Annotated in this window: 89 protein-coding genes and 2 tRNA genes (2 of these 91 only partly in view); 39 read left to right on the top strand and 52 right to left on the bottom strand. The window is 45.8% G+C overall.

Translation table 11 applies throughout. The features are described 5' to 3' along the window. Nucleotides 1-47 carry the 3' portion of an IS110 family transposase gene (locus B5G04_RS00960; protein ID WP_087395205.1) on the top strand. It extends 1,036 nt beyond the left edge of the window, so 47 of the gene's 1,083 nt are visible here — the last part of the coding sequence; the start codon falls outside the window, past its left edge; the stop codon is at nucleotides 45-47. 571 nt (nucleotides 48-618) lie between these two features. Here B5G04_RS00960 and B5G04_RS00955 read toward each other — a convergent pair. The 3 genes from B5G04_RS00955 to B5G04_RS00945 form a co-directional block, all read right to left on the bottom strand. Further along, the gene (locus B5G04_RS00955; RefSeq protein WP_087395201.1) at nucleotides 619-1,950 is read right to left on the bottom strand and encodes a nucleobase:cation symporter-2 family protein; all 1,332 of its coding nucleotides are present in this window, start codon (nucleotides 1,948-1,950) and stop codon (nucleotides 619-621) included. Further along, on the bottom strand, nucleotides 1,950-2,519 hold the full coding sequence (xpt, locus tag B5G04_RS00950) for a xanthine phosphoribosyltransferase (RefSeq protein ID WP_022039932.1): 570 nt from the start codon (nucleotides 2,517-2,519) through the stop codon (nucleotides 1,950-1,952). The genes B5G04_RS00955 and xpt overlap by 1 nt, the downstream gene beginning before the upstream one ends. 183 nt (nucleotides 2,520-2,702) lie before the next feature. Continuing rightward, the gene (locus B5G04_RS00945; protein WP_022039933.1) at nucleotides 2,703-3,659 is read right to left on the bottom strand and encodes a fimbrillin family protein; all 957 of its coding nucleotides are present in this window, start codon (nucleotides 3,657-3,659) and stop codon (nucleotides 2,703-2,705) included. A gap of 235 nt (nucleotides 3,660-3,894) precedes the next feature. Here B5G04_RS00945 and B5G04_RS00940 point away from each other — a divergent pair, with 235 nt between their 5' ends. Continuing rightward, nucleotides 3,895-5,298, top strand: coding sequence for an alkaline phosphatase (locus tag B5G04_RS00940; protein ID WP_087395789.1), 1,404 nt, complete (start codon nucleotides 3,895-3,897; stop codon nucleotides 5,296-5,298). 351 nt (nucleotides 5,299-5,649) lie between these two features. Here the strand turns inward: B5G04_RS00940 and B5G04_RS19560 are convergent, their stop codons facing one another. Beyond that, nucleotides 5,650-5,820 (bottom strand): hypothetical protein, encoded by a 171-nt coding sequence (locus tag B5G04_RS19560; protein ID WP_158098139.1) that lies wholly within the window; start codon nucleotides 5,818-5,820, stop codon nucleotides 5,650-5,652. Between B5G04_RS19560 and B5G04_RS00935 the strand changes: the two genes are divergently transcribed. The 4 genes from B5G04_RS00935 to B5G04_RS00920 all read left to right on the top strand — a co-directional run bounded on the left by B5G04_RS00935 (nucleotide 5,794) and on the right by B5G04_RS00920 (nucleotide 9,408). After that, a complete protein-coding gene (locus tag B5G04_RS00935) occupies nucleotides 5,794-6,168 on the top strand; it encodes a helix-turn-helix domain-containing protein (protein WP_239413995.1) in 375 nt (124 codons plus the stop codon). The genes B5G04_RS19560 and B5G04_RS00935 overlap by 27 nt on opposite strands. Before the next feature lie 191 nt (nucleotides 6,169-6,359). Continuing rightward, a complete protein-coding gene (locus B5G04_RS00930; protein WP_239413994.1) occupies nucleotides 6,360-7,271 on the top strand; it encodes a helix-turn-helix domain-containing protein in 912 nt (303 codons plus the stop codon). A 7-nt stretch (nucleotides 7,272-7,278) separates the two neighbouring features. Beyond that, on the top strand, nucleotides 7,279-8,667 hold the full coding sequence (locus B5G04_RS00925) for an aldo/keto reductase (protein WP_087395196.1): 1,389 nt from the start codon (nucleotides 7,279-7,281) through the stop codon (nucleotides 8,665-8,667). Between the two features lie 219 nt (nucleotides 8,668-8,886). Further along, nucleotides 8,887-9,408, top strand: a complete 522-nt coding sequence (locus tag B5G04_RS00920; protein WP_087395786.1) for a GNAT family N-acetyltransferase — start codon at nucleotides 8,887-8,889, stop codon at nucleotides 9,406-9,408. A 14-nt stretch (nucleotides 9,409-9,422) separates the two neighbouring features. Here B5G04_RS00920 and B5G04_RS00915 read toward each other — a convergent pair whose 3' ends face one another. After that, nucleotides 9,423-10,343 (bottom strand): helix-hairpin-helix domain-containing protein, encoded by a 921-nt coding sequence (locus B5G04_RS00915; RefSeq protein ID WP_087395193.1) that lies wholly within the window; start codon nucleotides 10,341-10,343, stop codon nucleotides 9,423-9,425. A 12-nt stretch (nucleotides 10,344-10,355) separates the two neighbouring features. Beyond that, complete coding sequence (locus tag B5G04_RS00910; RefSeq protein WP_022039116.1) at nucleotides 10,356-11,720, bottom strand: sodium-dependent transporter; 1,365 nt, start codon at nucleotides 11,718-11,720, stop codon at nucleotides 10,356-10,358. Between the two features lie 82 nt (nucleotides 11,721-11,802). On the opposite strand from B5G04_RS00910, the gene B5G04_RS00905 reads away from it, so the two are divergent. Beyond that, nucleotides 11,803-12,201, top strand: a complete 399-nt coding sequence (locus tag B5G04_RS00905; protein ID WP_087207952.1) for a VanZ family protein — start codon at nucleotides 11,803-11,805, stop codon at nucleotides 12,199-12,201. A 27-nt stretch (nucleotides 12,202-12,228) separates the two neighbouring features. After that, nucleotides 12,229-12,702: a DUF456 domain-containing protein gene (locus B5G04_RS00900; protein ID WP_162612712.1), complete on the top strand. Its 474-nt coding sequence runs from the start codon at nucleotides 12,229-12,231 to the stop codon at nucleotides 12,700-12,702. Between the two features lie 4 nt (nucleotides 12,703-12,706). On the opposite strand, the gene B5G04_RS00895 is transcribed toward B5G04_RS00900, so the two are convergent. The 5 genes from B5G04_RS00895 to B5G04_RS00880 form a co-directional block, all read right to left on the bottom strand. Beyond that, nucleotides 12,707-13,210, bottom strand: a complete 504-nt coding sequence (locus tag B5G04_RS00895; protein ID WP_087207948.1) for an RNA polymerase sigma factor — start codon at nucleotides 13,208-13,210, stop codon at nucleotides 12,707-12,709. 113 nt (nucleotides 13,211-13,323) lie between these two features. Then, entirely contained in the window at nucleotides 13,324-13,863 is a 540-nt protein-coding gene (locus B5G04_RS00890) for a CYTH domain-containing protein (protein WP_087395190.1), read from the bottom strand. A 12-nt stretch (nucleotides 13,864-13,875) separates the two neighbouring features. Continuing rightward, nucleotides 13,876-14,010 (bottom strand): hypothetical protein, encoded by a 135-nt coding sequence (locus B5G04_RS20660; RefSeq protein WP_022039121.1) that lies wholly within the window; start codon nucleotides 14,008-14,010, stop codon nucleotides 13,876-13,878. Nucleotides 14,011-14,097: 87 nt separating this feature from the next. Beyond that, nucleotides 14,098-15,213 (bottom strand): peptide chain release factor 2, encoded by a 1,116-nt coding sequence (prfB, locus tag B5G04_RS00885; RefSeq protein ID WP_022039122.1) that lies wholly within the window; start codon nucleotides 15,211-15,213, stop codon nucleotides 14,098-14,100. Between the two features lie 74 nt (nucleotides 15,214-15,287). After that, on the bottom strand, nucleotides 15,288-17,093 hold the full coding sequence (locus B5G04_RS00880) for a long-chain fatty acid--CoA ligase (RefSeq protein WP_022039123.1): 1,806 nt from the start codon (nucleotides 17,091-17,093) through the stop codon (nucleotides 15,288-15,290). Nucleotides 17,094-17,185: 92 nt separating this feature from the next. Between B5G04_RS00880 and B5G04_RS00875 the strand changes: the two genes are divergently transcribed. From B5G04_RS00875 to B5G04_RS00865, 3 genes are read left to right on the top strand one after another with little or no spacing between them, the layout of a single operon-like run. After that, a complete protein-coding gene (locus B5G04_RS00875) occupies nucleotides 17,186-18,253 on the top strand; it encodes a M20 family metallo-hydrolase (protein ID WP_022039124.1) in 1,068 nt (355 codons plus the stop codon). Nucleotides 18,254-18,296: 43 nt separating this feature from the next. Then, nucleotides 18,297-19,298 carry a M28 family peptidase gene (locus B5G04_RS00870; protein WP_022039125.1) on the top strand — a complete coding sequence of 334 codons (1,002 nt, stop codon included), beginning with the start codon at nucleotides 18,297-18,299 and terminating at the stop codon, nucleotides 19,296-19,298. Nucleotides 19,299-19,311: 13 nt separating this feature from the next. After that, nucleotides 19,312-19,737, top strand: coding sequence for a SufE family protein (locus B5G04_RS00865; RefSeq protein WP_022039126.1), 426 nt, complete (start codon nucleotides 19,312-19,314; stop codon nucleotides 19,735-19,737). 175 nt (nucleotides 19,738-19,912) lie between these two features. Here B5G04_RS00865 and B5G04_RS00860 read toward each other — a convergent pair whose 3' ends face one another. The 7 genes from B5G04_RS00860 to B5G04_RS00830 all read right to left on the bottom strand — a co-directional run bounded on the left by B5G04_RS00860 (nucleotide 19,913) and on the right by B5G04_RS00830 (nucleotide 25,643). Further along, nucleotides 19,913-21,112 (bottom strand): SAM-dependent methyltransferase, encoded by a 1,200-nt coding sequence (locus B5G04_RS00860; protein WP_087250430.1) that lies wholly within the window; start codon nucleotides 21,110-21,112, stop codon nucleotides 19,913-19,915. 390 nt (nucleotides 21,113-21,502) lie between these two features. After that, nucleotides 21,503-21,724 carry a DUF2795 domain-containing protein gene (locus tag B5G04_RS00855; RefSeq protein WP_013618052.1) on the bottom strand — a complete coding sequence of 74 codons (222 nt, stop codon included), beginning with the start codon at nucleotides 21,722-21,724 and terminating at the stop codon, nucleotides 21,503-21,505. A gap of 63 nt (nucleotides 21,725-21,787) precedes the next feature. Then, on the bottom strand, nucleotides 21,788-22,360 hold the full coding sequence (locus B5G04_RS00850; protein WP_022039088.1) for a cob(I)yrinic acid a,c-diamide adenosyltransferase: 573 nt from the start codon (nucleotides 22,358-22,360) through the stop codon (nucleotides 21,788-21,790). Nucleotides 22,361-22,380: 20 nt separating this feature from the next. Further along, complete coding sequence (locus B5G04_RS00845) at nucleotides 22,381-23,073, bottom strand: hypothetical protein (protein WP_022039089.1); 693 nt, start codon at nucleotides 23,071-23,073, stop codon at nucleotides 22,381-22,383. A 99-nt stretch (nucleotides 23,074-23,172) separates the two neighbouring features. Continuing rightward, nucleotides 23,173-23,658, bottom strand: coding sequence for a ferritin-like domain-containing protein (locus B5G04_RS00840; RefSeq protein WP_022039090.1), 486 nt, complete (start codon nucleotides 23,656-23,658; stop codon nucleotides 23,173-23,175). 92 nt (nucleotides 23,659-23,750) lie between these two features. Beyond that, entirely contained in the window at nucleotides 23,751-24,704 is a 954-nt protein-coding gene (locus tag B5G04_RS00835; protein ID WP_022039091.1) for an acyltransferase, read from the bottom strand. A gap of 267 nt (nucleotides 24,705-24,971) precedes the next feature. Further along, complete coding sequence (locus B5G04_RS00830; protein WP_087395187.1) at nucleotides 24,972-25,643, bottom strand: DUF4840 domain-containing protein; 672 nt, start codon at nucleotides 25,641-25,643, stop codon at nucleotides 24,972-24,974. A gap of 318 nt (nucleotides 25,644-25,961) precedes the next feature. Here B5G04_RS00830 and B5G04_RS00825 point away from each other — a divergent pair, with 318 nt between their 5' ends. From B5G04_RS00825 to B5G04_RS00795, 7 genes are all read left to right on the top strand, one after another. After that, nucleotides 25,962-26,543, top strand: a complete 582-nt coding sequence (locus B5G04_RS00825) for a TetR/AcrR family transcriptional regulator (protein ID WP_087395184.1) — start codon at nucleotides 25,962-25,964, stop codon at nucleotides 26,541-26,543. Between the two features lie 422 nt (nucleotides 26,544-26,965). Next, nucleotides 26,966-28,303 carry a site-specific integrase gene (locus tag B5G04_RS00820; RefSeq protein WP_087395180.1) on the top strand — a complete coding sequence of 446 codons (1,338 nt, stop codon included), beginning with the start codon at nucleotides 26,966-26,968 and terminating at the stop codon, nucleotides 28,301-28,303. A 6-nt stretch (nucleotides 28,304-28,309) separates the two neighbouring features. Beyond that, a complete protein-coding gene (locus B5G04_RS00815) occupies nucleotides 28,310-29,260 on the top strand; it encodes a DUF6043 family protein (protein WP_087395177.1) in 951 nt (316 codons plus the stop codon). 169 nt (nucleotides 29,261-29,429) lie between these two features. Then, nucleotides 29,430-29,744, top strand: a complete 315-nt coding sequence (locus B5G04_RS00810; RefSeq protein ID WP_005797547.1) for a helix-turn-helix domain-containing protein — start codon at nucleotides 29,430-29,432, stop codon at nucleotides 29,742-29,744. A 4-nt stretch (nucleotides 29,745-29,748) separates the two neighbouring features. Further along, the gene (locus B5G04_RS00805; protein WP_087395172.1) at nucleotides 29,749-30,939 is read left to right on the top strand and encodes a DUF5906 domain-containing protein; all 1,191 of its coding nucleotides are present in this window, start codon (nucleotides 29,749-29,751) and stop codon (nucleotides 30,937-30,939) included. Nucleotides 30,940-31,170: 231 nt separating this feature from the next. Then, the gene (locus tag B5G04_RS00800; protein ID WP_087395170.1) at nucleotides 31,171-32,121 is read left to right on the top strand and encodes a toprim domain-containing protein; all 951 of its coding nucleotides are present in this window, start codon (nucleotides 31,171-31,173) and stop codon (nucleotides 32,119-32,121) included. Nucleotides 32,122-32,344: 223 nt separating this feature from the next. Beyond that, entirely contained in the window at nucleotides 32,345-33,748 is a 1,404-nt protein-coding gene (locus B5G04_RS00795; protein WP_087395167.1) for a mobilization protein, read from the top strand. A 96-nt stretch (nucleotides 33,749-33,844) separates the two neighbouring features. Here B5G04_RS00795 and B5G04_RS00790 read toward each other — a convergent pair whose 3' ends face one another. The 7 genes from B5G04_RS00790 to B5G04_RS00760 all read right to left on the bottom strand — a co-directional run bounded on the left by B5G04_RS00790 (nucleotide 33,845) and on the right by B5G04_RS00760 (nucleotide 38,539). Continuing rightward, a complete protein-coding gene (locus tag B5G04_RS00790) occupies nucleotides 33,845-34,048 on the bottom strand; it encodes a hypothetical protein (RefSeq protein WP_087395164.1) in 204 nt (67 codons plus the stop codon). A 2-nt stretch (nucleotides 34,049-34,050) separates the two neighbouring features. Next, nucleotides 34,051-34,908, bottom strand: a complete 858-nt coding sequence (locus B5G04_RS00785) for a serine dehydrogenasease (RefSeq protein WP_087395161.1) — start codon at nucleotides 34,906-34,908, stop codon at nucleotides 34,051-34,053. A gap of 7 nt (nucleotides 34,909-34,915) precedes the next feature. Beyond that, on the bottom strand, nucleotides 34,916-36,001 hold the full coding sequence (locus B5G04_RS00780; protein WP_087395158.1) for an HpaII family restriction endonuclease: 1,086 nt from the start codon (nucleotides 35,999-36,001) through the stop codon (nucleotides 34,916-34,918). Then, nucleotides 35,982-37,727: a DNA mismatch endonuclease Vsr gene (gene vsr / locus B5G04_RS00775; RefSeq protein ID WP_087395155.1), complete on the bottom strand. Its 1,746-nt coding sequence runs from the start codon at nucleotides 37,725-37,727 to the stop codon at nucleotides 35,982-35,984. The genes B5G04_RS00780 and vsr overlap by 20 nt, the downstream gene beginning before the upstream one ends. 172 nt (nucleotides 37,728-37,899) lie before the next feature. Then, nucleotides 37,900-37,983, bottom strand: a tRNA-Leu gene (locus B5G04_RS00770). 186 nt (nucleotides 37,984-38,169) lie between these two features. Continuing rightward, entirely contained in the window at nucleotides 38,170-38,424 is a 255-nt protein-coding gene (gene rpsT, locus B5G04_RS00765; RefSeq protein ID WP_022039305.1) for a 30S ribosomal protein S20, read from the bottom strand. A 43-nt stretch (nucleotides 38,425-38,467) separates the two neighbouring features. Further along, nucleotides 38,468-38,539 (bottom strand) — tRNA-Glu (locus B5G04_RS00760). A 191-nt stretch (nucleotides 38,540-38,730) separates the two neighbouring features. On the opposite strand from B5G04_RS00760, the gene recO reads away from it, so the two are divergent. Then, nucleotides 38,731-39,453, top strand: coding sequence for a DNA repair protein RecO (gene recO, locus B5G04_RS00755; RefSeq protein ID WP_087395150.1), 723 nt, complete (start codon nucleotides 38,731-38,733; stop codon nucleotides 39,451-39,453). Nucleotides 39,454-39,478: 25 nt separating this feature from the next. Here recO and B5G04_RS00750 read toward each other — a convergent pair whose 3' ends face one another. Together B5G04_RS00750 and B5G04_RS00745 are read right to left on the bottom strand one after the other, a co-directional pair. Beyond that, on the bottom strand, nucleotides 39,479-41,347 hold the full coding sequence (locus B5G04_RS00750) for a glycoside hydrolase family 97 protein (RefSeq protein WP_087395147.1): 1,869 nt from the start codon (nucleotides 41,345-41,347) through the stop codon (nucleotides 39,479-39,481). A gap of 259 nt (nucleotides 41,348-41,606) precedes the next feature. After that, nucleotides 41,607-43,451, bottom strand: coding sequence for a glycosyl hydrolase 115 family protein (locus B5G04_RS00745; protein WP_204246980.1), 1,845 nt, complete (start codon nucleotides 43,449-43,451; stop codon nucleotides 41,607-41,609). A gap of 4 nt (nucleotides 43,452-43,455) precedes the next feature. On the opposite strand from B5G04_RS00745, the gene B5G04_RS00740 reads away from it, so the two are divergent. Beyond that, the gene (locus tag B5G04_RS00740) at nucleotides 43,456-44,730 is read left to right on the top strand and encodes a response regulator (protein ID WP_087395140.1); all 1,275 of its coding nucleotides are present in this window, start codon (nucleotides 43,456-43,458) and stop codon (nucleotides 44,728-44,730) included. 357 nt (nucleotides 44,731-45,087) lie between these two features. Here B5G04_RS00740 and B5G04_RS00735 read toward each other — a convergent pair whose 3' ends face one another. The 9 genes from B5G04_RS00735 to B5G04_RS00695 form a co-directional block, all read right to left on the bottom strand. After that, nucleotides 45,088-47,529, bottom strand: coding sequence for a glycoside hydrolase family 95 protein (locus B5G04_RS00735; protein WP_022038933.1), 2,442 nt, complete (start codon nucleotides 47,527-47,529; stop codon nucleotides 45,088-45,090). Nucleotides 47,530-47,638: 109 nt separating this feature from the next. Beyond that, nucleotides 47,639-49,708, bottom strand: coding sequence for a hypothetical protein (locus B5G04_RS00730; RefSeq protein ID WP_143270404.1), 2,070 nt, complete (start codon nucleotides 49,706-49,708; stop codon nucleotides 47,639-47,641). 27 nt (nucleotides 49,709-49,735) lie between these two features. Further along, nucleotides 49,736-51,346 (bottom strand): glycoside hydrolase family 30 beta sandwich domain-containing protein, encoded by a 1,611-nt coding sequence (locus B5G04_RS00725; protein ID WP_087395138.1) that lies wholly within the window; start codon nucleotides 51,344-51,346, stop codon nucleotides 49,736-49,738. 570 nt (nucleotides 51,347-51,916) lie between these two features. Continuing rightward, nucleotides 51,917-54,118, bottom strand: a complete 2,202-nt coding sequence (locus B5G04_RS00720) for an endo-1,4-beta-xylanase (protein WP_087395136.1) — start codon at nucleotides 54,116-54,118, stop codon at nucleotides 51,917-51,919. A 32-nt stretch (nucleotides 54,119-54,150) separates the two neighbouring features. Then, nucleotides 54,151-55,194 carry a DUF5627 domain-containing protein gene (locus B5G04_RS00715; protein ID WP_204244694.1) on the bottom strand — a complete coding sequence of 348 codons (1,044 nt, stop codon included), beginning with the start codon at nucleotides 55,192-55,194 and terminating at the stop codon, nucleotides 54,151-54,153. A 31-nt stretch (nucleotides 55,195-55,225) separates the two neighbouring features. Beyond that, the gene (locus tag B5G04_RS00710; RefSeq protein ID WP_087395129.1) at nucleotides 55,226-56,980 is read right to left on the bottom strand and encodes a RagB/SusD family nutrient uptake outer membrane protein; all 1,755 of its coding nucleotides are present in this window, start codon (nucleotides 56,978-56,980) and stop codon (nucleotides 55,226-55,228) included. A gap of 69 nt (nucleotides 56,981-57,049) precedes the next feature. Next, a complete protein-coding gene (locus B5G04_RS00705) occupies nucleotides 57,050-59,899 on the bottom strand; it encodes a SusC/RagA family TonB-linked outer membrane protein (protein ID WP_087248606.1) in 2,850 nt (949 codons plus the stop codon). Nucleotides 59,900-60,079: 180 nt separating this feature from the next. Next, on the bottom strand, nucleotides 60,080-61,954 hold the full coding sequence (locus tag B5G04_RS00700; RefSeq protein WP_087248608.1) for a RagB/SusD family nutrient uptake outer membrane protein: 1,875 nt from the start codon (nucleotides 61,952-61,954) through the stop codon (nucleotides 60,080-60,082). A 21-nt stretch (nucleotides 61,955-61,975) separates the two neighbouring features. Continuing rightward, nucleotides 61,976-65,116, bottom strand: a complete 3,141-nt coding sequence (locus tag B5G04_RS00695; RefSeq protein ID WP_087248610.1) for a TonB-dependent receptor — start codon at nucleotides 65,114-65,116, stop codon at nucleotides 61,976-61,978. 517 nt (nucleotides 65,117-65,633) lie between these two features. Between B5G04_RS00695 and B5G04_RS00690 the strand changes: the two genes are divergently transcribed. After that, complete coding sequence (locus tag B5G04_RS00690) at nucleotides 65,634-69,599, top strand: hybrid sensor histidine kinase/response regulator transcription factor (protein WP_087248612.1); 3,966 nt, start codon at nucleotides 65,634-65,636, stop codon at nucleotides 69,597-69,599. A gap of 73 nt (nucleotides 69,600-69,672) precedes the next feature. On the opposite strand, the gene B5G04_RS00685 is transcribed toward B5G04_RS00690, so the two are convergent. The 13 genes from B5G04_RS00685 to rsmH form a co-directional block, all read right to left on the bottom strand. Further along, the gene (locus B5G04_RS00685) at nucleotides 69,673-70,122 is read right to left on the bottom strand and encodes a GatB/YqeY domain-containing protein (protein ID WP_087395126.1); all 450 of its coding nucleotides are present in this window, start codon (nucleotides 70,120-70,122) and stop codon (nucleotides 69,673-69,675) included. 126 nt (nucleotides 70,123-70,248) lie between these two features. Further along, nucleotides 70,249-71,562 (bottom strand): cell division protein FtsZ, encoded by a 1,314-nt coding sequence (ftsZ, locus tag B5G04_RS00680; RefSeq protein WP_022038903.1) that lies wholly within the window; start codon nucleotides 71,560-71,562, stop codon nucleotides 70,249-70,251. Nucleotides 71,563-71,594: 32 nt separating this feature from the next. After that, on the bottom strand, nucleotides 71,595-73,169 hold the full coding sequence (ftsA, locus tag B5G04_RS00675) for a cell division protein FtsA (protein WP_087248614.1): 1,575 nt from the start codon (nucleotides 73,167-73,169) through the stop codon (nucleotides 71,595-71,597). Between the two features lie 3 nt (nucleotides 73,170-73,172). After that, nucleotides 73,173-73,910: a cell division protein FtsQ/DivIB gene (locus B5G04_RS00670; protein ID WP_087210477.1), complete on the bottom strand. Its 738-nt coding sequence runs from the start codon at nucleotides 73,908-73,910 to the stop codon at nucleotides 73,173-73,175. After that, nucleotides 73,907-75,283, bottom strand: a complete 1,377-nt coding sequence (gene murC / locus B5G04_RS00665) for a UDP-N-acetylmuramate--L-alanine ligase (RefSeq protein ID WP_087248616.1) — start codon at nucleotides 75,281-75,283, stop codon at nucleotides 73,907-73,909. The genes B5G04_RS00670 and murC overlap by 4 nt, the downstream gene beginning before the upstream one ends. After that, nucleotides 75,273-76,403 carry an undecaprenyldiphospho-muramoylpentapeptide beta-N-acetylglucosaminyltransferase gene (gene murG / locus B5G04_RS00660; RefSeq protein ID WP_022038907.1) on the bottom strand — a complete coding sequence of 377 codons (1,131 nt, stop codon included), beginning with the start codon at nucleotides 76,401-76,403 and terminating at the stop codon, nucleotides 75,273-75,275. The genes murC and murG overlap by 11 nt, the downstream gene beginning before the upstream one ends. A 413-nt stretch (nucleotides 76,404-76,816) precedes the next feature. Next, the gene (locus B5G04_RS00655; RefSeq protein ID WP_087248618.1) at nucleotides 76,817-78,097 is read right to left on the bottom strand and encodes an FtsW/RodA/SpoVE family cell cycle protein; all 1,281 of its coding nucleotides are present in this window, start codon (nucleotides 78,095-78,097) and stop codon (nucleotides 76,817-76,819) included. Nucleotides 78,098-78,228: 131 nt separating this feature from the next. After that, entirely contained in the window at nucleotides 78,229-79,563 is a 1,335-nt protein-coding gene (murD, locus tag B5G04_RS00650; protein WP_022038909.1) for a UDP-N-acetylmuramoyl-L-alanine--D-glutamate ligase, read from the bottom strand. 304 nt (nucleotides 79,564-79,867) lie between these two features. Next, nucleotides 79,868-81,136, bottom strand: coding sequence for a phospho-N-acetylmuramoyl-pentapeptide-transferase (mraY, locus tag B5G04_RS00645; protein ID WP_087248620.1), 1,269 nt, complete (start codon nucleotides 81,134-81,136; stop codon nucleotides 79,868-79,870). A 12-nt stretch (nucleotides 81,137-81,148) separates the two neighbouring features. Beyond that, a complete protein-coding gene (locus B5G04_RS00640; protein WP_087210486.1) occupies nucleotides 81,149-82,603 on the bottom strand; it encodes a UDP-N-acetylmuramoyl-L-alanyl-D-glutamate--2,6-diaminopimelate ligase in 1,455 nt (484 codons plus the stop codon). Nucleotides 82,604-82,618: 15 nt separating this feature from the next. Further along, the gene (locus B5G04_RS00635; RefSeq protein WP_087210501.1) at nucleotides 82,619-84,769 is read right to left on the bottom strand and encodes a penicillin-binding protein; all 2,151 of its coding nucleotides are present in this window, start codon (nucleotides 84,767-84,769) and stop codon (nucleotides 82,619-82,621) included. 7 nt (nucleotides 84,770-84,776) lie between these two features. Then, nucleotides 84,777-85,130 (bottom strand): FtsL-like putative cell division protein, encoded by a 354-nt coding sequence (locus tag B5G04_RS00630; protein ID WP_022038913.1) that lies wholly within the window; start codon nucleotides 85,128-85,130, stop codon nucleotides 84,777-84,779. Between the two features lie 20 nt (nucleotides 85,131-85,150). Further along, a complete protein-coding gene (gene rsmH / locus B5G04_RS00625; protein WP_087248622.1) occupies nucleotides 85,151-86,065 on the bottom strand; it encodes a 16S rRNA (cytosine(1402)-N(4))-methyltransferase RsmH in 915 nt (304 codons plus the stop codon). Between the two features lie 300 nt (nucleotides 86,066-86,365). Here rsmH and B5G04_RS00620 point away from each other — a divergent pair, with 300 nt between their 5' ends. Together B5G04_RS00620 and B5G04_RS00615 are read left to right on the top strand one after the other, a co-directional pair. Continuing rightward, the gene (locus B5G04_RS00620) at nucleotides 86,366-87,184 is read left to right on the top strand and encodes a 1-acyl-sn-glycerol-3-phosphate acyltransferase (RefSeq protein WP_087395121.1); all 819 of its coding nucleotides are present in this window, start codon (nucleotides 86,366-86,368) and stop codon (nucleotides 87,182-87,184) included. A gap of 18 nt (nucleotides 87,185-87,202) precedes the next feature. Beyond that, nucleotides 87,203-88,198 (top strand): GNAT family N-acetyltransferase, encoded by a 996-nt coding sequence (locus B5G04_RS00615; RefSeq protein WP_022038916.1) that lies wholly within the window; start codon nucleotides 87,203-87,205, stop codon nucleotides 88,196-88,198. A gap of 48 nt (nucleotides 88,199-88,246) precedes the next feature. On the opposite strand, the gene B5G04_RS00610 is transcribed toward B5G04_RS00615, so the two are convergent. Further along, complete coding sequence (locus B5G04_RS00610) at nucleotides 88,247-89,578, bottom strand: deoxyguanosinetriphosphate triphosphohydrolase (RefSeq protein ID WP_204246989.1); 1,332 nt, start codon at nucleotides 89,576-89,578, stop codon at nucleotides 88,247-88,249. 217 nt (nucleotides 89,579-89,795) lie between these two features. Here B5G04_RS00610 and dut point away from each other — a divergent pair, with 217 nt between their 5' ends. From dut to B5G04_RS00590, 4 genes are all read left to right on the top strand, one after another. Further along, nucleotides 89,796-90,230, top strand: coding sequence for a dUTP diphosphatase (gene dut / locus B5G04_RS00605; protein ID WP_087248632.1), 435 nt, complete (start codon nucleotides 89,796-89,798; stop codon nucleotides 90,228-90,230). Between the two features lie 68 nt (nucleotides 90,231-90,298). Further along, entirely contained in the window at nucleotides 90,299-92,080 is a 1,782-nt protein-coding gene (locus tag B5G04_RS00600; protein ID WP_087395115.1) for a tetratricopeptide repeat protein, read from the top strand. Between the two features lie 89 nt (nucleotides 92,081-92,169). Further along, on the top strand, nucleotides 92,170-93,003 hold the full coding sequence (locus B5G04_RS00595; RefSeq protein ID WP_239413993.1) for a DUF4292 domain-containing protein: 834 nt from the start codon (nucleotides 92,170-92,172) through the stop codon (nucleotides 93,001-93,003). Next, entirely contained in the window at nucleotides 93,000-94,325 is a 1,326-nt protein-coding gene (locus tag B5G04_RS00590; RefSeq protein WP_087210498.1) for a peptidoglycan DD-metalloendopeptidase family protein, read from the top strand. The genes B5G04_RS00595 and B5G04_RS00590 overlap by 4 nt, the downstream gene beginning before the upstream one ends. A 303-nt stretch (nucleotides 94,326-94,628) precedes the next feature. Here B5G04_RS00590 and B5G04_RS00585 read toward each other — a convergent pair whose 3' ends face one another. After that, the gene (locus tag B5G04_RS00585; RefSeq protein WP_022038922.1) at nucleotides 94,629-94,805 is read right to left on the bottom strand and encodes a DUF4250 domain-containing protein; all 177 of its coding nucleotides are present in this window, start codon (nucleotides 94,803-94,805) and stop codon (nucleotides 94,629-94,631) included. 267 nt (nucleotides 94,806-95,072) lie between these two features. Between B5G04_RS00585 and purB the strand changes: the two genes are divergently transcribed. The 9 genes from purB to B5G04_RS00540 all read left to right on the top strand — a co-directional run bounded on the left by purB (nucleotide 95,073) and on the right by B5G04_RS00540 (nucleotide 109,912). Then, nucleotides 95,073-96,419: an adenylosuccinate lyase gene (purB, locus tag B5G04_RS00580; protein WP_087213004.1), complete on the top strand. Its 1,347-nt coding sequence runs from the start codon at nucleotides 95,073-95,075 to the stop codon at nucleotides 96,417-96,419. 149 nt (nucleotides 96,420-96,568) lie between these two features. After that, entirely contained in the window at nucleotides 96,569-97,873 is a 1,305-nt protein-coding gene (locus B5G04_RS00575) for a pseudouridine synthase (RefSeq protein ID WP_087212998.1), read from the top strand. 164 nt (nucleotides 97,874-98,037) lie between these two features. Then, complete coding sequence (asnS, locus tag B5G04_RS00570; protein WP_087213001.1) at nucleotides 98,038-99,441, top strand: asparagine--tRNA ligase; 1,404 nt, start codon at nucleotides 98,038-98,040, stop codon at nucleotides 99,439-99,441. A 251-nt stretch (nucleotides 99,442-99,692) separates the two neighbouring features. Then, a complete protein-coding gene (locus tag B5G04_RS00565) occupies nucleotides 99,693-100,175 on the top strand; it encodes a DUF4488 domain-containing protein (RefSeq protein WP_022038926.1) in 483 nt (160 codons plus the stop codon). Nucleotides 100,176-100,393: 218 nt separating this feature from the next. Next, nucleotides 100,394-100,564: a hypothetical protein gene (locus tag B5G04_RS19555; RefSeq protein WP_158098050.1), complete on the top strand. Its 171-nt coding sequence runs from the start codon at nucleotides 100,394-100,396 to the stop codon at nucleotides 100,562-100,564. Between the two features lie 498 nt (nucleotides 100,565-101,062). Next, nucleotides 101,063-104,272 carry a TonB-dependent receptor gene (locus tag B5G04_RS00555; RefSeq protein WP_087395112.1) on the top strand — a complete coding sequence of 1,070 codons (3,210 nt, stop codon included), beginning with the start codon at nucleotides 101,063-101,065 and terminating at the stop codon, nucleotides 104,270-104,272. A gap of 25 nt (nucleotides 104,273-104,297) precedes the next feature. Then, a complete protein-coding gene (locus B5G04_RS00550; RefSeq protein ID WP_022038928.1) occupies nucleotides 104,298-106,055 on the top strand; it encodes a RagB/SusD family nutrient uptake outer membrane protein in 1,758 nt (585 codons plus the stop codon). Between the two features lie 100 nt (nucleotides 106,056-106,155). After that, entirely contained in the window at nucleotides 106,156-107,928 is a 1,773-nt protein-coding gene (locus tag B5G04_RS00545; protein WP_087395109.1) for a hypothetical protein, read from the top strand. Nucleotides 107,929-108,001: 73 nt separating this feature from the next. After that, the gene (locus B5G04_RS00540; protein ID WP_087395106.1) at nucleotides 108,002-109,912 is read left to right on the top strand and encodes an arabinan endo-1,5-alpha-L-arabinosidase; all 1,911 of its coding nucleotides are present in this window, start codon (nucleotides 108,002-108,004) and stop codon (nucleotides 109,910-109,912) included. 897 nt (nucleotides 109,913-110,809) lie between these two features. Here the strand turns inward: B5G04_RS00540 and B5G04_RS00535 are convergent. Beyond that, nucleotides 110,810-111,538 carry a GntR family transcriptional regulator gene (locus tag B5G04_RS00535; RefSeq protein WP_087251624.1) on the bottom strand — a complete coding sequence of 243 codons (729 nt, stop codon included), beginning with the start codon at nucleotides 111,536-111,538 and terminating at the stop codon, nucleotides 110,810-110,812. A 132-nt stretch (nucleotides 111,539-111,670) separates the two neighbouring features. Between B5G04_RS00535 and B5G04_RS00530 the strand changes: the two genes are divergently transcribed. The 3 genes in view from B5G04_RS00530 to B5G04_RS00520 are tightly spaced (at most 48 nt apart) and all read left to right on the top strand, a layout consistent with a single transcriptional unit that may run on beyond the window. Next, nucleotides 111,671-113,398 carry a class I mannose-6-phosphate isomerase gene (locus B5G04_RS00530; RefSeq protein WP_087395103.1) on the top strand — a complete coding sequence of 576 codons (1,728 nt, stop codon included), beginning with the start codon at nucleotides 111,671-111,673 and terminating at the stop codon, nucleotides 113,396-113,398. A 41-nt stretch (nucleotides 113,399-113,439) separates the two neighbouring features. After that, nucleotides 113,440-114,549: an ROK family protein gene (locus B5G04_RS00525; RefSeq protein ID WP_087395100.1), complete on the top strand. Its 1,110-nt coding sequence runs from the start codon at nucleotides 113,440-113,442 to the stop codon at nucleotides 114,547-114,549. A 48-nt stretch (nucleotides 114,550-114,597) separates the two neighbouring features. Then, nucleotides 114,598-115,343, top strand: partial view of a TonB-dependent receptor gene (locus tag B5G04_RS00520; RefSeq protein ID WP_087395097.1) — the 5' portion only. It continues 2,323 nt past the right edge of the window; 746 of the gene's 3,069 nt are visible here — the first part of the coding sequence; it begins with the start codon at nucleotides 114,598-114,600; the stop codon falls past the right edge of the window.

The raw sequence follows: 115,343 nt of genomic DNA, 5'->3' as shown, positions 1-115,343 counted from the left end.
ATGTCTTGAAATATAAAAGGAGATATAAGAATGAGACAGTTGAATGACACGATGGACAACAACTATATGAATGACCGCTGACAGTTTCTTGCAGCCATCAGGTCTGCTTTCTTTAGAATGCGGCATTTTACTTTAATAGGACTGAAAAGGAACATGTGACCGGGAACTTCCCGGTTCACTGATAGAAGGTTGTCCATATAATAAGTTCCGGCAAGGAAAACGGCAGGTTTTCTTAGCCATGTAGCGATATCCGTAACACAAAGGGACAGGACCGATGTCCCATCCCTCAACAATGTTACGGCGTAACGCAGGGAGTCTATTGCTGGCAAGTTGCTCCTCAGCAGAGCTTGCGTCCTCTTCAACTCCTTGATTACAAAGCTAATGAAAACCTTTAATAAAATAAAAAAATTCTCTGGATATTTGGATTACAACATAGAAGAAACTGTTTTGAATTTCTCCAAAAAGTTATTCTCGTCTTGATGTATTCGTTTTCGTATGTACTTTGGGCAATTTTTTGTTCCTTTCCGTTTCTGTTCTTCGTCAGCTAGCCCACTATCTTCCTCATCACACAAGCGGGAATGCCTCAAAAACGCATTACGGTAAATTCAAAACAATTTCTTAATTTTTAATCCGAATCAGCAGATTCGCCAATATTGCCGTAAGTCCTCCGGTAGTGATGCCTGATGAAAAAATAGTGCGTAGGGTTTCGGGAAGCTGGCAGAGAATGTCAGGTACCAGTTCTACGCTTAAGCCAAAGGAAAAACTTAGGGCAACAACCAATGTTGCCTTGCGGTCAATGTCTTGTGAAGCAATGATACGTATACCTGCTGCTGCCACCGTGCCGAACATCAGCAACGTGGCACCGCCCAGTACCGGTTCAGGCATCAGCGAAAAGACCAATCCCACTGCAGGAAACAATCCCAATATAATCAGCATCGCGGCAATGTAGTAACCCACATAACGGCTTGCTACACCCGTCAATTGTATCATTCCATTGTTTTGGGCAGAAATGGAATTGGGAAACGAATTAAGGCAAGCAGCTATCATCGAATTAAAGCCATCAGCAAAGATGCCTCCTGAAGCACGGCGGACAAACTTCTCTCCCTCTACAGGCTCGCCCGAAATTAGTGAGTTTGCCGTAATGTCACCATATGCCTCAATGGCGGTAATAAGATAAATCAATGCCAAGGCTATGACAGAAGATATATCAAAAGAAAGTCCATAACGGAAAGGCATGGGAACATTCAGTCCGCCATAATCCGGGATAGAAGCGAAATCTACCATCCCCAGACACCATGCCACTATATAACCGATAGCGAGTCCAATGACAATGGAACTCATACGCAGGTAACGGTTTGAACTACGGTTAAAAAAGATAATCAAAACCAACACCAGTCCGGCGAGTCCCACATGACGCAGGCTGCCGAAAGTTCCGTCGGCTTGTGCTGCAGCTCCGCCTCCGCAAGCCGTGATGCCCACCCGTATCAGACTCATGCCAATAAGAGTTACCACAATACCCGACACCAACGGGGTGATAATCCGACGGGTATATTTCAATAAACGACTGATAAACATCTCGACCGATGCAGCAGCCATACAGGCACCAAAGATAGCTGAAAGCCCTCCGGTCAGTCCTGCTGCAATAATAGGACCGATAAACGAAAAGCTGGTACCTTGTATGCACAGTAAACCACATCCGATAAAACCTATGCGGCGACATTGGATGAAAGTGGAAATGCCCGAAGCAAATAATGCCATTGATACCAGATAACCAGTTGTTTCCAAATTCAATTTTAGAGCACCGGCAATAATGAGCGGCGGGGTGATAATTGCCACAAAAATGGCCAGAAGATGCTGCAATGCGGCAAAAAGAGTCTCACGCAAGGGCGGACGGTCATCCAGCCCATAGATTAACCCGGAAGATACTACAGGTCCTTGATGTTCTTCCATTATTCGCGGATTTTGATTTCACAATTCTCCAAACTCTCAATGATAGCAAGCGACTCGACGTGTATCCCCTGCTGACGCAAGTAGTCACCTCCGTGCTGAAACGCTTTTTCTATTAAGAATCCCATCCCCACCAATTCAGCTCCTGCCTGCTGTACCAGATCAATGACACCTTTGGCTGCATTACCGTTCGCCAGAAAATCATCAATAAACAACACCCTGTCGCCCGGACACAGGTAATCACGGCTGACACAGACTTCATACGAACGGTCTTTGGTGAACGAATAAACCATTGTGGTCAGCATATTCTCCATGGTACTGGGACGTTTTTTCTTAGCGAACACTACCGGCAATTCGAGAAGATAGCCTACCATAATGGCTGGAGCAATGCCACTCGCCTCGATGGTCATCACCTTATTTATATCTGTACTTGCAAACCGGCGGACAAACTCTACCGCCATCGATTTCATCAAAACCGGATCCATCTGGTGATTGATGAAATTGTCTACTTTCAAGATTCCTCCTTCAAAACATTTTCCGTCCCGCAAAATACGCTCTTTCAGTGCTTTCATATTGTGTAAATTTTGTCTTTCGCGCCACAGATTACATAGATTTGAGAACAATGCTTACATCCGTATTACTATGTTCTTCAGTCTATGTAATCTGTAATGAGTTAATTTTGTGCAAAGGTACGGCTTTTTATCCTATTTCCGGCAATACATGGAGCAGAGATATTATCTGGAAAGCGAAAAAAATCAAACATTCTCCGGTTCTCCATCTACCACCAAGTTTCCTCCACCTGTTACTTCACCGGTAGCCCATTCGGTCACATCGGAATCGCCAATAATCAGTTGTCCGTCATTGATACGGATGGTATACTGGTAGCAATAACCGGCGGCAAATGCGTGACTGATATTTTGCGTGCTTGCCGTGAACGATACGCCGTCGCGTGTATAGCCAATAGAGAATGTCAGCGTCACTTGGCTTTCCGACGGATTGAGCAACAAGGCTATCTGTGTATCGGTAACATCATCAATGGTTGTGCCTCCTGCAGACATCGTCCACTTGTTCTTCGCTTCGGCTCCCGATATTTCAGTCATTAATTCGCTGGTGAAATTGTATGTATGCTCCGTAAAACAACCTTCACCTTCAATGCTGACTTCATTTAACAAAGTTTCCATATTGCCCTCATCAACCAAAGTTATCAACAACAGACTGTATGTGTGTTTGAACGCATTGGCACCGGTAAAATTAACCGTACCATTATTGTCGCCGAAGTTACATTCTTTTGTCGCTACCAAAAAGTCGTATGTCCCCAGTTCGGCAAGTTTGCCTGACTGAAGACTGAGGTCGGGCATTGGCACTTGGCTGCGCGTAGCTCCCGCTTGGTAAGGATAAAATGCGCAGAAAGCAAAATCACTGGTCAGGTCGGGCCAAGACAGTCTGGCGGCAGCTTCCCAAGTGCCTGCTTTGTTGGTAAACAATGTCGGGCTATCTTCCTCGGGCATAAAGAAACCAATTTCATCCCCCGGATTGAATGACACATTGCCACCCTCATCTGTCGTTGTACGGCTTTCCACACTGCCCGAGACTTCAGCACGCAGGCGGATATCGGTATTTTCTTTTGCCGTTCCCGCTTCGGGAACGTTCTCTTGCTGGCAGGCAAACATTGTCAATGACAAAGCTATGCCCAATAATACTTTTGTTTTCATCTGAATATAATTTAATATACTAATCATTTATAACTAACGCAACATTTGTCGGTTGTATCTGTTTGGCACCAGTTTTTTTTCAAGATTATTTCTGCATTCCTTTATTTTCCTTACCTTTGCCCTTAGAAGCTGTTTTGAATTTATCGCACGAAAACGGATACATTAAGCCGAGAAAAACTTTTTGGAGAAATTCAAAACAGCTTCTTGGATAGTAACCAAATTTAAAAACAGCGATATGAAAAAAATTTCATTCTTCCTTCTTTGTTCCCTGATTTCCGTATGGACATATGCACAAGAAGCCAAATACGTGTTTTTCTTCATCGGCGACGGAATGGGAGTCAACCAAGTACAGGGTACCGAACTTTATTTGGGCGAACTGGATGGTAAAATCGGACTTACCCCGCTCGACTTTACCGAATTCCCCTATGCCACTACCAGTTCCACCTATTCAGCAACCAATGGCGTAACCGATTCAGCAGCCGGAGGCACTGCACTTGCCACTGGCACAAAGACTAAAAACGGTACCATCGGCATGGAGCAGGACCAGCAGACCCCCATCGCCAGTATCGCCATGCGGGCAAAAGAGAAAGGATGTCGTGTGGGTATCGCTACCAGCGTAAGTATAGACCATGCCACACCTGCTGCTTTTTATGCTCACAACCCGAACCGGAAAAACTATTACCAGATAGGGAAAGACTTGTTTACTGCCGGTTTCGACTTTTACGCCGGTTCTGATTTTCTCGACCCCGATAACCACGGGCAAGGCGAAAGTCTCTATACGCTTGCCTCACAGTATGGATATACCTTGGCAAGAGGATACGAAGACTTCATGGCAAAAAATGAACAGGCCGACAAACTTATCCTGCTGCAGACCGAAAAAGCTTCGGCAACCTACCGCGATGCTATTCCCTATGCTATCGACCGTCGCGAAGGTGATCTTTGCCTGAGCGACATCACAAGTGCTGCTATCCGTTTCCTTTCGAAAGACCTAAGCAAAGGTTTCTTCTTGATGGTAGAAGGTGGAAAAATTGACTGGGCATGTCATAGTAACGATGCTGCTACAGCATTCCGGGAAGTGGTTGATCTGAACGAATCCATCCGCCAGGCACTTCAGTTTTACGAAAATCATCCCGATGAAACTCTCATTGTCATCAGTGCTGACCATGAGACAGGTGGTTTGGTGCTGGGTACAGGTGCATATGCCCTCAACCTGCAAGCTCTGCAATACCAGCGCGTAAGCGAAACTGCCTTTACCTCCATACTGAACAGTCTACGTCGCCAGACGGGCAACCGCGTGACGTGGGAGCAGGCACGTCAGGCACTTGCCGACAACTTCGGGTTCTGGAATGAACTGAAACTGACCGAACAACAAGCAAAACGCCTTGAGGAAGTATATTGCCGCACTTTTACTGGCTCCGATGTAGAAATGGAAAAAAGTGAATATGCACAAGACGAACCACTGGCAGCCGAAGCCGTACGCATTATCAATGAAATAGCCATGGTAGGTTGGGTCAGTGGCGGCCACTCGGCTGGCTACGTACCCGTATTTGCCATTGGAGCCGGAGCTGACTATTTCCAGGGACGAATGGACAATGTCGAGATTCCGGCACGCATTGCCGAAATTGCACACTACCAGTAAAAACCTGTTTATATTTTACCTAGGTTTGTTTTGAGAATTGTTTTCGAAGGTGTTTTTCTGATTTTATAAGGAGGACAAGTAAGCTATCTGACGAAAAACAGAAGCGGAAAGGATCCAAAATCCGTCAAAATAGTTAAAGTTATTGATTAGGTTGTATTATCAATCCAAAGGGTATCTTTTTATAGTTTCCATCTCAAAACCGTACGTTCTTGATATGGAAACCGTATGTTTTCGATATGGAAACCGTACGGTTTCCATATGGAGAACGTAAAAAGAAGACAGTTTGAAACAGATACTGAACCTTTCAATCATACATTGATTTGTATCTGTCCAACAAACTTATCGGAGAAATTAAGAAGCTGTTTTGAATTTCTCCAAAAAGTTTTTCTTGGCTTGATGTATCCGTTTCCGTGTGTGCTTTGGGCGATTTTTTGGTCCTTTTCGCTCCTGTTCTTCGTCAGATAGCCCGCTATCTTCCTCATTACAGAAGCGAAAATGCCTCAAAAACTCATCCCAAATCATCGCACGATAAATTCAAAACAGCTTCTGAAAAAGGAAGAAAAAAATTCGATTATCGAGATTTGCCCAGTCCGTAATGTAATAGCACGTTTCGGTAACAAGTGGGCGTTGCTGGTCGTACTGGTAATCAGCGAGCACGAATGTGTCCGTTTCAATGAGTTATGCCGCCTGATTCCGGATGTTTCTTCACGGGTGTTATCGGGTACGTTCAAGACACTGGAAGCCGATGCCCTTGTTGCCAGAAAAGTGTATCCTACCGTGCCGCCAAAGGTAGAATACCGTCTGACGGATATAGGCCGCTCGCTCGTGCCGCTCATCGCTCAACTGACCGAATGGCGCAGACAAACATGAAGACCATCGTCAAGCACCGTAAGGCGTTCGATACAAAGGCTGCGAAAGCAAATTAACAGGTTGTTTTCCTGTATATATAACACTTTCTCCTTTTTGTTTAACATCCAAAAGTTTGTCCATGCATATTTTTGCAGTCGTAAAAATATATCTTGTAAAAGCGGTGTGAATATCTATTGTGGCAAAATAAAGAAATGATGAAAATACAGAAAGGGAAAATTATTGAAATCAATACAGTGGAGGAATACGTCGCCCTGTTTGGCTGTCCGCCGATATGCCATCCGCTGTTAAGCGTCTGCCGCCTGTCTGATGTAAAAGACTACAGTCCTATCGGTAAACCGGTGCGGTTGAACCTCTATACCATCACGATAAAGGACAAGACCACCTGTAATGCAAGCTACGGGTGGCGCAGCTATGACTTTACACGCGGCTGCATGAATTTCTTTGCACCGGGGCAAGTGCACAGTTGGGAAGAGAAAACTGTAAACGCCGGCAGATGGGGATGGATGCTGGCTTTCCATCCCGACTTCATACGCAAATATCCGTTAGGCGCAAAAATCGGCAGACTGAAATTCTTTTCCTACGACGTGAGGGAAGCCCTGCACATATCCGACATGGAGCGGAACGTAGTGGAGAATATCCTGGAAAACATCGAGAACGAGTACAGGCAAAACATCGATGCACATACGCAGGACATTATCGTCTCACAACTTGATGTCCTGCTGAATTATTCGGAACGCTTCTATACGAGGCAATTCCAGACACGCAGCAGTGTGGAGCCCGACATCGTGACACGGGTACATCTCCTGCTTCAAAAGCATATAGACGAGTGCCGTAAAGAGTTTATTTCCGTCAATGCCTTAGCCAGTGAATTGAACATGTCTCCGCACTACCTCAGCGACCTTTTGCGCAGCCAGACCGGAATGAACACGCAACAGCACATCCACGCTTTCCTGATAGAGCAGGCAAAATCCTTGCTGGCGACTACACAATTGTCGGTAAGCGAGATTGCATACCGGTTGGGATTTGAATATCCCCAACACTTCAACCGTCTGTTCAAGAGCAAGACGGGCATTACCCCATTGGAATATAGAAATATGAACTGAAACGCGTATGGAACAAACTGAAAACAAAGGAATGTCGCGCCGTTCTTTCCTGAAACGGCTGGGTATCATCGGTGCGTCTACCGGATTGTCTGCCTGTGGACACGGGCAAGCCGGACAAGAAACCGTAAGCGGGGAAATGACTTACCGCACCGACCCTAAGACAGGACAGCAAGTTTCCCTGTTAGGCTACGGCTGTATGCGTTGGCCGCCTGCCACCTCTCCACAAAAGGACGGTTGTCCGATAGACCAAGAGACGGTAAACGGATTAATAGACTATGCCATAGAACATGGCGTGAACTACTTCGATACCGCTCCCATTTACGGACAAGGTTGGTCGGAAACCGTTACGGGGAAAGCATTGAAGCGTCATCCCAGAGAAAAGTTCTTCATCGCTACCAAGATGTCCGGGGCATCCGACCTTTCTCGCGAGAATCTGACAGCCATGTATCACCGCTCGCTTCAGCATTTGCAAGTCGATTACATAGACTATTACCTCCTGCACGGCATAGGTGGTGGCGGAATGAGCCTGTTCAACAAGCGTTTCATACAAAACGGGATGCTCGACTTCCTGATCGAAGAACGAAAACAAGGAAGAATCCGACATCTTGGCTGGTCCTTTCATGGCGATATTGAAGTGTTCAATCGTGTGCTGCAGATGCACGAACAAGTGCATTGGGACTTTGTGCAAATCCAACTCAATTATGTGGACTGGAGGCATGCTTCCGCTTACAATGCCGATTGGCAAAAGGCTATGGGAGATGACACCAACGCCGAATACCTGTACGAAGAATTGGCAAAGCGAGACATTCCCGTAGTCGTCATGGAACCTTTACTGGGCGGAAGGCTGGCCAACGTCACACAAGACGTACTGGCTCAGATGAAACAGAAGCGTCTGGATGACACGGCTGCGGCATGGGCGTTCCGCTTCGCCGGATCATTCCCGAAGGTGCTGACCGTTCTTAGCGGAATGACTTATAAGGAACATCTACAAGACAACCTGCGTACTTTCTCGCCACTCGTTCCCCTATCAAGCGAAGAAAGCGATTTCCTTGAAGACGTAGCGGAACGGATGAAGGACAGCCAGAATATCCCCTGCACCGACTGTAAATATTGCATGCCCTGTCCATACGGGATAGATATTCCGGCGAACTTCCTCCATTACAACAAATGCGTCAACCACGGCTATGTTTCCAAAAGCCATCTGGATGCCAATTATGAGGAAGCCCGGAGAGCCTTTCTGATAGGTTATGACCGCCGCGTGCCTAAATTGAGTCAGGCAAGCCACTGCATCGGTTGCGGGCAATGCGTGTCCCATTGCCCGCAGGGCATCGACATTCCATCACAAATGAGAATGATTGATGATTATGTGGAGCAGCTGAAGCAAGGAACTTTATAGGGAATGATTTCGATACATTTATCCCATATTCCACTTCCAATTTTTGAAACATTTTTCATAAATGTGGTGCCTGCTTGCTTGATTCTTGCGCAAAATCATTACTTTTGTGCTTATTGAATCCTTTAAGCAAAAGGAATATATGGAGAATTACGAAGATTGCTTCCACCAACATTGATCGGAAAAGAACGGATGAAGATAAAACAAACTTTGCAAGAGCCAATGAACACATACAATATCATATCCCTTCATGCCCACCCCGAATGGCGCATTCCTGCAGCCAGATGGTTTCAAGAAAAATGGGAAATTCCTTTAGAGGAGTATCTGACAAGTATCGATGAAAGTATTAAAGGAACTGTAGCTGTTCCTCAATGGTACATAGTAATTGAAGGGCAACAGATAATTGCCGGAGCCGGTGTGATAGAAAACGACTTTCACGACCGCAAAGACCTGACTCCGAATATCTGTGCCTTATATGTGGAACCGGAACGACGTTGCCGCGGCATTGCCGGACATCTGTTGGAACATATCTGCAAGGATATGGCTGTAAAAGGTATCAGCACCCTCTACCTCATCACGGAGCATACCTCGTTTTACGAACGTTATGGCTGGGAATACCTGTGCATGGTGAAGGGCGACGATGGGGAACAGATGCGGATGTATAAAAAATCGCCCAAAGCACACACGAAAACGGATACATCAAGACGAGAAAAACTTTTTGGAGAAACTCAAAACAGTTTCTAAAACCTGAGATTCGGTTACTCAAACGACAAATAAGGCATCAATCGCTTCAAATCTTCTTCGCTAAACTCTTCAAAAAGGGATAATTGTGCTATATCTTTCAAATTCCCACGTTTACGGCGATATTCGATGATGGCTTTTGCCTTGTAAAAATCCATATAGGGATGCGAGCGCAGACGGTCAAGGTTGGAATGGTTAACTTTTAACTTCCGGAAAGGAGGAGTTGTTATCCGGAACCAACGGTTCACCAAAGTATCAATGTAAGGAATTTCCTGTAACTGGCTCACAGCGTGAAAGCCTCCAAGACGGTTGCGGTAAGCTACAATCATCCGTGCCAGTCCACTACCGATACCTGGTATATGTTTCAACATAACCGTATCGGCCATATTCAAATCAATTACTGTACCTTCAACATATTTAACCGTTACCGGATAAAGCGTAGTACTATCGCGAAACACTGTTGCTGGCCGGCTCATAGCCGTATCTTGTCTGCGCAACCGATTATGTATTCCGATACGAACGTAAGGATGCAGCGCTTCGTATTGTTCCGATGTCAAGCCATATATTCGTCTAAAAGCTTCGGGAGTGCGGAATATACCACCTTTCGCACGGTATTTTAGGATATTGCTTATGACGAAATCAGATAGTCCCAAATCACTAAGAGTTGTCGAATCCGCAGTATTAGGGTCAAAAGGAAATAAAACTGTTACCGTAGGGCTAGAATGCATAGGCGATGAACGTCGGTGCAAGCGTTCTTTCTTACGGACGTTTGCCAGAAAAGAGTCTACAGATTCATTATCTGTAGCCGAAGGCAATAATGCTTTACCTTGTTTTTCTTTCAACCATAAATTGCCGCACACAAGAAGTATCAGTACCGCCAACAACATCACAATGGCACGCCGGTCGGCTTTGCTGAAATAAAAAAAATGTTTCCACATTACGAATAAGACCTATAGCCAACCCAGTTCGTTGACAAAAACCAACAAAATGCCGATAGGAGTAAGATAGCGCAGCAGGAAGATAAGCAGCGGATAATAAGGAGCACGCAATGTCCCCCAATTAGTCACTTCCTCACGTACCTTCTTCTGATCCAATTTCCACGACACAAAGATAGCGACAAACATGCCTGCTACAGGTAACATAATTTTTGCCGTAAGAAAATCCAGTGCATCAAACAGGTTCATACCAGCTATCCGCACATCATTCCAATCACCCAATGCCAGCGATGAAACCACACCGATAATCAAACTACCTGTTGTTACCAGCCACGCTGCGCGGCTGCGCGTAAATCCGAATTTCTCGTGCAGGAAAGCAGTGGGAACTTCATGAAGTGAAATGGTAGAGGTAAGTGCTGCCAGTGCCAAAAGAATGTAAAACAGTATCGCACTGATACAAGCAAATAATGGAACTGCTCCAAAAGCTTGTTGAAATACATTAGGCAGGGTAATGAAAATAAGTGAAGGACCAGCATCGGGTTGGATTCCTACTGAAAAAGCAGCCGGAAAGATAATGAATCCCGATAATATGGAAATGCACGTACCAATGACACATACACTCATAGCTGTATATCCTAGCCGGGTGTCACGATTGAAATAAGAAGCATACGTCGAAAGGCATCCCATACCGAGGCTGAGCGAAAAAAAGGCCTGTCCCATAGCTCCTAAAACTGCATCGGAAGTAATTTTACTGAAATCGGGCTTAAGCAGGAATTCCAATCCCTTTACTGCACCCGGTAACATCACAGCACACACCGCAAGCAGCACAATCAAAATGAACAGCATCGGCATCATAATTTTCGAAGCACGCTCAATACCAGCCTGTACGCCCTTAACCACAATAATATGAGTCAACGCCACAAACACTACCAGCCAGATCAGCGGACGCCAAGGATTCTGAGAAAATTCATTGAACATTGCTACAAAGTCGTCTGCGGACTTGCCAAGCAGATTACCCGTTGCAGACTGGAATATATATTCCAGCGTCCAACCAGATACTACCGAATAATAGCCTAAGATAAGGAATCCAGTCAATACTCCCATATATCCTACATACTTCCATGCGGTTCCGGGAGCCAGTTTCTTGAATGCTTCACCCGTACTTGCCTTGGCACGCCGTCCGATAGTAAATTCAGCGATCATGATGGGTAATCCAAAAAGAAACACACACCCCAAATAAATAAGTATGAAGGCAGCACCTCCATGGTTCCCTGTCTCGTAAGGAAAACGCCACACATTTCCTAAACCTACCGCCGAACCTGCCGCAGCCAAGATGGCACCCAACTTGCTTGCGAAACCGACACGCTCACTATTTTGCATACATTCTGTCCTTTCTGTTTACATTTTAAAGTTCAAGTTCGGCAAATGTACGAAAAAGTTTGTATTTTCGCGGAAAATATGAATAAATTATATGATGAAACACTATCCGCTATCTATCTTCATTATAATTGCGATCTGCTACCTGTCTTTTTTCACTCCACCGAAAACCGAGATGGATGAAATCACCAATTTCGACAAATTGGTGCATCTCTGCATGTATGGGGGGCTGACTGTTATCATCTGGTTCGAATACCTGCGCCGGCACTCCCGTATCCATTGGCATCAGCTGATACTGGTCGGTATCTGTTTTCCAATACTGATGAGCGGCATTGTCGAAATTCTACAAGCAACTTGCACCTCCGACCGCAGTGGCGACTGGCTTGATTTTGCCGCAAACTGTACCGGTGTGTTGTTCGGTTGTCTGTTCAGCTGGTATGTCACACGACGGATAATTCAGAAAAATATGAATAAACCGGTTTGACAAATATATAATCAACAACAGAACTTTATTATGGATATATTGCTGATTATCATTGGTGTCATCTGTCTGATAACAGGCTTGTTAGGTTGTGTGTTACCAATACTTCCGGGTCCACCACTGGCATATATCGGCATGCTATGCTTTCATTTTACTGCCCGTATGCAGTTCACTCCTACCCAATTGATTGTATGGGCTGTACTGGTGCTTATCGTTCAATTGCTCGACTATATTATACCTATGTTGGGAAGTAAGTATGCAGGAGGGACCAAATGGGGAAACTGGGGATGTATCGTGGGAACAGTGATAGGCTTGTTTTTTCCTCCTTGGGGCATCCTTGCCGGACCTTTTGTAGGGGCTGTTGCCGGTGAATTGCTCGGCGACAAAGACCTGAAGCACGCTTTGAAATCGGGCTTAGGGTCTTTGGCAGGTTTTCTGTTCGGCACCGCAGTCAAGCTGGTACTTTGTGGATATTTCATCTGGCAATTCATTGCGGCATTCTGAGGTGTTATCGGAAATCTTTCAGTTCTTCCTGCAATCGTTGACGGGTAGAATGAATGCGGCTCTTTATTGTTCCTAGTGGCAAATCCATTTTATCAGCTATCTCTCGGTATTTGAATCCCGATACATACATCAGGAACGGAATACGGTATTCTTGAGGTAAGGCATTAACGATACTGTTCATTTCCTTCAAGTCGTATCCGTTATCTACCGTTACAGGCTCATCACTTTCGTTTTTATTTAGGTAAAACAGATTATCAGTCTGGTCAACATAAGTCTGGTCACGTTGTGTCTTACGGTAATTATTGATAAAAATATTACGCATGATGGTATAAACCCATCCCTTGAAATTAGTTTCATCGGTATACTTGTCTTCATTATCCAATACCTTTAGCGAGGTTTCCTGCAGCAGGTCATTGGCATCTTCACGGTCTGCTGTAAGCTTATAGGCGAAGTGACGTAATTCGGTTTGTACGCTCAGTAGATTCTGAGCAAAATTAGCTGTTCTCATTTACTTGTTGTTTATTCGGGTTAATATATGTCTGTCTCTATCGACACTGCAATATTAGCCCGAAAAACAACCCGGGACCTCCTAAAATCCGGTATTCCACCGGTTAAAATCTATCAACGGATAGTTTTTACCCCCTTTTCTATCAGTTCACAGGAGGTATCATCTGTTTTTTCTCCTCCATCTTTCCAAGTAGTATAAGGCTGCTTCATCAGAAATGAATTGTAATATCGGATCTGACCAGTCACTTCCTTACCGATAAAGGCTGGCAGTTCCACCGATTCGGTTTCCGAACAAAGTTCTACTTCAGCAATTACCAGCCCTTCGTTTTCTCCGTGAAACTCGTCTACTTCGAACACATGTCCGGCATAATCGGCTAGATAACGGTATTTCTCGATGCGTCCCGGCTCACACAATTTCATCAATTCTTCGGCATCAGCCAAGGGGATTTCTTGTTCCCACTCATATCGGCTGGTACCTGCGGCGTTAGAAGGTCCTTTGATAGTAAGGTAACCTTTATTGTCGCGGATGCGGACTCTTACCGTCTTGCCTCGCGCACTACATATATAGCCTTGTTCGATACGGCTTTTTGCACGAGCCAAGCAGCGGTAAGAATCGTCAGTCACCAAAAATTTGCGTTCTATTTCTTGCGACATGGCTGAAGAAGTTTACATGACCGAAAAAGCGACAATCATCAGAATAGCCAGCAGCACCAGTACGATACACATATACTTGATAAGGCGATTGGCTTTTTCTTCTTCCCGGTTGCCATGTACCGGTTTTTTGTTACGTTTTGTTCCCATAGTGTTTTATGTTTTAGATTGGTTATGATTTTAATAAACCGGCAAGGTTCAGGTTTTTATGAAAACCTTGCCGACTTGTTAATTGATTCATGCCTCGCTGTCCGAGAATTCCATCAGATAGGCTTTGATAAAACCGTCTATTTTCCCATCCATTACCCCGTTGACATCCGAAGTCTGGTAATTGGTGCGATGGTCTTTCACACGACGGTCGTCGAATACATAGCTGCGTATCTGTGAGCCCCATTCAATCTTCTTCTTTCCAGCTTCTACCTTTGCCTGTTCTTCCATACGGTGTTGCAACTCTTTATCATACAAGATAGAACGCAACTGACGCATGGCGTTCTCCTTGTTTTTAGGCTGGTCGCGCGTTTCGGTGTTTTCAATCAGGATTTCTTCTTCCTCACCCGTATACGGATCTTTGTATTGGTAACGCAAGCGTACCCCCGATTCTACCTTGTTGACGTTCTGGCCACCGGCACCGCCACTCCGGAACGTATCCCAGGATAAACGGGCGGGTTCTACAGTCACTTCAATCGAATCATCTACCAATGGAGTGACAAATACAGAAGCAAAAGAAGTCATTCGCTTGCCTTGTGCATTGTAAGGCGAAACACGTACCAGACGATGTACTCCGTTTTCTCCTTTCAGGTAACCGTATGCATACGCCCCTTCAATATTCATTGTAACCGTCTTGATACCAGCCTCATCACCTTCCTGCAAGTTAGCGACCGACAACTTATAACCATGACTTTCTGTCCAGCGCATATACATACGCATTAACATGGATGCCCAATCTTGGCTTTCTGTACCTCCGGCACCCGAGTTAATTTTCAGTACACAGTCCATCTGGTCTGCTTCAGAACGGAGCATATTTTTCAGTTCCAATTCTTCCACCGCCTTGACCGCCTTGGCATAAGCCTCATCTACTTCGGCTTCTGTCACCAGTTCATCTTTATAAAAATCAAAAGCCAGTTCCAGTTCATCTGCCAAAGTTTTTACTTCATTATATCCGTCAATCCATGCCTGCAAAGCCTTTACTTTCTTCATCTGAGCCTCTGCCTTTTTCGCATCGTCCCAAAATCCAGGCACTTGTGTGCGAAGTTGTTCTTCCTCTACCTGCATTTTCTTGTTATCAATATCCAGATAACGGTTCAGTGCTTCTGTACGTTCTTTTATGTCTTTTAGTTGGTCTGTTGTTATCATATGTTTACTACTCCTTATTCAACTTGCAAAATTAGCCATTTTTACGTTAGTGTAAAAATTAGGAAACAAGAAAATCACTCTTCATACATTTTGTTGATTTCATTCGCATAATTTTTCATCAATACCGGACGTTTGATTTTCAGGGTATTGGTCAATTCACCTTTTTCCAAACTGAATGGTTCGGGCAATAAGGTGAACTTCTTGATTTGTTCGTAATGGGCAAATTCCTGCTGTAACGTATCGATACGCATCTGGAACAAGGCAATGATTTCGGGTTTCTTCAACAGGTCCGCACGGTCGGCATAAGCAATGTGATGGTCTTGGGCATACTTTTCCACCTGTTTGTATTCGGGCACAATCAGTGCAGAGACGAACTTGCGTTGGTCTGCTATGATAGACACCTGATCAATGTACCGGTCTACCACCAGTTTGGTTTCTATCGCCTGAGGGGCGATATATTTACCGTTTGATGTCTTGAACAAGTCCTTTATCCGATCGGTAAGGTATAAGAAACCATCTTTCATATAACCGGCATCCCCCGTATGAAACCATCCGTCTTCGCTGATTACCTTGCGAGTCAGGGCTTCTTTCTTGTAATATCCCTTTGTCACGGTCTCGCCTCGAAGCAATATCTCACCATCCTCGCCGAACTTCAGCTCAAGTCCGGGAATAAGCCGTCCCACGGAACCCGTGCGGAAGTCGTCCATCCATCCCAACGAAACAGTAGCCGTAGTTTCAGTCAACCCGTATCCTACTACCATGTTGACGCCTACTGAATGGACGAATTCTTCTATTTGCTTTGACACCGCTGCTCCGGCTGTGGGAAAGAAATTGCCCCGTTCGATACCGATAGTCTTTTTCAGTACACTGTAAATCGTCTTTTCGTAAAACTTGTATTTCAGATGTAACATCGGAGGAGGTGTCTTACCGTTCATCAGATAATCGATGTTGTGTTCGCGTCCTGTCTTAAGCGCATCCAGCATCAGGCTTTTCTTTAGCCCCGAAGCTTCGTTTATCTTTTCATGGACACCTGCATATACTTTTTCCCAAAAACGTGGCACACTGCACATTGCCGTAGGACGAATTTCCTTAATAGTCATCTGTATATCTTGCGGATAAAGGTTGATGCAGAGCAGGCAACCCTTTGTCAGGCAGTAATACGACCACGCACGTTCGAACACGTGCGTAAAAGGTAGAAAATTCATCACCACATCCTGGTCGGTCAAGGTAAGCAATACCTTGTTATGCGCTTGGAAAGCTGCCTCATAACATGAATGATGCAACATCACTCCCTTCGATTCGCCCGTAGTACCTGAAGTGTAAAGAATGTTAGCAAGGTCAGTCGACACTGCAGCCCCCGTGCGCCGGTCTACTTCTGCCTGCAGTTCGTTTGCCTCACCCAACTGGAGGAAATCGTCATAATAAATAGAATGAGTATCTTCTGCTGCCCGCATTACATCGGGACTGAAAATGATGATTCGCTTCAGAGTCTTGCAAAGCTGCTGCACCCGATAGGCCACATCATATTGATATTGTTCGCCCACAAACAAATAGCGGATGGAGGCATCTTCTACGATATAATGCACTTGCGATTCCGAGCTGGTGGCATACAGCGGAATAGTAACTATGCGGCTTTTGAATGCCCCGAAATCGGTATAGAGACATTCAGGCATGTTCTGAGAGAACACACCTACATTTTCCTGTACCTCAACACCTAAAGCCACCAAGGCACGAGCCACTTTCTTTACCTTTCCGGCAAACTGATTCCACGAAACCGGAATCCATACACCTTGTTTGTAGTCACGGTATTTCAGAGCTGCACGTACGCCGTATTTCCCGGCCTGCCGTTCAATCAGTGTAGACAAATAAGATTCACTCATTTAAATTTTATTTATTTTGTAATCGCTACCTGCAAAGATAGGGTTTAATTTGAATAAATGAAGTATCTTTGCTGGCAAAACAAAAGAATCTTATGTTATCGGATACTAATTATTACACTTCGGAAGCACTTACGCTACTGAATTCCCTCATCGGAATCCCTTCCATAAGTCGGGAAGAAGAAGCGGCTGCCGATTTCCTGCAAAATTACATCGAGGAAAGCGGCATCATGACCGGACGCTCGGGAAACAATATCTGGTGTATCAGCCCGATGTTCGACGTTAACCGTCCCACCATCCTGCTAAACTCACATATTGATACAGTCAGACCTGTAAACGGCTGGCGAAAACAACCTTTCACTGCAAAACTGGAAAACGGGAAGCTGTATGGGTTGGGAAGCAACGATGCCGGTGCCAGCGTGGTTTCACTCTTTCAGGCATATCGTTACCTGACTACCACCACTCAAAGCTATAACCTGATATTCCTTGCCTCATGCGAAGAAGAAGTGTCGGGTAAAGGAGGTATTGAAAGTGTACTACCGCAACTGCCTCCCATTGCACTGGGGATAGTGGGCGAACCTACCGACATGCAACCTGCTGTAGCAGAAAAGGGCCTGATGGTACTCGATGTTACGGCTCATGGTAAAGCCGGACATGCTGCACGCGAAGAAGGTGAAAATGCAATTTATAAGGTATTGGAGGACATCGAATGGTTCAGAGATTACCGTTTTTCCAAAGTATCTCCATTATTGGGACCAGTAAAAATGAGTGTCACTCAAATCAATGCTGGCACACAGCACAATGTCATTCCCGACCTATGTTCTTTCGTAGTGGATATCCGGAGTAACGAATGCTATTCGAACGAAGAATTGTTTAACGAAATCACCACTCATATCCATTGCGAAGCAAAAGCACGTTCGTTCCGTCTCAACTCTTCGCACATTGATACTGAACATCCGTTCGTGAAGCGCGCCGTTGAACTGGGAAAGATACCATTCGGTTCGCCTACGCTTTCCGACCAGGCATTGATGCACTTTCCTTCCGTCAAGATAGGACCAGGCAAATCGTCACGTTCGCACACGGCAGACGAGTATGTAATGGTCAGTGAGATAGAAGAAGCCATTCATACCTATATCGCCATATTAGACGGATTGAAGATTTAAGTGATAAGTGATACTCCATTAAACTCAATAAAAAATGCATATAATGAAACCAAACATCTTCCTTTGTGGCTTCTTCCTGTTGTTGTCGGTCTGCCTCGCTGCATGTGGGAGCAGTAAGAATAAAAATACCTCGGAAAAAGAGACAAACCAGGAAAATAACGTGCAAGTACCTGAATTTAATGCCGACAGTGCTTACCTGTACATTCAGAAACAAGTGGCATTCGGTCCACGTGTGCCGAATACTGAAGCCCACCGCAAGTGTGGCGGATACCTTTCACAACAACTGCGCGACTTCGGAGCTACGGTGTATAACCAGTTTGGCGATGTCATTTCATACGATGGAAAAGTACTGAAGATGCACAATATCATCGGTTCGTACAACCTTGACACCAAGAAGCGCGTCCTGCTGTGCGCCCACTGGGACAGCCGTCCTTATGCCGATGCCGGTCAGGAAGCACATTACCATACTCCCATCGATGGTGCCAACGATGGTGCCAGTGGTGTAGGTGTACTGCTGGAAATCGCCCGTCACTTACAACAACAGGCTCCAGCTATCGGCATCGACATCGTGTTCTTTGATGCGGAAGACTATGGTATCCCTGAATTTTATGAGGGCGATTACAAGCAAGACACATGGTGCTTGGGTTCTCAATATTGGGGACGTGTACCACATGTACCTGATTACAAGGCACGTTTCGGCATCCTTCTGGATATGGTGGGAGGCAAAGGCGCAACTTTCTATTACGAACAATATTCCAGTCAAACGGCAAATTCACCAATGAAGAAAATTTGGGATACAGCACACCGACTGGGGCATAAACAGTTCTTCATCAAAGAAAACGGCGGCAACGTGACAGACGACCACATATACGTGAACCGGCTCCGCCAGATCCCGTGTGTGGATATCATTGGTTATGACCCACACAGCGAAACAGGCTTCCACCCTACCTGGCACACAGTGGCAGACAACATGGACTGCATTGATAAGGCAACCTTGCAGGCTGTGGGAGAAACCGTAATGAATGTAATTTATAATGAAAAATAAAAAATAACTCGATATGAAAACAATCAACGAACTACAAGACGAGGTTATCGACGAGTTCAGCAACTTCGATGACTGGATGGACAAATATCAGTTGCTTATCGATCTGGGCAGCGAACAGCCCCCCCTTGACGAACAATATAAAACCGAACAAAACCTGATAGATGGTTGCCAAAGCCGCGTGTGGTTACAGGCAGACTTTATAGACGGGAAAATCATATTTCAGGCAGAAAGCGATGCTTTGATAGTGAAAGGCATTATCGCCTTGCTGATAAAGGTGGTTTCGGGGCATACACCTGATGAAATTCTGGATGCTGACCTTTATTTCATTGACCGGATTGGACTGAAAGAACACCTTTCGCCAACCCGCAGTAACGGGCTGCTTGCCATGGTAAAGCAAATGCGCATGTATGCTTTGGCTTTCAAGGCAAAACGAAGTTGAAAGAAAATAAAAATACGACTGTCCGTATGTAAATACAATTTGTTTGCGCAAATGAACACAGATATTTAGGATCTGTTTTGAATTTATCGTGCACACACAAAACGAACACATCAAGCCAAGAAAAACTTTTTGTAGGAAATTCAAAACAGTTGCTTATGCCTGTTCATACGGGCGGTCATATTTTTGAACACTTTATTAATACCCGTTCCTCATCCTTTAATGTAGTGGCAAACAGATATATTTCGCCACCCTCTTTCAATTTTAGTTTCTTCCGCAACTCTGTTACCGAAGCGGGGAAATTGCGCACTGTCAGATTTGCTTTCTCTACTCCCCCCAACAAGGTTTTCAACTCTTTTTTCCCGAACCCAGAAACGGCTTCTACTTGAAACTGACGACCTGGGAAATCCACTTGATGGTCGGAGGTATACAGATGGCTGTTGGGATGCAGTTTTTTCACACCGTAACGCAAAGCCAACAATCGGTAAGCACCTGCTTTCAGCAAAGTCACTCCTGGTTCATACAGATAAGTTTCCACCTTGTCAGCATACTCACACATCGCATTTCTCTCTTCGGAAAGCGTAAATACAAAAGGTGGTATCAACAAGTTATCAACAATCTGTTTACAATATATACACACCTCAGAACCAATACAATCCGACTTTTCAACAGACTTTTCTAACAGAATTATTAACTCTTTACACTCGTTATGAACAGCCACAATGTGAATTTGCGTGATGTGTTTCAACACCTGAAGAGCTTTAGCTATATCCAGCATAGGTGATAACTTAATCATTACCTTCCGCCCTTTTTCCACCAATACCGGTTCGAGTATCCCTATATCGGGTTCACAATCAGATATTGCTACAGTCTTGCTTCCATAACTGTCTCTTCGGGCAGGATCCAGAAACAGACAGTCTACAGGTGTCATTTGCGACAAATAAGATACACCATCCGCACAATGAACATGAATATGTCGCAGTCCTAATGCTGCAAAGTTATGAACAGCTAACTCACACAATGAATTCTGACGTTCTACATAATCTGCCTTCCGGAATCTTTGAGAAATGAACGAACAATCTACGCCTAACCCTCCCGTCAGGTCGGCAAATGTTTCTCCATTTATAAGCGATGCTTTATAGCGTGCCGTTAGTTCAGAAGAGCATTGTTCCATCGATAAATGGGAAGGATAACGCACTGATTCCACCTTTGCCCAAGAAGGAATTTTCCTTTCGGCAACCTGTCTGCCAGCAATCTGGACAGCAGCTTCAAGCATATCCACCTCGGGATATTTCTTCGCTTGAAGCGCCAAAGCACGCACATCATCTCCCCAATGTGCATGAATAAAAGCAAGTGTTTCGGAGGATAATCTTTTCATATGTACAAACTATCTGCTACAAAGATATATTTTTCTTTGTTTACCTATATTCAACAAAGGCAAAAAATAAGGGTGTGCATTTCGGCACACCCGTTAAAAAATGAATACCTGCATTCAACTTCAATATGCCACATAGCTGCCTTGCTTGTAAGATTATTAATCTTCATGCCGAAAGATTATTAATCTTCACGCTGTAAGATTAATAATCTTACAAGCAAGGCAGCCATATTGCGAAAAGACCCAAGCTTACTTGTCAGCGTGACACTGTCAACAGGAATGACACCGGAAGTATGTATCCATGAAAATGTACAATTGCATACCGTTCAAAGTATAAGTACATGTTTTTACTACACTTGTACAAGTAAACTGCTGATATTCATATCAAACTCATCAATACTCGTCCTCGTTGAAGAAGAAATCTTCTTTGCTAGGATAATCGGGCCAAATGTCTTCGATACTTTCGTAGATTTCGCCTTCATCTTCCATTTCCTGTAAATTTTCAATCACTTCCATAGGAGCACCCGAACGCATTGCGTAATCAATCAGCTCATCTTTTGTAGCAGGCCATGGTGCATCTTCCAATTTTGAGGCCAATTCCAATGTCCAATACATAGTATTTCAGTTTATAAAGTTTTACATTCACATTATCGGGGCACAAAAGTATAACAATTTATGTCATTTGCAACTCTTATCCCAATAAATTTCATCATGGTGTGTTAATTGATTTAACTTTCGTGATAGAACAAACAAATAATCCGATAAACGATTGACAAACTGTTTCACATTTCTGGCTATCTCAAAACCTGTTTCTGCTTCTTCCAGTGCCCAAATACAACGTTCTGCACGACGACATACCGTACGGCATACATGACAGGTAGAAGCTGCATACGAACCGCCAGGCAAGATAAACCCACGAAGCGGAGGCAGAGAAGCATCTAAGGTATCAATGGCTTCTTCCAGCCGGGTAATGTTTTCATCCGTAATCTGAGATACAGGCGACAAATCAGTCTTCGAAGTCTCTGTCGCCAAATAAGCTCCCAAAACGAAAAGTTTATGTTGCACGAATTGCAACAAAGATTTGTCTGTACCTTCTTCCATCTGCGAGACCAGACACCCTATCTGCGCATTGAGCTCATCAACAGTGCCGTATGCTTCAAGTCGAATATGCGTTTTCGGAACTCGCACACCTCCTATCAACGAAGTCGTTCCATCATCGCCTGTACGCGTATAGACCATACTTTTCTTCATAGCATCTCTGTTGTATTAAGTTAAAGAAAATTGACGATACGATGTTCTTTCACCCGTTTCTTATCAAAGAAAACCAAACCGATGTCATACAAATCGAATGTGACTCCCGTACGGGTATCTGCAATCGTCTGCTTCCACCATCGTTTTTTCTCACGAGTAGCATACGGTGCGCCTACAATGATGCACGTACGGTCGGTAACCATAGGCAGCAACCGCTCAAATGCTTCTTTATAATAAGGTGTATGTCCGATGTGTATCAGGTCAGCAAACGGTCTGCCTGTCAATGCCTCGTCAAGCAAGCGGAGTACATTTCCTGTCCGGTAATCCACTAACGGATACGCAGAAAGGACATGTTTTATTCTTGCCTTGTCTTGTCTTTCCTCATCAATCGTAAAGAGAGGGACATGCTTTGCCTCTGCCATATAGCGAGTATCCAGTCCGCACCCTGTCCCTATTTCCAGCATTGATGCCGGCTGCAGATAATTGACCAACCGGAACAGCAACCGGTCGGTTTTTTCACGATAATGGAACAGTTGGTCTTTCTCATCCTCCCGGCTATAGTGCAAAAGCTGAAAAGCATAATAAGGCATCTTTTCATAAATGACCGATGTAATCAGAAAAAAATCGGAAGGTGAATGTACACCATACCCGCACCGGTGCCGGAACCGGCAACACCAATTCCATATCCGCAAGCATAGGTCGGACATCTTCATAACGTATCACGCATTATAAAGACAAGGGGCATAAAGGCACCGAAAGTCCATTACCTCTGTGTCTCCATGCCCCTGTGCCGTTCATTTGCCAACACGGACTTATTCGCGTGCGCCCAGTTTGTCATTCAGATAAAGAACACCGGCATAGTCGTTACATTTTTTCAATTTGTCGACAATACCCTGTGCGGTAGCTTCTTCTTCCACTTGTTCGCGGACATAGCCCCACAAGAAATCCTGAGAAGCTTTGTCTTTTTCTGCCGAAGCTACATTTACCAGATTGTCAATCAACTCAGATACGTGACATTCGTGGTTGTACACATGTTCGAATACTTCCAATACGCTGCCCCAGCCTTGCGGAACGACATCGATTTTGTCTACTTTGGCAGCACCGCCGCGTTTTGCGATATAGTCTGCCAAATCGTATGCATGTTGCAACTCTTCTTGCGATTGTTTACGCATCCAGTTGGCAAAGCCATCGAAACCTTCTTTCTGCAAATAGAAAGACATAGAAAGATACAGGTTAGAAGACCACATTTCTGCTGTGATCTGTTCGTTCATCGCGTTTTGTAATTTTTCTGAAATCATAGTCGTATTATTTTTTAATTATTAAATGCAAGAGATAAATACATTATGAGTTTCTACAAAAGAAATGCCAGAACCCACATCGTGCCAAATTGTCATTTCGGATGAAAAGGCTGGAGCATCTGCTTCTTCCCCCAAAAATAGGGAGAAACTCCCACACGATCAATACACCAAGCTATACCAAATGAGCCTGTCACCGTTAATATCATCGCCACGAAAAGAAAACAAAAACCGGTTTCGTCGAACATAAACAATGGTACCAATCCTTTCGAAAGCATAGTAAACACAGGAGAGAAGACCAACAATACCAGCGTATGCCTCCCTACATAGTCGGAAACACGCCTGATACCAGCAGGTATAACCGTATAGAGGCTCAAGAGTACACTCGCCACAAGGTACACAATGGCAACACCCCCCAAAGTGAAACGATTCAGATTCGCCATATCGGCACTCAGCCACACCAAAGGGATCAATGCCCATACAGAAGGACAGAAAAAAGATGTAAATGTCATGCCCGAACGGCGCAAAGCAACTCCAGCCAGGAAATACAAGGCATTGGGTAATGACACAAGTTGACAGGCATCTGCCAGAACGGCATATCCCGTACCTAATACGACCAGACGAGACACAAGCCTCATCTTCTCTGCCCAATGAAATACACCATAATATATTAGCCCGCACAACAGGTAGGTATGCAGATACCAATAGGGTCCCATCGGATGAAGGAATAATTTCTCCAGCATCAGTCCTACACTCAGGCAATCCACCTTATCACGGACAGGAAGCACCGCCGACATCGCCACATATCCCGTTTCCATCACCATGTAAGGGACAAATATCCATGCCATCGCCCTCAGGAATTCACTTGGCCGTTTCTCAATTTGCATCAGGTACCCCGACAAAATCAAGAATACCGGCATGTGAAACGTGTATACCCATTGCTTCGCCAACGGATATTTTTCACTGAAGAACACCAGGTGGAAGGCTATCATCAGCAAGATGCAGACACACTTCAGGTAATCGATTTCTCCGATACGTTTTCCGTTCATGATATTTGAGACTTTTTTATTTGAAAGACCAAAAATACGGAAATAAATCATACGATGTAAAAAAAGTACCCACTAAAACGCACCTATATGCATAGGTCTACGCACATAAGTGCGCAAGAACATGCAAGTATCTCCACCAGTCGATGGTATCGTATGTAAAGGCGGCATTCATAAAAAGAAATGCCACACTGTTTTCTGATGAAAATCTATTAAGAAAACAGTGTGGCAAAACAAAAGACAGGTCAATCAACAGAAGAAAAGCTATTGTTAAAAGCCATGATGGGCCAGCTTGCTCTGATTCATGTCAAAATCAAAACTCATCCCTTTAAAACCGGGAAGTGATGTCTGACCTTCGCCTTCGCCCAACAAAATTTCTGCAGCATGAAAATCGAACTTCATATTGCCGGATTCTACAGCATAAGCAGCAGTATTGCCAGCCTCAACTTTTACTTCTACCAGCAAAGGCTGAGCTTCTTCTTCGGTAGATGAAGGAAGGGTCACGGATAATTTCAAAGATTCGGGATGCATGACAAATACCACGCTATCCTTATTGGCGGTCAGTGTCGGTTCGTACCCGATTTTATAATTGACATCACCTACGGCTTCTACAATTTGGTCTGCCAATGCTTCATCTCCGACAACCGAAAGTACAATGTCTTTAATGGGGAAATTGGTAAAACTGATGGTATCATTGGCCACACTGGCAGAAACATCGGTTCCGGCAGGAGTCTCTTCACCTTCTCCGGTATCTTCTCCTTCCAGCGGATTGACACTGCTCATTACCACTTTACCCGTATAATCGCCGAACATGGCATCTGTTGTCACTTCATCGGGTACCTGTGGAGTGTTTTCATCATCGCTGCAAGCCGAGAAGCTTATAGCACATCCCATTAATAACATTGAAACAAAAACTCGTACAGGTTTAATTACTTTTTTCATTTTTCTACGGTTTAAAAATTAATTAATACAGTTTATCTACGACTTCCTTGCAATCGTTTCGCGCAGTAAATGCAAAAGCGCCTTAAATCTTGCACGGCTCAATTGTTAAACAATGTTTCATTGCTGGAAGTCAAATCATTAGACTCCCCTTTTCACAAAGAAAACTCATTTTGCAAATTGAGTTTCCATCCCAACCCTAGAAGCAATATGTTTCATAACAAACAATAATTGGATTCAGGTTTATTAACATATCCATGCGCAGTATTTCCCGTCCGATTGCTTTATCCTGAAAACAAGAGTTACCATTGATATACAATTATGGATGAGCATACGCGTAAAAGAATTATAGCCTTTACTTCACAATCGGTCAAACAATATGGTATCCGTGCTGTACGTATGGACATCATAGCCCGGCACACAAACGTGTCCAAACGTACCATATATCAAGTATTTGCAACCAAAGACAATTTGATAAACACTTGCCTGGAAGCCTATTCAGGCCGTATGCAAAACCGGTTTCAGCTCATAGCATACAATAATCCCGATCCGTTGGCATGCCTTTGGGAAACATGCAAGGCATACATAGAGAACCTGTATAAAGGGGAATGCATTTTCTGGTTGGATATCTATCGGCATTATCAAGGGATATACCTTGCTATTAACCAAATATGGTGGGATGAACTGAAAAAAAGTATTGCAGCATGCCAGTCAACCCACCGCATCCAGGCAAGCTTGGATACGGATATTTTTCTCCGTTCATTTACGGAATTGCTATACAATGCACGACTCGCGGAATGTGCTCCGGAAATGCTTCACTATGCAGCTTCCCTTATGCTAAAAGGAGTAATAGTTCCACAAGCCGGAAACAAGCTCAATCAATCCAAGAGTATTGTTTCCTGATAAAGAATTGAGAAATTCTATGTTTGAAATGTCAGGCATGTGGCTCTTAGCATTGCAGACGATGATATACACCTACGCTTTTTCTCATCATCCATTTCTTAATTTTGTAAATTTCTACAGAATCCTTTTGGTTTACAAAATACACTTTTAGTACGCCCAATAAAAAGAAAAACCCCTGATAATCTTTCGACTATCAGGGATTTGATGTACCCAGACCCGCATTTGAAATAATTAAAGTGGGGAAAATGTGGATAAAAAGAAAAACACAGAAAAACACAGCAATATAACTATATATCAACTATTTACAATCACATTAAATTTTAATCTGAATTAATCCAATTGCAAATTATTTAGCAGATGTGGGGAAAATGTGGGGAAAATATCTATATTTGCATCCAGATAGATATTTAACCTGTAAGCCTATGAAAGTAACCTTCATCATTAAAAAAGCGGCAAAACGGTATGATACTGAATCAACCGCAACTATTTATATCCGTCTGAGAAATGGAAGACAGCTTGATTCTGTTGCTCCTACCCAGCTTTCAATCAATCCCAACCTTTGGGATGACAAAGCTGAGTGTGTAAAAACAAAAGCTGTCTGCAACGAAGATTTAAGGACTGGCATAAATGAAGAGATACGAAAGCTGAAAACCTATGTGGAAAAATCCTTTAATACGGAAAAAGAATCCGTTGATAAAGAATGGCTGAAGCTGACCTTAGACAGATATTATCATCCTGAAAAGTATTTCACACCGGAAGAGATTACCATCAAGCCGACTTTCGGAGAGCTGTTTGACAGCTTTCTGGAAAAGCATCCGTTATCGGAAGTAAGGAAAAAGAATTTCAGGGTGGTAAAAAGAGCCTTATTGCGTTATGAGCTGTATGTACGGGAAACAAAAAGAGAGCAAAAAGGATTTGTTCTTGATGTTGATACCGTCACACCTGAAACTCTTCGGGACATGTGGGACTTCTTCGAGAACGAATACCAATATTATGAATTGTACCCAAGCATTTATGAAGCCATTCCAGAAAAGAGAACTCCGCAACCACGTGGAAAAAACACTCTGATAGACTGCTTTTCAAGAATACGCACATTCTTTCTGTGGTGTTTCGACAACAAGCTGACCGCTAACAGACCGTTTGACAAGTTTCCGATAGAAGAGTGCAAATACGGAACTCCTATTTATATCAACCTTGAAGAAAGGGACAGGATTTTCAATGCTGACTTGTCAGCCACTCCACAGCTGGAGATACAGAGAGACATCTTTATTTTCCAGACACTTATAGGATGCCGAGTAAGCGACCTGTACAGAATGACCAAACTGAACGTGGTGAATGAAGCCATTGAATACATACCGAAGAAAACCAAAGAAGGCAATCCTGTAACGGTACGTGTACCGTTGAACGACAAGGCAAAGGAAATTCTTGAACGGTATAAAGACCATGAAGGAAAACTGCTGCCGTTCATTTCCGAACAGAAATATAATGAGGCAATAAAAAAGATATTCAAACTTTCAGGAGTGGACAGGATTGTCACTATATTAGACCCGTTGACACGTGATGAAGTCAAAAAACCGCTTTATGAAGTGGCAAGCAGCCACCTTGCAAGACGCACCTTCATCGGTAATATTTATAAGAAGGTGAAAGACCCGAATCTTGTTTCGGCACTGTCGGGACACAAGGAAGGCAGCAAGGCTTTCAGACGGTACAGGGATATTGACGAAGAGATGAAGAAAGACCTCGTTAAACTTTTAGACTAAACCTATATGGGACAACAGGAATACGACAATTTCAAAAGACTGATAAGGGAGTGGCTTGACAGCCACCCCGATGAATATGCGGCTTTCGTGGAAGAAATGAACGACAAGGAGTTCAAGGGATTCGTTAAGGTTTTCAAGGTTGCCACAACCTTGGTACCGAGATACAAGGAAGCCACACGCAGACGGATCGGAGATGACAAAATCTCCGATTTCGAGGAACTGGAAAACGTGCTTCTGGATTCAGACCTTGCCCAAAAGATTGTGAACGAGTTCCACTATTCAAAAAGGCGGAGCATCATACCTGCCATGCTCGCATGGCTGTACTACGGACGGAGCTATGAGTGCATGGTGGAACAGGGAGAGGAACTGGCCAAAAAAAAAGGTATTACCAGACTATACAAATGGCTTGTTTCCTACATGGTCAGGTTCATCATCAAGAAGAGCATCAGTAGCGGCATGAGAACCAAAGAGGACTGGGTGGCTTTCAGAAAGCAGCAGAAAGCCATTGAGGAAAACAACCTCGTGGAATGGTCCATTGAGGATGAAGAAGACATTGAAGAAACCGAAACGGAAGATACGGACAGCCTGCAGCAAGGACAGCCCAAGAGTGCCGGACGAAAAGCCGACACACGTACCCTGCCGGAGCTGCTGATAGAGAACAGGGATGTCATTCTGGAAAGAATCGGAACAAGGCTGAAAACACATACGACCGAAACGGACATCGCACGCATGTACATCGCACTGGTGGAATACCGCTTCATGCGCTCCTGTCCCATAAAGACTTTCCGGAACGCACTGCAGCAGCAATACACAGACCTCAGCATCGTACACGAAAGGGGAATACAGAAAGCGTACAGGAACCTTACCTCACCTTTCGGAGGCAGCAAAAAACTGATAAAGGACATCGGTGAAGACCATGTTGCCATAGAGGAATTGAAGGCTTATCTATCCGCTTGAAATTCGTTTAATTCGTTTTTGGATTTTACGAATTTAACGCATTGAAATCCATTGATTTACGATTATTTTTCGTTATATATTTGTGCCACTATCCTAATCGGGGTAGTGGCTTTTCGTTTATAATACTGCCGAAACGGGAAGTCTTACAACCGGCAGTTTCAACAAGCCTATGACAGACCTGATGGCAATTATCCAAAGCGGAAACGGCAACATCAAACTGGAAGTGACAGGCGAAGACCTGCTCATGTTTTCAAACCAGCTGATAAGCCGTGCCAAGCATGAACTCTCCACCGCCATTGCGGAAGCGAGAAAGGAAAAGTACCTCACAAAGGAGGAAGTGAAGAAAATGTGCGACGTGTGCGACACCACCCTTTGGCACTGGGCAAAGAAGAACTATCTGAAACCCGTGAAGGTGGGGAACAAGGTCAGATACCGACAGTCGGACATACAGAAAATCCTGGGTGAACGCAATCCTTCAATCTGAGCCTATGAAAGAGGAAGAATACATGCGTGTGGGAACGACACTGTACAAGGTCGTAAACCAGCCCTGCGCCAGTGGAGGGTATGAGAAAAGACGTGTGATATGGAACAACAGCACACTCAGGCAGGACTACGGGAAGAACTATCTTGCGACCGTCCCGAAGTATGACGGATTCTGTACCGTTCCCGACCATCTGAACTACCGGAAGGAAATTGACGGTTTTCTGAATCTGTACGAACCGATAGAGCATACTCCGCAAATAGGGGATTTCCCGAACATACGTTCTCTGGTGCTACACATTTTCGGTGAACAGTACAATCTGGGACTGGACTATCTGCAACTGCTGTTCCTGCAGCCGTTGCAGAAACTTCCCATACTCCTGCTGGTATCGGAAGAGAGGAACACGGGCAAGAGTACGTTCCTTAATTTCCTGAAAGCCGTATTCGGGGATAACGTGACATTCAACACCAACGAGGATTTCCGGAGCCAGTTCAATTCCGACTGGGCCGGAAAGCTGCTCATTGTCGTGGACGAGGTGCTGCTCAACCGCAGGGAAGACAGCGAGCGGTTGAAGAACCTGAGCACCACTTTCAATTACAAGGTGGAGGCCAAAGGGAAAGACCGCACGGAAATAGCCTTCTTCGCCAAGTTCGTATTGTGTTCAAACAACGAGTACCTGCCTGTAATCATAGACGCAGGGGAAACACGATACTGGGTAAGGAAGATAAATCCGCTGCAGAACGATGATACGAATTTCCTGCAAAAGCTGAAAGAGGAAATTCCGGCCTTCCTGTTCTTCCTGACGCAAAGGGAGCTTTCAACGGAGAAGGAAAGCCGTATGTGGTTCAATCCGAAGCTGACACATACGGCAGCCCTGCAGAAAATCATCCGGAGCAACCGCAACCGTCTGGAGATAGAAATGGCTGAACTGTTTCTTGACATCATGTCAAACATGAATGTGGAAAGCGTATCATTCTGCCTGAACGACCTCATGACACTGCTTATCTATTCGCAGGTAAAGGCAGAGAAACATCAGGTGCGGAAAGTGGTTCAGGAAGTATGGAAGCTGACTTCCGCACCGAACTCGCTTTCCTACACCGCCTATGAGATTGCTCCCCACCGTGACTGCCACTACGAAACGAAAAGGAAGACAGGAAGGTTCTACACGATAACCAAGGAACAGCTGACCGCTATATGATTATTTTGATGAAATGATGAATACAGTATATAATACACTGTATTATAGTATAATACAAGCTCATCATTCATTCATCGGAATATAATGCTGATGAAAAGAGAAATCATCATTTCTTTTTTGGCAAGCAGCCTGATGAGAAAATGATGAAGCGTTACCATTCTGTATAACAGCTTATTACAAGCAAAATTCATCAAATCATCGTTTTTTCATTCATCACTAAACCGTACGAAAATGACAACAGAAGAAGCAAAAAAGATAAGAATCGCAGACTATCTGCACAGTCTGGGGTATTCCCCGGTAAAGCAGCAGGGGGTAAACCTCTGGTACAAATCCCCGCTCAGGGAAGAGAACGAGCCCTCATTCAAAGTAAACACAGAACGTGAACAATGGTTCGACTTCGGTCTGGGAAAGGGGGGCAACATCATCGCACTGGCGGCACACCTCTACGCAACGGAGAGTGTTCCGTATATCCTGAAACGCATAGAGGAACAGACACCGCATGTCCGTCCCGTACCTTTCTCTTTTCACAGGCAGTCTGCCACCGAGCCGAGTTTCCAGCAGCTTGACATCGTGCAGCTGTCTTCTCCTGCCCTGCTCTCTTACCTGCAGGAAAGGGGAATAAATACGGCACTGGCGAAAAGAGAATGCCGTGAGGCACACTTCACCAACAACGGTAAACGGTATTTCGCCATTGCCTTTCCGAACATATCGGGCGGATATGAAATCCGCAACCGATATTTCAAGGGCTGCATCGCACCTAAGGAAATATCACATATCAGACAATCGGGAGAGCCGAGAAAAGCATGTTACGTTTTTGAGGGGTTCATGGACTACCTTTCCTTTCTGACACTAAGGCTTGAAAGCTGTCCGCAATCCCCCGATTTCGACAGACAGGACTACATGGTCCTGAACTCTGTAGCCAATGTTTCCAAGGCTCTCTATCCGCTGGGCAGCTATGAACGCATCCACTGTTTCCTTGACAATGACCGTGCAGGAATGGAAGCCCTGCAGCAAATCAGAAAGGAGTATGACAACACCAGACATATACGTGACGCTTCACACATATACAGCGGATGCAAGGACTTGAACGAATACCTGCAAAAACGGGCAGAAACAAAGAAACAGGCTCAATCCATCAGAGTGAAGACACCGCCCAATAAACCGGGAGGCTTTCGGTTATAGCCCACTATAACTACACGCTTCGCTTACGTAGTTGTGGGCTCTCCCGAGGGGATTAGGGTTTTACCCTAATAACCCACTCAGGGCGTTTCTCCCCTGAGAACCCGGAGCAAAGAGTGACCCTCTCTTTGCAATCTCCGCTTATGGGTTGCACCCCTAAGAACCCCATGCGTTTACGGACAGCAGAAAAGCAAACAATAAAGTACAAACCCAAGAACAAGTATCTATGGCAACAAAATCAAGCATACATATCAAGCCCTGCAACATCGCATCGAGCGAGGCTCACAACAGAAGGACTGCCGAATATATGCGCCACATCGGAGAGTCCAGAATCTATGTGGTTCCTGAACTCTCCACCGATAACGAGCAGTGGATAAATCCCGACTTCGGCAGTCCGGATTTGCGGACGCATTATGACAATATCAGACATATGGTAAAGGAAAAGACCGGACGTGCCATGCAGGAAAAAGAACGGGAGCGCAAAGGCAAGAACGGCAAGACAGTCAAGATTGCGGGATGCTCCCCCATACGCGAAGGAGTGCTGCTTGTCAGGTCGGACACGACACTGGCAGATGTGCGCAAATTCGGTGAGGAGTGCCAGAGACGCTGGGGAATCACACCGCTGCAAATCTTCCTGCACAAGGACGAAGGGCATTGGCTGAACGGTCAACCGGAAGCGGAAGACAGGGAGAGTTTCAAAGTAGGTGAAAGATGGTTCAAGCCGAACTATCATGCCCATATCGTTTTCGACTGGATGAACCACGAAACCGGAAAGAGCCGAAAGCTCAATGACGATGACATGATGCAGATGCAGACCTTGGCATCTGACATCCTGCTGATGGAGCGTGGGCAGTCAAAGGCTGTTACAGGCAAGGAACATCTGGAACGTAACGACTTTATCATCGAGAAACAGAAAGCCGAACTGCAACGCATGGATGCTGCCAAACGGCACAAAGAAGAACAGATAAATCTTGCCGAGCAGGAACTTAAACAGGTAAAATCAGAAATTCGCACTGACAAGCTAAAGAAGACAGCCACCACGGCAGCGACAGCCATAACAAGCGGAGTTGCTTCTCTTTTCGGAAGCGGAAAACTGAAAGAGCTGGAACATGCCAACGAAAAACTGCAAGACGAGGTTTCAAAACGGGACACCAATATTGAAAAATTGCAGAGCCGGATACAGCAGATGCAGAAACAGCATGATACGCAAATCCACAATCTCAAGGAAATGCACAGACAGGAACTTGACATGAAGGAAAAAGAACTGTCACGGCTCTCCAGAATCATAGACAAGGCTTTCAGGTGGTTCCCGATGTTCAGGGAAATGCTGCGCATGGAAAAGTTCTGTGCCATGCTTGGATTCTCTAAAGAAATGACCGAAAGTCTTTTGGTCAAGAAAGAGGCCCTGAAATGTAGCGGTAAAATCTATTCAGAACAGCACAGACGGAACTTTGATATAAAGGATGATATTTTAAGGGTGGAAAATGACCCTGACGATGAAAGCAGGCTGAATCTGACAATAAACAGGAAGCCGATTGCCGACTGGTTCAGGGAGCAATGGCACAGGCTCAGATATGGCACAATACAACCACAACAGGAAGAAAGGAAAAACAGAGGATTCAAATTATAATAAAAATAAGTTGAAAAAAGACACCAGTAGGATTTCTCTACTGGTGTCTTTTGATAATTGAGATTATCCTTACGGGTAAAAATTCCACTCCATTATTTAACCTTCAACATTTGCTAAATATTTATAATAAGGAATATCTTCTGTATATAATGTTATTCTTTTAGGGCCTAAATCATCTTGATTAAATTGCTTTTTAAAGGTTTCATATGATTTTATACGCTCTAAAGCCTCTTTTACGAAAGCATCTTCTAAATTCGCATTTTTCACTATAATTTCGTTCAATTCTGATAATTCATTCATTTTTATAAAAAGATTCTATCGTGAATAAATATAGGAAAACCTTTAAGCCGAATATAGTCTGACATAGTTTCATAATAATCTCTTATTTTAGCTCTCAAGTCTGCGTTTTTGCTATAATCTTCTATTTTTAGCTTAAGTTCCTTTAATGCTTCTATATTAATTGGTCTACCATGAGCTTTCCAGTCGTTATTATCAGATAAATGTTCGGCTATTTCAGTTGCTCGGTTCTGCTTTTCTTCAAGAGTTACATCGCTATCATCATGATGTTTAGTCCAATTCTTAAATTTATATTTCACAAGCCATTTCTTTAACAAATCTATTGTTAAATCTCTTGCCTGCTCAAAACTCCTAAGTTCTGCCAAATCAAAGTCTTTTAATATAGAAAACTCTACATTAGTTAGATTACCGTTCTTTGCTTTTTCAATATACTCATTCACCTTGTCCAAATAACCTAATGCGGCAACCCATTTTCCTTCTTTATTTTGAACTTGAGGGTCTATCGGACCTAAAACAGAAAAGTAATCCATATAGATATTGTCTCCACTCATACAAAAAATTGTGCCTGCACTATAAGCATAATCAGGAACGATAAAGTTGACTTCCGAATAGTGATATCTTATAATATTAACATAACGTTCTACTGTTATTGCACTTCCGCCTGTTGTAGTCAATATTATATACAATGTGTCATGATGTTTATCACTTTGTACAAGCTCTTCAACAATTTTCAGAAATACGTTTTCATTCAGATTTCCAATAGGGCCATAGTATACCAAAACATCCGCATTAAGATATTGTTCTAATGCTTCTAATTTTGAATTAAGTAATGATTTTAAATTGTTTTCTAACTGTGATTCCATATAATAATTATTTTAATCTCACTTGAAAATTCAGCTTAAAATAAAGCGCCCCATCATTCCCTTTTACAATTAAAGCATATTCATGTCTGGTTGTGCTTGAGCGTTCCAGATAAGCATTTGTAAACAAATATTCTTCAAAACGGTTTCTATCATAGAAATGATAACATAAAATTTCACCATCTTTCTTAACAACCAAATAGCCTCCATTTGCATCATATTGACCATTCCAAACTTTTGCAGGCATCATACCCAATGCCGCAGAAGTCAATAGATGCTTTATTTTATATTCGTAAAAAACAGTCGGATTATCAGTTTCAAATTTTAATGGATTGTCTTTTCCCAGTGTTATGGAAAGTTCCTTCAATCCTGTTTCTCCTGTCTCCAAACGATTTGTTAACAAATAGGCAATGACAGCTGGAAGATTACTGTCGAGCATTATTAGATTATTTCTAAATGTGTGGTTATCAATAGAATCAAATATAAGTTTACCTCCATGCTTTTTTATTGCATTATACCTGTCAGAAACTTTATTTTTAGTTGAAATGCCATTGATTTGTGCTATTTCTCTGTCTGTTAACCGTGAGCCTTCAATTTTAAAAGTAAAGTTCGTGGCTTTGCTTGCGTTTATCAAAGTTGAATCACCACCAAGTTGAGACTTAATACTGAATCCCATTTCAGAATTGAGCTTAGTACGCCTGTCATGGAGAATTATACGAATATCTGTTTTATCTGACGATTTCGCTTTTAATGAATGACACTTTATTCTATGCATAAACTTTTCAGTTTCCACTACAGGAAAAGCTCCATTTCCTGAATTTATGGCACTGAGTAACTTTTCAGATTCATCAAGAAATACAGATGCTGGAATCCTAAGTAACTCTTCATTTTCTGGAGTCTGAATAACCACGTCCTTATCAAGTATCTTGTAATTATAATTACCCTCTTTTTCTTGACGGAGAATCATTATTATTGGATAAAACAGGTTTTGTATTCTATTTAAATTTTGATCGCCTGCATATACCTTACCTTCTCCTAATAATTTTAGCAGAGTATATATTTCACTCCATTCTCCTTTATTTCCTGTTATAGCCATATTGCTTTGATTTAGAAAGGTCTATTCTTTTAATGATTTCTTGCGCAGTTGCTTGAATAGCAGGAACCGCAACAGAATTACCAAATTGTTTATACGCAGATGCATCAGCAACCTCAATAATAAAAGTATCAGGAAAGCCTTGCAATCTTGCCCATTCACGTGGAGTCATTCGACGTAATCCTTCACGATTAACCTCCCCTTTAATTTTCGTAACCGGAGTAAAATCTGTAAGACGATTATCAATAACCAGATTTCTTTCTCTTCCCATTCCTCCAACAACAATTGCATTTGCCACACCATTATCTGGTATTATCTCATATCCGAATCCATTACCTTTGGCTTCATGTCTTTCTTTATGAGCCACTAAGGTTTTGATATATTGTGTTGACAAATAATATTTTGCAGAAACAACTTCTTTTTCTTTTACATCAGCAAAAGTTTTTGATGTATCTGTAGGTTGTGGATATGTAAATTCTTCTACATTCTGGTCTTTACGGAATCCTACAATATAAACTCTTTCCCTATGTTGCGGAACTCCAAAGTTCATAGCATTTACTATTTGTGGTTCAGGAACATAATAGTCCAAATCTTCCCGAAGTACTTTCAAAATAGTCTGAATTGTTTTTCCTTTGTCATGAATGAGAAGACCTTTTACATTTTCTAAGAAGAAAGCTTTTGGTCTTTTTCTGCGAAGAATCTCGGCAACGTCGAAAAACAATGTTCCTCTTGTTTCTTCAAACCCAAGACGCTTACCTGCCAAAGAAAATGCTTGACATGGGAATCCAGCACATAATACATCAAAATCATCTGGTATGAATGACTTTGTCACCTCACTTGTTATATCCCCAAACGGAACTTCTCCATAGTTCAAAAAATAAGTTTTTTGGGCTTGAGAATCCCACTCAGAAGAAAAAACACATTTACCTCCCAAATTTTGCATGGCCATTCTAAATCCTCCAATTCCAGCGAACAAATCAATGAATGTGAATTTGGGGTTTTCATCAGGTAAAAAAGGAACTGAAAATAGTTCTGGAAACAAAGAATATTGTATGCTGTCCTCTGAAACACAAGAATCAGTATCATTCTCTAAGCCACTTCGTTTTTCTGTAAAGTCCTCAATTAAACCTTTAGCTTTTTGCCTAAAAGGGGAATCGAACTTAGAACCTTTATTGTGTAAGAAATGTGATATTATGGCTATTTGCATATCAAACGGCATAATTGTTCCGTCCTCATTCAGAGAATGAGGGCCAAACATCTGTACTGCCAATTTCGAATTTCCAAATAGTCCTTTCATCAATATACAGTTTTCTTTTTTTATATTGTTCATATAACTTAAAATTTCATTCAAACACTTATCAGGTTGGCTCTTAAGTTCACTTTCCCAAAAACGGAAAACTTTCCAGCCATTCTTTATAAGATAATCATTTACTTCATTATCCCTTTGAATGTTTCGTTCTATCTTTTTGTACCAAAACTCACAATTCGATTTATGGTCATTTTTATGAACCAACCAATCTTTACCATGCCAAAAATCCCCATCACAAAAAATCGCAATTTTATGTTCTCCAATGGAAAAATCAGGCTTGCCAAATATGTTTTTATCATTTTTATGATATCTAACACCTGCATTCCAAAGAAGTTTCCCAAACAATATCTCTATTGATGTCCCTTTAGACTTGTTTGCTTGCATATTTCTATGCCTCTGTTCCTTTGTCAGATTACTCATAAATTAAATGATAATTGTAGCTATATGCAAAATTACATATTTTCCTTATTTAATACCAGATTATATTACGAAAAAAGCACCGACAAAAGCACATGTGGGGAAAATGTGGGGAAAAATCAGACAAGCAAAAAGGCTAAGTGATTAATTATTAATCACTTAGCCTTTCATTCTGTACCCAGACCCGGGGTCGAACCGGGATGGATTTTACTCCACTGGTGTTTGAGACCAGCGCGTCTACCGATTCCGCCATCTGGGCATTCCGTTGAATTGCGGTGCAAAGGTAAGAAGTATATATTAAAGTTCCAAATATTTATAGGGGTTTTGGAATATTCTAAAATACTTTTAACATCATCTCTCTTCTATTATTTAATATCTGAGTACAAATAACAAAAGGCTGAATCGGTAAGATTCAACCTTGTTATCTTTTTGTGCTAACAATTACTTAAGCCAATTTAGCAATATGAGCAGCCAGTTTTGACTTTAAGTTAGCAGCTTTGTTCTTATGGATAATGTTGCGTTGAGCTACTTTATCCAAAATCTTTTGTACTTTAGGATACATTGCTACTGCTTCTGCCTTGTCAGTAGTCATACGAAGTTTCTTCACTGCGTTACGCATTGTTTTAGCATAATATCTGTTGTGAAGTCTTCTTTTTTCAGCTTGTCTGATTCTTTTAATAGATGATTTGTGATTTGCCATCTCGACTAATCTTTAAATATTGTTCGTGATTCTGTTTATTATGTAGCCCGTGGGAGAATCGAACTCCCCTTTCAAGAATGAAAATCTTGCGTCCTAACCGATAGACGAACGGGCCATCCTTTGATGCTTTCGAGGAAAGTATCCCTCATTTGCGGATGCAAAGGTAGGAAGATTTTTTATTCCTGCAAAACTTTCTGCAGAAAAAATATACTTTCTCCTTAAAAGTCATATCTTTGCAAGTGTAAAACAGTGAATGGAAGTGAGATCAGTGTCACATTTTGATTCTTTAGTTTTATTTGTAGAGCCATGTTACAGAAATATCAGGGAGTAGTGTTACATACACTGAAGTATAATGACCGTTCAAATATTGCCTGTATTTATACAGGTGAGGGTGGGAGGATGTCCTTCTTGTTCCCGGCGCAACGTTCACGCAAGTCAATGGTAAGGTCGGTGCTGTTCCAGCCCTTGTCGTTGGTAGAGTTCGAAGCCGAGGTGCGTCCTCGTGCCAGTGTACATCCCATTCGTGAGGCGAAGGCATGGATGGTTTTCCAATCCTTGCCTTACGATCCCTATAAGTCTGCTATTGCGCTGTTTCTGGCTGAGTTTCTTTATCGTGCTTTGAAAGAAGAGGGAGCCAGTGCATCATTGTTTTCTTATTTGGTTTATTCGATACAATGGCTTGATGCGTGTGAAAAAAGTTTTGCTAATTTTCACTTAGTCTTTTTGATGCGTTTGTCTCGTTTCCTGGGGTTGTATCCGAATATGGAAGATTATGCCGAAGGTTGCTGTTTTGATTTGTTGAATGCCTGTTTTGTGACGGAGCCACCATCGCATGGTATGTTTGTCGTTCCTGCTGAGGCTTCGCGCATCTGTAATTTGATGCGTATGAACTATGATACGATGTATTTGTTTGGGATGAATCGTACCCAGCGCAATCGTTGCCTCGACATCATTCATGAATATTATCGCCTGCATCTTCCTGATTTCCAGGAATTGAAGTCATTCCGGGTACTTCAGGAACTTTTTTAAACAGGCGTTTTTCCGATGAGGAGAGTTAGGGGAGGGTTATTTGCATTACGAATCCACCTCGTGCCAGACAAGGAACTTCTGTCTCTTTTCCTATGGAACGATTTTTTTCGATGCGGAATGATTTTTCATCTGTTCCGTCCCCGATGAAAAGTACAGCCGTCTGTTGTGGCAATGAAAGGCGTTGCAGTGAAAAACGGAGGATTGCCGGCGTGTCTTTTCCGTTGATGCCGGCAATGTACCATGTGTTTCCTTTTTTGCGTGCCAGAACGGCGTGTTCTCCAGGATATCCGCTCAGCAGTCTGGTATCATCCCACGTTGTAGGGAGAGTTGATAAAAGCTGTTTCACCTCGTCAGGCAGGCTTTGGTACGTTTCAGGACGATCAGGCATATGCTGGATGCCCGATTCGAAAAGGATGGGCAGAGCTAACTCGTGACCGTAACTGGTGATGTGTGGGTGCTGCGAGTCAGAAAATGTGCCGGGTGTATAGTCCATTGAGCCTATAACGTTGCGTGTAAAAGGCAAGGTCGCGTTGTGGCAGGCTGCACGTGAGGTGAGTCGTTCGTTGTTATTATACCATTCAGCTCCATATACGGATTCCAAGGTAATCAGTTGCGGATAGGTACGTTGCCAGCCCCACGGTAGTGTACCTCCGTGCAGGTTTACGAGCAAGTGGTGGCGTGCTGCGTCCTCCAGTAAGTCGAAATAATAGTTGATTGCTTGCTGGGTGTCGGTTGGGAAGAAGTCCACTTTTACACCTTTCACTCCTTGCTTTTCCAGCCAGGCAAATTCCTTTTCACGGTCGGTTGCCTTGTTGAGGCGGTAGAGTGGAGTAGGTGCTCCTTCAATCCAGTTGGTGGTTGAGTTATACCAAAGTATCGGGCGAATGTCTTTCGAATGAGCATAAGCGAGGACATCTTCGATGGTACCTCCCGTCATTTGGTCCCATTCGGCATCGATCAGTGTATAGGGCCAGTGCATGGAAGCAGCCAAGTCTACGTATTGCTTCAGCAAGGCGCAATTGCGTGCCCCGTGATTGTGTGCCCAGTAAATCCACGATGCATTACCGGGTTTTATCCAACTGGTATCCTTTAGCTGACAGGGTGTAGCGACATCGGTTGTCAAGGTCGATTCGGTAATGTCGGCCAGTGTACCGATGATAAGTGTATGCCACGCTGAATGCCATTCGCCCGTCACAGATAATGCATCCTCTACCATTTTCACCCGATAACGTTCCGTGCCTTCGTTTACCAGATAAGTTCCACAATGAATACGTTGTAAATCCGATTCGGTTATCAGGGCGAATACATCTTTCTGTGGTTCCATTAAGGCGGGATATCCCCATTCGCCGGATTTGCAACCTTCGGTGCTGAAAGGATAAAAGCCTTCGTTGTCTACTGAGCGGGGACGCATCCAGCGTGGAGAACCTGTTGCCAGATCATAGGAAGTACATTCGTTTGTAATCATTTCTCCGTTTGGGGCTGTTTTCAGCTGGTAGCGGAAAGCGATTCCGTCATCGTATGCCCGTATAATAAGTGTCAGACATTGTTCTTTATCGTTTACCAGAATGAATCTCCGCTCATTGGCATGGTTGATACAGTGCTGGCGTTTGCCGGTGATCATTTGATAATCATCGGTGTGAAGGCTTGTTTCCGATGCCGATTGCAGGCGCAGCTTAGAGGACAAGTCTTGTCGGTTGGTCTGTATTCCCAAATGGATTTGGTTGAAAATGTATTGGTCTCCGTATCGGATAGAAAGGCAGGCTGTGCCTGCTGCATTATTTTCCGGGCAGTGTAGGGTTACGCTGATTTGTCCGTTGGGTGAATGGATTTCGGCAGCTTGCAATGTAAAAGTAAATAACAGCGTTGTGAATATGGCAAATAATTTGTGTTTCATAGGTGGTTTTAACAGTTTTATAAGTTTGGATAGGCAAATATACGGAAAAAAGCGGATGGTGACAATTGGTAGAGGTGTATTTTATCATGTAGAAATTCAAAACAGTTTCAAACAATGACTATTGAAAAAGTAAGGTCATTCTGTCTCAGAGCGAAGGGGCTCTCATATAATAGTTTATGTTTTCGAGATCCTTCGCTCTGGGACAGAATGACAAATGAAAGCTGTCTTTTATTTTAAGGCAGGCTCATTGTGATGAGAGTTATTGGTGTCGTACTGCAGGTGCTCCAAAATAGCTTGGATACCGGTTGTCGGGATAGAGGACGAGTTGTTCGAGTACGATTTCCGGATCAATCATATATAGTTTTAATCTATGCATACCTGCTTTCTTTACATGCAGTTTTGTGGTTAGCATACGCAGGTTGTCGAATACTTCGTTACGGCGAAGTTGCTTGGAACCGGTAAGCTTGATGGTCTTGTCTTGCTTGGGAAGTGGTTTCAGGTTGGGCGACTGAGCCAAGTTGGCTGGATTGTATTCGCCGGATGTGTCCACGAATCCTTGGCGGGCATCTATCACTTCCGGTATTTCATCGTCTATTGCTACGGCGATACGCAAGCCTCGTTCGGGATAAACGTCTTGTGTGGGTAAGATACCGATGCAGAGCGAGACGGTTCCAGTATCGGGCAGTAGTATCTGGTATTCTAGGTATGGGGCTTCCTCAGGCTGGGCACTAGGAGCTGTTACAGGGCTGATACCCATACAGGCATATCCTCTTCCCAAGTCGGGCAGTTCAGTCCATGCGGCATCTTTTCCGGGAACGTTTTTGTTATATAGGTATGCTGGGATGGAAAATTCGGTTTTACTCAAATTGCCGAAATAGGCTTCCTTTGTGTCTGGTGCTTGTCCTTTGACGGCCCGGATACCGATAGGAAAGTTGGTTTCTCCACTCTTGATGGTCAGGCAGGCTTCGTGTGTTCCATTGCCGATGGCAGCCCAGTCTATGTTGACTTGGAGGCGCGTTTCGGTTTTTACCGTCCCGGAGGGTTGGCTGACTTTTATCCAAGTTTGTGACGGAGTTGCCGTGAAATTGATGCTTCCTTTTCCTCGGTTGAAGAGGTCAATATAATAGGTTTGGTCAAGCAATGCGTCAAATAGAGGCAATGCCAGTTTGTCCGTATAGTCGGTAGCCTCGCAGCCTTCTGGGCAAATGCCTAAAGATGGGGTGTCTTGCAGGGTGACTTGTTGTAAGGAAGGAAGCAGTGCTTGTTTGGGCATGGACCATTGTGTGTAACCGATGTGTATGTCCGACATCATGTTTTTCCATTTGCCGTTTGCCAGTGTATCATTGTAATAACATGTCAGTCGTTTGTCTTTTTCGAACAATTCTTCAGCTTGCTTCGCATACAGGTTGGCCAAAGGTCTGCCCTGCTTTGCATAAAGATGGTTGCGTGTAGTGGCAGTGTAGATGTTAGCTATTCCGGCAGAAGCTACGGTGGGATAATACACCAGTTGGAAATAAGCATCTTGCCAGTCGGCAGGGATACGTTTTTTGAGTACTTCGGCTTTCGCTTCCACTTCTTTCCAAAGCTTTTCCACACGGTCGGTTTCGCGATGGTTCACCACGCTGAAAATGCCGGCTACTTGCACTTCTGCTTTTCGCCACAGGTTGTATTTCGGATATTTTGAAACAATGTCTGCTATTTCTTCAGCGTATTCGTCACCAAAATTCTGCGCTGCCCATTCCCGGGTGTAGTTGTCTGTCTTGTCGGCTGGGATGTTATGGGGATTCCATGCATAGCGTAAGATGAAATCAATGGGAAGCTCTTTGGGCTTCAGGTCACCCACATTGATGACCCAAAGGTCATCGATGCCGGTTTCGTAAGCAAGGTGGAACTGTTCTCGTAATTTAGGTATGGGGCTTGTGTTCACCCAACGGTCGTTCCACGGTCCGCCGTTCATGTCAATGTGATAATACAATCCCATTCCACCTTTGCGGTTCTTTTCTTTTAGCGGTCCGGTGCGCCGAAGGTACCCCCAGTTGTTGTCGCAGAAAAGCAGGAGCACATCATCGGGCACGTTAAAGCCTTTGTCGTAATATCGTTGCACTTCGGTGAAGATAGCCCATGCATTGAAATATACTCCGCAGCCAGGAACCGTCTGTGTCAGTGTGAAGACGGGCAGTGCTCCGGATGCGGCAGGACCTTTGCGCGATTATTTGGAGATAGCAGTAGAGGATACAGGTAAAGGCTTGAATGAAAGAGAACTGAAGAAGATATTCGAACGCTTTTATCAAAGCGAATCCGGCCGTGTATCTGCCCGGCAAGGGTTCGGCATTGGGCTGAATTTATGTCAGGCATTGGTAAAGCTTCATTATGGTGTCATTTTTGCAGAAAACAGGAAAGATGTGCAGGGAAGCAGATTTGTGGTGCGTTTACCTTTGGGAAACAAGCATCTGAAAAAAGAAGAAATGGCAGATGGGAAGCCGGAAGAACATCTTTCCTTACATGGACGTGTGGAGGAACCTGCCTATTTCCCCGTCCAGGAGAAAGGAAAGCGGAATCCGACACATTACCGTGTGCTTGTGATAGACGATGATGAGGTTTTGCGGAATTTCTTGCAGGAAAGCCTGTCGGTTCATTACCGGGTAGATGTGGCTGCCGACGGCATGGAAGGATGGCAGAAAGCACTTGCCACGTTGCCCGATGTGGTCGTGTCGGATGTGATGATGCCGGAAATGGACGGATTTCAGTTGCTGAAGGAACTGAAGAAGAATCCCAACACCAACCACATTCCGGTTGTGCTGTTGACTTCGAAAACCGAATTGGCCAGTCGTATGGAAGGTCTGGAACAAGGAGCGGACGGATATCTGAACAAACCGTTCAGTCAGGATGAACTGGATGTGCTCATTGCCAACCTGATAAGCAATCGTCTTCGCCTGAAAGGGAAATATTCCGGTAGCCAGGAGCAGGAAGGGAAGGTGAAACCGCTCAAGGTGAAAAATACGGACGAGATATTGATGGAACGTGTAATGACAGTCATTGACCAGAATTTGGGTAATCCCATGCTGAGTGTGGAATTGTTGGCAAAGGAAGTCGGTATGAGCCGTACCCAATTGCACCGCCGGATGAAAGACATAACCGGTCTTGCGGTAAGCGATTTTATCCGTAATATCCGTTTGCGTCAGGCTGCACGGCTTTTGAAGGAAAAGCGGCTTATGATTACGCAAGTGGCTTATGCTGTAGGATTTTCCAGTCAGACCCATTTCTCGACGATGTTCAGAAGACAATATGGGATGACTCCGACGGAGTACGCAGAAACAGGAGAAAAAGCATCCGAAGACACGGAGGTTACCGGAACTGGTACGAAACATCCGGATGAAGCCTGAACATACTCATGCTGATGGAACACCGATGACGCAGAAAGGCCCGCGCCGGCACAAATTATATCAGAAGCTGTTTTGAATTTCTCCAAAAAGTTTTTCTTGGCTTGATGTATCCGTTTTCGTGTGTGCTTTGGGCGATTTTTTGGTCCTTTTCGCTCCTGTTCTTCGTCAGATAGCCCGCTATCTTCCTCATCACAGAAACGGAAATGCCTCAAAAACTCATCCCAAATCATCGCACGATAAATTCAAAACAGCTTCTCAATGAATGTCCGATTTAGCCGACAAGAAGTTAGAGGGAGATAGAAGCCAATACTTCTGCGCTATTGGCATTAACTCCTTCTAACTCCTTTCGAGCCATTATCAGTTATCCATTATCAGGCGGTAACGCTTTCCGGGTTTCGTATCGATGTCGTATTCGTATACTTTGCGGAGGGCAGGTTTGGCAGGAGTGCCTAATTCAGGTGATACCTGCGGTGTTTTGATGGCTGCGGGAGCATACAACGGGTTCGGGCATTCACCTTGGGCTTCGTGTAAGCCTTTGCCTTTCAGCGGCACATACGAACGGACACGCAATGTGCCGCCCAGTTTCGACAGAATGACCGCTTCACGCAATTTGCTTTTGTCCCACTTCATCGTTACTTCGAAGCCGCCGCGGGCAACCAGGCCTTTCACTTCACCTTTGCTCCATACATCGGGCAATGCCGGAAGCAGATGTACCGCTCCGTCGTGGCTTTGCAACAACATTTCGGCAATGCCTGCTGTTGCGCCGAAGTTTCCGTCTATCTGGAAAGGCGGATGCGCGTCGAACAGGTTGGGATACGTGCGTCCTTCGGGATATTGGCTTGCTTCGGCATCGCTCGGCAAGAGCTGCAGCATATTGCTAATCAGACGGAATGCATGATTGCCGTCAAGCATCCGCGCCCAAAAATTGATTTTCCAGCCGATGCTCCAGCCTGTAGCCTTGTCGCCCCGTTGCTCTAACGTGGTATGTGCAGCCTGAAACAGTTCGGGGTGGCTGTAGGGCGATACCTGGTTGCTGGGATGCAGTCCGTAGAGGTGCGAAATGTGCCGGTGCTCGTCTTTCGGATTGTCTGCATCTTCTGTCCACTCTTGCAGTTGGCCGTGTTTGCCTATCCGCATCGGTGGCAAGCGGTCAATCGTCTGCCGCAACGTGTCTTGGAAACTTGTCTCATCGCCTACAGCCAAGGAAGCGCGCAGTGCGTTCGAAAGCACATCGAATGCCAACTGGTTATCCATTGTGCATCCTGCTGTTACCGGACCGTGTTCGGGTGACACTGAAGGGGCAATGACCCATTCGCGGGTATTCGGGTTTTCGGCAAGGAAATCCAGACAGAACAATGCCGCGCCTTTCAATATCGGATAATATTCCCGCAAAAACGTCAGGTCGCCCGTAAACAAGTAATGTTGCCACAAATGCTGGCTTAGCCAGAATCCGCCACTGGGCCACATACCTGCAGCGGCGAAGTCTACCGGACCTGCAATGCGCCACAAGTCGGTATTATGATGTGCCACCCATCCCCGGCAGTCATACATTTCGCGTGCTGTTTTCGCTCCCGTTTCCGACAAGTCTTTCAGCATGGCGAACAGCGGTTGGTGCATTTCGCTTAGATTAGTAGTCTCGGCAGGCCAATAGTTCATTTCCGTGTTGATGTTAATGGTGTACTTGCTGTCCCACGGTGCGTTTACGCTGCGGTTCCAAATGCCTTGCAGGTTGGCAGGTTGCCCGTCGGGTTGTGAAGACGAAATCAGCAGGTAGCGTCCGTACTGGAAAAGCAGTACAGGTAAGGTCTGGTCCTTGCCTTGGTTGAAATCGCGGATACGTATATCGGTTTCCTTCCGGGAAACTTCGTCTGTCTGTTCGCCAATCGTCAGCTGTACCCGGTTGAACAGGCTTTGGTAGTAAGCGGTGTGGGTAGCCAGTGCTTTTTCATAGGGCACTTTCACAGCTTGGGCTAAGCGGTTTTCTGCACGTGTCGCCGCATCGCCGCTTACATCGTGATAGTTCACGTAATTGGTAGCCGCAGCGATATAAATCACCGCTTCATCCGCATCTGCCACTTCCAAAGTTTTATCTGAAGAATTTACGGTGCCGTTGGTAATCACTTGCACCCTGCATTCGGCACGCAGGGCTGCCTTTACTCCTTCCTGGTCTTTGCCGTAACAAACCACCGACAGCTTATTGCCTTCGGCTTTCACTTCATGCTGTAACGGGTTCTCGTAAGCAAGCCGGAAAGCCAAAGCGCCTTTCCGGTCTGCCTGCACACGCATCACAATGACGCTATCGGTAAACGAAGCGAAAGCCGTGCGGGTATAAGTCACTCCGTCCACTTCATAACGGGTAGTGGCTGTGGCGTTGGCGATGTTCAAGTCGCGGTAATAGTTTGTCGCGTCCTTGTGTCCGGTAAAATCAAGGAAAAGGCTTCCCAGGGTGAGATAACTCATGCCGTTCTTTCCCGAAAAGAAATTGGCATCGCACAACCGTTGTGCTTCCCAAGTCTTTCCTTCGAATATCAGTTGGCGCACCGTAGGGAGCACGTAACGGGCAAGGGAATTGTTATTATCGTGTGGTCCTCCTGCCCAAAACGTTTCTTCGTTCAGTTGCAGTTCTTCCCGTTCCGTACCGCCATATACCATCGCTCCCATCCGCGAGTTTCCGATAGGCAGGGCATCCGTCCATTCCGTAGCCGGACGGCTGTACCACAATTTCAAGTCTTCGGCATAGCCGGCTATTGCCGTCAGTCCCGAAAATACAATTGCTAAAATCAATTTCCGTGTTTTCATGTTTCATGTTTTATTGGTTGAACACAGCGGCTGTTAACTGTTATCACTTTGTTCAGGAGTTATACTTCATGCGGCATTTATTTGTGCATGGTATAACTCCTTACTGACATTAATTCATTATCACGGTATATGTTTTCACAACACCTCTGTAGTCGAACTTCACGATGGCCTTGCCGTCTTTGGTTTCCGGTTGGGTGATTTCAATCTTTACATCCGGATTGTTCGAAGCTGCCGTGATTTGAGGTACGCTTTCTGTTGCTTCCGGAAGCGTATAAGTCGCTTCGTATTGGTCGTATCCCGTATAACCGTTGGCATTGGTAGAACGGACGGGAACGGTAGGCAACTCTACTTCCTCGCCATTGACCTGGATGCTGACAGCCGGTGCAGCAGGATAAACCAAAGTCTTTTCATCGGCACTGAATCCCAGTCCCTGCAATACACATACCTGTCCTTCAGCATCGCTTTCCGCTACCAGGTAGATGGCATGTTTCTTGTCGAGTGTTTTTATGGCATCAGTCACGTCCAGTGTGAACTTGGTCACTTCGCTTTGGCTCGAACCTGCCGGAACGGTGATTTCACCTATTTTCTTGCCTTTCCACACGTCATTGTCCCATGGACCGTCCAGCCATACGCTTACTTTGAAGGCTGATGAGGTTGTAGCGGTCAGGAAAAGGTTGAAATAAGTCTTGTCATACTCTTTGGAACCGGCAAAAGGCTTCAGGCCTTTTTGAGCTTGGTACAGTCCGCCGAAGCCGAAATATTTGTAACCGATGATGTCGCCACCGTTTACGTTGATAGGCATATCGTTGCTCCAGATGTCCCATGCATCCTGTTGGCTGCCTACATTCGACAAGTAGCATGCGTAGCCGGCAGAATAATATTTGTAGGGGTCCATTCCGAATATCTGGAAGCCTTCCGAGGTAACTTCGGCACCGGTATAGGTATCTCCGTTACTTGCCTGCGCCTGCCAGATACTGTCGGGGGCATACGGGTCGTAGCCATGAATGGTTACTTTGCCTCCTTCTGCCACGGGTTTTTCATCCCATTGGATGGTGACAGGTGCCACCATCGCCTGGCGTGCAAACCCGAATCCGCGAGGAGGACGGTGATAGAATACATACCATTGTCCGTTGATTTCCTGCAGACTGCCGTGCGTGTTGTGTGCGGCATTGGTGGTCTGCAGCTTGCTGCCATCTTCGTTAAGTACCACACCACGCGAGTCTACCAATACACCTCCGCTGCGCCAAGGACCTAACGGAGTATCGCCGAAGGCATAACGCAGGGTCGAGTTAGTGCTTCCCAATCCGTAGTCGGGACCGGAATAGCCCGAGAAAATCATCACATACTTGTTACCTACTTGTCGGATAGATGATGCTTCGAAGAAGTTGAAATCTTCCGGTTTCTGTTCTTTGTAGAGTGCCGGATATTTTGTTCCCTTCGGGTCGCGTATCTCGCCATATCTTAAGCTGGCAGGGATGAAATAAGGGATGATTTCGGTACCTGGCCGTACAGAATACATGGTATGCTGGTCCAATTGGGCTGCCAGTGAACGCTGGAAGCCCCAGAAGCCGTAAGCACGGAAACCTATTTCATAATCCGGGTCTTTCGGGTCGGAAATGTTTTCGATGAAAATAGACGGGTCAAAGCCTAAAATGCTGCCCGGTACTGTGCGTGTGCCGTCTTCATTCAGGTTGACAGGAGTAAACGGACCGTCAGGCCGGTCACCTTTGCATACCATTGCCTCGCGGTTGGCACCTCGGCTGTGCGGATAGAGATAGTAAACTTTCTTACCGTCTTTTTGTTTGATTTCTACAAGGTCGGGTGCATACATCACGTCCCATTGGCCTTCCGTTTCGTAAGTGAATATCGGGCCTTCATCACGCCAGTCGGTCAAGTCTTCCACAGGTGCCGACCACATACGGATGTCCGGACCACAATAGCTGTCCATGCGCAGGTCGTGCGAGCCGATGATGTAGGCACGCAGCTTGCCCGGATTGTCGGGGTCTTCGAATACACGGGGTTCTCCGTCGGGCAGGTGTTCCCAAAGCGGAAGATACGGGTTACCCGTCCCGATGAGTTGCGGGTCGAGTGTCTGAGCCTGCTGGTTTCCGCACGCTGTGCCGAGAGCCAGTCCGAAAGCCAATGCCATCGTGGCTTTCAAAGGGTAAGTTTTTTTCATGTTGTTTAAATTGGGTTATTTTATGGTTTAAAATCCGATGCGTACCGATACGATACTTTTTCCGGATATGGGCAAAGATACGGATTCTTTGGTTACGGTAACGTCTGCCGGTTCCATATTTTTTGTTTCGTTGGTTTCTACTGCTGAAGCTTGGCTGGCTCCCGATATCGGGATGACTAAGCTAAGCGTGCGGTCGGATTGGTTCAGGAGGACAAGCGTCACTTCGCCGGTAGCTTCGTTAAGATAGGCCGTAGCTTCGATGTTTTCGCTGGCGGAGGTGACAGCGATGCGGGTAGTGCCTGTGGCGTAACGGGCGTAATGTGACAGGATGTAGCCGTTTTTCGATACTTCGCCTTCTTCTTCCTTGCAACGTTCATCGGTGTCACCTATCATGCCATAGAAACGTTTCAGGTACCAGTAGACGTAGGCACTGCAGTATCCGTCCATGCACATATGGATTTCTTTTGCCAGATGCGAGAAGTTGTAGTCCCAGTTAAGGAATTGCCACATCGACGGGTCTTCTTCTTTCTCTCCGTCATTGAAAAGATGTTCGGTCATCCACCAGGTTTTGCCTCCCAGACGCGGATAAAGTCCGCATACATAGTCGTGGCGGCCTTTCACGTAATCGCTGCTTAAGTCGATGAATCCTTGGTAGAGGTGTCCGGCTACGATGTCGGTCTGCGCAAAGGCTTCTGCATCGTTCAGTACGGCATCGGTATATTCGGGCTGGTAGCCGCAGGCTTCGGGCGACATCAGCTTCACACCGGTTTCGCGGATGCGTGCGCCTTCCTGCTTCAGAAAGTTTACCACCTCTTGCGGTGTCCAGGCAGTAAAGTCCATATCGGGTTCGTTCTGTACCGAAACGGCATAGATGTCCACCCCGTTTTGTTTCATGAAATTGATATACTTGATAAGATGGTCGGCGTAGTCGGCGTAGTGTTCAGGCTTCAGGTGGTCGGTATCGTCCGCTTTGTCTGCCCATTCCGCCGGAATGTTCCACGGACAGGCAAATACGGTGGCACCGTGGCTTTGTGCGATTTTAGCACCATCCACGTCATCTGCCCAACGGGTTTCATCGGCATAAATCATCAGGCGCAGGATGGAGTATCCCAGTCCGTCCGGACTATACATCTTGTTCATTTCATCGGCTGTAATAGTGGGAGTGCCCCAAATGCTGACTGCATACATGCCGCCGAAACCTGCTACCGGCTGGTATTTGACCGCCGGGTCTACGGTCAGTACAATGCCGCCCGCACCTTCTTGGGTGATGGTCAGCTCGGTGGTTGTCCCGTTGCGGTCGGTCAGGCGGATAACCTGTGTACGGGTGTCCATCGAAGTGTTGGCATTACAGGTCAGGGTTACTTTGGTAAATTGGTGCTCACCGTTGTTGTCACCGCCCGATGTGGGGGTTACATTGGTCACGATATTGCCTTCTCCCAAAGTGATTTCCCAGGTTGATTGTTGCCAGTCGATGATGGCTTCGGCAGTGCCCTCGGTTGAGGTTACTGTCATGGCGTTGCGTACGAAACGGGCATACGAGTCGCCCCACAAGCTTTTGTTCACGGTGTCATCGTCCGAGCAAGCCCAGAAAAGTGTGCTTGCCAGAAACAGGAATAGAAAAGATTTCAGTTGTTTCATGGTGTTTTTTTATTTACGTTTTTCGATTTTATGCATGTTGACTATTGATTGTTCTTCTGTGTCCGGTTAATCAATCTTGTGCTTTTACTTCTCTACGTTTCAACAGTCTGCTAACTGCGTTTCTTGTAAGATTAATAATCTTCACGCCGTAAGATTAATAATCTTCACGCGGATGCAGTATTTGCCAATAAACTTGTAGGGGCAGGGTTTGCCTGCCCGAAAACATCCACGTGGACGCATACGGGCGGGTTAACCCCGCCCCTACATTGGCTAATTGCGCACATCATATTAATTTGTATGTGTCGCCTGGTAGAGACGATGTGCATAGAAAGGATTAATGAATGTCCGCATGCTGTAGGGGCGTATCGCATACGCCCCGAATACATTCGCGTGGATAAGTGGACGCATTCGGGCGTATGCGATACGCCCCTACATGGGATGTTTGCGAATATTCAATAAAGGATTTGTCATCCGCTTCGAATGCAGATTGTATTCAAAACCGGATTACAAATCCTTTAGGATGGTATTCCAAGCCTCCCCTTAGGGGGGAGGTTTGGAGGGGCTGTTTTTTTATTTCAGCCCGTTCACAACACCTTCATAGAACAAGTTGCGGTTCCAGCCGGAAGTCCATGGGCAGAGTTTGTTTGCCGATGACGATTCGTTCATACCCGAGAGCGAGATACCGTACTGGTTGGCTGCATCAATGATGCGGCGGTATTCCTGCATGATGAACGACAAATACTTGCCGGCATTTATCCGGTCGTCGGTAGAAACCTGGCCAGCCTGAATCAGTGTACCATCGGTATTCTCTACGCAGACACTCAGGTCTGAAATGCGTATCGGCTTGCCTGCTTCTTTCAGTCGGGTGAAGAGGGCGGTAATCTTGCTTTCATTGCTTGCCTGAATAGTTGCGTCTTTCGAGTAAACCGTGTGCAACAGGATGTTGTAGCCGTCGATGACGGTTTCGCCGTCTTCTTCATACGAGTTCACCAACGTTGTCAACTGGTCTGCCTTCGATGCCATGTCATCCGTTTGTTCGAAGGTCTGGCTTACGAAGAGTTGTACCGGAACTGCTGCCGTGTCGCGTGCCATGGCTACAGCCGTGCGGGCGAATTCCACATCGCCGCCCAAGTATTCACCGAAGTTGAATGTATTGGCATCTTGTGTCTGGCTGAGCGGTTCGCCGATGACATTCCATGTCGTTACGGCTTCGCCTCCAGCATCCATCATGCCACCAATCCATGCGTTCATATCGGCTGTCAGGATGTCTGCTTTTTCTTCGGGTGTCTTTTCGATGATGGTGTCGTCCATCTTCCAGTTCAAGGTAATGTTGTCGATGTACGCATGCCATTCTCCGGAGCCAGAGCCTACGGCAAGCGTGATTTCGGTCAGGTTTTCCATGCCTTCGGGTATCGGCATACCACCTTCGCCAAAGGGGATGTAGATAAGGCCACGTCCCCAAGCATTGTCGGGACAACCGTATGCTGCCGGACCTTTTCCTGAACTATACTCTACACCGTTGACCAGCACACGCATACCGCTTCCGTACTTGCCTTTTCCGTCTATCAGGTACATGTCCAGTGTGATGCCTGTGTAGTCTTTCAAGGTTCTGCCTGGCTGCAGTTGGACAGTGAATTGCGGATACGAATAGCTGGCAAGGCTGCTGGCTGTACCAACATGGAGCACTTTACCGCTTTCACCCGTAGGGTCGTTTTCTACGACAGACGAACTGCCGCCCGTCATCGGGTAGGTCTTGCCCAGTTCGTCGCCTTCAAAGTCGATGACGGTGGTGCCTGTACCTGCCACTTCGTAGTTCATGTAGATATTGTCCAGGTAGTAGTAGGCTTCACCTGAAGCAGTACCTACCTGCAGTTCGAATTCGGTCAGTTCAGCTAAGCTGGCGGGCAATACGAATCCTGGAGCAGTAGCGTCTTTCATCTTGATGACGGCACCGCGGTTCCATTGGTTTGGATTGCAACCTATTGTCGCCGCATTCATACCCACGTTGAACTCTTGTCCATTGATGTAGACTTTCATGCCGGCACCGTAAATGCCGTGGCTGTCTATCACTCGCATGTCAAATTCCAGGCTTACATAGTCGCCCAGCTTGCGTCCTTCGGGCAGTTTTACATTCAGTTTGGCAAATGAATAACTTGCAAATTCGTCCGCCCTGCCTACGCACAACACCTTCTTGTTCGGGTCATCCGGGTCGGTAGTTACTTCAGCACTACTGTTTCCGCTCATGGGATAAGCTGTACCTATTTCGTCCGCTTCGAAGTTGAAGAGCACGGTGCGTCCCTTCTCCGGTTCGTAAGGGATGATGGTCGGCTCGAACTGTTCGGCATAGTAGGAAGCACGTTGTCCTTGGTAGGAGGCAAGCGTTCCGCCGTATGCCGTTACGTCTGTTCCTGCAAGTGCATCCGCCAGTGTCGACATGCCGCCGAAGTCGTATGCGCCTTGGTCATTGACAGAGGTAGCAGGCATATAGGTTGTGCTGCCCACGTCTATTCCGTCGAAATTGTTGATAATGGTGCTGTAAGCCACTTCGTGTGCGGTGAAATCGCTTGGATTCAAGTTCGCCGTCAGTTTGAAAGGCGAATTGGCATCCCGGCTGATGTATGACTTCAGCACATCGAAAGTAGCCAGGTACTCGCTGCCTGCCACCTCTTCGGGTTTTTCTACCTGCAGGTTGCATTCGTACTCGTCTACGCAAGCGGTAAACAGAGCCGTCGCTACAGCGAGACCGATTAACTTATGATTGATGTATTTCATGTTCTTTTTGTTTAAATGTTAAACCTGTAGTTTTATCGTACTTCGGCATTAAAAGCCTTTCCGCCTTGTACACCGCGGGTACGGAGCACCAATGTATCTTTCGTGGCATATTGCATGCCCAAATTATGAAAGTCTACTTGATAGTCCAAGTAGAGGGCATCCCGGTCTTTACCTCCCAAGCTATTCTTTTCACCGTCTTTTATGAATTTGCCGGTTCCGCTTACTGTAATGCCATCGGTTATACTAGACAGGGTGCAATTGCCGTCTTCGCCAAAAGCAAGAGCAATGTTGTAACTGACGTTATTTCCATTCGTATCTTGAGTGGTCAATGCCAGGGTGGAACGGCTCAGGCTATTGGTAGTTAAATACACCACTTCATCGTCTTCGATATATTGTTCGTGACGTATATTCGAAGTTGTTGCGCCATTTGCCGTCATTTGATCAATGCCTCGACGTAAGTATTCACCGTGCCATTCGTTGACATATTTGATGGCATAGATAACGTAATTCTTGGGTTGCGTTGTCCAATGGTTAGAATTGGTCAGTACCGGATTCTCTACTCCTGCTGTACCTTGCAGGATAGAGTCTGCCCCTTCTACATGCAGCATCCGTAAGGGGATGGCGTAATAGTTTTCAATAGCATGTTCGTCGGCAAAGAATGCATTGGTCAATTGAACTTCCACTCCTCCGCCTATTTGACCTTCTGGGATATGAATCTGATTGGATGCCAACGTATAATACTCAGCCGGCATAGGAACTACCGGACGATTCTCGTCTATGAAGTAGAGGTTGTCACACAATGACTCGTCTACTTCGAAGTCGATGGTCACGTTTGTCGGATTGTTGTATCCTCCTCCCCATGCTGCCTTGATAGACACTTTATGCTCGTTGTCTATAGCGTTATCTGTAAATTCGTCTTCGCCCAACACCAGTGTACGCTCGGCAAACTGGTTGGCGAAGTACACGGTGCTGTAATCAAAGTTTTCGAATTCATTCGTTCCGCTTTCGCAAGAGGTTGCGATACCTCCAACAAGCAGCGAAGCCATTCCTACGTATAATAGATTCTTCTTTTTCATGTCGGTCATCTTTCTTTTTTATCATTAATGTTTACTCCCATCCTCTGTTCTGTTCCAGGTTGCTATATTTCAATATTTCTGAGTTCGGGATGGGGCTAAAATACATATAGTCCTGATATGAACGTTCTTCCACTAAAAAGCGTTGGTAAGTGTTGCCATTTTGCTGTAAACCGTAAACAGGTTCATTCAAATCCAATTTCCAACGGCGCACGTCCCAAAAGCGGGAACCTTCGAAACAAAGTTCCAAACGGCGTTCGTTATGAATCAGTTCACGCATCTGCTCCTGACTGCCTGCACAAGCTTCCAAGTAAGGGTCATCTGTACCGCCTACCCCTGCACGCTGGCGGATAGCTTTGATTACGTCGTAAGCAGAATATCCGTGACTGCCTGTACCTTTCGGTCCCCAAGCTTCATTAGCCGCTTCAGCGTAATCCAAATACATTTCCGTGTATCGGATACGTGGCGTGTAATGTGGCTGGTTGGTAGAAGCAGCCGGGTCAAGATTTACGTCCCAACGCATGCGCTTCTTCATATAGTAACCGGTACGGGTAGAACGGTTTTCTGTTACATTGATACCGTCCGTATTGCCATCGGTGATATTGATGGTGACACTTTTCTCACTAATACTGCTTCCGTTGTAGATGATATACTTGTCTAAACGAGGGTCACGGTTGGCATACGGATTGTTGGCGTCGTAACCGCTGCGGGCATCGTCTACCGGATAGCCGTTTGCCATTGGAAAGGCATCCACTAAATTCTGTGATGGGTTCATATATCCTGTTCCATATAAGCTTGGTGGAAAATTCTGAGTTTCTTGTGTATTGCTTCCTCCATCTTTATTGGTTCTCCAAAGTATTTCAGCAGGATTAACTCCATCGCCGATGGCGTTGGTAATCGTAGGTGAATAATATTCGATACCGTCCGAAGCCAGTCCACTTATGCCACCTTTGTAATCAATCACTTCTGCTGCAGCATTTGCCGCATCCTCCCATGTTGTGTTATTGGCTGCGTCTTGATACAAGGGGCTTGCAGCCAGAATTAACATACGGGCACGGAAAGCACGGGCAACCAATCCATTAAATAGTCCACGTGCTTTGCTTCCCATTACATTATTATAATTACTTACATCAGTTGCAATGTCTTGGAATTGTGCTGGGATAGCTGATACGTCTTCATATTCCAACGGTAACAATTCTTCTGCCCGCTGCAAATCGCTATTGATTTGCTCTACACATGCCTGAAAAGAAGCACGTGGTTGGTTGAAATCGGCATCGGATACTTGGTAAGTCAGGAACAGGGGCACACCTAACAGTTCACCACTTGTTCCAAAACCGGCATGGGCACGCATCAGGTAGTAGTAGAACATACCGCGCAATCCGTAAGCTTCACCTTCCAGGCGACGGGCGAAGAGGGCATTTTGTTCTTCATTCGTCGACCAAGTTACGTTAGGTGCGTGAAGCAAATACAAATGAATGTACTGAATGGCATTGTAAGCATTGGTCCATTGGCTCAAGGGATTGTATGAGGTATTGGTCCAGGCACCCGTTGCCATTTGCAGGAATTGATTGGTCGGCTGGTTGGTTACCGCATCATCGGTAGCATATTCACTATTGTCGTAACAATCTGGAACTTGACTATATACCGTATGCAAGATTCCACGCATATATTCCTGGTCTTCATACATCTGCTCCGGATTTTGGTGATTCTCAATGGCCGGTTCAAACAGGTCATCGCAAGCAGACAGGGTCAGTGCAGTTGCTATGAATAATATGAGTTTCTTTTTCATGTCTTCTCTGTTAATAATTAATAGTTGATAATTAATAATTTATGCAATATTCTCATTATTAATTATTCATTAAAACGAAGCTTTGAAGCCTACGTAATAAGCACGGCAGTTAGGAACACCCGTACTCAGTTCCAGATGTTCGCGTTCTTTCGAAATGGTCAGCAGACTGGTACCACCACAATATACGCTCAACCCTTTTACGAACGGTAATTTCTTGAACGGCTCTTTGGCAAAGTCGTAAGTCAGTTGAACCTGGTTCAGGTTGAAGTAGTTGCGTTTGTACATCCAGAAGGTTGAGTTCTGATAGTTGTTTGTACCGTCTCCCGTGGTCAGGCGCGGATAAGTGGCAACATCTTTGGTTTCTTCCGTCCAGCGTCCCCATACCACTTCGGAGAACTTGCTGGTACCGCGGTTCCAGTAGTAAGCACTGCTCTTCATATCCACCGAGCCGGTCTGTCCCGCACCCATGGCGAAGAGCGACCAGTTCTTGTACTTCAAGGTCAGGTTCAGACCGAAAGAGAAAGGAGCGGCAGCCCAACCGTTTTTGCCCAATTCTACCTGGTCTTTGCTGTCGATGACGTTATCGCCGTTGATGTCCTTGTATTTTAAGTCACCCGGACGTACCGTACCACCGAAAGTTTGGGTAGCGTGGTTGTCAATATCCGCCTGGTCGTTGAAGAAACCTTCGCAGATGTAACCGTAGTACACATCCAGCGGTCTGCCTGCACGGTATTGGTAATCTTCTTCGTACACTTCGTCACGCACCATGGCAGTAGATGTAAATACCATGCCGCTGAAGCCCAATCCTACTTCGAAGTCACCGAATTTCTTGTTGGCTTGCAATGAGAAGTCAAACCCACTGCGGCGGTCTTCATTGTAGTTAATCCAGGGCAAGAATGAATTGTTAGTACCTACGTTGTACCACGAAGGATAAAGGGTAGAAGCTCCTTGCGTTAGCAAGCCTTTAGTATCATTGCGGAAATAATTAGCATTGATATGTAATAACTTATCAAACAAGGTGGCATCTAAACCTACGCGGAATTCTTCGCGGGTAATGAAATCTAAATCAGGATTGTTTCCAAGAATGGAAGTTGGAACCCAACCGCCTGCAGTACCATCGTGCCATTGTACATAGTGTCCTCCTCTTTCGCCGTCTTTGGTGAATGAACCTTGATACATATAATAGCTTTCAATATCCAGATCTTGGTGGAGTTTGGCATACGAAGCGGTAATCATCAGGTCATCAATCCAGTCTACGTTGTCGGCAAGGAAGTTTTCCTTGCTCAATCGCCAGCCTAAAGTAACCGAAGGTGAGAAAGCATTGCGGTTCCCTTCCGGCAGTTTTGCCGAGTGGATAACGGCACCGCTGAAGTCTACGTAGTACTTGTGGTCGTAGTTGTAGGCGGCACGCAAGCCTAAGTTGACGTTACTGGTGCGGTGGTAATCGCTACTTTCATGACTTTCATCGGCAGAACTTTGGGTCTGGTAACCCCAACCCAACAAGGTAGCCGACACGTTGTGGTACTTGGCAAAGGTGTTGTTGTAATCGAACTGTGCACTGAACTGCATGGTCTGGTCGTACATGGATTTGCCTACGTATTCGTTAGGGTCTTTTTTATCGATGTTGTGCTGCGTCAGGGCAACAATCATGTCCTTGCCGTTCACTTGTGCCCAGGTTGGTTCATATACCGCATAAGTGGCATTAAAGGCTTCTGAATAATATGAGGTATAGTCCACACTGTAAGCGGTCTTGAACGACAAGCCTTTCAGGATGGAACTTAAGTCTGCCTGCAAAGCCACATCGAACATAAACATACGTGCCTTTTCCTTCACGTAGCCGGCTGCCAACAAGTTAGCGAACGGGTTGGTCTGGTCGGTGGAGGTACCGCCCAAGAGGTATTTGCCGTCTATCAGATGGTCGCTGTTTGCAATATAACTTTGGATGCTTTCCGAGTTGGGGTCCATCATGTCGATGGGCAACAGGGGTGAGAACCAGTTGGGGCGCAGGGTTCCTGCAGTAGTCCAGAAACTGTTTTCGTTAGTACCTCTACCCCGGTATTGATTGGTGTAGACCACAGCTGCGTTGGTGGTGGCTTTCAACCACGATGCCAATTGCATGTCTACGTTACCACGTACATTAAAACGTAAATCGTAGTTGTTCTTGGCTTCGCCGTATTTCACCAGATCGTTGTTGTAGTCCATGCCGAAGTTCAGGTAATAGTGCGTACGTTCGTTACCACCCGAGATTTCACCGGTTACGTCCACGTTGTTGTACGCCTTCCGGATATAGTCTGAACTGTAAAAGTCGATGTCCGGATACCGGTAGGGGTTGGTTCCCATGGCGGTGTGGTAGATGGTTGAAGCATCGTAACGTTCGGCGATACCATCGTTGCGGCAGGCTTCGTTGTACAGGGTCATGTAGCAGTCGGCATCCAGATACTTGGGCAGCGACTTGGGTACAAATACGTTGGTATTGGCACGCACGTCAATCTGCATCGGTCCTTCTTTGCCTCGTTTGGTGGTAATCAGAATCACCCCTTTCGAAGCACGGCTACCGTAAAGTACTACGGCGGCGGCATCCTTCATGATGGAGATGCTTTCCACTTCCGAAGCGCGGATGTTGCTGGCGTCGCGGGGTACACCGTCTACCAGCACCAAGGCTTCCTGTCCCCAAATGTTGCCGGTATAGCCCCCGATGTAACTGTCCAAGCCTATCAGGCTGTTCGAGCTGTTTACTTTCTTCAGCAGTTCGGATGTGTTCAGGGTAGCGACGGCTTGTGTCACGTCTTCCCGCTTCATTGTTCCGAAAGCCACGTTTACCAGGCTGTCGGCAGTTTCTTCCTGTGCCTGCAAACCCGTAGCCGGGAAGAGGGCGAGAGCCGAAACCGCATAGCCTATATATAGATACTTTCTTTTCATTGTTTGTGTGTTTTAGTTTATTCGTTTGTTCGTTTTTAAGTTTGTTGATATCGCTGGGATTCAAAAACTTAAAGCCTTAAAAACTTAAGAATCTAAAAATCTAAGAACTTAAAAACTTAAGAACTTAAAAACTTAAGAACTCAAGAACTTAAGAACTTAAAAACTCAAGAACTTAAATCATTACCATCCCGGATTCTGGTTAAATCCTTCATACATTTGCGTGTCATCACGAAGGAGTGGATACCAGTAATGGCGGTCGGTGTAGTTGCGTTCCAACAAGGTTACCTCGCGCAAGTTACGGATGGCATTTTCTTCCGGTGCGTCGTAGTTGTAGTTGTCGGGGTCTGCACGGTCGAATTCAATCTTGGTCTTCAATGTATACGGACGTTGGGTCAGTAACATCCAGCGGCGCAGGTCCATGAAACGGAAGCCTTCGAATGCCAGTTCTACGGCACGTTCGCGGCGTACTTCGCTCAAGAAAGTTTCGGTGCTGGTCAGGAACTGCGGCAATACATGTTCCACTCCGGCACGGTCGCGGATAACATTCAATGCTTGTTCTGCTGTCAAAGAATAGGTGCTTGCCTTGCCTTGTGGGCTACCATAACCTACGGCAGCAGCTTCGGCATACATCATATAGACATCCGCCAAACGCATTAAATTCAATACCATAATGTTGTTTTCCTTGTAACCGTCGGTGGTATTCATCAGTTGCGGACAAAGTTTCATGTTCATATAGCCGGTAAAGCAACCTTTGTTTGGGTTAACTTCTTCACTTTCCCTTCCTCCAGTGAATAATTCTACCGAACCTCCGGCACCTCCGCTGCTGCGGTATTGCACGCCATCGAACATAATCACCTTGTAGAAACGTGGGTCTCTGCCTTTCCAAGGATGGGTTGGGTCATAACCTGATTCTGCATCAGCCTGGGTAATATCCTCAGGAAGCGGATAACCGTTCTGCATACCGAAGTAATTGACATAATTGGCTGTAGGAAATACCTTGATACCAGAGGTCTCGATACTTTGCGGCCGGAAATCATTGATCATATTCCATCGCCAACGTGCATCATAATCCTGAAGATTTTCCTGGAAAATCGCTTCGTTTACGCCATTTAACTTACCTCCTGAATTATGTACCAAGAAAATGTCGTTGTATTCATCTATAGATGCTAATTGGTAACGGCCTGTCGATTCGGTCAAAGCCAAGGCTTCTCCCAAAGCTTCTGCACCGCGTTGGCACAATTCTTGGTTGTATTCACGGCTGCCACCTGAAGCCCAGTTCATCAGTGGACTGCCTGCCCACAGCAGGGTTTTACCTTTGTAGGCAAGGCACATGATTTTATTGATGCGCATGTTGTTTCTGCCTAACGTTACTTTACCCACCGTCGTATCATCCCAGTCAATGGGCAACAGTTCTTCGGCATGTTCAAAGTCTGCCACACATTTTTCGGCACATTCCTGCCAAGTTAAGCGCGGTAGAGTTGGGTTTACATCAGGTGGCAATACGGTATCAATGTAAGGCATGCCACCCCACCATTCCATAATCATGAAATGAAACCAGGCACGGAAGAAATAAAGTTGTCCTTCTATCAAATCACGTTCTTCCTGTGTAGCACCGGTCAATACGCCCAAATTGGCGATACCTTCGTTGCATTTCCGGATACCATACCATGCATTGGTCCATAAGTCGCCTTTGTCGCGACGGGTTGTTGTACCAGCAGACCCACCACTACGCGGATATCCGTAATAGGCACTCGTCCATCCCCAAAAGTCACCGTTGTCCACGTTCAATGATTGCAAGCGGGTTTCTTGCGGTTCCCAGTATTCATCTTCTCCGTAATTAAAACAGGTATGGTATTCGCTATTCGATACCACAGGGATGCAGTTATACAATTCTTCTACGAAGCCTTGGAAGTTCGTAAAGTTCTTGTAGGGGTCGGTAGCTTCATATTCTGTTTCAGGTGCTTTGTCCAGATAATCGGTACACGAGGTCGTACCCACTGTACCGGCTACGGCAAATGCAGACATCAGAACGAATTTACTGATATATTTATTCATAGTTGTTACTCCTTATTATAATTATAGGTTAATCTCGATGCCAAGGTTGAAACGGCGTACAGTGGGGTAAGCCCCGTCACTCGAACTGTATCCGGTATTCGACTCACGGTCATCGGGCATGTCGGTCCACATATACAGGTTATCGCCGTTCAGGTACAGGCGGGCAGAGTCGATGCCGGCTTTCTTCAGCCAGTTTCCTTTGAAGGTATATGAAATTTCCACATTCTTCAAGCGGATGTACGAACCGTCGTACCAATAACGGGTTCCATTAGCGGCTGTATTAACAGTTGTCCCCCAACGCGGAGTAGGAAGGGTTGCAGTGCCTCCCGGTGTCCAGTAGTCTCCTTCTACGTATGCCACGTGGGCGGTAGAACGGAAGGTCGGGAAGTTGATTTCACGGGTTACGTTATTAACTCCGTAGAACTGAGCATAGACGCTGAATCCTTTCCATTCCCAACCGGCAGATAGGCTGTAGGTGTTTTGCGGGATGGAAGAATATTGGTAAGGCGCACTATCGTTGGTATCAATGACACCATCGCCATTGAAGTCTACGATGTTGTAGTCGCCCGGCAGTTTGTTGTCATTGTCTGTAGTCCACGCGGTACTGCCGATGACATCGTCCCACGTAGCGAGGTTGCCTTGGTCAATATACGAATAGACTTGGTCGAGCGCATGACCTTCAGCCCGCTGATAAGCAGGTTTCAAGGCTGGGTCGTCACGGAACTTCACTTCGTTGACTGCATGGGTCATGTTGGCGTTCATGTAAGCGCGCATGCCGTTGGGGAAAGTTTTGTTCAGGCGCAACTCCAGTTCATAACCGTGGCTGTTTACTTTACCCAAATTGGCAGGAGGCGGTGTGGTACCGAAGTAAGAGGGTATAGAACGGTCGTTGCCATTAATCAGAATATCGGTACGGGTATCATTGAACACATCCACCGAACCGGCAATCAAGCCGCCGAAGAAGGCATAATCCAAACCGATATTGCGTTTTTCTACGGTTTCCCACGAGATATCCGGATTGCCTAATCTCGAAATCTGCCAGAAAGTATAAGGAGAAGCACTTGGGCTGACACTACCCATCATGACATTGCCCGAGTTAGTAATTTGGTCACGGTATAAGAAGCGGTTACTCATGCTAAAGCGTTGCCAAGGCTGTACGTAAGAGTCATCACCCACGCGTCCCCATGAGGCACGGATTTTCAGCATATCGAATACTTTCAGTTTCTTCATAAATTTCTCTTCGCTCAGCATCCAACCTACAGACAGCGAAGGGAAGAAATCAAACCGATAGCCGGGACCGAATTTTTCGGAACCGTTGTAAGCACCGTTGGCTTCGAAGAAATAACGCAAGTTGTAGTTATAAGTCAAACGGAACACCCAGTCTTCGCGGAAAATGGAGAATACGCTTCCTTGTGCTTCTTTCAATCGGCTGAACAAAGCCAATGCTGTCACCTCGTGCTTGCCAAAAGTACGGGCATAGTCCAGCTGAAGCTGGTAATACAATTTGCGATAAGTTGAGTTGATATCCGCGCTACCAGCTTGCGTAGTCCAGTAAATCGGATTTTCCACCTTGTCCAGACCTGTTCCTGAATCAGGGTCAAACTTATAGCTTATTTCACCGGTATCAGGGTCTACCCACATCTGCTGCGCATCGTTATACATATCACTGATACCCCGTTTGTTTTCTACGAATGTATAGTCCATGGAGAACATAGCTTTGAATTTCAGACCAGGGGTAACAAATTTCAAGTCTTGGTCTAAGATAAAGTCGGTATTGATTTTTGTGGTAGTGCGCTTTTCGCTACCGCTGGTTGCCAATATACGGGCCGAGTTGGGCACATCGGCGTCACGTAAAGCATACCATCCCCACATGCCGTTGGAGTAAACCGGACGCATGGCATCGGGAGCCGACTTATAGGCAGAAGCCCAATAACTGGCATCATTGTCTGCCATCTCCCAAGGAATCTTACGCTGGGCATTCGAACCAAAGAGGTTGGTTGAGAACTTGGTGGTCTTGGTCAGGGTAAAGTCCAAGTTGCTGCGCACGTTAATACGATTATAGCCGAATCCGGAGTTATAGCCACGGCCGTTCTCGAAGTTCTTGAACAAGTCACCTTCGTTGGTAAAGTCGGCTGCGGCAAAGTATTTCACCACATCAGTACCACCTGATACGTTCACGCTGGTATTGTAAGCGAATGCTGCTTTCTTGAAGAGGTAGTCTTCCCAGTCTACGTTGGGATAACGGTCCCATTCCTCAGCATTGGCGGGGTAGCGGTATTTATGTATAATGGCGGGATTGGTATAATTTGCCCAACCATTAGGGTTGATGGCTGCCTCGCGCTCGATGGAATTGTTCATCAGGTAGAAAGTATCATAAGCATCGTACTTTTCCGGCAGTTTAGATACAACTTTAGCGGTCATGTTCGCCTTGACCTGTACGTTTGCTTTTCCTTCCTGTCCGCGTTTGGTGGTAATCAGGATGACACCATTGGCGCCCTTCACACCATAGACTGCCGTAGCAGAGGCATCCTTCAGTACGGAGATGCTGGCTACGGACGAAATGTCGACCGAATTCATTTCACGTTCTACACCATCTACCAGCACGAGCGGTGCGCTGTTGTTCCACGAACTCTTTGTGCGGATGATGATTTCGGGGTCTTCTTCGCCCGGCATACCCGTAGAGGCGGAGGTGATGACGCCCGGCAGGTTACCGGTCAGGGCAGCACCGAGGCTGGTCACACCGGTACGTTCGAGTACTTTGCCGGTGGTTTGGGTGATAGAACCTACCACACTTGCCTTTTTCTGCTGGCCATAACCTACCACCACTACCTCTTCCAACACTTTCGAGTCGTCTTCGAGGGTGATGGTCATGGTGCCGTGAGGCTTTACTTTTACTTCTTGCGTCTTCATACCGATGTATGAAATCACAAGTACTGACTTTTCGTTGGGAACTGTCAGTTGGAACCGTCCGTCAAGGTCGGAGATGGTGCCTAGGTTTTTTTCTCCTTTCACCACAATCGACGCACCGATGACTGTCTCACCATTCCCGTCCAATATCACACCTTCCACCGGAACACCCTGTTGTGCCCACGCCGGAAGCCAGCTGACTAACATCAGCAAGAACAGGAAAGGAATCTTTCGAATGTTTCTTTTGTTTTCCATTTGTTTTTTGTTAGTTTAAAGTTACACACTAAAAATACGCTCATACACATTCATGCTTTGCGGAAATGCCGGGCAAACACGCCTGCCGTGTGTTTGAAAGCAGTTGTTTTTCATTTCCTGCCATTGCCTCAAAGCGGTTGTGGAACAATGTTCCTCCGACGGCTTTATCCGTCGCTGTAATAATCTTGGTTCATGGTACATTGGTTTTAGTTTAATGAAGTTGAAATACCATCGTTGCCGTAAAGGGAAAATAAGCACGTTGAATGCGTGGTATTTTTCCTGCATATTACTACAACATTTTACGCAAAGTTACGGATTGCGTTTCAGACGGGGATTAATGTATAGGTTTCATTGATTCTTGCTTGTTCCTACGCGTACACTGATGTAACATAATCGTTCATCCATGTAACATCGCCGGGATGTTACCTGTAAAAAACTTAAATGGTTCTGTGAATTTTGACAGAAATCGGGCTTTTGTGTGAAAAAACAAATATCTTTGTAATAAAAAACAAAGTAAATGAAAAGCATACTGACATTCTTGTTCTTAGTGCTGGCTCAGGTTCTTCTTGCGCAGAATACGAATTTCCTGGATAAGAAACAAATAGACTGCCAGGAAATCAAGGCTTGTTGTCAAGACCGTCACAATTTTTTGTGGTTCGGTACAGATAAAGGTTTGCGCCGGTTTGACGGTACGCAGTTTGTTGCCTATTATCACAATGATGCCGATTCTACTTCGTTGGCGAGTAATAATGTCATGGCTTTGTTGATTGACCGTGAGCAACGGTTGTGGGTGGGAACGAACGACGGCTTGCAGCGTTATGTACCTGAAAAGGATTGTTTTCAGACAGTGCGTTTGCATGATGCGAGTATCGGAGGTTACATCACAAGTATCATTGAGCGGAAAAACGGAGAAATTCTGTTTGTGGTCTCGGGAATGGGGCTGTTCCGGTTGGATGCGGATGCTATGGTGGGATATAAGGTCGTGACCCTGAATGAGGGGTATCATCCGCGTTACCTGTATAATTTGTTCGAAGACAGCCGGCAGCGTTTGTGGCTGGGAACGGATAGGGAAGGTGTGATATGTGTGGATGGGGAAACTAAAAAGGAAAAGTTATATGCTTTGCCGCCTATCAGTGTGAAAGGTATGCTGGAAGACAGGCACGGGTGCTTGTATGTTGTAACTAAATATACTGTTTATAAATGGGATGCTGCAGGCGACCGGTTTCGTCCCTTGCCTTACCGCGGAACGAAAACCGACTTTACCTTTAACCGTGTGTTGCTGACTGCTGACGGTACGATTGTGATAGGAACAGGCGGAGATGGCTTGATGCAGATTGTGAATGGGAGCGAGGAGATAACAGACAGTTCCTTATACAATCCGTTCGTTGACGCCAATCGTGTCCGTGTGTCTTTTTTATTCGAAGACAAGCTGCAGAACCTGTGGATAGGGTGCCAGTATCAGGGATTGTTGATGTTGCCGAATACTCCCATGCCTTTTCTGTTTATGGATAAACCGGTGCGGTTTGAAAACGTGTCGGGAAAGATTGCAGCTTTGTTTTGTGACAAGGAAGGAACTCTATGGTGCTCGATAGAAAATGATGGTATTTACCGGCTTGACAGCGAGGGGAACACACAAGATTATATACCTGTGGCACATACTGCTGGAGCGATGTTTGAAGACAGTTCTGGTACGTTTTGGGTAGGCGTGAACGGTCAGGGCCTTTATACGTTGGACCGGAGTACGATGCGGCTGCAATTGCGGTATCCTGTTGAGGGTGATTATGTTATCAGTAGCATCATAGAAGACGGACAGAAGAACCTGTATGCTTCTGTGATGGGACTGGGAGTGTTGCACTACCGCTTGTCGACGGGAGAATTTCGCATGTATGGTTACCAGACGCCACTAACGCGTCGTGAAGAGCTGGTGAACTTTTGGATTACCTCTCTTTGCTGCGATTCGGGAGGAAGAATATGGGCAGGTCACCACGGTGGCGTAAGTTGTTATGATACGCGTCAGCAGACTTTTTTGAGATTGCCTTTCAGAGAATGGGTAAGAGTAAGTACTTATTGTGTTACGGAGGCGAAAGATCATAAAATCTGGCTGGGAATGCAAAAGGGACTGTTGTGTTACGATCCGGAATCGGGCAAATATGAAATGTTTACGGTGAAGCAGGGCTTGCCTGACAATATTGTCCAGGCAGTGGTGGAGGACGAAAACGGTGGAATATGGTGCAGTACCGCTCAAGGCATTGCCCATATCGCTTCCGGTACTCGGAAAGTAACGAGCTATTATACAGGTAATGGACTGGAAGATAAGGTGTATTTGAGCGGATGTCGTGCGCAATGTAAGAGTGGGACTATCTATTTCGGGGGTGAAAAAGGGATTACTTGTTTCAATCCGAATGACATTCGTCCAGTCAGACAGGACAAGGCTCCTTGTATTACGGAGATGTTTATCCGTAACCAGAAAGTAACCTTGCAGACTTGTTCGGGAGGAAATCCGGTGGTAGACCGGAGCATTGTTGAGGCTGATCGTTTTCATCTTTCTGCCGCAGATAATAATTTTGCATTTCATGTGTCGACAATGAATTTCCGTGACGAACGGAACGTTATTTATGAATATCGTATGGAAGAACTTGAACCGATGTGGAACCAGACCCGTCCGGGGGAAGGAAGAATTCAGTATACCTATTTGTCTCCCGGTACCTATACCTTGGAAATACGGGCTTGTGAGGACGGTATGTTTTCACCGGTCAAGTCGGTACAGGTGTGTATTGCTCCACCTTGGTATTGGAGTACTGTCGCCAAACTGGTCTATACCTTATTTATAATAGGGGTCGGTTACTTGTTGTATATTGCGGCAAGACGGAAGCGCCGTGAAGAAATCGGGGAAATGAAACTTCAGTTTTTCATTAATATAGCGCATGAAATACGTTCTCCGCTTACCCTTATGACTTCTCCGCTGGAAAAGCTTTTGAAAAAAGACAACGATGCTGATACGAACAAGTCACTTCAGACAATCAAATATAATACCAACCGTATCTTGAACCTGCTGAACCAGTTGCTTGACATACGGCGCATAGACAAGGGGCAAATGATTATCCGTTGTGTGGAAACCGATATGCAGGCTTTTATCAATGAATTGCTGGACGTGTTTTCGGAACAGGCGAAACAGAAAGACATCCGGCTGGAGGCAGAATTTGCCGAACGCTTGCCGAAAGTATGGATAGACCCGAATAATTTCGATAAAGTGTTGGTGAATCTGTTGACAAATGCACTGAAGTACACTCCCAGTGGCGGTACGGTGGAGGTGTGTGTGAAAGTGGGTCACGATGTGCATGAATCGGGTGCGTTGCAGGATTATATGGAGATTTCCATATCGGATACGGGCAAAGGACTGAGTGAAAAGGAACTGAAGAAGATATTCGAACGTTTTTATCAGGGAGGTGCCAATCAGGCTACCACACCGTTAGGCTTCGGTATTGGCTTGAACCTGTGCCAGTCGTTGGTAAAGTTACATCATGGGGTGATTTTTGCCGAGAATCGGAAAGAGGTGAAAGGAAGCCGTTTTGTGGTTCGCCTGCCTTTGGGATGCAAGCATTTGCGGAAAGAAGAGTTGGCAAGTTCGGAAGAAACTGTTCCTTATGCGGTGAGGGAAGAGGTGAAGCCTGAATATGATTGGCATGTAGAAACAGAAAAGGGAGAAAAAAGCCGGACCAATTACCATGTGCTTGTAATAGACGATGATGATGATTTGCGTAAGTTTTTGGTTGACAGTCTGTCGGTATATTATCGTGTGGATACAGCCATCAATGGTATGGATGGACTGAAGAAGGCTATTACCAAGCAACCTGATATTGTCATATCGGATGTGATGATGCCCGCAATGGATGGTATCCAGATGCTGAAGGAACTGAAAAAGAATGTCAATACCAATCATATTCCCGTGATTCTGCTTACATCGAAAACCGAATTTGCCAATCGGATAGAAGGATTGGAACAAGGAGCGGATGCTTATTTGGGCAAACCTTTCAGTGTGGAAGAATTATATACCCTCATTGGTAATCTGATAGCCAACCGTATCCGTTTGAAAGGTAAATATTCGGGCAGTTCGACCCAGGAGGGGAAAAGAATGCCAATCGTCTTGCAGAGTAACGATGAAGTGTTGATGGAACGCATTATGAAGGTAATCAATAAAAACTTGAATAATCCGATGCTCAGTGTGGAGATGCTGACGCAGGAAGTGGGAATGAGCCGTACACATTTGCATCGCCGTATTAAGGGAATGACGGGGTTGACTCCCAGTGATTTCATCCGTAATATCCGTTTGATTCAGGCAGCGGAGTTGTTGAAGAAGAAAGACATTACGGTAACCCAGGTGGCTTATACGGTGGGCTTCAGCAGCCAGACTCATTTTTCGAGTGCATTTAAGAAAATGTATGGAATCTCTCCTACTGAATATAAGGAGGCAAATGAGGAATAAAAATAGTTGAGGGTGTATCAAAATGAAAGCCGATTTCTATTTTGATACACCCTCTCAGAGCCCGTTTAAGGAGTTAGTTTAAAAGTTCTTTTACTTTTGCCGATATGGCACGGCCTTCAGCAAGTCCGGCAAGCTCTTTGGTGGCTACTCCCATTACTTTGCCCATATCCTTACCGCTGGTGGCACCTGTACGGGCAATGATGTCTTTCAGTCTGGCTTCCAGTTCTTCTGCCGAAAGCTGTTTGGGGAGATAGGCTTCGATAACACGTACTTGTGCCATCTCTTCTTCAGCCAGTTCGGGACGGTCAGCTTCTGTATAACTTGCAGCCGAATCTTTGCCCTGTTTTACCAACTTCTGCATCAGTTTCAGTGCCGTTTCATCGCTTAGTGTGTCGTTGGCTCCCGGAGCGGTTTTTGCTTCGAGGAATACTTTCTTTACGTTGCGCAAGGTTTCCAGTCTCACCTTGTCTTTTGCCTTCATGGCTTCTTTGATATCATTGCTGATTTGTTCGAATAAATCCATAGTGTATGATGTTTTTAATTGGTTGTTTTTTAGGTACTAGGAACTAGGTGTCAGGTACTAGGTATTAGATACATTTTAGAACCTATGTCAGCCAGTACCTGATACCTGGTACCCAAAACCTAGTACCTAACTAAAGGTAATCATCGTTGAGCCGTTTTCGTTCAGCTGCGGTTTCTGTACCAGACTTTCACTGTCGGTAGCGCGCTGGCGGATGTTATCGAGAACGGTTTTCGAACGTTTGTACGTCGGAGTGGTGTCTACGATGCTGATTACATCATCATTGTCCAAATCGTCTTGTGTGAAGATGTAATACTTGTAGTTGCCCTTCTTTCTGTCGTTCCGGCGTTCATTGGTATAGTAATCGTCCCGGCGTTTTTCTTTTATCTGCCGGATGCGTTCTTCTTCTTCGTGTCTTTTCTGTTCTTCAGCAGTACGTTTCTTGTTCAGTGCATCGTCCATACCCGGGATGTCCTTGATGCCGAATCCTGTGGCAAGGATGGTGAATTTAACTTTGCTTTCCAGGCTGTCGTCGATGTAAAGTCCCCATTTGGTTTCTACATCATCGCCAAATCGGCTCATGAACTCGTGCACTTCGTTCATCTCTTCCATCATCAGGTCGCTGTTTGTGCTGTACGAGATGTTGAACAATACTTTCTTAGAATTGAAGATATCGTTGTTGTTCAGCAACGGCGAATGCAGCGCATCGTTGATGGCTTGGGTAACACGTCCTTCGCCTGAGCCGTAACCGGTACTCATCAAGGCAACACCGCCGTCTTTCAATACCGTCTTTACGTCGTTGAAGTCCAGGTTGATTTTGCCTCGGATGGTGATGATTTCGGCTATACTCTTGGCTGCTACCGAGAGGGTATCATCGGCTTTGGCAAAGGCATTCATTACGCTGAGGTCGGAATACACGTCGCGCAGACGTTCGTTGTTGATGACCAGCAGGGCATCGACGTGTTTGCTCATTTCTTCCACACCATCCAGTGCCTGGTCGATTTTCTTGTTACCTTCGAACAGGAAAGGAATGGTGACAATGCCCACTGTCAGGATGCCCATGTCTTTGGCGGTCTTGGCAATGATGGGGGCGGCTCCGGTACCTGTACCACCGCCCATTCCGGCAGTGATGAAAGCCATTTTACAACCGTCGTTCAGCATGCTTTCGATGTCTTTCATGCTTTCTTCGGCTGCGGCTTTGGCACGTTCGGGACGGTTTCCGGCTCCCAAGCCTTCTCTGCCCAATTGCAGCTTGATGGGGACAGGTGACTCGTTGAGTGCCTGATTGTCTGTATTGCATACCACGAACGTAACGTCATGGATTCCTTCTCTATACATGTGGTTGACTGCGTTTCCGCCACCACCTCCTACACCAATCACCTTGATGATGCTGGGTGTACCACCGTTCGAAAAGTCGAACGGCATAATCGTTTCGTCAGACATATCTTTGGGTTTTTTTTAAGTTCTTACGTTTGTCAGTTTTCTCCTTTCATCATTTCGTCCGCTTCGGTTTTCAAGAAATTAAACAGTTTCTTGAACGGCGTATTTTCCGATTTCTGCTTGTTTATGGTCTGATACAAGTCATCCAGTTCTGCTTCTTTATCAGCCACTTTTAGGCTTTTCGCCTCTTCCAGTTTATTAAGGGCGTCTTTGTATTTCTTGCGTTCTGCCAGTCGTTTGGCTTCGCTTATCAATGCTTCACATTCGCGCAAACGTTTTTGGGCACGTTCCTGTTCCTGACGGATGCGTTCTGCTTCCAGTTGCTTTTTGCGTTCTTCTTCCTCTTTCTTTCTGCGTTCTTCCTCTTCTTTACGTTTGCGCTCTTCTTCGGCTTTCTTTTGGACCTCGTCTTCTTCTTCTTGCTGCTGAATCCAGCTCAGCTGACTTTTGTGCGGGTCTATCTTGCAGCAGTTGTCTTTGCCTGCAGCCAGCAGTCCGATGAGGGTGTTTTGTGAACCGTTAGGCGTGATGTCCTGATGGTCATCCGTCAGTTCGATGTTTCCGGTTTGTGCGATGCGTATCTTGTCTATCTTGGTGACTGTTATGAATGCTTTGTTCAGGTTAGGCAGTTGCGAGGCTCCTCCCGTCAGGATAATGCCTGCGTGCAGTTCGTTGCTATAACCCGATAGCTTGATTTGATTCCATACGTTTTCCAGTATTTCGAGGGTACGGGCTTCCACGATGTCTTCCAGTTTGCGGGCACGGATGGAGCATCGGCCGTCGATGGCATATTCCTGGTTGATATCTTCTTCTTCCGACGGTTCGGTATAGGCACTGGCGTAACGCAGTTTCAGTTGTTCGGCGTCTTCTTCTTCGATTTGCAGACTGGCGATGTCTTTGGTTATGTTGTTGCTTCCCAGCGGGATTACGGCAAGGTGACGCAAAATGTTGTTCTTGTATACAGATACGGTGGTTGTGTCGGCACCAAGGTCGACCAAAGCGCATCCCGAACGTTTTTCACTTGCTGTCAGCACGATGTTGGCAGTTACAATGGGTGAAAGCAGGTAGTCCGCCACTTCATATCCCGCCTGGCGGACACACTGGCGGATGTTGCTCCGTAAGGTGTTACGCCCGATGATGTTCACATAGTGTGCTTCGATATGTTCCGTCGGGATACCTACGGGTTCGGTAGTGAGTTGGTTGCCCACTTTATATTCTTGAGGTTCGACAGCCAGCATTTCCTGGTCCATCAGGGCCATTTCGCGGTTGTTCTTCATCAGCTCGTCTATCAGCGCCTGCGAGATTTTCACTTCGGTATCCAGTTGTTTGGTCTCGGTATTGCGGATGCTCCGGAGCGACTGTCCACCAATGCCTACATAGACTTTCTTGATGGAGGCTTGCAACTGTTCTTCCAGCTTGCCGATGACAGAGGCAAGACATTGTGTGGTCTTGTCCAGGTTGTAGATAATGCCTTTCCGGATGCAATCAGAAGAGTGTTCGCTGGCGTATGCGAGGATGTGAATGCTTCCGTCGGCATTCTTCTTGCCTGCAACGCCGGTGATTTTGCTTGATCCCAGTTCAATCGCTGCTATAAAATCTGTTACTGCCATATCTTACTTCTCTTTTTTTGTACAAATAATCTGGTTATTAAACTCTACACTTATCCGTTCGTATTTGTTCCATCCTACTTGGCTAAGCGCTTCTGTATAGAACGTCTGCAATTTACGGAATTTTTCTTGATAATCCTCGGCTTTTCCCAAAAAGAGTATCTGGTTGCCTACGCGGGGCACCAGTTCCAGTTCTTGCCGGGGAGTGACATTGATTTGTTCAATCTGTGCATTCCAGAATGCGTCCGTCTGTAAGTATTTGCCCAACTGGTACAATTGGTCTTGCGCAAATTTGCGGTCGATGAATCCGGTTGCCACAGCTACATGCACTGGCTTGCCCGATACCGGCAGGATTTGTCCGGCATGGTCCAGATAATATGTGTCGCCGTTGTTGCTCATCACACGCAGCAGGGGGATGCGCTGGTAGATGTCGATGGCAACCTTTCCACTTGAAGTCAGGTAACACTCTGCTTCGGCAATGAATGGCTGGTGTGATAAGGCTTCTTCCAGCTGGCGTATGTTGATTTTGTCCAAGGGCTTGTCGGCAGGCGACAGGCCTTTCCGTTTCAGGAGGGCATTGACGTCCTTCAGTGTGATGAAATCGTAGTCGATGCTGTCTTTTATGGTCAATTCTATGCCTCTGCAAACCTGTCCGGCGGGTTTGGCATTAAACAAGGTGACCGCTACAGCCAAGTAAGCGGAGACCACCAGCAGCACGCAGAGTATAAGAATTCGTTTCATCATCGGTCTTTCAGTATTTCGTAAATTTGTGGAACATAATTGTCTATATCACCGGCTCCCAGTGTGATGAGGACGTCCAGTTTCTTGTTTCGCAAGGTATCCAGCAGGTCTTCCTTATGGCACAGGCTCTTTTCGATACCAGGACGCAAGTGGTCGTAAATCAGCCGGCTGCTTACTCCTGCTATCGGTTCTTCGCGGGCCGGATAGATATCGAGCAGGATAACTTCGTCCAGCAAGGACAGGCTGTCGGCAAAATCTTTATAAAAGTCTCGCGTGCGTGTGTACAGATGGGGTTGGAATACTGCCGTTATTTTCCGGTCGGGGTACAGCATCCGCATGGAGTACACACTCTGACGTATTTCTGCCGGATGGTGGGCATAGTCGCTCAAAAAAACTATCCGGTCATTTTTCAGCTTGAAGTCGAACCGGCGGTCTACACCTCTGAATCCGGGCATAGCGGCTCTTATCTCGTCTGCAGTAGCTCCGGCTATCTGTGCCAGTGCCATGGCTGCAATGCCGTTTTCGATATTCACATAGACGGGGACTCCCAGCCGGATCCCGTTGATGTTGCCCAAGGGTGATACATAGTCGAATGTGATTTCTCCGTTGTCGGTATGGATGTTTGTAGCATGGAAATCTCCTTCGTTTGTGGCATAGGTATAGACAGTCACTCCCGGCTGTACGTCTGGAGTCAGGTCGATGCCTTTCTTCACTATGAGATAACCGTCGGGACGGATAAGGGATGTATATTTACGGAAACTTTCTACATAGGCTGCATGGTCGCCGTAGATGTCCAGGTGGTCGGAGTCGGTGGCGGTAATTACACTGGCATACGGAGTGAGCCAGTGGAACGAACGGTCGAACTCGTCGGCCTCGATAACGACGAAATCGCTCGTATCCGATAGCAGCAGGTTGGTGCCGTAGTTTTTCGAGATACCTCCCAAAAAGGCATTACAACCCACGTGTGAATGGTCGAGCAGGTAGGCAGCTAAGGTTGAAGTTGTTGTTTTACCATGGGTACCTGCCACACACAGTCCTCTTTCGGTACGGGTGAGCATACCCAATACTTGTGCACGTTTTTGTACTTCGAAACCCTGCTGGCGGAAAAAGGTCAGTTCTTTGTGCTCGGCAGGGATGGCTGGAGTATATACCACCAGTGTAGTCTGTGCATCCAGAAAGTCTTGGGAGATTCCTTCCACGTTGTCTTCATAGTGGATGGAGGCTCCTTCTTCTTCCAGTTTCCGGGTCAGTTCGGTCGGGGTACGGTCGTAACCGCCCACTGTCTTGCCTTTCGACAGGAAGTAGCGTACCAGGGCACTCATCCCGATACCTCCGGCTCCGATAAAATATACTGCTTTCAGTGTATTAACGTCCATGTTCTTTTCTGTATGTTGCTGCCAGCTTCCACACTTCTCCGGCAATTACGTTTGCCGAATCCTTGAAAGCCAGTTTGGCGATGTTCGTACTCAGTTTGTTCAAGGTGTCAGGTTGCTGTACCGTTGCGATGGCGGTATCCAGCAATTTCACACCTGCCTCTGCATCTTTTACATACAGGGCGGCTTCTTTGTTCACCAGTGCCAGTGCATTTTTGGTCTGATGGTCTTCTGCCACGTTGGGTGATGGTACCAGGATGACCGGTTTGCCCAGCAGGCAAAGTTCGGAGATGGAGCCGGCTCCTGCCCGACTGATGACCAGGTCGGCGGCACGGTAGGCTGCTGCCATGTCTGCAATGAAGTCGGTGGTGTGCAGCATCGGCAGTTCGCCGGCACGGGACACCGCCGCACGCGCTTCGCTGATGTATATTTTTCCGGTTTGCCAGATGAACTGTACTCCCGATTGTCTGATTTTGTCCAGTCCCTGCATCACGCAGTTGTTGATGGTGCGTGCGCCCAGGCTTCCGCCGATAATCAGGACGGTTTTCTTTGCCGGGTCGAGCTGGAACGAGCGTACGGCATCTTCGCGGCTCATGTTATGCTGGAGCAGTCCTTGGCGTACGGGGTTTCCTGTCAGTATAATTTTTTCCTTGTCGAAAAAGCGTTCCATTCCTTCGTAGGCGACACATATCTTGGATGCCTGCTTTGCCAGCAGCTTGTTGGTGACGCCGGCATACGAGTTCTGTTCCTGAATCAGGGTAGGGATGCCCATCATGCCAGCCACTTTCAATGTCGGTCCGCTGGCGTATCCTCCCACGCCTACCGCCACATCGGGCTGGAATGCCTTTACTATCCGGCGTGCCTTCAGCTGGCTGCGCATCAGTTTGATGAGCACACTGATATTGCGCAACAGGTGTTTGCGGTCGAATCCTGCCACGGGCAGGCCGATGATTTCATATCCTGCTGCAGGTACACGCTGCATTTCCATGCGTCCTTCGGCACCTACAAACAGTATCTTGGCATCGGGGTGCTGTAGCCTGATGGCATTGGCTATGGATACCGCCGGAAAAATGTGTCCGCCGGTTCCTCCTCCGCTGATAATCACTCTTAGACTCTCTTTCATGTTTCACTTTGTATTTTCCTGCAAATTTAGGAATAAACTTGTAAACTATTTATGCCTTTTCCGAAATTATTTATACCTAATTTTGCAGAATGCTTGCTGGGACGTTGTGGAGGGGATTGGAAGCCGAAAATGCGAGTCTCTACTGCCGGCTGAAGGTGTGCTTTTAGGGTGAATGGGGCATCGGGAGCTGCTGTTCTGCACAAGATATGCAGAAGCATTTTCGTATGTAAGGTAGTTTCGGAAGGGGTTCAGTGCGCTGAAACTTTGGTTTTAGTGCACTGAAACTGAAGTTTCAATTTTATAGAACAGGAGTTTTAGTGCACTGAAACCAATCGGCTATTGTAGCTTTGCCGGAAAGTCACCTTCTTGTTTGTCGTAATACATCGCCCTGCCGGCATCGGCAGGGCAACCGTTCAGAGCGTTTCTTTTGTTTCTTTTTCCTGTTCTTTTGCCAGTTCGGCTGCATTTTGTAGCAGCGAAATGGCGGCTTCGTGTACTTGAGCCTGCTGTTCTTCGGCGGCAGCCTGTGCTTCACGCTTTTTCAGTTCGTTGATGTGACGGCTGATACTGAGTACGATGCCGATGTAGGCACAGTTGACCAAGGTGGATGTACCGCCTTTGCTTATCAGCGGAAGCGGTTGTCCCGTAACGGGCATGATGCCTACCGCTACCAGCATGTTGAACATGGCCTGTGTGACAAGCAGGAAGCCGATGCCCATGACCAGGAAGGCATAGTATGACTTGTCGCAGCTTCGTGCGATGCGTCCGATACGCATCAGCAGCCAGATGTAGAGAAAAGCTACAATGCCTCCTCCTACCAGTCCCAGTTCTTCGATGATGATGGCATAGATGAAATCGGAGAAGGCCTGTGAAAGGAAGTCGCGTTGCACACTGTTGCCCGGTCCTTTTCCTAAGATGCCGCTGGAAGCAATGGCAATGTTGGCATGTGCTATTTGTGCATCGGCATCGATGTCGAACTTTTCGGGTGGAATGACGGATGTGTCAAAGTGATTGTCCAGACGGCTTTGCCATGTCACCATACGGTGCAGTCCGATATCGTCCCATGCTTCGGCCGGCACAAACTTGATGGTGGCCAGGGCGAGGAGCAATGCGGCGGCTCCGATGCCTACCAGTGCTCCCAGTTGGCGGAAAGGAATCCGCCCTACATACATCATCAGCAATACGCTAAATGCCAGTAATACGGCTGTGGACAGATTTTCGGTGAAAATGAGGAGGCATGTAAATCCTGTTACGTACAAGATGTATCGGAAAGCTTTCGAATTGGCACCGTTTTCTTCCTGCATGCGCGACAGGATATAGGCTACCGTGATGATGGTTCCCATTTTTGCCAGTTCGGAAGGTTGGAACTGAATGAACCCCAGGTCAATCCATCGTCGTGCTCCGTTGGTCAGCGCACCAATGGCCAGTACACTTATCAGCAATATCCATGACACGGGTAGCAGTAGGATAAAAGTCTTGAACCACCGGCACGGGATGTTGTGCACGATGACTACGACTACTGCTCCTACCAGCATCAGGATGATGTGCATTGTAATCGGTCGCCAGTGGTCGCCACTCTTGTAAGTCAATGTACTGGAGGCACTGAACACTTCGATGATGGACACGAGGCAAAGCAGAAGGAAGATAATCCAGATGACTTTGTCTCCTTTGAATAAATTCCGTAGTAAATCCATGGCTCTTTATCGTTGAATTGGTAGCAGTTTACAAGGTTGTAAGTTGGCAGGGTTACAAGGTCTTAAATACCTTTAGTAATAACGGTTCAGGACCTTGTTCACTTGTCAACTGATACCTTGTCAACTTAAAATTAAAGTTTTCTTACGCATTCTTTGAACTGGTCGCCCCGGTCTTCGTAGCTTTTGAAGAGGTCGAAGCTGGCACAGCAAGGGCTGAGCAATACAGTCTCGCCGTTTTTTGCCATACGGTAGGCAGCGTTTACGGCATCTTTCATGCTCTGCACGTCGGCTGTTGGCAAACCGAAGCTGTCGAAGAAGGCATGCAGCTTTTCGTTGTGCAGTCCCAGAAATATCAGTCCACAGCACTTCTCACGCACCAGGCCGGCTATTTCATTGTAGTCGTTACCCTTGTCCTTGCCGCCCAAAATCAGGATGGTTTTGGTCTTCATGCTCTTCAATGCATACCAGCACGAGTTGACGTTGGTAGCTTTCGAGTCATTGATATAATCTACTCCACGCACGCGTGCCACTTTCTCCAGTCTGTGTTCCACTCCCTTGAAGTCGCTCAGTGCTTCGCGGATGCAGCTTTTCCGGATGCCGGCAATGTTGGCAGAGATGCCTGCCGCCATGGAGTTGAACAGGTTATGGGTGCCGGTCAGGGCAAGTTCCTCCTGTTCCATGTTGAACTCGATGGGCTTGGTGAAATAGATTTTGTTTTCCTCCGTGAATGCCGCCAATCCCTCTTCGCGCTTTTCGGCGAAAGGATAATATTGGCCGTGTATGCCGTACTTATGCAGCTCTTTCTGGATGATGGGGTCATCGTTCCAAAAGATGAAAGCATCATCGTCGGTCTGATTCTGTATGATGCGGAATTTGGCGTCAATGTAGTTCTGCATCTTGTAGTCGTAGCGGTCCAGATGGTCGGGCGTGATGTTCATCAATACGGCGATGTTTGCATGGAACTTATACATATTGTCCAGCTGGAAGCTGCTCAGTTCGATGACATAGTAATCAAAGTTGCATTCCGCCACCTGATAGGCAAGGCTTTGTCCGATGTTTCCGGCAAGTCCTACATTGAGCCCTGCCTTTTTAAAAATATGGTAAATGAGTGAGGTGGTGGTAGTCTTTCCGTTGCTTCCTGTGATGCAAATCATTTTGGCGTGCGTGTATCTGCCTGCAAATTCTATCTCAGAGATAACGGGCGTTCCTTGTGCTTTCAGTTTCAGGATGATAGGGGCATTGTTCGGAATACCCGGACTTTTGATAATTTCATCTGCATTCAGAATCAACTCTTCCGTGTGTTGTCCCTCTTCCCAGGGGATGTTTCTCTCGTCCAGGACTGTTTTGTACTTGTCCTTTATCGACGACATGTCTGAAACAAAAGTGTCGAACCCTTGTTTCTTTGCCAGTACGGCAGCGCCTGTGCCGCTTTCGCCGGCTCCTAAAATAACAATTCTCTTTGCCATTCTTATTTAATTTGCTAATGTGCGAATGTAATGTATCAATTTGCTAATGTGTTAATGTGTTAATGTGCAAATGTGTTAATGTGCAAATGTGTTAATGTGCAAATGTGTCAATGTGCTAATGTATTAATGTGCAAATGTGTCAATGTGCAAATGTGTCAATGTGCTAATGTATTAATGTGCAAATTATTCCATTGGCACATTTCCACATTGTTTATTGGCACATTATTTATTGGCACATTTCCGCATTGTTTATTGGCACATTATTATTGGCACATTTCCACATTGTTTATTCGCACATTATTTATTATCGTATTTTCAATGTTATAATTGTAATAGCTGCCAACACAATGGTTACAATCCAGAAACGTACGGTGATTTTCGATTCATGGAATACGTTATGAGGAGTTGTAATCAAGTAGGTACAGTTCGGGTCAAGCTGCGCCATTGTGGTCCGGAAATGGTCGTGGATGGGGGTTCGCTTGAATATCCGTTGTTTTATTCCTTTTTTCTTTCCTTTCTGGAAATAACGCACTTGCAAAATAACCGATAGATTTTCTACCAGGAACACGCCGCACAGAATCGGTATCAGCAGTTCTTTATGGATGATGATGGCAAATACGGCGATGATTCCTCCGATGGTAAGGCTGCCTGTATCACCCATGAATACTTGTGCCGGGAAGGCATTGTACCACAGGAAACCGATGAGCGCACCGATGAGCGCACAAATGAAAATAACCAGCTCTTCGCTGCCGGGAATGTACATAATGTTCAGGTAACTGGCGTATTCGATGTGGCTTGACACGTATGCCAGAATGCCCAGCGTCACTCCGATTATAGCCGAATTGCCTGCTGCCATGCCATCCATGCCGTCGTTCAGGTTGGCACCGTTTGATACGGCAGTCACGACGAAGATGGTAATGATGACAAAGACAATCCAACCGGCTGTCTGGGCATGTTCGCCCATGAAGCCCACGATGTCGGCATAGTCGAGGTTGTTGTTCTTGAAGAACGGTATGGTGGTTTTGGTCGATTTTTCATCCTGACTCTTATGTACCACGTCTACTACATGCCCGTCACGTTGTATCTCTACGTTTTCGCGGATAACGACCTGCGGGCTGAGGTAAAGCGTAAGACCTACGATCAGCCCCAGTCCTACCTGTCCGATAATCTTGAATTTCCCATGCAGTCCTTCCTTATCCTTGCGGAACACCTTGATGTAATCGTCCAGAAAACCTAATGTGCCCAGCCAGACTGTGGTAATCAGCATCAGAATCGTGTAAATGTTGTGCAATTTTCCCAACAGCAGGCAAGGAATCAGTACGGCAACAATGATGATGATGCCTCCCATGGTGGGGACGCCCACTTTGTTTACATTGAACGGGTCGATGGAGGCGTCACGTTGTGTCTCGGTAATCTGCTTGCGTTTCAGCATGTTGATAAAGTATTCTCCGAAGATGGCGGAAATCAACAGAGACAGGATGACTGCCATCAGTGAGCGGAAGGATACATAACCGAACATGCGTGCCCCCGGGAAATCGAACTGTTCTAAATATTGGAATAAATAGTATAGCATGTCTTCTCCGGGTTATTCGTTGGCAAATATTTCGTTTACAATCTCTTTGTCATCAAAATGGTGCTTTATGCCTTTGATTTCCTGGTAGTTCTCATGCCCTTTCCCTGCTATCAGGATGACATCTTGCGGCTGTGCCAGCATGCAGGCGGTGCGGATAGCTTCTTTCCGGTCGGCGATGGATAAAACTTTCTGCATGTCATTCTTGTTCAGTCCGGCCAGCATGTCGTTGATGATGTCTTGAGGTTCCTCAAAGCGGGGATTGTCGGACGTAATGATGACCTTGTCGCTTTGTCTGGCAGATTCTTGTGCCATCAGAGGGCGTTTCCCTTTGTCGCGGTTTCCGCCTGCGCCTACCACAGTGATGACCCGTCCTCTGCCTCGTAATACTTCGTGGATGGCACTCAGTACATTTTCCAGTGCATCGGGTGTGTGAGCATAATCGACAATGGCGGTATATCCTCGCTTGGAGCGAATGGCATCAAAGCGTCCGGCCACAGGGCGCAAGGTACTCAGGACGAGTAAAACGTCTTCAGGTTGCTTGCCCAACAGGCAGGCAGCTCCATATACGGCAAGCAGGTTGGATGCGTTGAAGCGTCCGATGAACTGTACGTTTACTTCACGGTTATTGATGTCCAGCAGCATGCCGTCGAACCCGTCTTCCAGTACTTTCCCTTTGAAGTCGCACAAAGTACGCAATGAATAGGTGGCAATGCGTGCTTTGGTATTCTGTACCATGACCTTGCCGTTCTTGTCATCCAGGTTGGTCAGTGCAAAAGCCGTTTTTGGCAAATTGTCGAAAAAGGCCTTTTTGGCTTTCAGGTAGTTTTCGAATGTCTTGTGGTAGTCCAGGTGGTCACGGGTGATGTTAGTGAAAATGCCTCCCACGAAGCGCAGGCCTCCGATGCGTTTTTGGGCTATGGAATGCGAGCTTACTTCCATGAATGCATATTTGCAGCCTTCGTTTGCCATTCGCCCCAGCAGCCGGTTCAATGTGATAGGGTCGGGCGTGGTATGGTCGGCAGGGATAGCTTCGCCGTCGATATAATTGCAGACGGTAGACAGCAATCCTACCTTGTATCCGAATTGCCGGAACATCTTATATAATAAGGTAGCAATGGTGGTTTTCCCGTTCGTGCCTGTTACCCCTACCAGGTCAAGTTTGGAAGTCGGATCGCCATAAAAAGTAGTGGCCAGCTTGCCCACCGCATCTTCTGTATCTGATACGCGGATATAGGTGATATCTTCCTTGTATATATCGGGGAGCTGTTCGCAGACGATGGCTGCCGCTCCTTTTTCGATGGCTTTCTGTATATAGGCGTGTCCGTCGGTTTGTGTTCCTTTTACGGCCACGAATAAGTCTCCGCTTTCGATGAGGCGGGAATCCATCTGGATGCCTGTGATTTCCCGGTCTGTCCGGCCGATGGTTTCACAGGTAGTTACGCATGTAAGAATGTCTGTTAATTTCATGTTTGTGTTGTATTTCTAATTCTTCAAAGTCAATATGATGGTTGTCCCTTTGTGCAGGGCAGAGCCTGCCGGGATACTTTGTTTGTATACTTTGCCTACTCCGGAGAGCTGTACTTTCAGTCCGTGGCTCTCAAGCAGAAATACGGCATCTTTTGCTCCCATACCGATGACATTGGGCACTGACTTGTTGTTGATATTGGTCGTTTTCAAGTTGGCATGTGCTGTAGTGCTGGATGCTTTTCCCCAAATGGGTTCATCCGATTGTGGGATGGTATTGCTGTTGCCGGGTACTTGTAAGGCGCGTAGTACATATGCCGCTTCTTCAATATCGCCGTTTTTTACATCTGGGATAAAAATGGATGTAGAATCTTTGGCGTATGCCAGATCGCGCACCAAGTGTTTGGCATAAATGCGTTCGGCTATGCGGCTGAATACACTTCCAGCCTGCAAGCCTCCAGAGGCAGGTCCGTGAGGAATCAAAACGGATACCATGCAACTGTATTTAGGAGCCTCGGAAGGGAAGTATCCGCAAAAGCTGACTTGGTAACTTACGCCACCTGCCCGATAGCCTGCCGTACCTTGTGAAATCTGTGCTGTGCCTGTCTTGCCTGATACGTTGAACTGTTTGCTTCCAGCCGGTTTGGCAAGTCCTTGCGACACCACTTTCCGCAGGATGGCACGAATCATGGTCAGTGTGGTGTCTGAACAGATTTTCGGGTTTATCACTTCGGTAGGTATCTCCTGCAATATTTCACCGTCTTTGGCAATGGCTTTTACGAATTTCGGTTTCACCATTACTCCGTTATTGGCGATGGCGTTGTAGAAATTCAGGATGTAGATAGGAGGAAACATTGTTTCATAACCGATACTCATCCACGGTAGGCTGGTGCGGCTCCAAGGCATGGCTCCCTTGATGCTGTCTCTCTCGCGCGGTCCCCATATGCGCGGGCTTGCCTCGCCTACGAAGCCTAGGTGCAAGGGCTTGTCGATGCTCATCCGTTTCAGTCCGTCGACGAATTTCTGCGGGTTGTTTTTATAGAAACGGTCGATGATGGTGGACACACCGACATTGGAAGAAACTTCCAGAATACGGGTTACATCGATGGCGCCATAACCGCCTTTGTACCAGTTCCAGTCTTTCATCCAGCTTCCATACATGTTGACCATCCCATTGCCTGTGTCTACCACATAATCGGGTGTGATATATTTGTCTTCCAGTGCCACCATGATGGAAGCGGTTTTAAAAGTGGAACCAGGTTCCATCAGGTTGCTTACAGCGTTGTTCCGCATTTCATAATAATGTCCGTCGTTGCCACGTATCATGTTTACATTGGCTTTTACTTCGCCGGTTGCCACCTCCATTACGATGGCCACACCCGATAATGCTTCCAGATTTGTCAACTGGTCTACCAATGCTTTTTCGGCGATATCCTGCATATCTACATCAAGGGTCGTGATGATGTCGTATCCATCTACAGGTGGCTGGTCTACGATATTCAGATATTTGTTCATTACCTTTTGCCGGTGAGTGATGCCGTTCTTGCCTCGCAATACCGAATCGTAAGTAAGTTCCAGTCCGTTCTTGGCTCCCAGGCTCATGTCGGGATACATGTCGCCTAATGTACGTGCTGCCAGTGAGCCGAATGGTTTCTTGCGCTGGTTGAACTTTTCTTCGTGCAGTCCTCCTGTGTTCGGTCCCAGACAGAATACAGGTAATTGTTTGACCTGTTTGTATTCGATGTACGAAATACGTTTAGGGTAGAGCAGGTAATGGCGACTTTTTTTCCGTCTTCCTTTTAAAATGTGCTTGCGGAACTCCTGTGCGCTCTTGTCGGGGAATATTTCGTGCAGTCCCTGACAGATTTCGGTCAGGTGATTGGTCAGCAAGGTATCACTCTCTTTGTATCCTCCTGCCCGGAAGTCCATATAGATTTTATATTCCGGCAGGCTGCTTGCCATCAGTTTTCCATCGGCAGAAATGATGTTGCCCCGTGTGGGGGGGACGACAACATTCTCTTTTACGAAACGGTCTGCTACATCTTTCCAGTACTGCCGTTCGGCAAACATGATAAAGCCTGCCTTGACTATGATGAGGATAGCCAAGACCAGCATAATCACTACAATGAAGGTGTAGCGGAACATGATATTTTTAATGCCCGGTATCATACGCATCTCAGTTTTCTTTTTTTATCAGGTAGGGTGGGGTGGTTGCAGTAGCAAGTCCCGTGTTTTCAGTCGACAAGTATTCTTCGATACGCGACTGGCGGCTTTTTTCAGTCAGTTCGGAAGAGATGGTAAGGGCATCGTATTTGATGTCGGTCAGTTCTTTTTTCAACCGGTCTATTTCGATTAATTCTTGCTGGCTTGAATAGCGGTTGTCAATATATAGAATGGTAAGGAAGACAATTAGTATCAGCAGATTGGCTTGTCTCCTGAAAAAATTATGTGCAAGAATATCTCCCCCCATGATGCTTTTGAAAGTGATATGGGGTTGTTTGGGTTGTTCTGTATTTCTGTTTTCTTTCATGTCTTCAAATCTCCATAAATTTATCCGATTTTTTCTGCAATCCGCAGCTTGGCGCTTCGGGAACGTGGGTTGCGGGCTTCCTCTTCGTCTGTAGGCGTGATTATTTTACAGACAGCACGCAGCGGTGCTTCGATATTTCCGTAAAAATCTTGTTTCATTTTGCCTTCCACATTGCCTGTTTTGATGACGTTCTTTACCATCCGGTCTTCCAGTGAATGGTAGGTGATGACTACCAGTCTTCCTCCAGGCTTCAATGCCTGGATTGCAGCCTTCAGCATTTCTTTCAGTGCCTCCATTTCGTGGTTCACTTCGATGCGTAATGCCTGGAACGTTTTTGCCAGTTCTTTTTTTTCGCGTTCTTTGCCGAAAAAAGGCTTGATGATTTCCAGAAACTCACCGATGGTATTTATTGTTTTTTGCGACCGTGCCTTGACCAGTGCCGCGGCCAGTTTACGACTGTTTTTCAGTTCTCCATACAGATAGAACAGGTTGGCAAGCTGTTCTTCTTCGTATGTATTGATGATATCGGCGGCAGTTATGCCTGCCCGTTTGTTCATCCGCATATCCAGTTTCCCGTCGAACCGGAAGGAGAATCCTCGTGTCGAATCGTCGAAATGGTGTGATGATACTCCCAAATCAGCAAGAATGGCATCTACTTGTTCCACTCCGTAATAACGCAAGAAGTTATGCAGGTAGCGGAAGTTGCTTCTGACGAAGGTGAATCGTCCGTCTTGGGGAATATTTTGTTCAGCGTCTTCATCTTGGTCAAATCCAAAAAGGCGGCTGTTTATTCCCATGCACCGCAGTATTTCCCGCGAATGTCCTCCTCCACCAAAAGTAAGGTCGACATAGGTTCCTCCGTCATGCAATTCCATGCCTTTGATGCTTTCGTGAAGCAATACAGGTATGTGGTATGTTTGTTGTTCGTCCGTCATATATGCAGCTTATTTTCTACCTTTTTCTCCTTATTATTCTATGAGCTGGTAAAATTACACATTTCGTAGCAAATGACATATAAGGTTTGTCGAAAATCTTTGAAGAAGTTATCAACAGGTCTTGATAGCGAATGTGTAAAATTAAGGAAGTGTGCACACAGGGGTAGCTTGTTGTGCAGTTTTCAGGCATTTGGGGTTTCCATTTGTTGTTTTTTTCATTGTTTGCCATATTTTCCTGCTCAATAGTGAGCAACTTAACAAAAGAAAAATTACATTTGCAAAGAAATCTAGAATGAAGCAATGGCGGAAAAATCGATTTTTTTAATAGACATTGATAAAATATTGAAAGAGAAAGCGGGGAAAAAGGCTGGATACGTTCCCTGTTTCCTGGTGTCTTACCTGAAGCGGATTGTCCATCAAGATGAAATAAACGGTTTCTTGAGAAGCGTGGAAGATAAGACTGGAGTCGAGTTTCTGGCTGCATGCATGGATTTCCTGGATGTCAAGCTGGAGGTAGAAGGGCTGGAAAACCTGCCCCAAGAGGGATTGTGTACGTTTGTGTCCAATCATCCTTTGGGAGGACAAGACGGGGTAGCATTGGGTTACTTGTTGGGCAAACATTATGACGGACGTATCAAATACTTGGTCAATGATTTGCTGATGAACTTGCATGGACTGGCTCCGCTGTGCATTCCTATCAACAAGACTGGTTCGCAATCACGTGATTTTCCCCGTATGGTTGAGGAAGGATTCCGTTCGGACAGTCATATCATCATGTTTCCGGCAGGCATCTGTTCGCGTCGGAGGCATGGAGTGATTCAGGATTTGCCCTGGAAAAAGACTTTTGTGACCAAGAGCGTGGAGACCCAACGTAATGTGGTGCCGGTTCACTTTGAGGGAAGAAACTCCGATTTCTTCTACAATCTGGCGAATGCCTGCAAGTTTTTGGGAATACGTTTCAATATAGCCATGCTTTATTTGGCTGATGAAATGTTCAAGAACCGCCATAAGACCTTCCGTGTCGCTATTGGAAAACCGATTCCGTGGCAGACATTCAACAGGTCGAAGTCGCCGGTCGAATGGGCGGCATATGTGCGTGACTTGGTATATAAACTGTAAATTAGACAAATAAGATATATGGAAGCTATTATTGCACCGGTTGAACGGGAGTTGCTGAAATCGGAACTGACGCCGGACAAGCGTTTGAGATCAACCAATAAAAGTAATAACGAAATTTACATTGTAAACTGGAAAAATGCCCCGAATGTGCTAAAGGAAATCGGCCGTCTGCGTGAAATTGCATTTCGTGCCGCAGGTGGAGGTACAGGGCAATCTGTTGATTTGGACGAATATGACTTGATGGAGAATCCTTACCAGCAGTTGATTGTGTGGAATCCTGATGCCGAAGAAATTTTAGGAGGGTACCGTTATCTGTTGGGGAATGAAGTTGAATTTGATAAAGAAGGAAGACCGGTACTTGCTACTGCACACATGTTCAATTTTTCCGAAAAGTTCTTGAAAGAGTATCTTCCTACGACTATTGAGTTGGGACGTTCCTTCGTTACTCTTGAATATCAGTCAACCCGTGCAGGTTCGAAAGGATTGTTTGCTCTTGACAATTTGTGGGATGGCTTGGGAGCACTGACTGTTGTCAAACCCAATGTAAAATATCTCTTCGGGAAAATGACAATGTATCCCAGCTACAACCGTTTCGGACGGGACATGATTCTGTATTTTCTGAAGAAACATTTTTCTGATAAAGACAACCTGATTACCCCGATGGAACCTTTGCAAATCGATACCGATGAGGATATGCTGAAAAATATATTCTGCTATGATACGTTTAAGGAAGATTATCGGGTATTGAACCGCGAGGTGCGTAAACTGGGGTATAACATACCTCCTTTGGTCAATGCTTATATGAGTCTTTCGCCTACGATGCGTATGTTTGGTACAGCAATCAATGACGGCTTCGGTATGGTAGAGGAAACGGGTATCTTGATTGCTGTTGATGAAATCTTGGAAGAAAAGCGCGTACGCCATATCGAGTCTTATCTGCGTGAACACCCCGAAGCGCTTCATCTTACTTCGGGAGCGAATCCGGTGGTATCGGGAGAGAGGAAAGCCCAGTAATAGAAAGAAAAACTGCGCAATCCAGACTTGATATAGAATAGCAGGTGTCTACACCGCCGGCAGGCTGTTTCCATTGATTTTTCGGTAGAGGTCAAGGGCATATACATCGGTCATGCCGGAGATGTAGTCCAGTACGGCTTGGATTTTTCCATAAAGAGTGGGTGCCTGCATGTCGTATTGGTGCGACACACGGTTAATGAGCAACTGCGAATAGGCTTTGTGCGGATAACGTACTGCTTCTATCATCAGGTCTACCAGTGTGGTGATGACCTGATAGCCGGCAAGTTCGATGTCGAGCACGTCCTTGGCACAATATATCTTTTCAAAGGCAGTTTCCGAACATTGTTTGTAGGCTTCACGTACGGGAGAGGCAATCTGTTTGATGAGCGGTCCCTGAAAACTGCCTGACAGAATTTCTTCTTCGTGTTCGACGAAGGTTTCCACGCAGGCACGGGTCAGTACACCGATGGCTGATGAGCGCAGGTAGGCTATCTGTTCGTTGGTGTCAGTTACCAGCTGGCATATCTGATGGATACGGTTCAGGCGTTCGGCGCTGAAGAAACATGCATACAGTTCCTTGGTTTCCTGAGTGGTCAGGATTTTCAGTTTGTGTGCATCTTCGATGTCCATCATCTGGTAGCAGATATCATCGGCGGCTTCTACCAGATACACCAGTGGATGGCGGGCATAGCGTATCGGTTCGCCTTCATTGCTGAGGCGGATAATTCCCAGTTCACGTGCAATGCGTTCGTAGTCGGCTTGCTCGCTCAAAAAGAAACCGAATTTTTGCTTCCCGCCGGCAAGTTGTGACGAAAAGGGATATTTTACGATGGATGCAAGGGTAGAATAGGTTAAGACGAATCCTCCTGGGCGTCGTCCGCGGAATTGATGGGTCAACAGGCGGAAAGCATTGGCGTTGCCTTCGAAGTGAGTCAGGTCTTCCCATTCGGCGGGAGATAGCAGAGACTTCAGTGCCTGGCCTTTTCCTTCCGAAAAATAAGTGCCGATAGCTGTTTCGCCCGAATGCCCGAAGGGAGGGTTGCCCATGTCGTGAGCCAGGCAGGCTGCCGAGACGATGGCTCCTATTTCTGCAAGATGTGAGCCGGCAAGTTCCGGATGTTTTTGAAGGAGCAGATGGACTACATCGTTCCCCAACGAACGTCCCACGCACGACACCTCTAGGCTATGTGTCAGCCGGTTGTGTACAAAGATGCTTCCCGGAAGTGGAAATACTTGTGTCTTGTTCTGCAGGCGGCGGAACGGTGATGAAAAAATGAGTCGGTCGTAGTCGCGTTGAAATTCGGTACGGTCTTCTTTTCTCACTTCGTGCAAGGCTTCCAGCCCGAAGCGTTTGTTTGATATCAGTTGGTTCCAGTTCATCATATTTCTTCAATTCTTTCGGATCTCGGCTTGCAAATGTATAAAAGATTCGTTTAAAAAATGGTAAACGTATTTATAAATCCTGCGAAATATGTATTTTCGCAGAAGATTTAAACTCAATGCATCACTGGTTACACAGATTTTGTCATGCAATCGTAAAGGAAATTATTTTTATTTGTGTAATCTGGTGGTGAAAACAATAATGAGCAAACTTACAATGAAAGTACAGATTATCAATAAGTCGAAGCATCCGCTTCCGGAGTATGCCACTTCCCTTTCGGCAGGTATGGACTTGCGTGCCAACCTGGATGAGCCTATTGTGTTGAAACCTTTGCAACGTTGCCTGGTGCCTACGGGATTGTATATAGCTTTGCCCGAAGGTTATGAAGCCCAGATACGTCCTCGTAGCGGACTTGCATTGAAAAGAGGTGTCACCCTGCTGAATACACCTGGCACGATTGATGCTGATTATCGGGGAGAGATAGGAGTAATTATGGTCAACCTTTCTACCGAAGATTTTACGGTGACTGATGGCGAGCGTATTGCTCAAATGGTGATAGCCCGTTATGAACAAGCCGGATGGCAGGAGGTAGAAGTATTGGACGATACTGCACGGGGTGCAGGAGGCTTTGGGCATACGGGGACAAAATAAAGTCCTTGGTATTCGGGTTGTCAGGTTGGATAAGGCGGCTTTATAGTTGAAAACTTATACACATTCAGATGAAAAATTTATTCTATATATTATTTGCAACAAGCATGGCGATGATGTTCGTAGCTTGCGGCACGACAAAGAAACAGGCGAAGCAGTCAGATGCAGGTGTGGCATATACGCTGAGCTTCGAACAGCGCCGGAAGTACGATTATTATTTCCTGGAGGCAGTGCGGATGAAAGAAAAAGGACAATACGATGCGGCATATGAGTTGTATAAACATTGTCTGGACATCTATCCTTCATCGGGCGCTGCGCTTTACGAGATTTCACAGTTTTACATGTATTTGGGGCAGGAGGAAAAAGGCGAACAGGCATTGAAGCAGGCAGTGCGTTCCGATGAATCCAATTTCTGGTATAAACAGACGTTGGCTTCGTATTATGAACAAAAGATGAACCTGCCCAAAGCTATTGCCGTTTACGAAAATATGGCAGAGCAGTTTCCGGCACGCCTTGAACCGTTGATGTCGCTGGTCGATTTGTATAACCGGACAAAGAGTTACCAGAACGTCATCTATACCCTAAACCGTCTGGAAGAGCTGGATGGCAAATCCGAACAAATCAGTATGGAAAAGTTCCGGATGTATTTGTTGATGGGGAAACAGGACAGTGCTTTTGTCGAAATCGAGAACTTGTCGAAAGAATATCCTTATGACCTGCGCTACCAGACTATCCTGGGTGATGTGTATCTGAACAATGACAAACCCGATGAGGCGCTGGCGGTATATCAGCGTATCTTGAAGGAAGAACCCGATTATGCACCAGCAGTGTTGTCGATGGCTTCTTATTATCAAAAAACCGGGCAAGACAGTCTGTACCAGCTTCAGCTGGACACCATTCTGATAAACGATGATGTAGCCTCTGATACGAAGATGGAACTGATGCGCCAGTGTATTCTGCAGTCGGAACAGACTACGAAAGACAGTATGCAGATCGTTTCCTTGTTCCGGCGCATACTGGAACGTCCGCAGCAGAATGCCGACCTGGCTATGCTGTGTGCACAGTATATGATTACCAAGAATATGAAGAAAGAATCGGTTCCGGTGCTTGAACAGGTCCTTTCGTTGGATCCGGAAAACAAGCCTGCGCGTCTTCAGTTGTTGAGTTATGCAATACAAGATAACGAATTGGATGAAGTAGTCCGGATAGCGAAATCAGCGCTCGAATACCATCCCGAAGCATTGGAATTTTATTATTATTTAGGAGTGGCATATTATCAGAAAGAGGAACTGGACGAAGCGCTTGATGTATTTACACGAGGTGTGAAACAAGTTAATGAGAAAAGCGATAAAGGAGTAGTTTCCGACTTTTATGCCATCTTGGGTGATATTTATCATCAAAAAGGCAGGGCTGCCGAGGCATATGCGGCTTATGATTCATCTTTGGTTTATAATCCCGACAACATCGGTACACTGAACAATTATGCTTACTATCTTTCGATAGAGAAAAAGAATCTTGACAAGGCGGAAGAAATGAGTTACCGCACGGTAAAGGCAGAACCCGATAACGATACCTATCTGGACACGTATGCCTGGATTCTTTTCGAGAAAGGTCGTTACACCGAGGCACGTATCTACATCGAGCAGGCTTTGCGCAATGGAGGAGAGAAGAGCCGGGTCATCATGGAGCATTGTGGTGATATTTATTATATGCTGGGTGAAAAAGATAAAGCTTTGGAATACTGGAAAAAGGCAGATGCCATGGAGAAGGTGGAAGAAGGGGAAACTCCACCTACCGAGCAGGAAATCAAACGCCTGAAACAGAAAATAAGATTGAAAAAATATGTAGAATAGGTGACAAGTTAGCAAGGTGACAAATTCTTCAAATACCTTGGTGATTAAACCGTGTCAACTCATTGCCTTGTCACTTAAAAAGGAACATCATGAAAAGACTGATAAATTACATAGGACTTGTAGTGGCAGTAGCACTCGTCGTGTCTTGTTCTTCTTCACGGAAGGTCGCCAGAACGCCGATGATTGGCGGGCTGACCGGAACGGATTATATCGAAAAAGTTATCGAACTTTCGCCTGTCTGGCAGAGCCTGAGCGGAAAAGTAACATTGAGCTTGTCTACTCCCGAAGGTGTGTCGAAGGTAGGCAGTGCCACCCTCCGGCTCAAGCGGGACGAGTCGATACAATTGTCGGTGGCACCCTTGCTGGGCATTGAGATAGCTCGTCTGGAGATTTCGCCCGATGGTATATTGGCACTCGACCGGCTGAACAAGCGTTATGTACAAGTGTCGTTCGAGGAAGTGAACAGTTGGGCACATACCGATTTAAGTTTTGCCATACTTCAGTCATTGTTTCTGAACGAATTGTTTGTACCGGGTAAGCAACGGGTCGCTGTAACCGATGCTGGAGATTTTCGGGTGTCGTTGGCGGACGGACGTGCTGTACTGGAAACACAGGACAGCGGGCAACTGACTTACCGTTTTTATACTTCGACAGATAAAGGATGGCTGGAAGAAAGCAACATCGGCCTGGCTGATACCCCTTATTCCCTGCAATGGAAATATGATGCATTTCAGTTGCTGAAAGACCGTTTTTTCCCAGAACAAATGTATGTAACAATACAAGGTACCGGCAAGCAGGTTGGGGTAGGCATGGAGTTTTCCCGTCTGAATGTAGGGGGTAATTGGGAGGCCCGCACAGAAGTTCCTTCCCGCTATAAGCGCGTGCAGGTGGATGAATTATTGAAGATGTTGGTAAGTAAATGAAGCAGTTTTGGAGTATAATCGGATTATTGTTGCTGGTTTCCGTTTCGCTTTCTGCACAGAGCACAAAGAAGATTCGGGAACTGGAAAAGCAGCATGCAGCTCTGCAAAAGCAGATAACTGATTCCGAGTCTTTGCTCCAGTCTACGCAGAAGGATGTGAAGAGCCAGTTGGACAATCTAGCGTTACTGTCCGGGCAAATCGACGAGAGGAAACGTTATGTCGAGACTGTCGAGAAGGACGTGGAGGTCATCCAGCGCGAAATCGACCGTGTAAAGGCTGAATTGGTTGCTTTGCAGCATGAACTTGCCGACAAGAAAAAAAAGTACGAGAAGTCGGTAATGTATATGTACCGCAATAAGTCGGTACAGGAAAAGCTGATGTTCATCTTTTCGGCAGATAACTTGAGCCAGATGTATCGTCGCTTGCGTTATGTGCGCGAATATGCTGATTACCAGCGTAGACAAGGATTGGAAGTGCAGCGTAAGCAAAAGCAGGTGGCAAACAAGCAGCAGACCTTGCTTGCCAGCCGTGAAGCAAAGCAGCAGTTGTTACATCAGGGAGAGGCAGAAAAGCAAAAACTGGAAGAACAGGAAAAAGAACGCAAGACATTGCTCGCTTCGTTACAGAAGAAGCAGCGGGGCATCCGGCAGGAACTCCAGAAGCAGCGGAAGTCTGCCGACCGTCTGAATGCCGAAATCGACCGCTTGATAGAAATCGAGATAGCAGCCGCGCGCAAACGTGCGGAAGAGGAGGCACGCCGAAAAGCTGCAGAAGAGCGGAAGAAGGCTGAAGCGGAACGGAAAGCAAAAGAAGCAGTTAAGTCCACTGTTGCCGAGAATAAGGAAACGTCTGCTCCTTCGGTTACGGAAAAAGTAGAAGTCTATAAGGTAGACCGTGAAGACCGTCGGCTTTCAGGGGTATTCGAGCATAATAAAGGTAGGTTGCCTATGCCCATTACTGGACCTTACGTAGTGGTAGGACATTATGGCAAATACCAAGTGCAAGGTCTGCGTAACGTCCGGCTGGATAATAAAGGCATTGATATTAAGGGGAAGACTGGAGCACATGCCCGCGCTATCTTTGACGGGGAGGTGTCTGCTATTTTCCAGTATAACGGTTTGTCGAATGTGCTGGTGCGTCATGGCAGCTATATTTCCGTATATTGTAATCTTTCTTCCGTTAGTGTGAAAAAAGGCAGTGTGCTGAAGACTCGTGATGTGATAGGAGTAGTCAATACTGACAAGGGAGGCAATACCGTCCTTCATTTTCAGCTTCGCAAGGAAACCGCCAAGTTGAATCCCGAATTGTGGTTGGCACGCTAAGGGGTCGTGTATCATAGTGTAAATATTTTCTGTGCCTCTTTTAAAAACCGCATGGTTGTCTTGCTTGTAAGATTATTAATCTTACAGCGTGAAGATTAATAATCTTTCGGCATGAAGATTAATAATCTTACAAGCAAGTCAGCTATGTGTTGATTTTATCGTGTGCTGATTCGGGATGAGTTCTTGAGTCATTTTCGTTTCAGTGATGAGGATGATAGTAGTATCTGACGAAGAGTAAAAACGGAAAGTTTTGAAACCGGATGCCGTAAGCTGCTTGTCGTAAACTTGCCGGCCGGTATTTGTTTACCAAAACTTGTTCAGTTCGCGGTTATATTCGAATCCTGCAGCTTTTAAGGTGTTTACAATGACCTCTTCGTTTACGTTCATATCTTTGCAAAGGGCGTCAAGTGAAGGGTAAAAGTCACGCAATTTGGTGTTGATGAAACTGAAAAGCATCATCGGGTCTTTGGGTAATTCCATGATAGTTTATGTTTTTTGTGGTTCATTTGATGCTGCAAAGTTAATGGTTTCTTTGATAGGATGTTCTTTTTCTTGTAAAAATCAGGAACTGTTTTGCATGTATCGTGTGTTTTTGTGATAAGATTGTCCGTGTGGCACGTCGGGTTGGTGCTCATAATAAATAATTGCTAAACTTTTCAGTATTAGTCCTGTTAACTCAGGAAAAAATCGTACCTTTGCGCCATTAATGATCATTATTTCGAATCAAAAACTACTAGTAGCATTATGATGGAACTGGATTTGCTCACCGCCATCTCTCCAATAGACGGGCGGTATAGAAATAAGACAGGTGCTTTGGCTGCTTATTTTTCCGAGTATGCACTGATGAAATATCGTGTGCGCGTAGAAATAGAGTATTTTATTACGTTGTGTGAATTGCCTTTGCCTCAGCTGGAAGGCTTGGATGCGGCACGTTTTGATTCGCTGCGCGACATTTACCGTAACTTTTCGGAAGCGGATGCAGGTCGTATCAAGGAAATTGAAAGCGTGACGAACCATGACGTGAAGGCTGTGGAATATTTTATCAAGGAGCAGTTCGACCGCTTGGGAGGGCTGGAGCCGTATAAAGAATTCATTCATTTCGGACTGACTTCGCAGGATATCAATAATACTTCAGTGCCTTTGTCTGTTAAGGATGCACTGGATGAGGTGTATTATCCACAAATCCAAAAACTGATAGAGCAGTTGGAAGTGTATGCCGAAGAGTGGAAGGATATTCCGATGTTGGCAAAAACTCACGGGCAGCCTGCTTCTCCTACCCGTCTGGGCAAGGAAATCGAGGTGTTTGCTTATCGCTTGAAGCGTCAGCTGGCAATGTTGAAAGCTTGTCCGGTTACAGCAAAATTTGGTGGCGCTACCGGAAATTATAATGCGCACCATGTGGCTTATCCCGAAATAGACTGGAAGGCATTCGGTAATCGTTTTGTAGCAGAAAAATTGGGCTTGGAACGGGAAGAGTATACTACGCAGATTTCGAATTACGATAACTTGGGTGCTATCTTTGATGCAATGAAGCGTATCAATACAATCATGATCGACATGAACCGTGACTTTTGGCAATACATTTCGATGGAATATTTCAAGCAGAAAATCAAGGCGGGCGAAGTCGGTTCGAGTGCGATGCCTCACAAGGTGAACCCGATTGATTTCGAGAATGCGGAAGGAAATCTGGGCATGGCGAATGCAGTGCTTGCGCACTTGTCGGCTAAATTGCCGGTGTCGCGTCTGCAACGCGACTTGACCGACTCTACGGTATTGCGCAACATCGGCGTTCCGTTCGGACATACGATTATCGCTATCCAGAGTTCTTTGAAAGGTTTGGGCAAGCTGTTGCTGAACGAACACAAGATATATGAAGACCTGGACAATTGCTGGAGCGTGGTGGCAGAAGCCATTCAGACGATTCTGCGCCGGGAAGGGTATCCTCATCCTTACGAAGCGTTGAAAGACCTGACACGTACCAATCAGGTTATCAACGAGGCTTCTATTAAAAATTTTATTGAAACATTGAATGTGAGTGAAAGGGTGAAGCAGGAACTGCGTGCGATTACCCCTCACAATTATACAGGAATGTAAAAAACGTTGACTAGACACGAGGTACCAGTTGACAAAGTTTTTGGTTGCAAGAAATGAAACCTGGTTTTCTGGTACCTTGTCAATTCGTTAACTAAAGAAATAACGCCCGGGAAGGGTATAATCATTAATTTATAAAAAGCAAAAAGAATATGGCAGAGAAAGAAAACAGACAAGAAGGGGGAAACACCCCGTCTGGCCGTGATGGTTACAAATCGTACAACAGAGAAGGGGCTGGCAAGTATAATCGGAGTGAGGGAGGAAGTGCGTACGGACACCGTCCCCGTTTTAATCCTAATACAGAAGGTCGTCCGCAACGCCCGTATCGTCCGCGCTATGAGGGTGGGCAGCAGAATGAAGATGGCGGTTACCGTCCGCAACGTTCTTCTTATACGCCCCGTTATAACCGAGACGACAACGGTGAGCAGCGCCCATACCGTCCGCGTTATAATGGTGGGCAGCAAGGAGAGGGTGGCTATCGTCCGCAGCGTTCTTTTTATTCTCCTCGATATAATAAGGACAACAATGATGGTGAACAGCGTCCATACCGTCCGCGTTACAACGGTGGACAGCAGCAGGGTGAAGAAGGTGGTTATCGTCCGCAACGTCCGCGTTTCAATAACAATGCTGGAGGTTATAACCGGCAAGGTGGCCGTCCGCGTACTGCCGATTATAATCCCAATGCGAAATATAGCATGAAAAAACAGATTGAGTACAAGGATATATTGACAGATCCCAATGAACCAATCCGTTTGAATAAGTTTTTGGCAAATGCAGGCATTTGCTCGCGTCGGGAGGCTGACGAGTTTATCACAGCTGGTGTGGTTTCGGTAAATGGACAGGTGGTCACCGAGTTAGGAACAAAAATCAAACGCAGTGATGAGGTGAAATTCCACGACCAGCCGGTCAGTATAGAGCGTAAGGTGTATGTATTACTGAATAAACCGAAAGACTGTGTGACAACTTCGGACGACCCACAAGAACGTAAGACTGTGCTTGATATAGTGAAAGGTGCTTGCAAGGAGCGGATTTATCCGGTAGGGCGTCTGGACCGTAATACGACAGGTGTGCTGTTGTTGACAAACGACGGTGATCTGGCATCGAAATTGACTCATCCGAAATTTTTGAAGAAAAAAATCTATCATGTATACCTGGACAAGAATGTGACGAAAGCCGATCTGGATCAGATTGTGTCAGGTATTACATTGGATGATGGAGAAATACATGCCGATGCGATAAGTTATGCTTCTGATACGGACAAATCGCAGGTAGGTATCGAAATTCATTCGGGCAAGAACCGTATCGTACGCCGCATTTTCGAATCGTTGGGCTATCGTGTTATCAAGTTGGACCGTGTATATTTTGCAGGTCTGACCAAGAAAGGCTTGCGTCGGGGTGACTGGCGTTATCTGACAGAACGCGAAGTGAACATGCTCCGTATGGGGTCGTTTGAATAAGCAGAAAGTGACAACCGATGAATACAGAGGCACAACAGAGAGTTATCTTACGTTTTCATAAGGGGTATGCTCAGAAACTGTTTTGAATTTATCGTGCGGTGATTTGGGATGAGTTTTTGAGGCAGTGTCTCTGTGTTTTGATTTAATAACTAACAGACAGAAAAATGGAAAAGATTCGTAGAACAAAGATTGTTGACCTGCTGAAGTGTCGCGATTTTGGCACGATGGTCAATGTGAAAGGTTGGGTACGTACCCGCCGCGGTAGCAAACAAGTCAGCTTTATTGCATTGAATGACGGTTCTACTATAAATAATGTACAGGTTGTTGTAGACATTGTCAACTTCAACGAAGAAGTGCTGAAACAAATCACTACAGGTGCCTGTGTAAGCGTTAATGGTGTATTGGTCGAATCGGTCGGTGCAGGGCAGGCTGCTGAGGTGCAGGCACGTGAAATCGAGATTTTGGGTACTTGCGACAATACTTATCCGTTGCAGAAAAAAGGGCATTCAATGGAATTCCTTCGGGAGATTGCACACTTGCGTCCGCGTACCAACACGTTTGGGGCTGTATTCCGTTTGCGCCATAATATGGCAATTGCCATTCATAAGTTTTTCCACGACCGTGGTTTCTTTTATTTTCATACACCGCTGATTACGGCTTCCGATTGTGAAGGGGCTGGTCAGATGTTTCAGGTCACTACCTTGAACCTTTATGACTTGAAGAAAGATGAAAATGGCTCCATCATTTACGATGATGATTTCTTCGGTAAGCAGGCAAGTCTGACCGTATCCGGTCAATTGGAAGGCGAACTTGCTGCTACGGCATTGGGGGCGATTTATACGTTTGGTCCTACGTTCCGTGCCGAAAATTCAAATACACCGCGTCATTTGGCTGAATTCTGGATGATTGAACCCGAGGTAGCGTTTAATGACATTAACGACAACATGGATTTGGCGGAAGAGTTCATCAAGTATTGTGTGCAATGGGCACTTGATAATTGCTATGATGATGTGAAGTTCCTGAACGACCATTTCGACAAGGAACTGATTGAACGCTTGCAGGGTGTGCTGAAAGAAGATTTCGTCCGCTTGCCTTATACAGAAGGTATCAAGATATTGGAAGAAGCTGTAGCCAACGGACATAAGTTTGAGTTCCCGGTATATTGGGGCGTAGACTTGGCTTCGGAACACGAACGTTACCTTGTGGAAGAGCATTTCAAGCGTCCGGTAATATTGACTGATTACCCGAAAGAAATCAAGGCGTTCTACATGAAGCAGAACGATGATGGCAAGACTGTCCGTGCGATGGATGTCTTATTCCCGAAGATTGGCGAAATCATCGGTGGTTCAGAGCGTGAAGCCGATTATGATAAGTTGCTGACCCGTATTCAGGAGTTAAATATCCCGATGAAAGATATGTGGTGGTATTTGGATACCCGCAAGTATGGAAGTTGTCCTCATTCTGGTTTCGGACTTGGTTTTGAGCGTTTGCTGTTATTTGTGACTGGTATGGCGAATATTCGCGATGTGATACCTTTCCCACGTACACCGCATAACGCAGAGTTTTAAGCTGAAGAATTAAAGAAATTAAGCTGGAGGAGTGAAGAAGACATTATCGCTCCGTTTCTTAGAAGCCAACAGTCTGGTTGATAATGAATCATCCGGACTGTTGGCTTAACTTTTTGACTTTTCCGAGCTTGTCTTGTTTTAATATCTTTAACATTCTTCTCCTTTAAATTATCTGTCCGAAAGTAAGGTTTTACGGAAAAGTTCTATATATTTGTACATCACTTATTCGTTTAACTTTAAAATTTTACATCATGAAAGCACGTTCTTTAATTATCGCAGTATTGTGCTCATTTATGGGTGTGGTGAATACGTTTGCACAAAATTTGTTTAATGAGAATACTTCGGCTTCTTTGACCGGTGTATGGCAAATGTGTTTTTACAGTTCTTCATTGCCTGCCTTGCCGGGAGATTTGAAACCAAGTAATTCGTTGAAAATTTTGGGTGAAAGTGGTGAATTTACCAATGTAGTTATGATGCCAACGGGAGCTATTATTATTGGTTCGGGTACATATACCCAAAACAATGATTCTACTTTTACCGAGCATGTGAAGAAAAACATCCATCTTCCTCAGTTGGACGGTAAAGACAATGTGATGCATTACGAAATGGCTGAAAACGGTACCTTGATGTTTGTACGGTTCAAGTCAGCAGAAAAAGGAGACGATGTATGGTCTCATGAGATTTGGAGAAAGATAGACATGCCGTCTGTTTATCCGACCGATATTGTCCGTTGACGGAATTTGTTTGTGCCCAGGCGTGTGGCATTATGCTTTTTTTATGTACATATCCCCACCTGCTTATCCTTAATAAATAAGAAGAAGCAGGTGAGGATATGTGTGTTTTATAATATTCTGTGTTACTTATATCTTGACTTTCAAGCAATAGTTAACTTCTAAATCAGAGTATCTCAATTTTAAATAGGCTTTAGAAGCTGTTTTGAATTTATCGTGCGATGATTTGGGATGAGTTTTTGAGGCATTTTCGCTTTTGTGATGAGGAAGATAGCGGGCTATCTGACGAAGAACAGGAGCGGAAAGGACCAAAAAATCGCCCAAAGCACGCACGAAAACGGATACATCAAGCCAAGAAAAACTTTTTGGAGAAATTCAAAACAGCTTCTTAAGCTTTTCTTGCGTTCGGCTGTAAGCGTACAGCAATTTGTGAACATTCGCTTTTATACATCAGCTGGCAATTTAGAAACTGTTTTTTGTTTTTAAGTAATTGTGTTGATTATCAGCTTGTTTCTGTAAGACTTGGTGAATCGGTAGGGAAGTGTTTTTGTTTGGCTTTTATTTTTGTATGATAGTTGATTTTTTGGTTTGTCCACCAATAATATCCATTTGTCTACCTCTGTTTTAACCAGAATCGCTTACCTTTGAAAATACTATAAAAACAACTAATTATTTATTAAAGATTTCCCGACTATGAAAAATAACGAAAACATACTCATCTGTGTCGTAGGCAGTATTTGCCGGATTCGATTTCCTTCATCTTATTATATAATTAAGGTGTATAGATAGAAGACTTATGTTTTTCAGAACTGCCGGTGATGGTATTTGCGAAGAGATTTTATACAGGCAAGGAAGAGTTTTATTTATTGATAATTTAATACCATTGAAAAATGAGAAAACAATTGATTTTTTCCGCAATGCTTGGCTTGTGTGCCTTGGGAGGTACAGCGGTATATGCTGCACCCTCTATGGCTGCTGTGACACAATCACAGACTATTAAGGTGAAAGGTCAGGTTGTTGACGAACAAGGCATGCCCTTGTTGGGAGCTACGATTATGATTAAAGATGGAAAAGGAGGGACAACTGCCGATTTGGACGGCAATTTTGAATTGGACGTTCCAGGTAATGCTGTTCTTGTAGTTAGTTTTGTGGGGTATAAAAGCCGAGAGGTTGCTGTCCGTAACCGGGCAATCCTTGATCCAATCCAATTGGATCCGGACGATCAGATGCTGGAGCAGGTTGTCGTTGTAGGTTACGGTACGCAGAAGAAAGCCGACTTGACCGGCTCTGTAGCCGTAGTGAATGCAGAGGAATTGAAGCGTACATCTAATTCCAACATTTCTACCATGCTGGAAGGTAAGGTTGCCGGTGTGCAGATTACTTCCGACGGTCAGCCGGGTGCCGACCCTACCGTACGTATTCGTGGTATCGGTTCTTTTGGTAGTACGGCTCCGCTGTATGTCATTGATGGTGTGCCTATGGGAACGTCTATCCGTGACTTCTCTGCCAATGATATTGAGACAATCCAAGTGTTGAAAGATGCATCTGCTGCCGCTATCTACGGTTCGCGTGCAGCCAACGGTGTGATTATCATTACCACGAAGCGCGGTCAGAAAGACCAGCCCTTGAAGGTGGATTACAATGGCTATTTCGGTGTGGACTATATTCCTTCGGGGGTTTACGACGTGATGAATGCCGACCAGTACAGCCAGTATTTGGGGCAGGCGGCTTCCAATTCCAATACGCCGTTGCCGGGTGGATACCTTGTCGATAATGCGACAGGTACTTATCATTTTATGGATGATACAGATACAGATTGGTTTGACGAAGTGTTCAAGACGGGTATCCGCCAAAATCACAATGTGAACCTGTCGGGTGGTGGTGCCAATAATACCTATAACGTAGCGTTGGATTACTATAGTCAGAAAGGAACACTGGAAGGAGCCGGACCGAACTTCGAACGTTTCACCGCGCGTGTCAACAACACCATGGATACCAAGTTCATCAAATTCCAGACCAGTATAGTATATTCACATTCCGACCAGGATAACATGGCATTGTCTAATGCGAACGAGTATGTGCAAGGATTGTATGGTGACGTGAGCAACGTGTTACGTTCCACTTTGCTGATGCAGCCTACCATCATGGCTTACGACCCGTCTACTTGGGTGCTCGATGGTCAGGTAGGAGCTGCCAACGGCTATAATTACGATGCTTACGGCTATGGTGTTTATTACGATAATATCCATGGTGATATTTCGGCTTCTAACCCGTTGCTGGTCAACAACCTGTTGCAGCGCAATACGCGTGTAGACCGTTTCGTGGGTACAGGATCTGCCGATGTGGACTTGCTCAAGATGCTGGGCATCGAAAACAAGAATCACAAGCTGAATTACCGCATCAACCTGTCTTACAGCAAGACGCATTGCTCAGACTTCACGTGGATTCCTGCATGGATACAGAGTAACCGTGTGTATTTGGCAAAGAGCAACGAGCGCTTGGAAAAAGCTTCGCGTGACTATTCTACTGCATTGATTGAAAATATCTTGACCTACGATGGTACCTTTGGCAAACACCATCTGAATATCGTTGCCGGTCAGACGTATGAAGAAGAACATACCAATACATTGAACGGTTGGGGACTTAACTACACCGAACCTTATTTCCTCCAGCTGCAGAACGGTGCGAACACCTATTCTTCCAGTTACGACTACAAGCACGCCATCTTCTCTTACATTGGCCGTGTCAACTACAACTTCGATGACCGTTACTTGTTCTCGGCTACGGTTCGTCGGGATGCCAGCTCGCGCTTGTCAAAGGGCATTCGTTGGGGTACCTTCCCTTCTGTTTCTATTGGTTGGCGCTTCGATAAGGAAAGTTTCTTCCCCTTTAACCCGAACGTTGTGAACTTATTTAAGATTCGCGCCAGCTACGGTGAATTGGGTAACGAGAACATCGGTGAATATATGTATCAGGCGGTGATGTCACGTAACAATATGACATATAGCTTCAATAACTCTGCCGTGACCGGTTCTGCCGTTTCTACCTTCGTGGACAACAACCTGTCTTGGGAAAAGAAGAAAACTTACAATGTAGGTATCGACCTCGCTTTCTTCAACAATCGCTTAGAGTTCACCGCCGAATGGTATAAAAATACCAACCAAGACTTGCTGTATAGTGTTCCTGTACCCGAACAGGCAGGTGTATCGAATACGACCGTTACGATGAATGCCGCCTCGATGGACAACTCCGGTTTTGAGTTCGCTGCTACCTACCGCAACCGCGACCATGCGTTCAAATATGAAATATCGGCCAACCTTAGTACGCTGAAAAATAAAGTCACTTCGTTAGGTTTTACGGATGAAGCCTATATTAGTGGAGCTTATATTACGGAGGTCGGTGAAGAAATCGGTAAATTCTATGGATGGAGATACGAAGGCATTGCCCGTACACAAGCAGACCTTGACAATCATGCTACCCAGCAAGGTGCCCAAGTGGGCGATTGCCTGTATGAGGATGTCAGCGGTCCCGACGGCACTCCCGACGGTGTAATCAATGAATACGACCAAGTGGTATTGGGCAGCGGTCTGCCTAAAATCAACTTCGGCTTGAATTTCCGTTTCGAATACAAGAACTTTGACCTGAGCATTGCTACCTTTGGTGCCTTGAACTACCACGTGGCTGATGACATTTACAACTCGCTTAACTCTTGCTATGGCTATGGCAACAAGGATGTAGCGATACTGGATGCCAACCGTTGGAGTGAAGACGGTTCTACTTATATTTCGAATGTACCGCGTACCTACATAACAAACAGTGCGACTTACGCATGGAACGACTTGTTCAGCGAACGTAAGATTCAGAATGCCGCTTATTGGAAGATTGCCAATATCGAGTTGGGTTATAACTTCCCCGACAAGTGGTTCGGCAAATATGTATCAGATGTCCGCCTCTATGTGTCGGCACAAAACGTCCACACGTTTACCGGTTACAAAGGATACAATGTAGACTATGCTGGAGGTACCTTTACTCCGGGTTATAACTTCTGTTCGTTCCCGACGGCACGTACCTTTATGTGTGGCCTTCATTTCTCATTCTAATTCTAACTGCTAAAAACATTATTGTATGAAACTATTAAAATATTCACTTGCTTTCCTGTTTGGAGTCGGAACACTGACTTCGTGCATGGATAATTTGGATGTGGTGAATCCCAACCAACAAACTACTGCTACTTTCGGCAATACAGTCGATGACTTGGAGGAGTGTGTGATTGCTGCCTATAACCACATGCGTATGGAAGGGTCGTATGCCCGTGTAGGCTATACCATCGACGCGTGCCGTGGCGATGAAGTGTGGAACTCTTCGCAAGTATGGTACATGGAATTTGACGACTTTACCGTACTGGTTACAGGTGATATTGCCTGGTGGCCCTGGCGTGAGTGGTACTACACCATCAACGTATGCAACTTTATCCTTTCCCGCGTAGGCGAAGATAACAGCCAGCTTTCGGAAAACCTGAGACGCATCAAAGGGCAAGCGCTCTTTATCCGCGGATTGTCTTACTATAACTTGGCAGGCTATTACCAAAACCCGCCTCTGATTACAAGTTATGATACCTACTCTTCACTGGACGGACTTTACGGTACCAATAGCACCTACGATGAAGTGCTCGACCAAGTGGAAGCCGATTTCCAACAGGCTATGGAATTATTGCCTTCGCGTGATACAGGCGGTGAATGGGCTGGCGGCCGTGCCACTTGCGGTTCAGCGGCTGGTTTTTATGCCCGTACGCTGATGGTGCGTCACAAGTTTAGCGAAGCGCTTACGGTGTTGGAAGACATTATCAGCGGTCGCTATGGTACGTATCGGTTGATGGATAACTATGGCGATAACTTCCGCGAAGGCTCTGCATACGAAAACAACGAAGAAAGCTTGTTCGAAATCCAATTCTTGGATTATGCCTCGCAGGGCACCGATGACGAATGGACACCGGTAAATACCAGCCCCAATGCTACGCAAGGTTCGGCTATCGAAAGTAACTTTGCTCCGGGTGATTTCGGTGGATGGGCCGACCTTTCGGCTACCAACTGGCTGTACGACCTCTTCAAGAGCGAACGTACAATAAACGGTACGCTTGACCCACGTCTCTATTGGACCCTGGGTACCTATGAAGCCGATTGGGAAGGTTTCGAATATGGTAACGTAGCCTATACACAACCTATTACGGCTTCCGATACCATCCGTACCAATAACAGTTACGGCGGTATTCCTGTCGCTAAATACACCAACCTCCGTACCGGTCTGTATAGCACAGTGGTTACAGGTTTGCACGATGGTATCAATGTCCGCCTGATGCGTTATTCGGATGTATTGCTTCGTGCCGCAGAATGCGAGAATGAAGTGAACGGGCCTACCCAGCGTGCCATTAACTGGATTAATGAAGTACGCGGTCGTGTGGATTTACCCGATTTGCAACTTGCTGATTTCAATACAGCCGATAAGCTTTTTGAGCAGATTGCCAATGTAGAGCGTCCGAAAGAATTCGGTTGCGAGTATGGTCGTGGTTTTGACCTTATCCGTTGGGGCTTCTTCTACGATGCAGGCCGTTTGCAGCAGATGAAGGAACACTCTGTAGTCCGCATTACGAATGATCCGAGCAAAGTGATGCTTCCGGTTGACTATAGCAACATTGGTTCTGACCCGGAATTGAAGAGTGGATTCGATACCTACGTACAGGGACATGAATTCTTGCCTATCCAGCAGACGTTGACCAACAAAAATCCGAGCCTGCAAGGTAACTCGGCTAACTACAGTACGGACAACTCTTCTTACTTCCGTGACAACGGTTGGACGGTACGTCCGGTTGTGGACTTAAATAATTGACAATTGATAATTGACAATTAGCAAAATAAAAACGGGTGCTCTCCCGGCTGCTTAGGGTGGGAGAGGCCTTAATCAATTACTAATTTTATATTATAAGACCATGAAACATTTCAATAAAATAGCAACCGTTTGCGGCTCTTTTGTCTTGGGATTGCTGGCATTGGCCGGTTGTGAAGACGAACACTTTTATGAGGTGGACTCGCCCGATTGGCTTTCCGAAAAGGTGGATTCTATAGCCAATTCGCAAAATTCCGGCGATGAAGAACTGGAAGGTATGATGGAAGATGTGTATACTATCGGAAGTACAGATTATAGTACAGGCTGGTGGACTGTTTTCTCTAAGTATTATGTAATCCCCGATGGTCAGAAGTGGAATGCAGTGTTCAACCTGAATATTAATCCTGACGCATCGAATACGTATAAGAATTTTGCATTAATCATTTGCAATGATGTTGATCGTGAAGGCGAAGGCTATTTGGAATATGGGGCAATACGCTACGATAATCAGCCTTCGGGAAACTCCGAATGGGGAGATTATATCGACCGCTCTTACGTTCAAAGTACGCTCACTTTCGAGACCGATACTGATGAAGGTATAGCCCAATTGGGTGGAAGGGTAACACTTACTGTTGACCGTTCTGTCGAGGGAGCATTCAGTGTCAGAATGACCAATGGTACAGTTACCAAGACCTACAACCAACCGACTGCTCTTGTGAATCTGAATGCAGATGAAAGCAATACCAATATCCGCTGTTACTTGGTGCCTGAAGGTTCTTACATCAATTTCTTGCAGACCAATATTGAACCTATCGGCGGCCTTACTTCTGCTGATGATAAGAATCCCGTATCGATGGAATTGCAAGGTGTGCCCGAAATTGTCAATATCGGTACGCCACTCGACTCTGTAATAGCTAATGTATCGGCCGTTGTTACCTTTGAAGAAGGGGTAACGGCTACTGTAGCTTCTTCCGAACTAACCTTCTCGGTTATTCCTGATATGGAAACACCGGGTATGAAGAACTTGGTTGCAGCTTATAACAAGACCCAACAAGGTGAAAACTGTGACCAGCCGGTTATCGCAAGTGCTACATTTGAATTGGTAGAACAAATAGCTTCCATTGAAGTGACCACGCAACCTTCCCGTACTACCTATTATTATTATACTTCGGCGGCAACCGAAGGAATGACCGACCGTACGTTGGCCTTTGACCCTACTGGCATGGAAGTGACAGCAACTTATGTAAGTGGGGGAACAGGAACGATTGATAACTCAAGACTGACATTCTCTACAGTTCCGGCTACAGTAGGTACGCATACCGTTACCATTACAGCTGACGAAGGAGTGACTGCTACGGTAGAGGTTACCGTTGCCGAATCAGCAGTGTCAGAAGTTACAAACAGTACGGCTATCGTAGGAGCAGAAGATAACTCGACTGCTTTCTGGGGGGCTTTCTCTGATGACTTCAACGTGCCTTCAGGCGAAACTAAATCGATTACGTTCACAAATTACAGCAGCTTGGCTGGCAACTGGAACAACTATGTAGTAGTTCTTCGTAAGACTGATACGACTGTAGAATATGGAGTTGTCCGTGCTGATAACTATGGTTGGGGTGCCGGATATGATGGAAACACCAATCTCCGTCTCAGTGGCGGTCAACCCGACTGGGCTGCTTGGCTTGCTACCATGAACGGTGCAGAAGTTACGGTTTATGTAACCAACTGTGGCAATGGTACTGCCGATGTTCAGGCTATCATGAACGGAACAGATGGCACAACTTCTATCCAATATTATTTGGGTATCACTACCATCGATCCTGAAGACTTGAACTTTGCGCTGACGGTAGACGGAAGCCATCTTGTTTTTGGTGAATAATTTTTCATTTCCTTATTCTATTCATGCCGTCCCCTCTAATAGGGGGATGGCATGATTTTTAAACTTGACACACATGAAAAAGTTATCATTAATTTGGATATCTTTGTTGGCCGTCTTTACATTCGTAGGCTGTTCGGATGACAACGAAGTAGAATACAATCAAAGTAGCGATGTAACTGTAGCTGTACCGGAAGTAACCGCAAGTACAGGCACTTCGCTGACTGTAGCTTCCTCGGTAACCGGTAATACAGGAAGCATTGTCCGGAGGGGGTTCTGTTACAGTGCCAATTCGCAGGCTCCTACTGTCAATGACAATATGGTAGAAGCAGACGAAAATTTCAGTGCCACCATTTCAGGCTTGATGGGCAATACCACTTATTATATTCGCGCATTCGTATATGGCAACAGCCGTTACACCTACTCGGATGCGCTGGAAGCTACCACCGAAAGCCAGCCCATCGACGAACAGCTTGCGAACTATGTAGCTCCCGCTTATGAGGATAACTATACCAGCATCGCTGACTGGACGAACCGTAGCCGCTGGAACCTGAGCAATGTGCATGACCCTTCTGTGGTGCTTGCAGAAGACGGGTATTATTACATGTATCAGACTGATGCTTCGTATGGCAACGCTCATATGGCAGGTGGGCATTTCCACGGACGCCGTTCGCAAAACTTGGTAGATTGGGAATACTTGGGAGGTACGATGCAGAGCCTGCCCGATTGGGTTATCCCGAAACTGAATGAGATCCGTGCAGCTATGGGATTGGAGCCGACTACAGCCGATGAGGCTGACTTCGGCTATTGGGCACCTTGCGTACGGAAAGTGCGGAACGGATTGTATCGTATGTATTATTCCATTGTCTGTCCCGGTACGTTAAGCGGTGACGGAACATGGAGCGAACGTGCATTCATCGGCTTGATGGAGAATTCCAATCCGGCAAACAACGACGGGTGGGAAGACAAGGGCTATGTCATTACCAATGCTTCCGATAGAGGATTGGATTTCTATGTCAATGCCAGTGCGGATGATTATTGGAATGAAAACTGCTATTATAAATGGAATGCCATTGACCCCAGCTATATCATTGACAATGACGGACGCCACTACATGGCATACGGTTCTTGGCATAGCGGCATCGCACTGGTAGAACTTGACGAAGCAACGGGCAAGGTAAAGGCTGAATTGCCTGATCCGTGGGGTACGGATGCAGACATCGCTGCATACGGACAACTGATAGCTACCCGCCAGATGGGTAATCGCTGGCAAGGTTCAGAAGGTCCGGAACTGATTTATCACGATGGGTATTATTACCTGTTCCTGGCATACGATGCATTGGAGGTGCCCTACAATACCCGTGTAGTGCGTTCCACGAATATTGCAGGTCCTTATGTGGGCATGGACGGTACGGATGTGACAACCGTTGGAGGCGAAGCTTTCCCGATATTGACTCATCCGTATAAGTTCAATGGCAACGATGGCTGGGTAGGTATTTCGCATTGCTGTGTGTTCGATGATGGTGAAGGCAACTGGTATTTCGCTTCGCAAGGCAGATTCCCTGTAGATGTACCGGGAATCAATGCTTCCAATGCCATTATGATGGGGCAGGTGCGTTGCATACGATGGACCGAAGATGGCTGGCCGGTAGTGATGCCTGAACGTTACGGTGCCGTGCCGCAGGTGGAGATTACTGAAAGCGAACTGATAGGTAATTGGGAGAACATCGACTTGTCATACGCTTATGGAGAACAGAAGACTTCAGCCACGATGACCCTTGCCGCCGACCATACCGTAACTGCAGGTGACTGGGAAGGAGCTACGTGGACGTATGACAGCAGCAAGCGTATCCTGACGTTGGATAATGGGGTAGAACTTTACTTGCAGCGTGAAACCGATTGGGAGGCATCTCCCAGAACCCATACTATCGTTTATGCCGGCTATGGTGATGATTATAAAACTTACTGGGGTAAAAAAAGCAAGTGATATATTCGGAAATAAGCGGCATGGTGTGTGAGCATGCCTGCCGGAAGATGAAGAAGCTGTCTCGATAATGAATTGAGGCAGCTTTCTTTGTAGTACGCTCGGCATGAGCATTGTCTAACGGGTGTAAGTCCCGAGTGAGCCCTAATAGCGGGAATCACATAGCCCAAGGCAAGGGTGTCCATCGCGAGGTGGAATCTGAAGGAAGCCGGCGGCAAACATCTGGTCTAACGAACAGAAACTTCATACAAGGCATTTGACCGTGGGTAAGGTTTCTACACAAACCAAAGCCCGATAGCTATTCGGAACGGTCGGTGTAAATGAAGTAGGCATAAGATGGAAAGACAATGCCCTTATCCGAGGAGGTCTCACGGACGCATGGCGAAGACGTACCCATTCGATGTGCCCTGACGGAGTAAAGCTTGCCGTGAGAAGTCAGCAGAGGTTATAGTACCTAAGACACGTGTGTCTATGGGGAAGGACCGAATCGCGCAGTGCAATAGTAAATGACTGCTACCCTTGAGACTCTTTTGTAGTCAGATGTCCGAAAGGAGCTTCCCTACTCACCACGATAGGACGGAATCCGACAATAGAGTAGGAGTGACGCTAGTCCGAGGGATGGCTGAAAACAACTTGCCACACATCGTGAGATGAGAAAGCGCGAAACCGCCGTATGCGGAACCGCTTGTACGGTGGTGTGGGAGGTCGGTAAATGTGAAAGTAGGAGGCAAATGCCTTTCTATGATTAGCATTTACCTCCTACCCGATTCTTAAAGAAACATTTACCGCGTGATAATTTGGCAGTAAGTCTGGCAAGATTAATAATCTTCAGGCTGTAAGATTATTAATCTTACAGTAAACGCAGTTATATTGTATTTTCACAGGAGCTGAGTTGTGTCTTTATCTTTCTGCTTCTATTGTATAAGTAAAACTGTCAGCCCGATAATATCCTATATTATATTCGATAGGCATTTGATTGATATCGTATACGAATCGTTGACGAATCAGGATCGGGTCAGTTGGCTGGATGTCCAATTTGTCTGCTATCTGTTCGCCTGCCAGGTTGGCGGAAATTCGCTCTTTACTGGTCTTTACGACAATACTATAGTCTTTTTCCAGCAATTCGTACAACGGCCGTGTGTAATCTTCTTCTCCTGTCAAAGGAATTTTAGGATTGAAGTAAGAGATAAAATAGACGAACGGATATTCTTTTTTTCCTCTGACTCTTTCTAAAACAATACATTTTACAGGTTGTACCGGATCCATATTAAAAAAACGGCAGATTTCTTCATTCGGTTTCTTCCAGCTGATATGCAATTCAAAATTGCGTATTTCTATTCCCAGCATTTTCATCTCTTGTGAAAAACTGAGCCAGTTTTTCACTCCTCCCACAATGCTTTTATCTGCAACCTTTGTACCTACACCTTTCTTACGTACCAACAAACCTTCGAATACGAGTTTGTTGATTGCCTGTCGCAAGGTATTTCTGGAAATGTTCAATCTTTGCGACAACTCAATTTCGTTAGGAAGATATTTCCCGTCTTTATATTCGTCAGAATCAATGAGATTTCGTAAAATTTCCTCTGCTTGTATGTGTAGAGGCTTGTTGCTGTTGTGATCTATGTTCATTTCTGTAATGTTTTTTCTTTATTGCAAATATAATAAAAAATTTTTCTCTTTAAACTCTTGCATAAAATAAAATATTATTCATATATTTGCACAAACAATATATATGTATAAACAAATAAAGAATTAAGCTGTATGAGAAAGTCAAACTACGACAAATTTCCTGCCACTCAAATTGAAGGTAAAATCTTTCAAGGTTGGGATGAAGTGCGTACTGTGCTTGAAGGCATGCTGAACCGGTCTCGTGTATTGGCGGTGGATTGTTACACCGGTGTATACGAAGAGGAACTGCTGGAGGAACTTTCGCTTCTGCCTTTGGTGCAAATCGTCCGGGTTTGCAACTTGTATAAAGACGAAGTGGAAATCAAACGTATGACGGAACGTTTTATGACCGATGATGTGTTGTTCGGTTATGTAACCAATTTGTCATTGGATGATTATTTTGATGCCGGCAAGCTTGCCGATGCACAGGAATGTATCAGTCGGTCGGATATGCCGGTGGTTGTGTTGGGAACGGGAGCAAGCAAGGTTGTTCCGGACGCTCCGCTGGTGTATGTGGATATGGCGCGTTGGGAAATCCAGCAGCGTTTCCGCCGTCATGAAGTCCGTGCTTTAGGGGTGGACAACCGGAATGAAGCTGTCTCTCTTCAATATAAGAGAGGATACTTTAACGACTGGCGGATTTGCGACCGTTATAAAGACTCTCTGTTCGGTAAGGTGGATTTTTGGTTGGATACGCATATTGCCGGACAGCCTAAGATGATAGACCGTGCCACTTTCTTTAAAGGTATTGAAAAGACAGCTGCTAAGCCTTTCCGTGTGGTTCCGTTCTTTGACCCAGCTCCGTGGGGCGGACAATGGATGAAGGATGTATGCGATTTAGATCGTAGTCAGTCCAATTATGGTTGGTGTTTCGACTGTGTGCCTGAAGAGAACAGCCTATATTTCGAAGTGAACGGAGTGCGTTTCGAATTGCCTTCGGTCGATTTGATTCTGCTGAAAAGCAAAGAAGTGCTGGGCGAACCGGTAGAAGCGCGTTTCGGGAAAGACTTTCCGATTCGTTTCGACTTCCTGGATACCATTGGAGGCGGCAATCTGAGCTTGCAGGTACATCCTACTACGCAGTTCATCCGCGAGAATTTCGGTATGTATTACACGCAGGATGAAAGCTACTACCTGCTGGATGCCGAAGAAGGCGCAGTTGTATATCTGGGTGTCAAGAACGGTGTGGACCGGGAAGCGATGATAGAAGACTTGCGCAGGGCACAGCGCGGAGAAATCGTATTCGATGCAGAGAAGTATGTCAACAAGATACCGGCAAAGAAGCACGACCATTTTCTGATTCCTGGCGGTACGGTGCATTGTTCGGGAGCCGGCAGTATGGTGCTTGAGATCAGCTCGACCCCGAATCTGTTTACGTTCAAGTTGTGGGACTGGCAGCGTTTGGGATTAGACGGCAAACCTCGTCCTATCAATGTGGAGCGTGGCAAATGTGTGATAAACTGGAACCGCAATACCGATTATGTGTACGAGAAATTGCGTAATTGTGTGACTCCGATTGCAGAAGGGGAAGGATGGACTGAAGAGCGTACCGGGCTGCATGCGAATGAGTTTATCGAAACCCGTCGTCACCGTTTCTCTGTTCCAGTATCCCATCAAACAAACAACAGCGTGAATGTGTTCAATCTGCTGGAAGGCGAAGAAGCTATCGTGGAAAGTCCCACTCTGGCATTTAAACCTTTTGTAGTGCATTATGCCGAAACCTTCATCATTCCTGCCTGCGTGGGAGAATACACCATCCGTCCTTATGGCAAGTCGGAAGGAAAAGAGTGTGTGACGGTGAAAGCCTACGTCCGCTTTTGATTCAGTTAAGGAGTACAAACCTTTAAACAAGCCTTAATAGTATGTATGAAAATGATAAACGTGTCGTTTTGACCTTGGATGCCGGAGGAACCAATTTTGTATTCTCTGCCATCCGTGGGAATAAACAGATAGTACGTCCTATCGGCATGCCTTCGGCTTCCGATGACTTGGACAGATGTCTGTCGACGTTGGTGGCGGGTTTTGATGCCGTCATCAAGGAACTGGATACCGCTCCGGTGGCTGTCAGTTTTGCTTTTCCCGGTCCTGCTGATTATAAGAACGGCGTGATAGGAGGCAACCTGCCCAATTTCCCTTCCTTCCGTCAGGGAGTGGCGCTCGGTCCTTTCCTGCAGCACCGTTACGGCATTCCGGTATATATTGAGAACGATGGAAACCTGTTTGCGTATGGCGAAGCTTTGTCCGGAGCACTTCCGATGGTGAATGCAGCATTGAAGGCGGCAGGCAGCAACCGCGAGTATCACAACCTGTTGGGTATCACCTTAGGTACCGGATTCGGTGCGGGAGTCGTAATAGACAACCGTCTGCTGACAGGAGACAATGGTTGTGGCGGTGATGTCTGGCTGATGCGCAACAAGAAATACCCGTCGATGATTAGTGAAGAGAGCGTAAGCATCCGTGCCGTCAAGCGGGTCTATCGTGAACTTTCCGGTTCGGAAGACGGTGGACTGACTCCCAAAGACATATTCGATATAGCCGAAGGGATGAGGGCAGGCGACCGGCAGGCGGCAATAGCCAGTTTCCGCGAATTGGGTGAAATGGCTGGAAGTGCAATAGCTTCTGCACTGAACATCGTGGACGGTGTGGTTGTGATAGGTGGCGGGCTTATGGGAGCTTCCCGTTACATCCTTCCTTCCCTAGTCAACGAATTGCGTACCACGGTATCCATGTTTTCCGGAGAATGTTTCCCCTGTGTGCAAATGGACGTATATAATTGGGAAGAAGAGCCGGAGCGCACCCGATTCCTTTCTTCCTCTTCCCGTCAGGTACTGATCCCCGGAACCTCCATTCAAGTTCCGTATAATGATTCCAAGCGCATAGCTGTCATGTGCAGTCGGTCAGGAGCCAGCTCCTCCATTATGCGCGGTGCTTATGCGTATGCGTTGTCTCAATTGGATTTTAGTTTTCAATAGGTGTTACAATGATAGATATATTTTTAACTGTTAAATCTTAATTTAATTATGAAACATGTAATAACGTGGTTTATGGCTTGCCTGTTGCTTTCGTTGTCTTTTGTGCCTGTATTGGCACAAGGGCAATCGCGGCTTGTATCTGGTATAATTAAGGATGATGCGGGTGAACCTTTGATTGGTGCAAGTGTACAGGACATATCGACAAAACAAGGAACAATTGCTGATATGGATGGTAGATTCTCTTTGGAAGTGACACCTGCTTCTAAGTTGAAATTTTCGTATGTGGGATATAATGACTTAATCATTGCAGGAAAAGATTTGAAGCAAGACATGGTGGTTATATTGCAGTCAAATACGAAAATGCTTGATGAAATGGTTGTTGTTGGATATGGTACCCAGAAAAAGGCAACATTGACAGGAGCCGTTTCGTCAATATCCACGGAAGAAATGGTTACGACTAAAAATGAAGATTTGTCGAATATGCTGACCGGTAAGATTGCCGGTGTGCGTGTCGTTCAAAACTCCAGTGAACCAGGAGCTTTCAATACAAATATTGATATTCGTGGTTTAGGTAATCCGTTGGTGGTTATTGATGGTATTCCACGTGATAACATGGCGCGTATCGATCCGGAAGATGTTGAGTCCATTTCAGTATTGAAAGATGCATCAGCATCTATTTATGGTGTGCGTGCAGCTAATGGCGTAATTTTGATTACTACTAAAAAAGGAATGAGCAAAAAACCGGAAATCTCGTATTCGGGTAGCTTTACATGGCAAAAGCCTTCTAATTTCCC

Source organism: Bacteroides sp. An51A, from assembly GCF_002161565.1.
GTDB lineage: Bacteria > Bacteroidota > Bacteroidia > Bacteroidales > Bacteroidaceae > Phocaeicola > Phocaeicola intestinalis.
This window is presented reverse-complemented; position numbering and strand designations above follow the sequence as displayed.

Excerpts from the sequence above, each read along its gene's own strand:
- rpsT (WP_022039305.1), bottom strand. The coding sequence starts at position 38,424 with ATGGCAAATCACAAATCATCTATTAAAAGAATCAGACAAGCTGAAAAA.
- B5G04_RS00940 (WP_087395789.1), top strand. The coding sequence starts at position 3,895 with ATGAAAAAAATTTCATTCTTCCTTCTTTGTTCCCTGATTTCCGTATGG.
- B5G04_RS00595 (WP_239413993.1), top strand. The coding sequence starts at position 92,170 with ATGAAAAGACTGATAAATTACATAGGACTTGTAGTGGCAGTAGCACTC.
- B5G04_RS00700 (WP_087248608.1), bottom strand. The coding sequence starts at position 61,954 with ATGAATAAATATATCAGTAAATTCGTTCTGATGTCTGCATTTGCCGTA.
- B5G04_RS00935 (WP_239413995.1), top strand. The coding sequence starts at position 5,794 with ATGCCTCAAAAACTCATCCCAAATCATCGCACGATAAATTCAAAACAG.
- B5G04_RS00795 (WP_087395167.1), top strand. The coding sequence starts at position 32,345 with ATGGCAACAAAATCAAGCATACATATCAAGCCCTGCAACATCGCATCG.
- xpt (WP_022039932.1), bottom strand. The coding sequence starts at position 2,519 with ATGAAAGCACTGAAAGAGCGTATTTTGCGGGACGGAAAATGTTTTGAA.
- B5G04_RS00695 (WP_087248610.1), bottom strand. The coding sequence starts at position 65,116 with ATGGAAAACAAAAGAAACATTCGAAAGATTCCTTTCCTGTTCTTGCTG.
- B5G04_RS00705 (WP_087248606.1), bottom strand. The coding sequence starts at position 59,899 with ATGAAAAGAAAGTATCTATATATAGGCTATGCGGTTTCGGCTCTCGCC.
- B5G04_RS00535 (WP_087251624.1), bottom strand. The coding sequence starts at position 111,538 with ATGAACATAGATCACAACAGCAACAAGCCTCTACACATACAAGCAGAG.
- B5G04_RS00825 (WP_087395184.1), top strand. The coding sequence starts at position 25,962 with ATGGATGAGCATACGCGTAAAAGAATTATAGCCTTTACTTCACAATCG.
- B5G04_RS00805 (WP_087395172.1), top strand. The coding sequence starts at position 29,749 with ATGAAAGAGGAAGAATACATGCGTGTGGGAACGACACTGTACAAGGTC.
- B5G04_RS00550 (WP_022038928.1), top strand. The coding sequence starts at position 104,298 with ATGAAACTATTAAAATATTCACTTGCTTTCCTGTTTGGAGTCGGAACA.
- B5G04_RS00870 (WP_022039125.1), top strand. The coding sequence starts at position 18,297 with ATGAAACCAAACATCTTCCTTTGTGGCTTCTTCCTGTTGTTGTCGGTC.
- B5G04_RS00815 (WP_087395177.1), top strand. The coding sequence starts at position 28,310 with ATGGGACAACAGGAATACGACAATTTCAAAAGACTGATAAGGGAGTGG.
- B5G04_RS00930 (WP_239413994.1), top strand. The coding sequence starts at position 6,360 with ATGATGAAAATACAGAAAGGGAAAATTATTGAAATCAATACAGTGGAG.
- recO (WP_087395150.1), top strand. The coding sequence starts at position 38,731 with ATGTTACAGAAATATCAGGGAGTAGTGTTACATACACTGAAGTATAAT.
- B5G04_RS00690 (WP_087248612.1), top strand. The coding sequence starts at position 65,634 with ATGAAAAGCATACTGACATTCTTGTTCTTAGTGCTGGCTCAGGTTCTT.
- ftsA (WP_087248614.1), bottom strand. The coding sequence starts at position 73,169 with ATGGCAGTAACAGATTTTATAGCAGCGATTGAACTGGGATCAAGCAAA.
- ftsZ (WP_022038903.1), bottom strand. The coding sequence starts at position 71,562 with ATGTCTGACGAAACGATTATGCCGTTCGACTTTTCGAACGGTGGTACA.
- B5G04_RS00830 (WP_087395187.1), bottom strand. The coding sequence starts at position 25,643 with ATGAAAAAAGTAATTAAACCTGTACGAGTTTTTGTTTCAATGTTATTA.
- B5G04_RS00530 (WP_087395103.1), top strand. The coding sequence starts at position 111,671 with ATGAGAAAGTCAAACTACGACAAATTTCCTGCCACTCAAATTGAAGGT.
- B5G04_RS00685 (WP_087395126.1), bottom strand. The coding sequence starts at position 70,122 with ATGGATTTATTCGAACAAATCAGCAATGATATCAAAGAAGCCATGAAG.
- B5G04_RS00895 (WP_087207948.1), bottom strand. The coding sequence starts at position 13,210 with ATGAGAACAGCTAATTTTGCTCAGAATCTACTGAGCGTACAAACCGAA.
- murC (WP_087248616.1), bottom strand. The coding sequence starts at position 75,283 with ATGGACGTTAATACACTGAAAGCAGTATATTTTATCGGAGCCGGAGGT.
- B5G04_RS00780 (WP_087395158.1), bottom strand. The coding sequence starts at position 36,001 with ATGGCTATAACAGGAAATAAAGGAGAATGGAGTGAAATATATACTCTG.
- rsmH (WP_087248622.1), bottom strand. The coding sequence starts at position 86,065 with ATGACGGACGAACAACAAACATACCACATACCTGTATTGCTTCACGAA.
- B5G04_RS00925 (WP_087395196.1), top strand. The coding sequence starts at position 7,279 with ATGGAACAAACTGAAAACAAAGGAATGTCGCGCCGTTCTTTCCTGAAA.
- B5G04_RS00600 (WP_087395115.1), top strand. The coding sequence starts at position 90,299 with ATGAAAAATTTATTCTATATATTATTTGCAACAAGCATGGCGATGATG.
- B5G04_RS00855 (WP_013618052.1), bottom strand. The coding sequence starts at position 21,724 with ATGTATTGGACATTGGAATTGGCCTCAAAATTGGAAGATGCACCATGG.
- B5G04_RS00715 (WP_204244694.1), bottom strand. The coding sequence starts at position 55,194 with ATGAAAAAGAAGAATCTATTATACGTAGGAATGGCTTCGCTGCTTGTT.
- B5G04_RS00865 (WP_022039126.1), top strand. The coding sequence starts at position 19,312 with ATGAAAACAATCAACGAACTACAAGACGAGGTTATCGACGAGTTCAGC.
- B5G04_RS00850 (WP_022039088.1), bottom strand. The coding sequence starts at position 22,360 with ATGAAGAAAAGTATGGTCTATACGCGTACAGGCGATGATGGAACGACT.
- B5G04_RS00735 (WP_022038933.1), bottom strand. The coding sequence starts at position 47,529 with ATGAAAACACGGAAATTGATTTTAGCAATTGTATTTTCGGGACTGACG.
- B5G04_RS19560 (WP_158098139.1), bottom strand. The coding sequence starts at position 5,820 with ATGATTTGGGATGAGTTTTTGAGGCATTTTCGCTTCTGTAATGAGGAA.
- B5G04_RS00955 (WP_087395201.1), bottom strand. The coding sequence starts at position 1,950 with ATGGAAGAACATCAAGGACCTGTAGTATCTTCCGGGTTAATCTATGGG.
- B5G04_RS00640 (WP_087210486.1), bottom strand. The coding sequence starts at position 82,603 with ATGAAATTAACAGACATTCTTACATGCGTAACTACCTGTGAAACCATC.
- B5G04_RS00620 (WP_087395121.1), top strand. The coding sequence starts at position 86,366 with ATGGCGGAAAAATCGATTTTTTTAATAGACATTGATAAAATATTGAAA.
- murG (WP_022038907.1), bottom strand. The coding sequence starts at position 76,403 with ATGAAAGAGAGTCTAAGAGTGATTATCAGCGGAGGAGGAACCGGCGGA.
- murD (WP_022038909.1), bottom strand. The coding sequence starts at position 79,563 with ATGGCAAAGAGAATTGTTATTTTAGGAGCCGGCGAAAGCGGCACAGGC.
- B5G04_RS00725 (WP_087395138.1), bottom strand. The coding sequence starts at position 51,346 with ATGAAACAACTGAAATCTTTTCTATTCCTGTTTCTGGCAAGCACACTT.
- B5G04_RS20660 (WP_022039121.1), bottom strand. The coding sequence starts at position 14,010 with ATGGGAACAAAACGTAACAAAAAACCGGTACATGGCAACCGGGAAGAA.
- B5G04_RS00525 (WP_087395100.1), top strand. The coding sequence starts at position 113,440 with ATGTATGAAAATGATAAACGTGTCGTTTTGACCTTGGATGCCGGAGGA.
- B5G04_RS00910 (WP_022039116.1), bottom strand. The coding sequence starts at position 11,720 with ATGCAAAATAGTGAGCGTGTCGGTTTCGCAAGCAAGTTGGGTGCCATC.
- B5G04_RS00630 (WP_022038913.1), bottom strand. The coding sequence starts at position 85,130 with ATGAAAGAAAACAGAAATACAGAACAACCCAAACAACCCCATATCACT.
- B5G04_RS00750 (WP_087395147.1), bottom strand. The coding sequence starts at position 41,347 with ATGAAACACAAATTATTTGCCATATTCACAACGCTGTTATTTACTTTT.
- B5G04_RS00840 (WP_022039090.1), bottom strand. The coding sequence starts at position 23,658 with ATGATTTCAGAAAAATTACAAAACGCGATGAACGAACAGATCACAGCA.
- B5G04_RS00880 (WP_022039123.1), bottom strand. The coding sequence starts at position 17,093 with ATGAGTGAATCTTATTTGTCTACACTGATTGAACGGCAGGCCGGGAAA.
- B5G04_RS00730 (WP_143270404.1), bottom strand. The coding sequence starts at position 49,708 with ATGAAAAAAACTTACCCTTTGAAAGCCACGATGGCATTGGCTTTCGGA.
- B5G04_RS00575 (WP_087212998.1), top strand. The coding sequence starts at position 96,569 with ATGGCAGAGAAAGAAAACAGACAAGAAGGGGGAAACACCCCGTCTGGC.
- B5G04_RS00915 (WP_087395193.1), bottom strand. The coding sequence starts at position 10,343 with ATGTGGAAACATTTTTTTTATTTCAGCAAAGCCGACCGGCGTGCCATT.
- B5G04_RS00655 (WP_087248618.1), bottom strand. The coding sequence starts at position 78,097 with ATGGATTTACTACGGAATTTATTCAAAGGAGACAAAGTCATCTGGATT.
- vsr (WP_087395155.1), bottom strand. The coding sequence starts at position 37,727 with ATGAGTAATCTGACAAAGGAACAGAGGCATAGAAATATGCAAGCAAAC.
- purB (WP_087213004.1), top strand. The coding sequence starts at position 95,073 with ATGGAACTGGATTTGCTCACCGCCATCTCTCCAATAGACGGGCGGTAT.
- prfB (WP_022039122.1), bottom strand. The coding sequence starts at position 15,213 with ATGATAACAACAGACCAACTAAAAGACATAAAAGAACGTACAGAAGCA.
- B5G04_RS00670 (WP_087210477.1), bottom strand. The coding sequence starts at position 73,910 with ATGATGAAACGAATTCTTATACTCTGCGTGCTGCTGGTGGTCTCCGCT.
- B5G04_RS00790 (WP_087395164.1), bottom strand. The coding sequence starts at position 34,048 with ATGAATGAATTATCAGAATTGAACGAAATTATAGTGAAAAATGCGAAT.
- B5G04_RS00835 (WP_022039091.1), bottom strand. The coding sequence starts at position 24,704 with ATGAACGGAAAACGTATCGGAGAAATCGATTACCTGAAGTGTGTCTGC.
- B5G04_RS00590 (WP_087210498.1), top strand. The coding sequence starts at position 93,000 with ATGAAGCAGTTTTGGAGTATAATCGGATTATTGTTGCTGGTTTCCGTT.
- B5G04_RS00810 (WP_005797547.1), top strand. The coding sequence starts at position 29,430 with ATGACAGACCTGATGGCAATTATCCAAAGCGGAAACGGCAACATCAAA.
- B5G04_RS00890 (WP_087395190.1), bottom strand. The coding sequence starts at position 13,863 with ATGTCGCAAGAAATAGAACGCAAATTTTTGGTGACTGACGATTCTTAC.
- B5G04_RS00545 (WP_087395109.1), top strand. The coding sequence starts at position 106,156 with ATGAAACATTTCAATAAAATAGCAACCGTTTGCGGCTCTTTTGTCTTG.
- dut (WP_087248632.1), top strand. The coding sequence starts at position 89,796 with ATGAAAGTACAGATTATCAATAAGTCGAAGCATCCGCTTCCGGAGTAT.
- B5G04_RS00585 (WP_022038922.1), bottom strand. The coding sequence starts at position 94,805 with ATGGAATTACCCAAAGACCCGATGATGCTTTTCAGTTTCATCAACACC.
- B5G04_RS00875 (WP_022039124.1), top strand. The coding sequence starts at position 17,186 with ATGTTATCGGATACTAATTATTACACTTCGGAAGCACTTACGCTACTG.
- B5G04_RS00845 (WP_022039089.1), bottom strand. The coding sequence starts at position 23,073 with ATGAAGATGTCCGACCTATGCTTGCGGATATGGAATTGGTGTTGCCGG.
- B5G04_RS00820 (WP_087395180.1), top strand. The coding sequence starts at position 26,966 with ATGAAAGTAACCTTCATCATTAAAAAAGCGGCAAAACGGTATGATACT.
- B5G04_RS00540 (WP_087395106.1), top strand. The coding sequence starts at position 108,002 with ATGAAAAAGTTATCATTAATTTGGATATCTTTGTTGGCCGTCTTTACA.
- B5G04_RS00800 (WP_087395170.1), top strand. The coding sequence starts at position 31,171 with ATGACAACAGAAGAAGCAAAAAAGATAAGAATCGCAGACTATCTGCAC.
- B5G04_RS00615 (WP_022038916.1), top strand. The coding sequence starts at position 87,203 with ATGGAAGCTATTATTGCACCGGTTGAACGGGAGTTGCTGAAATCGGAA.
- B5G04_RS00720 (WP_087395136.1), bottom strand. The coding sequence starts at position 54,118 with ATGAAATACATCAATCATAAGTTAATCGGTCTCGCTGTAGCGACGGCT.
- B5G04_RS00710 (WP_087395129.1), bottom strand. The coding sequence starts at position 56,980 with ATGAAAAAGAAACTCATATTATTCATAGCAACTGCACTGACCCTGTCT.
- B5G04_RS00785 (WP_087395161.1), bottom strand. The coding sequence starts at position 34,908 with ATGGAATCACAGTTAGAAAACAATTTAAAATCATTACTTAATTCAAAA.
- B5G04_RS00860 (WP_087250430.1), bottom strand. The coding sequence starts at position 21,112 with ATGAAAAGATTATCCTCCGAAACACTTGCTTTTATTCATGCACATTGG.
- B5G04_RS00945 (WP_022039933.1), bottom strand. The coding sequence starts at position 3,659 with ATGAAAACAAAAGTATTATTGGGCATAGCTTTGTCATTGACAATGTTT.
- B5G04_RS00565 (WP_022038926.1), top strand. The coding sequence starts at position 99,693 with ATGAAAGCACGTTCTTTAATTATCGCAGTATTGTGCTCATTTATGGGT.
- B5G04_RS00635 (WP_087210501.1), bottom strand. The coding sequence starts at position 84,769 with ATGATACCGGGCATTAAAAATATCATGTTCCGCTACACCTTCATTGTA.
- mraY (WP_087248620.1), bottom strand. The coding sequence starts at position 81,136 with ATGCTATACTATTTATTCCAATATTTAGAACAGTTCGATTTCCCGGGG.
- B5G04_RS19555 (WP_158098050.1), top strand. The coding sequence starts at position 100,394 with ATGATTTGGGATGAGTTTTTGAGGCATTTTCGCTTTTGTGATGAGGAA.
- B5G04_RS00610 (WP_204246989.1), bottom strand. The coding sequence starts at position 89,578 with ATGAACTGGAACCAACTGATATCAAACAAACGCTTCGGGCTGGAAGCC.
- asnS (WP_087213001.1), top strand. The coding sequence starts at position 98,038 with ATGGAAAAGATTCGTAGAACAAAGATTGTTGACCTGCTGAAGTGTCGC.
- B5G04_RS00920 (WP_087395786.1), top strand. The coding sequence starts at position 8,887 with ATGAACACATACAATATCATATCCCTTCATGCCCACCCCGAATGGCGC.
- B5G04_RS00555 (WP_087395112.1), top strand. The coding sequence starts at position 101,063 with ATGAGAAAACAATTGATTTTTTCCGCAATGCTTGGCTTGTGTGCCTTG.